This is a genomic window from Streptomyces sp. NRRL S-87 (genome assembly GCF_000719335.1).
GTDB lineage: Bacteria > Actinomycetota > Actinomycetes > Streptomycetales > Streptomycetaceae > Streptomyces.
Genome location: NZ_JOGB01000005.1, coordinates 57,672 through 173,014 on the forward strand (window position 1 = coordinate 57,672; position 115,343 = coordinate 173,014).

Below are 115,343 nucleotides of genomic sequence, written 5' to 3' on the forward strand. Positions count from 1 at the left end.
CCACGGGGGCCCACCGGTGTCGTCGTCCTGCGTGCGCCGGCGTTCGTCCGTGCGGGCAACGTCCTCCGCCCACCCCCGCCCCGAGGGCGGATCCCCGCCCGTGTCGGCGACCTGCTCGTGCCCGTGTCCGCCCGCGCGGGCCGCCTCGTCCTGCCGGTCTCCGCCTGTGCGAGGGGCTCCGCCCGTGATCTCGTCCGGCCGCCGTGGCTCGCCCGCGTCATCCGCATCTGCGCTCGCGCCTGCGCTCGCGCCTGCGCTCGCGCCTGCGCTCGCGCCTGTGTTCATGGCGGGCGTCCGCGATCCGGCGGTGCCCGTGTCCGGCCGCGGCCCGGCTCCTTCGGCCGCCTTCGCCGTACCGGTCGCACGGGCCGGCTCCCCCTGCGCGTCCGTGCCGGTGCCGCGTGCCCACCCCTGTCGCGGCTCCCCGTCCGTCCCGTCGTCCCGCGACCGTGCCCGCTCCGCGCCGGCGTCGTCCCCGTGTGCGCCACGAGGCCGTGCCGGGGCGCCGGCGCCCCGGGCCCGCTGCCGTTCGGGAGCCGCGGCGGTACCGGTCGACGGCGACGGACCCCGACGACCGTCAGCGGCGGTACCGGCCTTCGGGGGGCGCGCCCGTTCCGCCGCCCCACGCGCCTCGGGCACGCTCCCGGCGACCCGCCCGACCGCGTCCCCGCCGACACCGCGCGCCCGCTCCTGTCCACCGGTGTCGCCCGCACGGGCTTCGGACGCGGGCCCCCTTTCGGGCGCCCCACTGGCCCGGGCTCCGAATGCGGGCTCGCGTCCGGCGGCCCCCCGCGCACGGGCCCCGGAGTCGCCCTCCCGCTCGGCAGCCCTCCGCGCACGGGCTTCGGGCACGGGCTCCCGCTCGCCGGCACCACCCGCACCGGCGTCCCGCTCCGGTCCCGGCCCGCGCCCCGTCCCGCGCTCCGGCCCCGGCCCCTGCTCCGGCCCCGGACCGGCCCCGACCCCGCGCGGCCGTCGCCGCTCCACCGCCGCCCGCACCCTCGCCGCCGGCCCCGCTCCCGCGTCGCGACCCGCGCGCCCTCGACGGGACGGACGTCCGCCGGCCGGGCCGGCACCCGCCGGACCGGATTCCGCCCCGTCCTGCCCGGCACCGTCCGCACCCGGTCCGTGGCCCGGACGCCGATCCGGGCCGCCCGCATGCCCGTTCGGCGCGCCCGCCTCCCACACCGCGTCCGCCAGGGCCAGTGCCTCGGCGGCCCGTTCCGCGATGAGCCGCGGCAACTCCGGCGGTAGCCAGGCCCCGGGCACCGCCCGGCCCGCATCCGCGCCTTCCGCGCCGGTACCGGAAGCCGCCGCGTCCGCTGCCGGGCGGCCCGTGGCGCCGAGTCCCGCCCCGGGATCCTCCGCCCCGGCCGCGCGCACGTCCCGCTCCCCGCCCGGGGTCAGGTCGGCGCGGATCCGGTCCGGCGTGGGGCGGGAGTCCGGGTCCTTGGCCAGGCAGGCGGTGATGAGGGGGATCAACTCCGCCGCTACGGCGTCCAGTTCGGGGTCCTCGTGGACCGTGCGGAAGACCACGCCGGCCGGGTGGCCGGTCCCGAACGGGCCGCGGCCGCCCGCCGCGAAGGCCAGGACGCACCCCAGCGCGAACACGTCGGTCGCCGGGCCCACCGCGGCCCCGCCCGCCCGGGCCTGCTCCGGCGCCAGGTATCCCGGCGTGCCGACCACCGCGTCGGCCGCCGTCAGCGTCGTCGCGCCCGCCTCGCGCGCGATGCCGAAGTCGATCAGCCGCGGCCCGTCCAGGGCCAGCAGGATGTTCGCCGGCTTCACGTCCCGGTGCACCAACCCCGCCGCGTGCACCTCCGCCAGGGCCTCCGCGAGCCGTGCGCCCAGCACCCGTACGCTCGCCACCGGCAGCGGCCCGTACCGCGTGACCGCCTCCGCGAGCGACGGTCCCGGCACGTACGGCGTCGCCAGCCACGGCTCCGGCGCCCCCGGATCCGCCGCGAGCACCGGCACCAGCCACCGGCCCCGCAGCCCCCGCGCGGCCGCCACCTCGCGCCGGAAGCGGCGCCGGAACCCGGGATCCGCCGCGTACCCCGCAGTGATCACCTTCAGCGCGACCAGCGCCCCGCCTGGCCGGCGCGCCAGGTACACCGTGCCCATCCCGCCCGCGCCCAGCCGCCGCAGCAGCCGGTACCCCCCGATCGCGACCGGATCCCCGCTCCGCAGCGGCTGCACGGCTACCCCCGCCCCGTCGCGACGGCCCGTACGGGCGCGGGCCCCACGTAGCGGATCCGCCCGCCCGCCACCCGGTGCAGGTGGGAGGTCACGTCCTTGATGCGCCCGTCCCCGTCGAAGGCGTACTCCTTCAACCGCCCCCGGTACGTGCCCCGGGCGAGCCCCGCGAGCAGCTCCGCCCGGCCCGGTCGGCCGCGGCGCGCGGCCGCGAGCCGGAGCAGCCGGTCGGCCACGAGGAGCGTCGCCTCGTACGCCTCCGCGGTCCACAGGGCCGGCGGGGTGCCGTACCTGGCCCGGTGGGCGGCCGCGGCCCGCGCCGCGGCGGGGGCGTCCGGGCCCACGCACGGCGCGAGGAACTGCCACCCCTCGGCCGCCGGCCCCGCCAGCCGTACGAACTCCGCCCCCATCACCGGGTAGTCGGCCGCCCGCGGCCCCCCGAACCGGGCCGCGGCCAGCAGCCGGGCGGTCTCCGCCGCGCCGGCCGGCGTCCCGGTGTAGAGGAAGCCGTCCAGGCCCCGGCCCAGCATGTCCGCCACCACCGGCCGCAGGCTGGGCAGCCCGCGCGGCGCCACCCGGGGGTACGCGGAGGCGTCCGGCTCGTCGTAGTCCACGATCAGGTCGGCCAGGAAGGCGGTCTCCCACGCGGCGGACCGGCCCGACCGGTCGCACAGCACCCCGAGCCGCCGTACGCCCTCCACCACCACCAGCCGCAGGTCGATCGCGTCGGCGTGGGCGGCGGCCACGGGGCAGGTCTGCAGCAGCGCCCGGCGGTCGGCCGCACCGTACGCCGTCCCGGCCGCGGACACCGTCACCAGCGCGAGCCCGGCCCGGCTGTACCGGTCCAGGGCCGCCAGGACCGAGGCGTCCCCGGTCGGCCCGACCACGGCCAGTACGTCCGGATCGCCGACCAGCCGCGCCGCCGCCGAGGGTGCCCGGCGCGGGTCGCCCGCATCGTCCGCCACCGCGACGGCGAGGGAGAAGGGGCGCGCCGCGACGGAGTTGAAGGCGGCCACCGCGAGCCGTACGCCGCGCTCCTGGGCCCGGCCCAGTTCGCGCTGCGGGCCGGTGAGGTCGGCGTGTACGCCGATCACCCAGCGGCGGGTGGACGGCCGGGCGGGGCCCGGACCGCGGCGCACGGCGAGCCAGGTCGCGGTGCCGCCGCCGCTCGCCGCGACGAGCGCCCCCAGGCCGCCGACCCGGAGCAGGAACCGGCGCCGGCCGACCGCCGCGCGGTCCCCGGGCCGGGAGTCGGCCCGGGGACCGGGCCAGGAGTCGGGCCGAGCGTCGGGTCGGGAGCCGCGTCGGGAGCCGGCCCGGGTCCTGCCGAGGTCGTCGAGCACGGTGTCCGTGACGTCCGGCAGCGCGAGCAACTCGGAGGAACGGGCGCCGATGGCGGCCACGACGGCGTCCGGCAGCCAGCCCGCGGCGTGTGCCGGCGGCCCGCCCCGCGCCCCGCCCGGCCGGCCCGGTGAACCCTCCGGCCACCGGTCCTCCGGCCACCGGTCCTCCGGCCTCCGGTCCTCCGGCCTCCGGTCCTCCGGCCACCGGTCCTCGCGCCGGCCCGGATGCCCGCCCGGCCCGTGGCCGGGCCGAGGGGCGGGGCCGCCCTCGGGAGCCCGGGCCGGAGCCGGGTCCAGGGCCGGGGGCGGGTCCAGGGCCGGGGCCGAGTCCGAGGCCGAGCCCGGGCCCGAGCCCGGGGCCGGCGGGCGGAGGGCCGCCGGTGCCAGGGCCACGTCGAGGGCCGCCGCCGTGGGCCGGTCGGCCGGATCCTTCGCGAGACAGGCGCGCAGCAGCCCGCCCAGCTCGGCGTCGCCGAGGGCGGCCCAGTCGACGTCCGGCTCGTCGTACACCGTCCGGTAGAGCACCGCGTCGACGGCCCCGCCACCGAACGGGGGCCGGCCCGTGGCCGCGTACACCAGCAGGCAGCCCAGGGAGAAGACGTCCCCGGCGGGCGTCGCGCTGCGCCCCCGCGCCTGCTCGGGCGCGAGGAAGCCGGGTGTCCCGAGGACCGCCCCGGTCGCGGTCAGCGCCGCCGCCCCGGTGGCCCGGGCGATCCCGAAGTCGATCAGCCGCGGACCGGCCACCGCGAGCAGCACGTTGCCGGGTTTCACGTCCCGGTGCACCAGCCCCGCCGCGTGCACGGCCGCCAGCGCGCGGGCCAGTACCCGTCCCAGCACCCGCACCGCGGACACCGGCAGCGCCCCGTACCCGGCCACCGCCTCGGACAGCGACAGCCCGGGCACGAACTCGGCGGCCAGCCAAGGGCATTCGGCCTCGGGATCGGAGCCCACGACCGGGACCACGTACGGGCTGCGCACCTGCGCCGCGGCCGCCGCCTCGCGCCGGAAGCGGGCCCGGTACGCGGGATCGGTCGCGTACTCCGCCCGGATCACCTTCACCGCCGCGAGCCGGCCGTCGGGGCCGCGCCCCAGGTAGACCGTGCCCATCCCGCCGGCGCCGAGCCGGCCCAGCAGCCGGTACTCCGCGATCCGCGACGGGTCCGACACCAGCAGCGGCTCCATCAGGCGCCCTCCCGGTCCGGCGCGTACTCCGCGCGCTCCCGGCCCGATCCCGCGCGCCCCAGCGCCAGTTGCGCCCGGTGCAGCATCCGGGCCTGGCCCTGGGCGACGTACGGCGCGAGCGCCTCGCGGGGCACGCCGCGCGCGCCCAGGGCCGCGACGGCCACCGTCACGGGCCCGTACCGGCCCTGCGACCAGGTGTACGGGTACGGGCCGCCCGTCCCGTCGTGGTACTGGCCGGTCTCCGAGAACGCGTCCTGCGCCCAGTCGCCGGCCTGCTCGCCGTAGTCGAGCACGGAGGTGAACAGCGAGGTCAGCCGACGGCCCTCGCGCAGCTGCTGGTCGGGGCAGCGCATCACCTCCTCCATCGAACGGGCGATCTCCCAGGCCGAGTCCAGCGCGTCGGGGTGCACGGTCACGGTGGCGGTCAGCCGCGCCTCCGCCCGGCCGGGCCCGCCCGGCACCCGGAACGTCCGGGTGCGGGTCGCGAGCACGTCGCGGGGCAGGGGCGCCGACCGCCAGTCGCACCAGCGGTCCAGCACGGGCCACCGGTCCGGCTCGCTCTCGTACGGACGGTCCGGGCGGATCCCGGGTCCGAACGCGTCCGGCCCGGGCAGCACCCGCGCGACCAGCTCCCCGGCCCGCTCGGCGGTCCGCGGCACCCGGGCCGGGTCGAGCGGCGGGCCGGCGTCGGGGCCACCCCCTGCCGACGGACCCGCCCCGCGGGCCACCGGCGCACCCGCTCCCGCCGGTGGTTCCGCACCCGTACACCCCGCGAGGACCAGCGCGCCCGCAAAGGCCGCCCCCGCGCACCACCGGCGCGTCCGCACCGCACCGCGCACCGCACCCGTCCGCCCCGCTGACCGTGCCCTGCCGTCGTGCCCCATGAGAGCCCCCAGTCACGCCCCACCGCCGACCGACGAACGACGAACGTCGTACAGAGTGGCGACTTTGGATAACAGGAACAGGCCTTGCGTTCCGCAAAGGTGGGAAACGACCGAGAACGTATGAAGGAATGACCGGAAGGAACGGGACGTGGCACAGCGCAAGGGCTGTCTCATCGGCTGCGCGGTGGCGGGGGTGCTCGGCATCGCCCTGCTGGCGGTGCTCGGCTTCGGGGCGGTGAAGCTGTTCGGCGCGGTGAGCGAGAACATGCTCGACCCGAAGGTCTACGCCGACGTCAAAGTCGGCGACCAGGAGGGCGCGGTGCGCGCGAAGCTGCCCTCCGGCGAGTCGTTCGTGAAGGACGCCCTCAAGGCCGGCGGCCCGGCCGAGCCGCAGGGCGCCGCCTGCTCGTGGTACATCGCCGACGAGGGCACCGGCGACCAGGTCTTCCGCTTCTGCTTCAAGGACGGCCGGCTCGCCGAGAAGGTCCAGTACACGACGCAGTGACCGGCCCGGACCAGACCCGGACCAGGCCCGGACCAGACCCGGACCAGGCCCGGACCAGGCCCGGGTAGGGCCCCGGAGGCGCTCCCGGGCCGGCCCGTCCGTCCAGCGCTCGATTCAAGTCAGGTTCCCCGAGGGCGCGTTGACGCCGCCGAGGGGTCCGGGTCAGCGTGGCCCCGCTTCCGCCCGCCGACGCGGCCGGACCACCACGAGGGGGCGCCCATGACTCGCGTGAACCTGACCCGCGCCGCGCTGGCCGCACTCGTCGCGGGCGTGCTGACGACGAGCTCCGCGTGCGGGGTCACGGGCGGCGGGGCGGCGGGCGGGGAGGCGAAGGAACCGGAGCGCACCGGCCGGGTGGCCGGTCACATCACGTTCCGCACGCTCCAGTTGAAACCCGCCTTCACCTCGTACGTGCAGGGGGTGATCGACGCCTTCGAGAGGGCGCACCCCGACGTCACGGTGAAATGGGAGGACGTCCCCGGCGACGGCTACAACGAGAAGCTGGTCGCCGACGCCCAGGCCGGCGCCCTCCCCGACGTCGTCAACCTCTCCACCGACTCCTTCCAGCTCCTCGGCGACCGCGGCATGCTCGCCGACGTCGCCCGGCTCACCCCCGGGGTGGCGGGGGAGTACGTACCCGGCGCGTGGGAGCAGTTCAAGCTCCCCGGCAAGGGCGACAGCGTGTACGCCTACCCCTGGTACGTGACGCCGGAGATCCTCACCTACAACAAGGAGCTCTTCGCCCGCTCCGGCCTCGACCCGGCGAAACCGCCCACCACCGTCGAGGAGTTCTTCGACTGCGCCGACCGGATCGCGGAGCGCTCCGGCGGCCGGTACGCCGCCTTCATGGCGGACCCCGGGGGCCGGCTGCCCGGTGACTGGCAGAAGATGGGCGTCCCGGTCCTCGACGCGGCGAAGGACCGGTTCGCCTTCGACACGGGCAAGGCCGTCGAGTGGATCGAACGGATGAAGGAGCTGTACGCCAAGGGCGCCATGCCCCAGGAGTCGCTCACCCGCTCCGACGACATCAACCAGCTCTACGGCGCCGGAAAGCTGGTCTTCGGCCCGGGCTCGCCCGGCTTCATCCGCGACGTCAGGCGCAACTCCCCGGAGGTGTACGCCCGGACCCAGGTCGCGAGGACCGTCACCGGCACCCTCGGCCACATCGGCATCTACGCCCAGTCGCTCGGCATCCGCAAGGACACCGAGCACCCGGACGCGGCGGCCGAGTTCGCCAGGTGGGTCACCAACGGGCCCAACCAGGTGGCCTTCGCCCGCCAGGTGACGATCTACCCCTCCAACGCCCGCGGCCTGGCGGACCCGTACTTCTCCGACCGCGGCGACGGCACCGACCCCGAACGGCTCTCCCGGGCCATCGGCGCCGAGGAACTGCGCACCGCCCGACTCGACGCCAACACCCCGGTCCAGTGGACCAACCAGGTCGGCGACGCAGTGGTCCGCGAGATGCAGAAGGCCATCAAGGGCGAGACCGCGCCGCGCACCGCCCTGAAACGCGCCCTCGACGCGGCGAACCGGATCCTCGCCGAGCAGGCCCGCGGGTGACGCCGGCCGGGACCCGGCCGACGTACCGACGCGGGTGGACCCCGTACCTCTTCCTCGCCCCCGGCCTGGCGGCGGTGGTGGTCTTCGGCCTCTGGCCGTTCGCCAACACCGTGGTGCTCTCGCTCACCGACGCCCGGATGCTGGCCGGCGGCCGGTTCGTCGGCCTGGCCAACTACACCCGGGCGCTGCGGGACCCCGACTTCTGGCAGGCCGCCGCGAACAGCGTCCTCTACCTGCTGGTCGCCGTGCCGTGCCTGGTCGTGCTGCCGCTGGGACTGGCCGTCCTGGTGCGGCGCGAGGTCCCCGGCATCGGGTTCTTCCGGTCCGCCTTCTACACGCCCGTGATCGCCTCCGCCGTGGTCGTGGGGCTGGTCTGGCAGTGGGTGCTGCGCAGCGACGGCCTGGTCAACACCGTCCTCCGCGAGCTGCGTCTGGTGTCCGAGCCGGTGCCGTTCCTGACGGACAGCACGCTGCTGCTGGTCTCGGCGATGGTCGTCACGGTGTGGAAGGGCCTGGGGTACTACATGGTCTTCTACCTGGCGGCGCTCGGGAACGTGCCGGCCTCCCTGTACGAGGCCGCCGCCCTCGACGGCGCGGGCCCGGTGCGCCGCTTCGTCAGCATCACCGTCCCCTCCGTGCGGCCCATGATGCTGCTCGTCGGGACCCTGTCGGCGATCTCCGCCCTGCGGGTGTTCACCGAGGTCTACATCCTCGGCGGGGAGAGCGGCGGCCCGGGCGGCGGCGCGCGCACCCTGCCGTTCCTGATCCGGCAGGTGGGCCTGGGCTTCGCGGGCGAGACCGGCTACGCCTCCGCCCTCTCCCTGCTGCTGTTCCTGCTCACGCTGGCCTTCAGCCTGCTGGGCCGCCGGCTGTCGAAGGGGGACGAGGAGTGAGCGGCGGCAGGGGTGCGGGCGGCGGGGGTGCGGGTCGCGGCCGGGGACGGCGTCCCGGCCTGCTCGGCCGCTACCTGACGCTCTGCCTGGCCCTGACGGTGATGACCGGCCCGCTCGTCTGGCAGTTCCTGACCTCGCTGCGCGGGCGCGCCGAGAACGTCTACCGGGGCGTCCTGCCCACCCACCCCACCCTCGACAACTACGTCCGGGTCGCCGAGTCCTTCCCGCTGCCCCGCTACGTGGCCAACACCCTGGTCGTCGCCGCCCTCGCCGTCACCTCGAACCTGGTCTTCTCGGCGATGGGCGGGTACGCCCTGTCCCGGCCGGGCTGGAAGGGCCGCCGGGCGGTGTTCACCGTCCTCACGGCCACCCTTATGTTCCCCTTCGAGTCGGTGATGGTCTCGATGTTCCTCACCGTCCGCGGGATGGGGCTGGTCGACACCCTCGTCGGCGTGTGGCTGCCGGGCGCGGTCTCCGTACTCAACATCATGATCATGCGGGCGGCCTTCCTGGCCGTTCCCGCCGAGCTGGAGGAGGCCGCGGTGCTCGACGGGGCGAACGAATGGACCCGCTTCACGCGGGTCTTCCTCCCGGGCGCGAAGGGAGCGCTGGCCGTGGTCTGCATCACCAGCTTCATGGGGGCCTGGGACGACTTCCTGTGGCCCCTGATCGTCCTGACCGACAGCGACCACTACACCCTCCAGCTCGGCCTGAAGACGCTGGCCGGCGCCACCACCGTCAACGACCAGCGGCTCATCGCGGCCGGGGCCATGACCGCCCTGCTCCCGATGATGCTGCTGTTCTTCGCCCTCCAGCGCTTCTTCTTCCGGGGCGTGGGCGAGGGGGCCGTCAAGGCCTGACCCCGAGCCGCCCGCGGCGCACCCCGCCCTCGCCCGCCCGCCCGCACCTCGCCCGCCCGCACCCGCCCGCACCCGCCCGTATCCGACCCCTCCCGGGAGCCGCCGTCATGCACGACGACCGCAGCATCGTCGAACACCGACTCCGCCGCGTCCTCACCGAGCGCGTCCGGCCCGCCGTCCACTCCGCCTCGGCCCCGCTGGCGGTCGGGCGCTGGGACGCCCCCGGCGAGCCGGTGCCCGTGCCCGAGGGCCTGGCGGCCGCGTACCGGCCGGCGGCACCCGGCGACGCGTGGGGGCCGGCCTGGGGCACCACCTGGTTCCGGATCACCGGCACGGTCCCGGCCGCCTGGGCGGGCCGCACCGTGGAGGCCGTGCTCGACCTCGGCTTCGACCGCATGATGCCCGGCTTCCAGTGCGAGGGCCTGGTGCTCACGGCCGACGGCCGGGAGGTCAAGGGCCTCAACCCGTACAACGACTGGGTCCCGGTGGGCGCCCCCGTCCGCGGCGGCGAGCGGGTCGAGTGGTACGTCGAGGCCGCCGCCAATCCCGTCCTCACCGCCCACGCACCCACCTCCGAGGGGGACCGGCTGACCAGTGGCGACCGCCCGCTCTACCGGCTGGGCCGGTCGGACCTCGTCGTCGTCGAGCCGGAGGTCCGGGAGCTCGTCCAGGACCTCGACGTCCTGTCCGAGCTGATGGCCGAACTCCCCGAGAGCGAGGCCCGGCGGCACCTGGTCCTGCGCGCCGTCGAAGCCGCCCTCGACACCCTCGACCTCGGCGACGTCCCCGGCACCGCGGCCGCCGCCCGGGCCCGGCTCGCGGGGGTGCTCGCCTCGCCCGCCCACGCCTCCGCCCACCGGATCAGCGCGGTCGGGCACGCCCACATCGACTCCGCCTGGCTGTGGCCGCTGCGCGAGACCGTCCGCAAGGTCGCCCGTACCTGTGCCAACGTGCTCGGACTCATGGACGAGCACCCCGAGTTCGTCTTCGCCATGTCGCAGGCGCAGCAACTCGACTGGATGAAGCAGTACCGGCCCGAGCTGTTCGAGCGGATCAAGAAGAAGGTCTCCGAGGGCCAGTTCGTCCCCGTCGGCGGCATGTGGGTCGAGTCCGACACCAACATGGTCGGAGGTGAGGCGATGGCCCGTCAGTTCCTGTATGGCAAGCGGTTCTTCATGAACGAGTTCGGCATCGAGACCCGCGAGGTCTGGCTGCCGGACTCCTTCGGCTACACCGCCGCCCTGCCGCAGCTGGTGAAGCTGGCCGGGGCGCAGTGGTTCCTCACCCAGAAGATCTCCTGGTCCCGGACGAACCGCTTCCCGCACCACACGTTCTGGTGGGAGGGCATCGACGGCACCCGGATCTTCACGCACTTCCCGCCCGTCGACACCTACAACTCCGACCTCGGCGGCCATCAGCTCGCCCACGCCGCCCGCAACTACCGCGAGAAGGGACGCGGTTCGCGGTCCCTGGTCCCCTTCGGCTGGGGCGACGGCGGGGGCGGCCCCACCCGCGAGATGCTCGCCCGGGCCCGCCGCCTGCGCGACCTCGAAGGCTCCCCGCGCGTCACCGTCGAACGGCCGGCCGCGTTCTTCGAGCAGGCCCGCGCCGAGTACCCCGACGCTCCCGTGTGGGCCGGCGAGCTGTACCTCGAGCTGCACCGCGGCACCTACACCTCCCAGGCCGGGACCAAGCAGGGCAACCGGCGCAGCGAGTCCCTGCTGCGCGAGGCCGAGCTGTGGGCGGCCACCGCCACGGTGCGGGTGCCCGGGTACGCGTACCCGTACGAGGACCTGGAGCGGATCTGGAAGACCGTGCTGCTCCACCAGTTCCACGACATCCTGCCCGGCTCCTCCATCGCCTGGGTGCACCGCGAGGCCCGCGCCACCTACGCCGCGGTCCACGAGGAACTCGCCGCGCTCACCCTGGCCGCGCAGACCGCCCTCGCGGGGCCGGGGGACACCGAGCTCGTCTTCAACTGCGCCCCCCACGCCCGGCGCGGCGTCCCCGCGGGCGGGGCCGCCGTCCCCGCCGCGCCGGCCGCCCCCGTGACGGCCGAGGAGCGGCACGGCGGCGGGCACGTGCTCGCCAACGACCGGCTGGTGGTGGAGATCGACGCCCGCGGCCTGGTCGTCTCCGCCCACGACCTGGCGGCCGGGCGGGAGGCGGTCGCCCCGGGGGCGGCGGCCAACCTGCTCCAGATCCATCCCGACTTCCCCACCATGTGGGACGCCTGGGACATCGAGGAGTTCCACCGCCACACGGTCACCGACCTCGACCGGGCCGACTCCCTGGAGCTCGTCGAGGCCGGCCCCGAGCGGGCGTCCGTCCGGGTCGTACGGACCTTCGGCGCCTCCCGCGCGGTCCAGACCCTCACGCTGCGCGCCGGGTCGGCCGTCCTCGACCTCGAGACCGAGGTCGACTGGCACGAGACCGAGAAGCTCCTCAAGGCCGCCTTCCCGCTGGACGTGAAGGCCGACCGGACCGCCGCCGAGACGCAGTTCGGACACGTGTACCGGGCCACCCACACGAACACCTCCTGGGAGGCGGCCAAGTTCGAGATCTGCGCCCACCGCTGGATCCACGCCGAGGAGCCCGGCTGGGGGGTCGCTGTGCTCAACGACTCGACGTACGGGCACGACGTCACCCGCGACGTCCGCCCCGACGGCGGGCAGACCACGACGGTGCGCCTGTCCCTGCTGCGCGCCCCGCGCTACCCCGACCCCGAGACCGACCGGGGCACCCACACCCTGCGCTACGCCCTCGCCCCGGGCGCCGGCATCGGTGACGCGGTCCGCGACGGCCACCGGCTCAACCTCCCCGAGCGCACCGTCCGCGGCGCGCACCCGGTCGAGCCCCTGGTGGCCGTGGACGACGACGCGGTGGTGGTCGAGGCCGTCAAACTCGCCGAGGACCGCGGCGGCGACGTGGTCGTCCGGTTGTACGAGTCCCTCGGCGGCCGGGCCACGGCCACCCTCACCGCCGGCTTCGACCTGGTCGGCGCCACCGGGACCGACCTCCTCGAACGGCCCCTGGAGGCCGGGGCGGAGGGTTCCCCCGTCACCTCGGTCGCCGGCAGCCGGGTGGGGCTGGCCCTGCGCCCCTTCCAAATCGTCACGCTGCGCCTGCGCAGGGCCTGAGCGGCGGTACGCCGCCGGCCCCGCGGGGGTTCCCACCGCGGCCGGCGGCGTACCGGACGTACGGGGGTCAGGACGGGTTGAGCTTGATGGCGAACCGGTTGAAGATGTTCGCCACGTCGACCCAGCCCAGACCGGTGCTGCACACCTTGTTCGCGTCGCAGCCGAAGCCGACGCTCACGATCCCGTTCAGCTGCCGCGAGTCGGGGTCGTTGACGTAGATCACCGGGCCGCCGCTGTCACCGCCGCGCCCGACCACACCGCCCGAGTGCGGGACGCCGTAACTTCCCCACACGGTGGTGCCGTTGACATTCCAGCTCGCGTTTCCCGCGTACACGGTGCGGATGTTGCACACGACCTTGGAGTTGTATCCCAGCTGGCAGGTGAAGTCGCCGACCGCCACGTTGCGCACGCCGTTGAGGTAGCGCGTGTAGCCGTTGGCGTCGACGCCGTCCCACGTGCGCCGGTAGGTGGGCGTCTCGATGAACGCCGAGTCGATCTCCGGCAGCTTGTACTCCACCCGGCCGACGTACGTGCCGCCGGCCGTCGCGACCGTGTCGCCCGCGTTGTAGCAGTGGCCGGCCGTGACCAGCCACTGCCGGCCGTCCCAGGTGCTGACCGCCGGGATGCCGCTGGTGCAGTACGCGGACGAGCCGAACGCGGGTCCGAGCGCGGCCCCGGCGTAGAACGGGGCGGAGTCGTTCCACCGGCTCAGCGGCACCGCCGCCGGCGCCTGCCGGACCCGGACCGGCGCCGCCCCCTCGGCCGCCAGCCGGTGCGCGACGGCGGGTGAGGCGAGGTACCGGCGCGCGGCCGGGACGTCGTCCACGGCCAGCTCGACCGCGCTGCCGTCGACCGCCGAGGCGGCCAGCGTGATCCTGAAGGGCAGGTCGGGCCGGGCGCGCAGCGCGTCGATCTCCTGCCGCAGCCGCGCCGCCGACTTCGCGGCCTTCCGCACGGTGAGCAGGCGCGGGTCCGCCCCGGGGTCGGCCCGGCGGACCGCGTCGAGGAGGGCTGCGCGCCGACCCGGATCGGTGAGGTAGACGTTCACCGACCGGTAGTCGGGGGCCAGTTCGACCTGCGTGTAGACATCGGCCAGGGCGCCCCGCCCCGCCCGCGCCGCGGCGTCGGCGGCGACCCGCAGCGGTTCCAGCACCTCGGCCTGCCGCTGCGGGGTCATCCCCGCCACGACCTCGGCGGACAGTGCTCCGGACGCCCCTGCCCGGGCGGTCGCCGCCCCGAGCGGAAGCACGGTCAGGGCGGCCAGCGCGGCCGCGAGGGCGAGTGAACGGCGGAGCGCCTTCGTCGTCTTCATGTATCCCCCCTGCATGTGACTGCCTGGATACGATCGAGTACTCTCCGTGACCATATTGACGCCCCGGGCGACCCGCCAAGGGCGCACGCGGGCCGCAGGGGCGCGGCTCCGGGCGCGGCCCGGCGCACGGCCGCGCGCGGGCCGGTCAGAGCACGTGCACGTACGGCTGGTCCGTGAAGAACGACGCCAGCGCGCGCCGGGGCGCGAAGGGGGCCGCCGTGTCGCCCGTCCCGCGGTAGAACCAGCTCCGGCCCCCGGTGTCGCGCGCGTACAGGTCGGGCCTGCCGTCGCCGTCCGCGTCCCCCCAGCCCACCAGGTCCGCGTACGCGTTCCAGCCGCCGCCGATCCGGGTCCGGCCGCCGAAGGTGCCGTCGCCGCGTCCCCGGTAGAGCCACAGCACGCCGGCCTTGTCGCGGGCCAGCAGGTCCCCCGCACCGCCGCCGGCGACGTTCCCGGTCGCGGTGAGCGCGGTGTACCCGCCCCAGCCGGCGCCGATCGCCGTGCGGGCCTTGTAGGGCGCCGCGGCGGAGCCGGTGCCCGCGTACAGCCAGAGGGCGCCGCCCTTGTCGCGGGCGACGAGGTCCGCCCGGCCGTCGCCGGTGAGGTCGCCGCCCGCGGCCAGCGCGTCGTACGCGTTCCAGCCCGCCCCGATCCGGGTCCGGCCCGCGACCGTGCCGTCGCCCTTGCCGGTGTACAGCCACAGCACGCCGGCCGCGTCCCGGGCGAGGAGGTCGGCGTGCGTGCTGCCCGCGACGTCCCCGGCGACGGTGAGCGCGGTGTACTTCCGCCAGAAGTCGCCGAGGTGGGCCTCGTTGCCCGCGCGCTCCACCCCGGGGCGGGGGCGTGAGTTCTCGCCGATCAGCTGACCGACGCGGGTCGTGCCGAGCAGGTCGGGCGTCCCGTCGTCGGTGAAGTCGTGCGGCGCGGGGGAGCGGCGCACGGTGAAGCCGCCGCCGGCCTTGAGGGCCGGGCCGATGCCGTTGTCCGGGGAGGCGGTCAGGGTCCAGGTGTAGGCGCCGTTGGGGGCCTGGCGCGTGGCGACCGTGGTGTCCCAGTCGAAGGTCACCCAGCCGTGTTCGTCGGGCCTGAGGGCCTCCTCGTCGAGGATCCGGTTCGTGTCGCCCGTGGCGGTGTGGCGCAGGGTGATCCGCACCCGGGCCGCGGTCCTGGACAGCAGCCAGCGCATGCGCACCGTCCGTCGCCCGTCGAGGCGGACGACTGCCGGGAGGTCGGTGTCCAGCAGCGACACCCTGGTGGGCAGGCCGGAGGTGGCCACGAGCGTGGCGCGCGGTCCGCCGTCGCGTGCCGCGGCGATCCGGTAGAGGCCCTCGCCACGGGCCAGCGTGCCGCCGGTGGCGAACAGCGTCCCGTTCGGGCCCGGCGCGAGCGAGCTCGCGTGGTCCAGCAGCCGCACGGCCGGGCCGCCGCCGAGAGGGGTCGCGTACAGGCCGTAGTCGGTGCCCTGGTCCCCACTGTCGAGGCCGGCCGGCTCGCCGGCGAGCCACCAGCCGTCGAGGAGGCCCACGAGCCGGTTGCCGGCGCCCCCGATGGCCGTCCTCGCCACGGCGGTGGACCCCCGCGCGGCGAGGCGCAGCACCCCGCCCCGGACGCCGTCCGCCCGGCCGGTCCACGCGATGTGCGTCCGGGAGAGCGCGACATTGCCCCACGAGTCCCAGACCCGGTAGGTGTCGGTGATCCGTCCGGCGGCGACGTCGACCACCGCCTGGTGCAACTCCGTGTGCTCGGCGCCGCCGGTGTCGTACTGGAGGACGAACGCGTCGTCGGCGTGTGCGACGACCCTGAGGTGGTTGGCCCTCCACGGCAGCGCGACCTCCCGGTCGGTCGCGCCCCGCCCGCTCCCCTGCAGGAGGTGGACGGCCGACGAGGTCGGGCCCGGCGCCCAGGCGAGGGCGGTGGTCTTGTGCAGGCCGAGGTAGACGCGGCCGGTGGGTGCCAGGGGACAGGGCGTGGTCACACCCGTACCCATGTCGTGCAGCGTGGCGCCGTCGGAGTGCGCGGTGGCCACGGTGTCCGACAGCGCCCCCAGGCCGTAGCGGTACCAGTAGTCGGTGTCGAGCCGGGTGGTCGCGCCGTCCGCGTACCGGGTCCAGGTGAGCGCGTGGTGGTCGGTGCCCGAGGTGAGGAACCCGCTCGGGCCCGCGCTGAGGACCTGCGCGTCCGGCGCGATCCGCGGCAGCTCCGTTGCGGTGCCGTCCGCCGTCGCCGCGAGGGGCGGGGCGCCCGTCGCCGCCGTCGCCGGCAGTGCCAGGGGCCCTGCGGTGAGCGCGAGGGCGGTCGTCACCGCGGCGGTCAGCAGGCGTCGCGTCGTACGGCGGTGCGGCACGGGTCCCCCTGGGGTGCGGGGCGGACCGGACGTACCCGGCACACCCGCCGTCCCCCTGCCCGCCGAAGCGTTCGGCTGCGGACTGTATCAGGGGTCACACAGCCGCCCGCGCAGGCCCCCTCGCCCCCGCTGAGCTGGGTGCATGCCGGAAGCGCCGCCCCGGAAGGTGGTTGTGCACCTAGTTGCATAACCGGTTACCGGCCGGTACAACGGGGTGGACGACATCGCGCGAGGAGGCGCCCCCATGACCCCGTACCCGCACCTGCTGAGCCCCCTGGACCTCGGCTTCACCACGCTGCCGAACCGCGTGATCATGGGCTCGATGCACACCGGCCTCGAGGAGACCGAGCGCGGCTTCGAGCGGCTGGCCGCCTTCTACGCCGAGCGCGCCCGCGGCGGCGTCGGCCTGATCGTCACGGGTGGCATCGCCCCCAACGACCGCGGTCGCCCCTTCCCGGGCGGTGCCCGCCTCACCACCGAGGAGGAGGCCGCCGAGCACCGGGTCATCACCGACGCCGTGCACGCCGAGGGCGGCCGGATCGCCATGCAGATCCTCCACTTCGGCCGGTACGCCTACCACCCCGACCTGGTGGCTCCCAGCGCCATCCAGGCCCCCATCAGCCCCTTCGTGCCGAACGAGCTGAGCGACGCCGAGGTCGAGGAGACGGTCGAGGACTTCGTCCGCGCCGCCCGCCTGGCGAAGTCCGCCGGCTACGACGGCGTCGAGATCATGGGCTCCGAGGGCTACCTGATCAACGAGTTCACCGCCGAGCACACCAACAAGCGCGAGGACCGCTGGGGCGGCTCGTACGAGAACCGGGTCCGCTTCCCCCTGGAGATCGTCCGCCGCACCCGCGAGGCCGTCGGCCCGGACTTCATCCTCGTCTACCGCCTGTCGATGCTCGACCTCGTCCCCGGCGGCTCCACGCTGGAGGAGGTCGTCCGGCTGGCCAAGGAGATCGAGGCCGCCGGCGCCACCATCATCAACACCGGCATCGGCTGGCACGAGGCCCGCATCCCCACCATCGCCACCTCCGTCCCGCGCGGCGCGTACACCTGGGTCACGCAGAAGCTGATGGGCGCGGTGAGCATCCCGCTGGTCACCAGCAACCGCATCAACACCCCCGAGAAGGCCGAGGAGATCCTCGCCGAGGGCCGCGCCGACCTGGTCTCCCTGGCCCGCCCGTTCCTCGCCGACGCCGACTTCGTCGCCAAGGCCGCGGCCGCCCGCCCCGAGACCATCAACACCTGCATCGGCTGCAACCAGGCCTGCCTCGACCACACCTTCAGCGGCAAGATCACCTCCTGCCTGGTCAACCCGCGCGCCTGCCACGAGACCGAGCTCGTCCTCGGCCCCACCCGCACCGCCAAGCGCGTCGCGGTCGTCGGCGCCGGCCCGGCCGGCCTCGCCTGCGCCGTCTCCGCCGCCGAGCGCGGCCACTCCGTCACCCTCTACGAGGCCTCCGGCCACATCGGCGGCCAGCTCGACATCGCCCGCCGCATCCCCGGCAAGGAGGAGTTCGACGAGACCGTCCGGTACTTCGCCACCCAGCTCGAACTCCACGGCGTCGACGTCCGCCTGAACACCTTCGCCGACGCCGCCGCCCTGGCGGCCGAGGGCTACGACGACGTGGTCGTCGCCACCGGCGTCACCCCGCGCACCCCCGACATCGAGGGCGTCGACCACCCCAAGGTCGTCAGCTACCTCGACGTCCTGCGCGACGGCGCCCCGGTCGGCGAGCGGGTCGCGGTCGTCGGCGCCGGCGGCATCGGCTTCGACGTGGCCGAGTACCTCACCGACAGCGGCGAGGGCGCCAGCCAGGACCCGGCCGTGTACTTCCGGCACTGGGGCGTCGACACCGCCTACGGCGCCCGCGGCGGCCTCGGCGCGCCCGAGCGGCCCGTCCCGCCGCGCACCGTGCACCTGCTCCAGCGCAAGACCACCAAGGTCGGCGCCGGCCTGGGCACCACCACCGGCTGGATCCACCGCACCGAGCTCAAGCACCGGGGCGTGACCATGGTCGCCGGCGCGACGTACGAGCGCATCGACGACGAGGGCCTGCACATCACCGTCGACGGCGAGGCACGCACCGTGCCCGCCGACACCGTCGTCCTGAGCACCGGCCAGGAGCCGCGCCGCGACCTCTACGAGGAGCTCACCGCGGCCGGCGTGCGGGCGCACCTCATCGGCGGCGCCGACGTGGCCGCCGAACTCGACGCCAAGCGCGCCATCCGCCAGGGCACGGAGCTGGCTGCGGGGCTCTGACCCGCGCAGGCACGGGTGTTGTGGCGGCCCCCACCGGCCGCCACAATCGACCCGTGACGCTGACCACGGCCGAGGCCGACAAGATCCTCACCGACAACTTCGCCCCCTGGGTGCTCGCCCTCGGCCTCACCGTCGCCGAGACCGGCGAGCGGCACGCCGTGCTGCGGCTGCCCTGGTCCGACGCCCTCGCCCGGGACGGCGGGGGCCTGTCGGGTCAGGCCATGATGGCCGCCGCCGACACCGCCACCGTCATCGCCGTCTCGGCGGCCCGCGGCGGGTACGGGCCCATGACGACCGTCCAGCAGTCGACCAGCTTCCAGCGCCCGGTCGTCGGCGCCGACCTGCTGGTCCGGGTCGACATCTCCAAACTCGGCAAGCGCATGGCGTTCGCCGACATCACCATGACCGCCGAGGGCCAGGAGGAGCCGGCGGCCCGGGCTTCCACGGTCTACGCACTGCTGGGGTGACGGCTACGCTCCGGCGGCTTCCGGGGTCGGGGTGGGCTCGCTTCGCGGGGCCGTCCCGTGGTGTGTGGGTGCCCGTCAGCCGGCGAAGTCGCGGATGACGGTACGGGCCAGCACGGCCCGGGCCGGCGCGAGTTCGGCCGCCACCACCTCCGAACGCTCCGCCGACAGGTCGACCGCGCCCCGCTGCGGGGCGCCGCCCAGCACGTACCGGCGGCGCAGGTGGGTCGGCGGATGGGTGCTGTCCGCGCAGTGCCCCCGCCGGGCCCCGGCACGCCGCAGGCGCTCGTACTCCCGGTCCGGCACGGCCGCCACGAACGCGGTCAGCCGCTCCCACAGTCCCTGCTCGGCCGCGTCCCGCGCCGCCCGGCCGCCGGACAACTGCGCCGCCACCGACTCCCGGCGCAGCTCGCCGTGGATCGCCCCGGTCAGCAGCAGCCGGTCGAGGAGCTCCGCCGCCGCCCCGGACGAGCCGGCCCGCGCCGCGCTGCGGTCGGCCAGGTACTCGGCCCGCTGGCTGCTGCGCAGCGTCAGGTGCTCCATGCCGGCCAGTGCCGCGTACGCCGTCGCCCACGGCAGCGCCAACTGCGCGTTCACGACCCAGTCCAGCAGCGTCCTGGGCCGCCGGGGCGCCAGCAGGTACATCCACCCGGCCAGGGACCGCAGCGCCCCGCCGACGAGCGCGGTCCGGCGCGTGTCGCCGTGGGCGTAGTGGCCCAGTTCGTGGCCCAGCAGCGCCACCCGCTGGCGGGGGCCGAGCACCTCCCACAGGCCCATCCCGAGAACCAGCACCCGCCGCCCGCGCAGTCCGTACGTGCTCACTCCGGCGTTGGCCTCCGCCGTGACGACCACGGCGTCCACGCCCCGGGTGCCGACCACCGCGGCGACCTCGTCGACGAGGGCGAACAGCCCCGGCGCGTCGGCCCGCCGCAGCACCGGCCCCTCCTGCGGCAACCGGGCCACGCGCGGCCGCAGCGCCCAGGCGGCGCCCAGCAGGATGACGCCGACGGCCGGCTGCACCACCGTCTCCCACCCCACCACGACGAGCAGCACCGCGACGGCCACGAGCACCAGCATCAGGCCCTGCACCAGCACGGCCAGCGCGTACGCCAGCACGGAGACCCGGTCGCGGTGCGGCCTGGCCGACTCCCCGGCGGCCGTCAGCTCGGCCAGCAACCGGGTCCCGTGCCGGTGCGCGAGGCGCCGGCGCAGCGCGTCGATCCGACCCGGCTCGGGCTCCGGCTCACGCGGGTCGACGTTCCAGTCGCACCGCTCGCACCACGTGACGTACCCCTCGTCCACCGGCACGTCCGCGCCGCACTCCGGACATCTCGTGCCGACCCTCGGTTCCGTCTGCGCCCTGCTCACCGTGGCCCCTCCCTGGTATGTGCCGCAGGAAGGGTAGCGACGGGGTACCGGGCCCCGGGATGCGGGGCCGGGGTCAGTCCTCCGCGCGGTCCAGGGCCTCGTCGAGGGCCTGGGCGGCGGTGATGAGGGCCAGGTGGGTGAAGGCCTGCGGGAAGTTGCCCAGTTGTTCGCCCCTCGGGCCGATCTCCTCGGCGAACAGGCCGACGTGGTTGGCGTACGTGAGCATCTTGTCGAACGCGTAGCGCGCCATGCCCAGCCGGCCGGCCCGGGCGAGGGCGCCGACGTAGAGGAAGGTGCACAGCGAGAACGTGCCCTCGTCGCCGCGCAGGCCGTCGGGGGACTCGCCCGGGTCGTAGCGGTGCACGAGGCTGTCGGAGACCAGGTCGGACTCGATCGCGTCCAGGGTCGACAGCCAGCGGCGGTCCTTCGGGGACAGGAACCCGACGGTGGGCAGGAGCAGCAGCGCGGCGTCCAGGACGTCCCCGTCGAGCGCCTGGACGAAGGCCTGCCGGCGGGGGCTGTAGCCGCGCTCGACGATCTGCCGGAACACCGCGTCCCGGGCCGCGGTCCAGCCCGCCACGTCGGCCGGCCGCGCCAGCTCGGTGGCCATCCGGATGCCGCGGTCGAAGGCCGACCAGCACATCAGGCGGCTGTACGTGAAGTCCTGCCGGCCGCCCCGGGTCTCCCAGATGCCCTCGTCGGGCCGGTCCCAGTTGGCGGCCAGCCAGTCGAGCAGCGCGCTGAGGTTCTGCCAGCCGTCGTACCCGGCCGTCTGGGTCACGTCGCTGCCGTGGCTGAGGGCGAAGACGACCTCGCCGTAGATGTCGAGCTGGAGCTGCTCGGCCGCGCCGTTGCCGAGCCGCACGGGCGCCGAGCCGCGGTAGCCCTCCAGGTGGTCGAGCACCGCCTCGTCCAGGTGCGGGTCGCCGTCGACCCGGTACATGATCTGCAGCGGTTCGCCGGTCACCGTCCTGCGGTCCGTCACCCGTCCGCCCAGCCAGCGGCGGAACGCGTCCGCCTCCTCCTCGAACCCCAGGTCGAGGAGGGCCTTGACCGACAGGGAGCCGTCCCGCACCCAGGTGTACCGGTAGTCCCAGTTCCGTTCGCCGCCCACCCGCTCGGGCAGGCCCATGGTGACGGCGGCGACCGGGGCGCCGGTGGGGGCGTACGTCATGAGCTTCAGCGTGATCGCCGAGCGGTTGACCATCTGCTGCCAGCGACCGCGGTACCGGCTGCGCCGCAGCCAGCGGTGCCAGTACTCGTACGTCGAGTAGAACGCGTGCCGCATGCGGCCCTCGGTGATCGGCTCCGGGGCCGTCGCCGCCGCGGGGCCGTGGCAGACCGTCAGGACGGCCGCCGCCATGTCGCCCTGCCGCAGCAGCGCCTCCCCGTGCACCCCCGTCCCGTCGGAGGTCAGCCGGACCGGCCCGCCGACCTGGAGGAACACGGCGAGGTCCGGCGTCGTGAAGTGCGCGGTGTCGCCTTGCAGCGTGAGGCCGTGGGTGCCGCGGGCGTAGTCGAAGGCGGGCCGGCAGTCGAGCCGGAAGCGGACGGTGCCGCGGGTGACCCGGAGGATGCGGATGATCCGGTTCTGGCCCGCCGGGGCCTCGGCCTCGCCCAACGGCATGAAGTCGATGACCTCGCCGACGCCCTCCTCGGTCATGAACCGGGTGACGAGGACGGCGGTGTCCGCGAGGTAGAGCTGGCGCGTGGTGGTCCCGGGACCGTCCTCGGTGATGGTGAAGTGGCCGCCCCGGTCGTGGTCGAGGAGCGCGGCGAACAGGCTCGGTGAGTCGAACCGGGGGGCGCAGAACCAGTCCAGCACCCCGTCGGAGGAGACCAGGGCGGCCGTCCGCAGGTCCCCGATCAGTCCGTGGTCCCCGATCGGCGGATATCGACGCATGGCAGTCCCTTCCCCGGGTCGGCCCGTTCCCCGCGCCGACGCCGCGCGGTGCCCCCACGCTAAGGCCGCGCCGGGCGGCGGGCACCCGGGACGGGAGGGGCGGCGGCGGGGTGCGGGCGGGTGCGCGGGCGGGCGTTCATCCGGTCGGCCCGCGCGGCGTGCCGCCGGATCCGGCCCCGACTTCAATGGCGGTGTCCAGAACGTGCACCGCCCCGGGCGGAGCACGCTGCAGCGCCACACGGCCGCTGCGACCGCCTCGTACGGGCGTCCGGCGCCGGTGCTCGTCATCCGGGGAGTCCGCATGGCATCGTCCGCGCCCGTGCCCGACCGCCCTGCCGCGCCCGGCGGCACCCCGACCACCGGGTCCGCCCGGAAGGGCCTCCTGCGGCGCGTCGGGGAGTGGTGCGCCCGGCGCGCCGTGGTCGTCATCGTCCTCTGGCTGGTCGCGCTCGTCGGCCTGCAGGCACTGGGCCGTGTGTACGGCGGTGACTACTCCGACGACTTCGCCCTGCCGGACGCGCAGTCGCAGAAGGGCCTCGACGTCCTGCAGGAACACGAGCCGGCGGCCGGCGGCTACAGCGCGCAGGTCGTCCTCAACGACCCGGCCAAGCCGCTCACCCAGTTCGGCGACCAGATCGGCTCCGCAGTCACCGCACTCGGGAAGCTGCCGCACGTCCTGTCCGCCCAGAGCCCGCTGCCGCCGCCCGGCACTCCGCCCCCGCCCCCGCCCCCGGCGGGCACCCCGAACGTCGGCCCGCTGTCCACGGACGGCAAGACCGCGTACATCACCATGCGGTTCGACGTCGCGCCCTCCACCCTCGAAGAGAGCTACCTGGACGGCGTCGACGCGGCCGTCCAGCCGCTGCGCGCGGCCGGCGTGGACGTCGAGTACGGCGGCCCGCTGGGCGAACTGGCGCGCCCCGAGGCCGACGACCGCACCAGCGAGGCCATCGGCTTCGCGGTGGCCGTCGTGGTGCTCCTGATCGGCTTCGGCAGCGTCGTCGCCGCCGTCATGCCGCTGGTGTCCGCCCTGATCGCGGTGATCTGCGGCCTGGCCCTGCTGAGCCTGCTGGCGGCGGCCTTCACGTTCGCCACGGTCTCACCCACGCTGGCCACGATGATCGGTCTGGGCGTCGGCATCGACTACGCGCTCTTCCTCATCACCCGCCACCGCCAGAACCTGATGAACGGCCTGGACCCGGTGAGCGCCGGCGGCATGGCCACGGCCACCAGCGGCCGGGCCGTGCTGGTCTCCGGCTGCACCGTCATCATCGCCCTCTCCGGTCTGTGGGTGTCCGGGGTCAGCTTCATCGGCAAGCTCGGCCTGGCCGCGGCCGTCACGGTGGTCACCGCCGTCCTCGGTGCCCTGACGCTGGTCCCCGCGATGCTCGGGGCGGTCGGGCGCCACATCGACCGCCTCACGGTCCGCAAGCCCATCGCCGAGACCGACGCCGAGCCGGGCGAGGAGGTCACGGGCGCCTGGCACCGGTACGCGCTGCGGGTCGAGCGCAGGCCGTGGACCTTCCTGATCTCGGGCGTCGCGGTGCTGGTCGTCCTGGCGATCCCGCTGTTCTCCATCCAGCTCGGGCACATCGGCGACGGCGCCGACCCCGAGTCGTTCACCGACCGGCGGGCCTTCGACCTGATGTCCGAGGCCTTCGGTCCGGGCTCCAACGGACCGCTCACGCTCGTGATCGACCAGTCCTCCGTACCGGCCGCGGACCGCTCGGCACTGGCCACCGCGGCGGGCAAGGCCCTGACGGGCGTGCCCGACGCCGCGCTCGTCACCCCGCTGAAGCCCACCTCGGACGGGGACGTCCTGCTGGCGACCGCCTACTCGGTCGCCAGCCCGCAGGACGAGAAGACCACCCGGCTGGTCGAGCACCTGGTGCACGACGTCCTGCCGCAGGCGGTCTCCGGCACCGCCGCCAAGACCTACGTCACCGGCACGACCGCGGCCCAGGTCGACTTCCTCGAGATCGTCTCCAGCCGGCTGGTCCTGATCATCCTCGTCGTCGTCGGCCTGGCGTTCCTCGTCATCCTCGTCGTCTTCCGCGGCCTCCTGGTGGCGGTGAAGGCGGCCGTGCTCAACGTGCTCTCGATCGGCGCCTCGTACGGCGTCGTGGTCGCCGTCTTCCAGTGGGGTTGGGGCGGCCCGGCGCTCGGCGTGTCGGGCAAGGTGCCGATCGAGAGCTACGTGCCGATGATGATGTTCGCCATCGTCTTCGGCCTCAGCATGGACTACGAGATCTTCCTGCTGTCCCGCGTGCACGAGGCGTGGCTGCGCACCGGCGACGCGAAGGCGAGCGTGGCCCACGCGCTGGAGATCACGGCCCGGGTCATCACCTGCGCGGCCCTGATCATGGTCAGCGTCTTCGCGGCCTTCATCGTCAGCGACAACATCGTCGTCAAGATGCTGGGCCTGGGCCTGGCGGTGAGCGTTCTGATCGACGCCACGGTCGCCCGCCTCCTGCTCGTCCCCGCCACCATGACGCTCCTGGGCGAACGCGCCTGGTGGATCCCCGCCTGGCTGGACCGCATCCTCCCCCACATCGACACGGAGGGCGAGGGCGAACTCGCCGCCGCCGCTCCCACGGCCGCGCCCGCCGCCGCTCCCGCCTCCAGTCCCGACCCCAACCCGCCCGCCCCGCCGAAGGCGCCCTGAGCCGGTGCCCCGTTCGCCGGGCACACCGCCCGGAGCTACGTTGGTGGAGGGGGTCGGGACGGCGGCCCGCTGGGCGCCTGCCCTCCCGGTCCGCACGTACGGGGGGTCCCTAGGACGGTGGCCGGCATGACCGCAGCGCAGAACGACGTCCGGCACCGCACGCCGCAGGAGCGGGCCGCCCTCGGCAAGGCGGCCCGACGCTCCGTACCCCGCTCCAGCCACGCCGAGTACGCCCCCACCGAGAAGCGGCCGGACCCGGTGGACGTCATCGAGGCGCAGTCGGCGAGGCGGGTGCCCGAGCTCGTGCCCCTCCGCTACGGCCGGATGGCCGAGTCGCCGTTCCGCTTCTACCGGGGGGCCGCGGCCATCATGGCCGGGGACCTGGCGGGCACCCCGCGGTCCGGGATCACCACCCAACTGTGCGGTGACGCACACCTGTTGAACTTCCGGCTGCTGGCCTCGCCCGAACGCCGCCTGATGGTGGACCTCAACGACTTCGACGAGACGCTGCCGGGCCCGTGGGAGTGGGACGTCAAGAGGCTGGCCGCCAGCTTCGTCATCGCGGGCCGGGCGAACGGGTTCGGCGAGAAGGAGCGCACCCGCATCGTGAACGCGACCGTGCGCTCCTACCGCGAGTGGATGCGACGGTTCGCCACGATGGGCAACCTCCCCGTCTGGTACGCCCAGTTCGAGGAGCACGACGTGCAGTCCCGGTTCGTCCAGGGCCTGGGCGGCCGGGCCCGCGACCGCTGGGAGCAGGCGGTGGCGAAGGCGCGCACCCGGGACAACCTCCAGGTCTACCGCAAGCTCACCCGGGTCGTGGACGGGGAGGTCCGCATCGCGCCGGACCCACCCCTGGTCACGCCGCTCCAGGACCTGCTCCCGGGCACCGAGCGGACGGAGCTGGAGCGGATGATCCGCAAGCTGATCAAGCGGTACGCCAGGACGGTGCAGTCCGACCGGAGGTTCCTGCTGGACCAGTACCGGCTCGTCGACATGGCCCGCAAGGTGGTCGGGGTCGGCAGCGTGGGCACCCGCTGCTGGATCGTGCTGCTGCTCGGCAGGGACGACGAGGACCCTCTGTTCCTGCAGGCCAAGGAGGCCGACGAATCCGTGCTCGCGCCCTTCGCCGGCGCCAGCCGCTACGCCTCGCAGGGCGAGCGCGTGGTCTCGGGCCAGCGGCTGCTGCAGGCCACCAGCGACGCCTTCCTCGGCTGGGAGCGGGTGGACGGCATCGACGGCCGCCGACGGGACTTCTACATCAGGCAGTTGCGCGACTGGAAGGGCATCGCGGAGCCCGAGAAGATGCTGCCGACGGGCCTCCAGGCCTTCGGCGAGATGTGCGGCGCCGTGCTGGCCCGCGCGCACGCGCGGTCGGGCGACCGCATCGCCATCGCCTCGTACCTGGGCGGCGGCGACGCCTTCGACCGGGCCCTGGTGACGTTCGCCGAGCTCTACGCCGACCAGAACGAGCGCGACCACCAGGCCCTCGTGGACGCCGTCGCCACGGGCCGGGTGGAGGCCGCGACCGCCTGAGCCGGGCACCGGAGGCGCCCGGCGGCCAGGTGACCGGCCCGCGGACGGCGCTCGGGGACGAAGGCGACCAGGAGGGACCGGCGAGGGTGCCACAGGGCGCCGTGCCGGAAGGCGCAAGCCACCGCCGGGGTGCGGTTGCGCGCCCCGGGATCCCGACCCCATCTTCCTCTCAGCGGGCGTCCGTGTAGAGTGCAGAGCGCCCTTGACCTGCAGAAAGCAGGCAGGGAGCCGTCTTCTAGGAGCTCACGTTGCTTCGTACCATGTTCAAGTCCAAGATCCACCGGGCTACCGTCACGCAGGCCGATCTGCACTACGTCGGGTCCGTGACCGTCGACGCCGAGCTCATGGAGGCGGCGGACCTGCTGCCCGGCGAGCTGGTGCACATCGTCGACATCACCAACGGGGCGCGCCTGGAGACGTACGTCATCGAGGGCGAGCGCGGCTCGGGCGTGATCGGCATCAACGGCGCCGCGGCGCACCTGGTGCACCCCGGGGACCTCGTCATCCTGATCAGCTACGCCCAGGTCGACGACGCCGAGGCCCGTGCGCTCGTGCCGAGCGTGGTCCACGTGGACGCGGACAACCGGATCGTCGAACTCGGCGCCGACATGTCCGCGCCGGTTCCGGGTACGGATCAGCAGCGCGGCCCGCACGCGGTCGCCGCGGCCCGCTGACGCCGGCGCCGTCCCCCACGGGAGGGCGGGCGCGGCCCGGGGCCGCGCATCGGGACATCGAGGGGTCGAGGGAGGGCGTCGCGGTGACGGTCGAGATCAGGGACGAGCGGGCCGCCGGGTTGCTGGAGGCCCGGGACGGCGGGCAGGTCGTGGGCCGCATCGCCTACGTCGTGCTGGCGGGCGAGGTGCCGGCGCTGGTCGCCGTGCACACCGTGGTCGAGCCCGGCCAGGAGGGCCGCGGCATCGGCGGCGACCTGGTCCGGGCGTTCTACGGGATCGCGGCGGCGGAAGGCGTGCCGGTGGTGCCGCTGTGCCCGTACGCCGCCGCGTGGGCCGCCCGGCACCCCGACGAGGCCCCCGAACCCCCGGCCGAGCTCGTGGCCGCGGCGCAGAAGCAGCTCGCCGAGGATCCGTCCCCGTGGTGACCCTGGCCCTGCTGCACACCTCACCGGTGCACGTCCCGGTCTTCGACGCGCTGCGGGACCGGGACCACGCCCACCTGGAGCTGCACCACGTGGTGGCGCCGGAGCTGCTGGCCGGCGCCCGGGAACACGGGCCGGAGGCCGTCGCCGCGCAGGTCGGGGACCTGCTGGCGGAGGCCGTGGCCGGGGGTGCCGGCGCGGTGCTGTGCACCTGCTCGACCATCGGCGCCGTGGCCGAGTCGCAGGCGGCGGCACTGGGCGTGCCCGTGCTGCGGGTGGACCGCCCGATGGCCGCGGAGGCGGCGCGCCTGGGCGGGCGCGTGGTGGTCCTGGCAGCGGTGGAGAGCACCCTGGGTCCCACGGCCGCCCTCCTGGAAGAGGAGTCCCTCGCCCGGGCCGGCGGCGAGGCGCCGCTCAGCGTGGAGACCCGGCTGGTGCCGGGCGCCTGGGACCGGTTCGAGGCCGGCGACGCCGACGGCTACATCGCCCTGGTGGCGCGCGCGGTGGAAGCCGTGACGGCCACCGCCCCGACGCACGGCACCGGGGTGGGCGTCGTCGTGCTGGCGCAGGCTTCGATGGCTCCCGCCGCCGCCGCCGTGGCCGCGACCGACGTCCCGGTACTGGCCAGCCCCGTCCTGGGGCTGGCCGCCGCGGCCCGGGCCGCGGCGGGTACCGGTACGGCCTGACGCCGACCGGGCCCCCGTCGGCCGCTCGACCACGACGAGCGCGGAGCAGCAACGGCTCCGCAGACCCGTGGCGGGGGGTGGGAGCCGTACGCAGGCTCAGCCGAGCGGGCCGGGCTGCGGGATCGGCGAGGGGCCCGGGGGCGGCGGGATCGGGTCCGGCTCCGGGATCGGCCCGGGCGTCGGCGGTGGGGGCATAGGAGGCGGCTGCGGCGTCGGCGTCGGGTCCGGCACCGGTGCGGGCTCGGGATCGGGGGGACGGGTCTCGTCCCCGGCCAGTGGGCCGTGAGTGACTCGCATGCCTTCACTGTCCCTCTCCGCGGGCCGCGGCGCCCACCGGAGGCACCCCCAGGCCGCCGGATCCCCGGCAGTGCCGGGCGGGTCCCGTGGTGTGTGGGGGAGGTGCTGGGGGCGGCAGGGCAGGCTGGTCCGGAGGCAGGACAGCTTCTCGCCATTCCAGCACCCCCGCGCGCCACCCCCACCTCCCCCCGAACCAACGCGGGGCGCCCGCCACCACCACCCGCCGGGTTGACGAACGTCACGTCAACTCCCATGGGCAGCAACCCACTTGCGTGTGCCCCCTCCCGTGCGCCGGTGCACGGCCCGTACGACGCTGCGTCAAGTGCCCCCGGCGCGAACCCCCGAGCGACCGTCGACACCTCGACGGAATAGCAACTTCCTTATGGGGAGGCGCTCTTGCGCCCCTGTGAGCCCCCTTGTCACGCTCCGGCCGCCGCCGTTAGGTTGAGCGGCTCCTGATGTCTTCAAGGGGGGACTCATGGCCGCACGCGGCCGGCACCGCCGGTACCAGCCGAGCAGCATCAACCGAGCCTCGCTGACGGTCACGGCGGGCGGCGCCGGAATCGTGCTGCCGCTCGTCGCGGGAACCGCCGCCGACGCCGCGACCGTCGACACGTGGAACAAGGTCGCCGCCTGCGAGTCCAGCGGCAACTGGCACGTCAACACCGGCAACGGCTACTTCGGCGGCCTGCAGTTCACCAGCAGCACCTGGCGCGAGTACGGCGGCACCGTCTACGCCCGCCGCGCCGACCTCGCCACCAAGGGCCAGCAGATCGCCATCGCCGAAAAGGTCCTCGAGGGCCAGGGCCCCGGCGCCTGGCCCGTCTGCGGCCCCGAGGCCGGACTGCACCGCGGCGGGCCCGCCCCCGACACCGACCCGGGCGGCGGCCAGCGGACCCAGACCCGCCGCACCCAGCCCGTACAGGAGACCAAGGCCCGGCCGGCCGCCACGGACCGGGGTGCGCAGCGGACCGCCGCCGGACACGCCGTGGCCGGGCCGGGTTCCCCGTACACCGTCGCCCCCGGAGACTCGCTCTCCGCGATCGCCCAGGACCACCGGGTCGCCGGCGGCTGGCAGGCGCTCTACGCCACCAACCAGCGCGTGATCGGGGACGACCCGAACCTGATCTACCCCGGCCAGCGCCTCTCGCTCCGCGTCACCGACCGGCCGCGCCACACGGCGCCGCGGCCGGACGCCAAGCCCCCGCGCGTCGCGAAGCCCGCCCCGGCCAGGCCCGGCGGGACGAAGCCGGCCGCCACGAAGCCGGCGCACCGTACGCACGCCGGCGGCTTCGTGCTCCCCGTGAGCGCCTCCATCGGCACCCAGTACCGGACCTCGGGATCGCACTGGGCCAGCGGCTACCACACGGGCGTGGACTTCCTCGTGCCCACCGGGACCTCCGTCAAGGCGGTCGGCTCAGGCACCGTCGTCTCGGCCGGCTGGGCCGGGGCCTACGGGTACGAGATCGTGATCCGCCACGCCGACGGCCGGTACTCGCAGTACGCGCACCTGTCGGCGCTGTCCGTACGGGCGGGGCAGTCCGTCAACGCCGGGCAGCGGATAGGGCGCTCCGGGACCACCGGCAACAGCACCGGGCCGCACCTGCACTTCGAGATCCGCACGGGCTCCGGCTACGGCACCGACATCGACCCGCTCGCGTACCTGCGCGGACACGGCGTCTCGGTCTGACGGCGCCGGGGTCGCCCGCACGGCGACCCCGGCCACAGCTCGACCGTCCGCGCGGGCCGGCGCTCGGCCGCCTTCCACGCCACCCACCGGTCGGTCCGCCGAACCGGCCACCACTCGGCCCTCTGAGATCGACGAGCGCGCCGCCACGTCGGAGGCGTGCCGCTCGGACATCAACAGCACCAGCCCCACCGCGGTCAGCAGCCCGAACACCACCGCCACCAGGCCGCCCGCCACCCCGTGCCGGAACGACTCGCCGAAGAAGGTGAGCCCGACGGTCGCCGCGACCACCGGGTTCACCACGGTGACCGCCGCCAGCGGGGCGGTCAGGCCCGCGCCCCGGTAGGAGGCCTGCGACAGCAGCAGCCCGGTGCAGGCCAGTACGGCGATGACGAGCATGTCGGGATACTGCGCGAGCGGCGCGTCGACCGTCCACGCCACGGCGACGGACTTGGTGAACACCGACGCGATGCCGAACGCGGTACCCGCGGCGGCCGCCAGCAGGACGCTGCGTCCGACCGGCCGGTACACCCACCGCGCCAGCGCGAAGAGCAGCACCACCGCGCCCGCCGTCACCGGCACCAGCACGGCCTGCTCAGCCGTCGACAGGGGCTCCGAGTGCGCCTCGCCCGTCAACGCCAGCAGCCCGGCGAGCCCGGCCGTCGCCAGCAGCGCGCCGCGCCAGGCGGTGCGGCCGGCGCGACGGCCCACGAAGAGGGCGGCGAGCGGCAGCGCGAACACGATGGTGAGCGCGCCCATCGGCTGGACCAGGCTCAGCGGCCCGTACGCCAGGGCCGCCACGTGCAGCACCGCGCCCAGCCCGTTCAGTGCGACCGCGAACCACCAGCCCGCGTGCCGCAGGGGTGCGTAGGTACGGTCCGGCGTGCTCACCGCGACCCGTTCCTGGACGATCGCCCCGCTCGCGTAGGCGAGGGCCGAGATCAGGGAGAGGAGGACCGCCAGCGCCAGTGCGCTCATCGGGGGCTCCGCGGGGAGACGTCCATGTTCTCCACAATGCCGCCCCCCACTCGAGTATTCCTCCTGCCTGAGCAGGGTCCTGGTCGTACTGCGGTCGCGGTACGGGCGTAGCGACCGCCCGCACCGCACGGCGGGACCCCCCGCAGCCCTCCCGGGACGACGGGCAGGACGTCGCAGGACCGCAGACGGCCCCGCGAACACACGGAATGCACCGCTCCGGTAGCGGAAGGTGAGCGGGTTTGGAAGGGGGGCCGGGCGCTCCGTAAAGTCTTCCCTTTGGGACGTGACCACGCGCGACAGAGGAACGGCAGCGGCCATGACGGTGACTGAAGACAACCAGGTGTACGGCCCGGGCATCGATCCCGAGCGCCTGGCCGTCTGCCTGAGCGTGCTCGAAGAGCTCGACAAGATCGACGTCGACCACCCCGACGCGATCACCGTGCGCCGTGCCACCGCCGGCATCTACCGCACGGTCAAGCAGCGCCGCCGCCAGGAGCGCCGCGCCGCCAAGACGGCCAACGACAAGGCCGTGACCGAGGCCACCGCCACCGGCTCCGCCGAGCGCATCGACGACGAGACCGAGGGCCTCCTGCCGTCCTCGGTCACGGAGGCCGGCCGGATCGCCGGCATACTCCAGCGCCCGCGCTCCTGCTACGTCTGCAAGACGCGGTACGTCGAGGTCGACTACTTCTACCACCAGCTCTGCGCGGCGTGCGCGGCCGAGAACCGCGCCAGGCGCGAGGCCCGCGCGGACCTCACCGGCAAGCGCGCCCTGCTCACCGGCGGCCGGGCCAAGATCGGCATGTACATCGCGCTGCGGCTGCTGCGCGACGGCGCCCACACCACGATCACCACCCGCTTCCCCAAGGACGCCATCCGCCGCTTCAAGGCGATGGAGGACTCGGCGGACTGGATGCACCGCCTGGAGGTCGTCGGCATCGACCTCCGCGACCCGGCGCAGGCCGTCGCGCTCGCCGACCAGGTCGCCGCGGCCGGTCCGCTGGACATCCTCATCAACAACGCGACGCAGACCGTGCGCCGCCTGCCCACCGCGTACGCCGCGCTGGTCGAGGGGGAGAACGCCCCGCTGCCCGCCGGTGAGCTCCCGGCCCACCACGTGATCGGCGCCTTCAACTCCGGTGCGGTCGACGGCCTGGCGGCGCTGCCCCTCGGCGCGAGCGGGCTGGACGCCCAGAAGGTCGCCGACCTCGCCCTGGTGGCGGGCAACGCCAGCATCGAGCGGCACCTCGCCGGCACCGCCATCGACGCCGGCGGCCTGCTGCCGGACGTCGTCGAGACCAACACCTGGGTGCAGACCATCGACCAGATCACCCCGGTGGAACTGCTCGAGACCCAGCTGTGCAACTACACCGCGCCGTTCATCCTGATCAGCGCGCTCCGACCCGCGATGGCCGAGGCGGCGAGGCGGGCGGCCAGCGGGCGGGCGTACGTCGTCAACGTCTCGGCCATGGAGGGCGTGTTCAGCCGCGGCTACAAGGGCGCGGGGCACCCGAACACCAATGCCGCCAAGGCCGCGATGAACATGGTGACGCGGACCAGCGGCCAGGAGATGTTCCAGACCGACAAGATCCTCATGACCTCGGTCGACACCGGGTGGATCACCGACGAGCGTCCGCACTACGACAAGCTGCGCCTGGCCGAGGCGGGCTTCCACGCCCCCCTCGACCTCGTCGACGGCGCGGCCCGCGTCTACGACCCCGTCGTCCGCGGCGAGGCCGGCGAGGACCTGTACGGCGTCTTCCTCAAGGACTACGCGCCCGCCAACTGGTAACCGAGCGCCCACCCGGACCGAACCCGAACCCGAACCCGAACGCCGTGCGCGGTCGGCCGGCCGTCCCGGCCGACCGCGCCCGCGCGTCCGTCCCCCCGGCGCCTCACGGCGCGTACGCCCGGTCCGCGACGAGTTCCAGGACCGGCCGCCAGTCCTCCATGTCCCCGACCGCCAGGCCGACGACCTTCCCCGCGTCGTCGGCCTGCCGGAGTGTCACCGCGGCCGCCGCGTCCGGATCGGCCTCGAACGCCGCCACTTCGGCCGGCCCCATCACCCCGCCCTGGACCCGCAGGGTCAGCGTGCTCTGCGCCGACAGTGCCCGCCCGGGTTCGACCGCCGCCAGGTACCGCTTCGCCGGCACGTGCAGTCGCACCAGCCGCGCGACACGCGCTCCGAGCAGGTCCTGGACGGCCGCCGCGCCCGTCTCGGCGTGGCCCGCGTCATCACCCGGACGGAGCAAGTGCCCCAGGTCGTGCACGAGTCCCGCGACCTGGAGCTCCTTGTCGGCCGGGTGCGAGCGCCGGAGCAGGTGCGCGGTCTGCAGCGCGTGGTCGTACAGGTCGACGGGGTCGCCGGTGCGGTCGGGCGTGTCCCATGCGCCGCGGCAGGCGTCCAAGAGATCCACGAGTTCCGCGACACTGCGTACCGCGCGCCCGTCACGCATGCTGGTCTCCGCCACGACGAGTCCCTTCCGAAGGCCGTCCGTCCACCGGGGCGAGCAGATCACGGTCGGGTGAACACTCCGAGGTACGGGACGCTGAACTCCCGGCGACCAAGTGAAAACAGGCTGGAACTCATCCCTCCCTCGAGGGAGACCCGTTCAACGATCGAGCGGATCTACGCTCAAATGTGTACGCTGAGGCACACGGACGGCCTCACCAGGCCGCAGCCGTAGCGAACACGAACGGCGCCACCGCGACCGGATCCCCCATCCACCCGGCCCGCGGCCGCACCCGACGGGTCACGCGACATGAAGGAGTGCGCGGTGTCACCTGAGTTGAAGAAGCATGATCAAGTCCTGACCGAACGCACCGAGCGGCCCGTCCGCCGGTCCGACGAGCTCGGCAGCCTCGAGGTGTGGGCCCGCTCCGCCCCCATCCGACTGGCCGGGTACGAGGACGACCTCGCCGAGCCCCACATCCTTCCGGGCATCGACTGACGTTCCCGAACGACGCCGCCCCCGCGACCGGACCGGCGCGGGGGCGCCGCCACGCGGCAACGGACGCCTACGGCAGCTCGACGTCGAACCCCTGCCGGGTCGGCACGACCCGGAAGCCGAGGGTCTCCACGGCGGCCTTCAGCCCTCCCTTCCCCTGCTCCTTGCGGAACCGGTCGTACGCCTCCAGGCCGAAGGTGCTCTGCAGCGCCTGCCCGAGCTCCAGCGAGCTCAGTGGACGGTCCTCGCTCCGGGCCCGCCGCAGCAGGTCGTGCACGGCCTTCTTGAAGTCCTCCGGACCGCCGCGGCCGCGCGGCCGTGAGGCCAGGGAACGCAGCACCGCGGGGTCGACGCGGTACGGCCCGGGCGTACGGGCCGGGGCGGCCCGGACGACGGCCTCGGCCGGCTCGGCAACCGGGTCGGTGGTCGAGGCCACGGCGGCTCCGGAGGCGGGGGCTGCGGCCGCGGGGCCGGGACCCGGGAGGAGCAGCGCCGGCTTCGACCCGCCCGGGGGCGGGAGCGCGCCGAGCGGCTCCGCGTTGGTCAGCGCCTCCGGCGTCTCGCCCGGATAGGTGGGTTCCCAGGCGCGCAGCCCCTCGTAGCTGAATCCGAGGTAGAACTCCACGGACTCGTTCACGTCACGGGTCTGCCGGAACCGGTTGCGGGGCGTGAAGAAGGCCGGCAGCTGGCTGCGGGCCACCCTCAGCCGACCGGACTGGGGGCTCTTGATCTCCTCGATCACCCCGCTGACGCGCGCGAGCTCCTGCGGACGGCTCCAGAACCCGCTCGGCCCGTAGCGCTGCCGGCCCATCTCGCTGAAGTGCACCAGCGGGTGCGGCCGCGAGCTGCTGCCGAACCACTCGAAGCTCCACTGCCTGCGGTGCTGCCGGCTCAGGCGCTTGCACTCCTCCAGGTAGTAGCGGATGCGGTCCTCGTCCTGGGCGTCCCCGCGGTGCCAGATGACGAAGTGCAGGATGTAGAGGTAGTAGTTCGCGTCGAGGCTGTTGCGTTCGGACGCGAACCAGGCGAGACGCTCCAGCGCGTGCGTCTCCGAGTACTCGGGGATGCGCCGGTAGGACTGGAACCACAGGCGCAGGTCCGCGTCGGTGGCCCGCCCGCTGTCGACGGCCGCGCCCGTCATCTCGGCGATGGTGCGGGCCTGCTCCACCGGGAGCCGGGACCAGTCGCGGCCGCCCTTCGCGTACAGCGTGCGGGCGATGGCCACGTCCACCTCGGGGTTGTCCTTGCCCCGGCTGCGCAGCTCCTGCCACTGCTCCACGAGCCGCTCGACGTCGCCGTAGAGCGCCGTCAGCTTGCTGTCGAGCTTCTGGTAGTACTGTCCCTCGGCGTTGAGGTTCCGGAGGTTGTCGAGGAGCTCCTCGGCGCGCCCGATCTGCTCCGTGACCCAGACGGCCGTGCTGTCGTCGCCCTCCATGAAGTCCGCCAGGCTCTCCTCGCCCGAGGTCTTCCACAGGCGCTCCACGACCGTGGCGATCAGCTGGATCGGGGTCGACCACGTGAATTCCGTGTTCTTGAACTTGCTGGCGGCGGTGAACGCCTCCATCGCGAGGTCGAACAGCGGCTCGATCTCGGTGAGGAGCTCCTCCGGCGTGTGCCGCTCCGTGGTGTCCCGCAGGATCTGGTTGAGCTTGTTCTCGATCCAGAACCGCCGCACCATGCCCAGGGTGTGCCAGTGCGTGGCGTCCCGGCCGTGCGACTTCTCCACCGCCTTGAGGACGAACCCCTCGGCCTTGCCGAAGTCGGTCTTGACCTTGTAGATGGCGAAGCGGCCACGGTGGTTCCAGAAGTGTGCGTTGTCCGGGCACTGCGTGGTGAGCACCTCGAACACCTCGGCGCCCGCTTCCTTCGACATGGACTCGATGAGCTCCGAGAAGTTGTCGGGCTTCTGACCGTAGCCGGACGAGCTGGTGCGCCGGGTGAACAGCTCGTTGAGCAGGCCCGTGGTCGTCATGTTGTTGGGGCCCAGCAGCTTCGTCGTCTTCCGGATGAAGTCCACGGAGATCTTGCCGAGGCCGTAGCGCTCGCCGTCGAACTCGCCGCTCAGGACGGCCTCCGCGATCAGGGGGTGCAGCAGGCGCAGGGCGCCGCGCTCGGTGACGACCAGGTGCCGCAGGTCCGGGCCCAGGAGCGCGGTGAGCTCCTCGTCGGTCACCGGTGAGTAGAGCGGTCGGTCGTGCCCCAGCCAGGCGTCGACCATGACGATCGGCAGCCCGCGCTCCTGGCCGTAGCGGGTGAGGAGCGCGAGGTGGCGGGCGAGCTCCTTGCGTTCCCGGGTGAGGCCGGTGAAGTGGTTGCGGACGTAGGAGGCGATGCCTTCGAACTGCTCCTCGTACACGCACAGGCCGAAGAAGAACGGCGAGAGCTTCGGTGCGGCCACGACGTCCCCGGCGTCCGTGGCGAGGCCGTCCAGGAGCCGGAGCGCCCGGTCCGTCTCCGCGCGTTCCCGGAACTTCTGGAGGAAGCGTTCGCGTTCGGTGCCCTGGAGCGGGTCCAGCAGCTTGTGCTTGGTCTCCTTGCGGTCGGCGTTGGTGCGGTTGACCCACAGCAGCACGGCACGGGTGTTGCTCTGGGCCAGGGAGTGGACCAGCTCGTCGCGGTCGTATTCCGGCAGGATGGCGGACTCCGCGATCACGAGCGCGGGGAAACCGGTCTCCTGGTAGATCTCGTCGATCCGGTCGGCCGTCGTCTCCGAGTACTGCCTCAGGAGCACGGTCGGATAACTGCGGTGCAGGTCCCACGCCACGCGGCGGGCGAGCGTCGTACCGCCCGCGCCCGGGGAGTGGTCCAGGTGGACGGTGGCGAGCTGGTGGTCGCTCAGGCGCTGCGTCACGTCCTTGAGGAGGCCCGGGTAGGCGTCCCGTTTGACGTCGATGGGGATCTCGAGCTCGTGCCAGGTGGGCGGTCGGCCGCGCCAGAACTCGTCGGTGAGCTGCTGGGTGCCCTCCGTGCCGGACAGGATCTCGGAGTGCAGCACCTCCAGGTCGACCGACAACCGGTGCAGATCGGACCACTTGAGGGCCCAGCGGCGTCCTTCGAGGCCCGGCAGGGACGGCGTCGAACCGCTTCCCTCCGGGGGCAGGGACTCGGCGACGACGCCGAGGAACCCGTCGATGTCGAAACCGTCGACGGCCGGCGCCTGGGCGAGTTCGAGGAGCTCGGTGATCCCGTCGTACCGCTCGTCGATGTACTCGATCACCGAGTCGATCTCCCCGTCGTGCGCCCCGGAGCGCAGGACCAGGACGGCCGCCGACTGGTGCGGGGTGCCCTCGTGGGTCTCGTCGATGAGCTGTCGTACCCGCTGGAGGTGACCGCGGCGGCGCCACAGCCGGTCCGAGTCGGTGGCCGGCTCGTCGTGGGTCGTCCAGCCGTTGGCCATGAGCCAGTTCGTCGCGTTGCCGGGCGGTACGGGCATCCGGTTGGCGCCGAAGACGCTGACGTGGCGCCGATCCGCGAGTTCGGGCACGACCACGCTGGACAGGCCGTCGTCGTCGCTGTCCGGATCGAGGTCGACCACGGTCGCCCAGCCGCAGTGGGCCAGTGCCGTCAACTCCGGCCGGGAGTCGACCTCGTCGGCGATCAGGAACAGGTCGATCCCGCCGTGCGTCTGCCGGAACGGCTTCCAGCGGCGCAGCGCCTCCTGCGCCGTGACCGGCTTCGCCCCGGTGGCGGTGGCCGCCCCGGTGGTGCTCGTGCCGATCTCCGCCGCTATGTCGACCCACAGCTCCTGGTGGTGCTCGCGCAGCAGCAGGCGCGCGGCCCAGCCCGCACTGGCCAGCGCGGCGCGCCGCAGCGCCATGTCGTCCAGGGGCTTGGCGGCCCAGTTGAGACCGGCGGCGACGCGGGCCATGAGCAACTGGCGGCGCCACACGTCCACGCGCTTGTGCTCGCGGGACATCAGTACGTCGTCCGTCTGCCCGCGGATGCTCCGCAGGAGGCTGACCAGCCCGGAGTCGTTGAAGTCCAGCTCGACGGGCACCGTGAGCTTCTCGCCCTCGAGCCGGGCGAGCAGCGGGAGCACCCGGCCGCTGGTGGAGCCGCCCAGTCCGAACAGCAGGGCGGACAGCTCCAGATAGGCGTGGTCGTACAGGAGGGGCGTGGGCACGTCCCAGTTGACGTCGATCAGCCAGTACGCCAGGTCCTTCGTCAGCCGGGAGCCGCGCACGAGCACGTTGCGCAGGTGCAGGTCGCCGTGGGCCGGCCCCCGGAAGGCGGGCATGGTCCTGTCGGCGACGCCGAGGGTGGGGTGGAGCAGGACCAGCGGGTCCGGCAGGAGCTCGCCCTCGTGGCGGAAGACGTGGCCGGTGCGCTGGAGGCGGCCGAGGACCTCGCGCACGCGGGCGCCGCGCCGGTCGTCCGGGAAGTCCTGGCCGAGCCACTCGCGCAGCACGGTCCCGACCGTGCCCCGGTAGTCGGGCGCTCCCGCCGCGTCGAGTTGCGCGCCGAGCAGTTCGCGGGCGGCCCGTCCGCAGGACTCCTCGCGGTCCTCCGCGTCGACGTGGTCGGCCGAGCGCAGTAGGTCGAGGCTGAAGCCCGCGATGTCGTAGACGTCGACGCTCGCGCCCGCGACCTGGAGCGAGCGGACCAGCTGCGGGAGCCGCGTACGGCCGAACTCGCCGAGTCCGCCGGCGAAGGCGTGGTGGGCCGCCGCCTGGGAACGCCCGGTGGAGAAGCCCGCCTTGAGGATGTACTGACCGTTCAGGACCGGGTCGCCGGTCCGGCCCGGTTTGTTGCCGATGTCGCAGAGCATCACCCGGGCATCGGTGTAGCCGCCCGCGAGTGCCTTCACGATCTCGACCGAAGCATGACCCGGTAAGTGGTTGCGCAGCAGTGCCAGACCGGACTCCAGCAGGTCCTGGCCGGAGCCCGTGTCGTTCTCCGCCGAGTAGTTCTCCATACGGGAAGGCTACCGACGCGGCCCCCGCAACTCACCGGTCGCGACGGGATCCGTTGCAGTGGCCGCGGGACCGCGGCCCCGTATCATCGGCGCAGCGCGGCAGGCCGAACGTCGGTCCGGGCGAGGGCCGTTGGCGGTTCGGCCGGGGCAGGGAGGAGCCATCCGTGGAGGCATTGGTCGTCGCCGTCATCGGCGTGTGCGGGACGCTGTGCGCGACGTGGATCGGCCAGCGCAGCGCGGAGCGCGCGACGGCAGCGGAGCGGAGCAGCGCGGAGCGGCTGCGCCGGCTCGACGAGAGCGCTCGTGCCGCGGAGCGCATGGCGGACCTGCGCCGGGGGAACTACATCGCCCTGAACCAGGCCGCGCGCCGCTACTTCGGCGTCCTCAACGACGCACTGCACGCGCTGCCGCCGGACCGGGGCGCGCCGGACCGGGGCGCGCCCGAGCCGGACGGGGCGGAGCAGGACGGGGCGGAGCAGGACGGGCCGGGTCCCGACGGGCCGGCCACCGAGCTGGACGAGGTACGGGGCGAGTACCGGGCCTGCTACGCGCAGGCGCAGATGGTGGTGCCGGACCCCGTGCTGGCGGTGGCGTCGGCGGTCAACCGCGAGCTCAACCAGGCGTACGGGATCGTCAAGCGCCTGCAGAGCGGCACGCAGCGGGAGTCCGACGGCCCGCAGCGGATCCGCGCCCACCTGGACGCGGCCCGTGACCGTCTGCACGAGCTGCGCCGGGAGATGCGCGCCGACCTCGGGGTCGCCGAGGTCACGTCCCCGCGACGGCCGCCCGACGCGGTGCGGGAGACGGCCCGTTCCGCCGAGGGCGATCTTCGCTGACCGCGATCGCGGGTTCCGGCGGCCCGGTCCCCGGGGCAGGCTGACCCCATGAAGCTGCTGATGCTGGGTGGGACCGAGTTCGTCGGCCGCGCCCTCACCGAGGAGGCGCTCGGGCGCGGTTGGGACGTCACGGTGTTCCACCGGGGCCGCCACGTCCCGCCCGCCGGGGTCCGTTCGCTGCACGGGGACCGCACCGCCCCCGGCGGGCTCGCGGCGCTGGCCCACGGGGAGTGGGACGCCGTCGTCGACACCTGGTCCGGGGCGCCGGTCGCGGTCCGGGACGCGGCCCGGCTGCTCGCCGGGCGCGCCGCCCACTGGACGTACGTTTCCAGCCGTTCCGTCTACCGGTACCCGACCCCCGCGGGCGCGGCCGAGGACGCCCCGGTCGTCGACTCCTCCCCGGACCTCGCCGAGGCCCCGTACGCCGAGGCCAAACGCGGCGGCGAACTCGCGGCCGAGGCGGCCTTCGGGCCGGACCGCACCCTGCTGGTGCGCGCCGGGCTGATCCTCGGGCCGTACGAGAACATCGGCCGGCTGCCCTGGTGGCTGGCCCGCGCCGCGCGCGGCGGCCCGGTCCTCGCCCCCGGCCCGCACGGGCTGCCGATCCAGTACGTCGACGTCCGCGACCTCGCGCGCTGGACCGCGGACGCCCTCGCGGCCCGGCTCGGCGGCCCGTACGACCTGGTCTCCCCGCCGGGCCACGCCACCATGGGCGCGCTGCTCGACGCCTGCGTCCGCACCACCGGTGACCGCGCCGAACTGTGCTGGACCGACCCGGAGACGGTGCTGGCCGCAGGCGTCGAGCCGTGGACGGACCTGCCGGTCTGGGTGCCCGCAGGGGCCGACCACGACGCCGTGCACGGCGCCGCCGTCGGGCGGGCGCTGGCCGCCGGGCTGCGCTGCCGGCCGGTGGCCGAGACGGTCGAGGACACCTGGGCCTGGCTGCGCTCCGTCGGCGGCACCGCGCCGCACCGCCCGGACCGACCGCCGGTCGGGCTCGATCCGCAGCGGGAGGCGGAGCTGCTGGCGGCCAGGGGGCGCTGAGGCCGGGCCGGGACCCTGCCGTCACCCGAGGCGCCGGCGCCCCGGCCCGCCGTGGCACCGACGCACGGGCCGGTCGTGCGGGGCCCGTCCGGCGGCCGGTCGTGCGGGGCCCGTCCGGCGGCGGGTCGTGCGGGGCCCGTCCGGCGGCGGGCCCGTCCGCGTGCGCGTGCGCGACGACGACGGACGCGGAGAGTGACGGGGCGTTGGATAGGATCCCGGCATGGCACCTCCGGATCCCTCCCGCCGCAATGAGCAGGCCCGCCAGGCCATCATCGCGGCGGCCTTCGACATCTGCGTCGAGCGCGGGTTCGCCGCCACCACCATCGAGGCCATCGCCGCCAGGGCCGGGGTCGGGAAGACCACCATCTACCGCTGGTGGCCCTCCAAGGCCGCGATCCTCCTCGAAGGCGTCGAGATCCACCGGGACGCCTCCGCCCGGTTCCCGGACAGCGGCGACATCATGGCCGACCTGGCCACCCAGACCGCCAACGCCATGGGGCTCTTCGAGAGCGACTTCGGCACCGTCTGGCGGGGGCTGATCGCCGCCGCGCAGTCGGAGGAGGTCGCCGCGCAGGGCGTGCGCCGCATCCTGCGCGGGTCCATCGACGAGTGCGTCGCCCGCCTCGCCAAGGCCCGCGACGCCGGCCAGATCCGCCAGGACCTGGACCTCGAGCTGGTCGTGGAGCTCGTCTACGGCCCGGTCTACCACACGTGGCTCCTGCGGACCCGGCCCGTACCGCCGGACTTCATGCGCACCGTGCTGGCCGCCCTCGAGCCCGCCCTGGTGCCCGCCGCCGACCGAGCCTGAGCGCTCGACCGAGATTGACATCGTGTTGCGCCTCCCTGCATAGTCGCAGCACAACGACACGAAACGAAGCGTTTCGTCAGTCGGGAAGCGCAGCTGCCCAGGACGTCCGGACCCGGGCGTCCTGCGTCCGCGCGCCGGTGCCGCAGCCCGCCGCACCGGCCGCAGCCCGCCGCACCGGCCGCCGCGGGCCGCACCGTGTGCCGCCGGACCCTCACGGGGGTGGGGTCCGGTGGCGCGCGACGTGCCACCGCCCGCCGGCCCCGGAGACCCTGCGGTGAACGGCCCGTCCGTACCCGGATGCCCGGACGCCGGGCGCCGCCTAGTACACGTCCTCGTCGTCGAACTCGGCATCGACCGCGGCGAGTTCCTCCGGCGTCGGCTCGTCCGCGCCGCCCGGCTCGCGCTCCGCGGCGAGCCGGGTCGGCGGCAGGAAGTCCCGCAGCAGCCGGCGGTCCCACCAGGCCCCGGTCTCGCGCCGCTCCTGCCACGTCGTGAACCGGTACCGGAACAGCCGCGCCCGCACGTACAGCGGCGGCGCGTCGGGGAACGGGTTGTGCCGCAGCAGCCGCAGCGTGTCCCGGTCGTTCACGAGCAGCCGGGTCACGAACGGGCCGAACCAGTCCCGCGTGTAGCCGGGGGACAGGGCGGCGAACCACATCAGCCAGTCCAGCCGCAGGTGGTACGGGGCGAACTGGCGCGGCATCCGCGTCACGTCACCCGGTTTGCCCTTGAACTCGTACGCCAGCCAGTGGCTGTCCCGCCGCGGCAGCGGGTCGGACGTCCCCTCGACCACGACCTCGTCGCGGATCCGGCCGACCGTGCCGAAGGCCCCGTACGTGTTGACCAGGTGCAGCGGGTCGAAGGAGCGGTTCATCACCTGGCGCCGGGAGAGCAGGTTGCGCGCGGGGTGGTAGCTCAGGACGAGGACCAGCGCGGTCAGCGCGCAGACCAGCACGACGTACCAGACCGGCGTCCCGCCGAAGTCGGCGCCCGTTCTCGCCGGCGCGCCCAACCACGTGAAGTCCACGGCCGAGACGGCGAGCGTGATCGTGATCCAGTTCAGCCAGGCGAAGTTCCCGGAGACCACCAGCCACAGCTGGGTGCCGATGATGGTCAGGGCCGCGACCGTGGCCACCGGCTGCGGGGTGAGGAGCAGCACCGGCACCAGCAGTTGCACGACGTGGTTGGCGGCGCACTCCACCCGGTGCAGCGACCTGGGCAGGTGGTGGAAGTACCAGCTGAGCGGGCCCGGCATGGGTTGGGTCTCGTGGTGGTAGTACAGGCAGGTCAGCCGGCGCCAGCACGGGTCCCCGCGCATCTTGATGAGCCCCGCGCCGAACTCCACCCGGAAGACCACCCAGCGCAGCAGCCACAGCACCAGCACCGGCGGCGCGACATCGGCGTTCCCCAGGAACACGGCCAGGAACCCGGCCTCCAGGAGCAGCGACTCCCAGCCGAAGGAGTACCAGGTCTGGCCGACGTTGACGATCGACAGGTACAGCGCCCACAACACCAGCCAGAGGCCCATCGCCGCGCCCAGCGGCACCGCGTCGGCCGCGCCGGCCGCCACGGCCGCGGCCAGCGCCGCCCCGGTCCAGGAGCAGCCGGCGAAGAGCCGGTCCGAGTAGCGCAGTTGGAACAGGCTCGGGGCGTGCCGGAACCGCACGTACGCCGTGTAGCGGGGGATCGGCAGCATGCCGTGCTCGCCGAGCAGCGCCCGGAACTGGAGGGCGGCGGCGGTGAAGGCGACGAGGTACAGCCCGGCCAGAGCCCGCTGGAAGACCAGTCGGCTCAGCCAGTAGCCGGGTGCCGAGAACCAGTCCATCGTCTCCAGTATCCGTCCGGATCCCGCCCCGGGCGCCCCGCCGCCGGCCCGCGGCCGGCGTCCCCCCGGGTCTCCGACCGGCCGACGCCCCCGCGCCCGCCCCCGCCTCAGCCCGCGCCGCGGCCGGCCCTGACGCCCGCCCGGCCCGCGCGCGCCCCGGCTCCACCCCCGTCGGAGCCGGTGCGCCCGCGCGCCGGGCGGGCGGGCGGGTGTCAGGCGGCCCCGGCGATCCGGCGCAGCCGCCGGCCGCACAGCCGGGCGAAGCGCATCTGGAGGAAGGGGACGACCGGGCCGGCGAGCCGGGTGTACCAGGTCGCGGGGCGGCTGAAGGCGGTCACCGTGAACCACACCGCTCCGTCCGCGTCCAACTCGACGACGAAGGACTCCTCGCCCCGCTCCGGATGCCCCGGCCGGGTGCCGTACGCGAACCCCATGAGGTCCCGCTCGTACGCCGCCCAGACCACCTCGCAGGGCACCGCGATGGCCAGCGGCCCGATGTCCAGGGCGTTGGCCAGCCGCACGCCCGGCTCGGCGCGCTCGCGGTCCGCCCGCACCCGCAGCCCGGCGGCGCGGTGCATGGCGAAGGTGGTGACGGCGGTGCCGGCCGCCTCGAACGCCGCCCGGCCCGTGCCGATCCGGGCGCGGTGGCGCAGGTGGTGGTAGCCGGCCGGGAGCGGGGTGCGCAGGGTGGCGCCGCGCTCGGGGTAGCTGAGGGTGTCGGCCTCGTGCGCCTGGTTCATGCCGTGGTCTCCTCGGTCCGTGCGGTGTGCGGGGCGTGCGCCGGCCGGGCGGTGGGCGCGGGGTGGCCGCCCCGGCCGCGGCCGGCCGTGTCCTCGGGGCGCCGGGCCGGTCCCGGCGGCCGCAGGGCGTCCGGTGCCGGGATCCGGTCCCCGTGCGGGGCGCGGTCCCGGCGCAGCCGGTGCCAGGCCAGGACCGAGCAGAGGGCGAAGCCGAGGGCGTTGCCCAGGCCGTGCGTGGCGGCCGTCCAGGTCAGGCTGAGGTGCGGCAGGCCGGTGGCCTCGCCGAGCGCCCAGCTCAGCGCCAGCACCATGGTGACCGGCAGGACCGCGGCCGAGACCCCCAGCAGGGCCCGGGTGAACCGGTCCGGCCCGCTGTCGCGCAGCTCTCGCCAGGTCAGCAGTGCGACCGTCCACATGCCCGCGGTCAGGACGAGCGCCCCCACCAGCTCCAACCAGTCGCCCGTGAAGTAGCCCGCGAGGACGACCAGGGTCCCGACCGGCACGCTGTACGCCGCGAAGCGCGCCCGCGGACCCGGGGCGACGGCCCGGCAGACCAGGCCCGCGACCAGGGCCGCGGTGAACCCGGCGAAGTGGAAGTGCGGCACGGTCAGCGCCAGGATGTCGAGGTCGAAGCCCCACAACCGGTACCCGGACCGCTCGGCCACCAGCGCGGTGCCCGCCACGGCGGGCGAGACCAGCGCGGTCAGCACCGCGATCTCGGCCGGCCCGAGGGACCGGGTGCGCACCCGTCGTACCGCCCGGCCGGCGGCGAGCGCCACGAGGGCGAGCGTGCCGAGGGCGTACACCGCGGCCAGGGCGGTGGCCGGGGCGCCGCGCGGCAGCCACGGGGCCGCGGCACCGGGCACCGCGACGAGCGGCCACCAGCGGGCGACGGTGCGCAGAGCGGCCGCCTCCCTCGACGCGCCGGCGCCGGTCGTCGCCCGCCGCCCGGCCACGGCACCCACCGGCCCCGAGGCGGCGGCCGCCCCCGAGGTGGCTGAAGCCCTTGACGTGGCCAAGGCCCCGGCCGGGACCGCCGGCTCGACCAGCCGCAGCCCGGCGGGCACGACGACCAGCATGCCGAGGGCCACCACCGGGTCGACCAGGTACGCGAGCACCGACATGGCATCCCCCTTGAACGCGTTCAATTCCTTGCGGCGGTGAGCCTACGCGCTTTCTTGAACGTGTTCAACACCCCCGGATGGGGGGCCCGTGCCCCCACTCGGACCCCTCCTGATTGCGACCGGAGGCCCGCCCCGGCACAAAAGGTGGGAAAGGGAGAACGGGCGCAGAGGAGTTCGCGTGCACGCACCGGTACGTCGCAAGACCCTCGCCGCATGTGCGGTGGCGGTGGGCCTCCTCGCCGCCGCCTGTTCGGAGGGCGAGTCGGGGGAGCCCGGCGCCGAGACGACCCAGGAGGTCCTCCTCCAGTCGGTCGCGGCAGCCGGGCCCGACCCCTTCACCCCCTCCTCCGCCACCACCACCGCGGTGCTGCCCTCCGTCCCGGGTGGCGGCCAGGCGGCCCCGCCGAACGCCACCGCAGCCCCGGGGGCGGCCCGGCCCCACAAGGCCCCCGGCGCCCCCGACCGGGGCCCCGCGCCGAAGGCGAAGCGCTCCGGAACCGCCCTGCGCAGCGTCAGCGGCGCCGTCCCCGGCCTGTACGGCGGCACGGAGCGGCGCGGCAGCTGCGACACCGAGCGCCAGGCGGAGTACCTGAGCGCCGACGCCGACAAGGCCAAGGCCTTCTCCCAGGCCGCCGGCATCGCCCAGGCCGAGCTCCCCGACTTCCTGCGCGGCCTCACCCCGGTGGTCCTGCGCGCCGACGCCCGGGTCACCAGCCACGGCTTCCGGGACGGCCGCCCCACGTCCTTCCAGGCCGTCCTCCAGGCCGGTACGGCCGTGCTCGTCGACGAGCACGGCCTCCCGCGGGTGCGCTGCGCCGCCGGCAACCCGCTCCTGCCGCCCGCCGCGGACCAGGACAAGACCGCGCACCAGGGCCGGCCCTGGCCCGGCTTCCAGCCCGACCAGGTCGTCGTCGTGCAGCCGACCACGCAGCTGATCAGCTCCTTCGTGATCGTCAACGTCGGCAACAACACCTGGATCGAGCGCAAGGCCGGCGACGACGGCGCCCAGGACCGCGCCCCCGACGTGCCGCCCGAGAACGACCCCGGCGGCCCGATCCCCGCCGACGCCCCCGCGCCCGTCGACACCCCGGCCCCGCTGCCCTCGGTGAACCCGGTCCCCGACGCGGGCACGGGCGCCGGCGACCCGTCCACCGGCACCTCCGGCGAGCGGCCCCCGGTCCCCGCCGGCCCCGACCCCGCCCGCCCGGACGCGCCGTCCGCGGTCCCGCCCGCCGCGCCGGGCGAAGCGCCGGCGTACCCCCCGCCGGGGGACCCGTTCGGCACCGACCCGTACGACCCGTCCGCCCCCGGTGACCCGTACGCACCGACGGACCCGTCCGCACCGACGGACCCGTCCGCACCGACGGACCCGTACGCCCAGACCGATCCGTTCGCGCCCGCGGACCCGTACCAGCCCGCGGACCCGTACCTGCCCGCGGACCCGTACCTGCCCGCCGACCCCTACGCCCCCGCCGACCCGGACGCCCCGTCCGCCCCGTACGGCGCGCCCCCGGACCCCTACGGCACCGAGCCGGGCGCCTACCTGGAGACGGCCTGAGCGGTCGTGGAGACGGACGAACAGTGTCATGGTGGACCGGTGCCGCCCACGGTATCGCTGCCGGACGACTGGCCCGCACACCCGGACCAGAGCCTCGCCCTGAACCGCATGGGCAGCTTCGACTGGGACCTCGCGACCGGGCAGATGCACCTGGACGAGGCCGGGCACGAGGTGTTCGACGTGCGGCCGGAGGAGTACGACGGACGGCCCGAGTCCCTCGCCCCGCGCGTGCCGCCCGCCGAGGCGACCCGCCTCGACGCCCTGGTCTCCAGCGCCCTCAAGAGCGGCACGGAGAGCTACGGCGCCTACTTCCGCATCCGCTGCCGCGACGGCCGGATGCGCTGGACCCACACCCAGGGCCGCGTCCTCCGGGACCCCGGGGGGCGGCCGTACCGGATCATCGGCATCGTCCGGGACGCCACCGAGGAGCTCAGCCACTCCGCGGAGCGCCTCGGGCTCGACGAGGAGCGCCGCCGCCAGACCTCGGTCGTCGAGGGGACCACCGCAGCCCTCGCGCACGCCCGCACCGTGCAGGACGTCATCGACGCCCTCAGCGACAGCCGGGGACTGGACCGCCTGGGCACCATGGGCATGGTGATGGGCCTGGTCGAGTCCGGCCGCATCCACCTCGTGGCCGAGGGGCCCGCGGGCAGCTACGTCCCGGGCACCCGTTGGACCCGCATCGACGAGGGCTACCCCATGAGCGAGGTGGTCCGCTCGCTCCAGCCGCGGTTCATCGAGTCCGCGCAGGAGTTCGCCGAGGGGTACCCGATCCTGTGGAACCAGATCGAGAACATGGAGATCTCGGCGGCCGCCTACCTGCCGCTGATCGCCCAGGCCCGCCCGATCGGCGCGATCGGCCTGCTCTACCAGGACAAGGACGGCTTCACCCAGGAGGAGCGCAACCTGCTCGTCGCGCTCGGCAGCAGCATCGCCCAGAGCCTCCAGCGCGCCATGCTGCTCGAACAGGAGCACGACCTCGCCGAGGGTCTCCAGCAGGCCATGCTGCCGCGCCGGATCCCCGCCGTCCCCGGCGCCCAGATCGCCGTCCGCTACCGCTCCGCCCGCATGGGCCGGGACATCGGCGGCGACTGGTACGACGTCATCCCGCTGCCCGGCGGCCGGGTCGGCGCCGTCATCGGCGACGTCCAGGGGCACGACACCCACGCCGCCGCGGTCATGGGCCAGCTGCGCATCGTGCTGCGCGCGTACGCCGCCGAGGGCCACACGCCCGCGACCGTCATGGCCCGCGCCTCCGTCTTCCTGCACGAGCTCGACACGGACCGCTTCGCCACCTGCACCTACGCCGAGGCCGACCTGACCACCGGTGTGCTGCAGATCGTGCGCGCCGGGCACATCGACCCCCTGCTGCGGGCCCCCAACGGCGACTGCCGACGGCTGTCCGTCGAGGGCGGCATGCCGCTCGGGCTGTCCGCCGAGTTCGGCCGCCTCGAGTACCCCGTGACCACCGTCGAACTCGACCCCGGCGAAACGCTCCTGATGTGCACCGACGGGCTGGTCGAGCAGCCCGGTGCCGACCTCGACGACGGGGTGCGGCTGCTCACGTCCCTCGTCCGGACCGGGCCCGGCGAACTGCACCGGCTCGCCGACCGGCTGTGCGAGGTCGTCGACGAGCGCGGCGGCGACGACGACATGGCCCTGCTCCTGCTGCGCCGCCGGTCCGAGGACGCCCCCCGCGGCGGCGGGCGGCTCCAGCAGCACGTGGCGCAGAGCGACCCGGAGGCCCTCGCCTCCGCCCGCCACATGATCGGCGCCGCCGTCCGGGCCTGGGGCGCCCGCGACCGCGTCGACGAGATCGAGCTCGTGGCGGACGAGCTGATGGTGAACGCCCTCATGCACACCGACGGTCCGGCGATCGTCACGCTGCGCGTGCTCACCGGCCCCGAACGCCGCCTGCGGGTGGAGGTGGAGGACGGCTCCAGCGCACTGCCGCGCCGCCGCGAGGCCGGCGAGTCCGGGGTGTCGGGGCGGGGCCTGATGCTGGTGGACCGCATCGCCGACGTGTGGGGCGTGGAGTCGCGGGGCAGCGGCAAGTGCGTGTGGTGCGAGTTCGTCGTGAGCTGACCGCACCGGGGCGGACCGGGGGAGACCGGAAGCGGAGCAGGAGGAGGCCGGGAAGGGACCGACGGGACCGAGAGGCGGAGGAACATGCCGGAACTGCCCGAGGTGGAAGCCCTCAAGGACTTCCTGAACGAGCACCTCACCGGGCGGGTCGTCACCCACGTCTGGCCCGCGGCGATCAGCGTGCTCAAGACCTACGACCCGCCCCCCTCGGCCCTCGAGGGGCAGCCGGCCGGCCGCACGGCCCGGTTCGGCAAGTTCCTCGCCCTCTCCGTCGGCGACCTCCACCTGGTCACGCACCTCGCCCGGGCCGGCTGGCTGCGCTGGCAGGACAGCCTGCCGGCCGCCCCGCCGAAGCCCGGAAAGGGCCCCCTCGCGCTGCGCGTCGCCCTCGACGACGGCGCCGGGTTCGACCTCACCGAGGCGGGCACGCAGAAGCGCCTCGCGGTGTACGTCGTCCACGACCCGGCCGAGGTGCCCGGCATCGCCCGGCTCGGCCCGGACCCGCTCGCGGAGGGCTTCGACGAGGCAGCGTTCGCCGCCCTCCTGGAGGGCGAGCGCCGGCAGATCAAGGGCGTCCTGCGCGACCAGAGCGTCATCGCCGGCATCGGGAACGCCTACAGCGACGAGATCCTGCACGCCGCCAGGACCTCCCCGTTCAAACTCGCGGCCGCGCTGACCCCCGAGGAGAAGAGCCGCCTGTACGCCGCGCTGGAGACCACCCTCGCCGAGGCCGTGGAGCGCTCCCGGGGGGTGGCCGCCGGACGCCTCAAGGCCGAGAAGAAGAGCGGCCTGCGCGTGCACGGCCGCACCGGTGAGCCCTGCCCGGTCTGCGGGGACACCGTCCGCGAGGTCTCCTTCGCCGACTCCTCCCTCCAGTACTGCCCCACCTGCCAGACCGGCGGTAGGCCACTGGCCGACCGCCGCCTCTCCCGCCTGCTGAAATAGGCCGTTTACACTGCGCGTCATGCTGCGCGCACTGGCCGTCGACGACGAGAAACCCGCCCTCGAGGAACTCCTCTACCTCCTGCGGGCCGACCCGAGGGTGCGCAGCGCCGAGGGCGCCACCGACGCGACGGGCGCGCTGCGCCGGATCGGCCGCGCGCTGGAGGCCGGCCCCGACGGCGAGGACGCCATCGACGTCGTGTTCCTCGACATCCACATGGCCGGGCTGACCGGACTCGACGTCGCCCGCCTGCTGTCCGGCTTCGCCCGGCCCCCGCACCTGGTGTTCGTCACCGCCCACGAGGGCTTCGCCGTCCAGGCCTTCGACCTCAAGGCGGTCGACTACGTCCTCAAGCCGGTGCGCCGCGAACGGCTGGCCGAAGCCGTCCGGCGGGTCTGCGACCAGGCGGCCCGCACGGCTCCCGCGGCCCCGGCGGGCCCCGCCCCGGCCGGGGTGGCCGAGACGGCCGAAGCGGGCGCGGCGACCGCGGGCGCCGTCGGGGCGGGCCCGTACCCGGTACCCGCCCGGCCGGCCGCGCCCGAGCAGATAGCCGTCGAACTCGGCGGCGTCACCCGCTTCGTGGCCGTGGCCGACATCGCGTACGCCGAGGCCCAGGGCGACTACGCCCGGCTCCACACCGCCACCGGCAGCCACCTGGTCCGCATCCCGCTGTCCACGCTGGAGGAGCGCTGGGCCCCGCGCGGGTTCGTCCGGATCCACCGCCGGCACCTGGTCTCCCTCGACCGCATCGACGAACTGCGCATGGACGCCGGGGCCGTGACCGTGCGGGTGGGCAGCGCCGAACTGTCCGTCAGCCGCCGGCACGCCCGCGAGCTGCGCGACCTGCTGCTGCGCCGGGCCCGGGGCTGACCGCCGGTGTCCGCCGAAACCCCCCGTCTGGAGCCCGCCCCCGGGTCCGCCCCGGCAGCCGACGTCCCTGCCCCCCGCCGCGAGGTGGTCACCGGCGTACCGCTCGCCGCCCGCCGCCGTGCCCCCGGCCGACCCACCCCGGCCCGCTCCGAGATCACCGAGCAGACCTCCCTCGGCGCCACGTACGTACGGGCCCTGATGCGCAGCCAGCTGCGCGCCGGCCTCGCGGCCCTGGCCGTCCTGGTGGTGCTCGTCGGCAGCCTCCCGCTGCTGTTCGCGCTCCCGCACACCCCCTCCGGCGCCGCCCCCGCGCCCCTGGTGTGGGCCGTGCTCGGCTGCGCCGTCTACCCCGTGCTCTGGCTGGTCGCCCGCTGGTACGTGCGCCGCGCCGAACGCAACGAGCGCGACTTCACCGGACTCGTCGCCGATCCGGCCGAGCGCGGCGAGGGCGGCCGCTGGTGAACCAGGGCTACGCCGTCGCCGCCGTCACCGCCGTGGTCCTCGCGACCCTCCTCGTCGGCGCCTACGGCCTGCGCATCTCCCGCACCACCTCCGACTTCTACGTGGCCTCCCGCACCGTCGGACCCCGCCTCAACGCGGCCGCCATCAGCGGCGAGTACCTCTCCGCCGCCTCCTTCCTCGGCATCGCCGGCCTCGTCCTGCTGCAGGGCCCCGAGATGCTCTGGTACCCGGTCGGCTACACCGCCGGCTACCTCGTCCTGCTGCTCCTGGTCGCCGCCCCGCTGCGCCGCTCGGGCGCGTACACGCTCGCCGACTTCGCCGAGGCCCGGCTGGAGTCCGCCGCCGTGCGCCGCCTGGCCGCGCTGTTCGTGGTCGGGACCGGCTGGCTCTACCTGCTGCCGCAGCTCCAGGGCGCCGGCCTGACCCTGCACATCATGACCGGCGCGCCCGACTGGCTCGGGGCCCTGGTGGTGGCCGTGGTGGTCACCGGCGCGGTGGCCGCGGGCGGCATGCGCAGCATCACCTTCGTGCAGGCCTTCCAGTACTGGCTCAAGCTCACCGCGCTCCTGGTGCCCGTCCTCTTCCTGCTCGCCGGCTGGCTCGGCGACGGCGCACCGCGCGCCCGGTTCGCCGAGCCGCCCGCCTTCCGCGAGCACGCCGCCGTCACCGTCGCGGACACCGTCCGGCTGGAGTTCGCCGAGCCGCTGCGGGTCACCGTGACGGGCCGGATCGACGGCCGCAGGTACGACGGCCGGCCCGCGGACCTCGCGCCCGGGACCCACACCGTGCGGGCCGGCACCACCCTGCGCTTCCCCGCCGGCGCCCCGGTGCCCGAGCGCGCCGCCCCGGCCGGCGCCGACGGCCCCCGCTGGTCGCAGGCGGCGGCCGGCAGCCGTGAGGAGCACCCCCTGTACGCCACGTACGGGCTGATCCTCGCGACCTTCCTCGGCACGATGGGCCTGCCGCACGTCGCGGTCCGCTTCTACACCAGTCCGCACGGCACCGCCGCCCGCCGCACCACCCTCGTCGTGCTCGGCCTGGTCGGTGCGTTCTACCTGCTGCCGCCCGTGTACGGGGCCCTCGGCCGGATCTACGCCCCCGAGCTCGCGCTCTCGGGCAACGCCGACGCCGCGGTGCTCGTCCTCCCGGAGCGGCTGGTCGGGGGCGTGGCGGGGGACCTGCTGGGCGCGCTGCTGGCGGGCGGGGCCTTCGCCGCCTTCCTCTCGACCGCCTCCGGGCTGACCATGGCGGTGGCGGGGGTGCTCACCCAGGAGGCCCTGCCCGGCCGCGGTGTGCGCCACTTCCGGCTGGCCACGCTGCCGGCCATGGGCGTGCCCCTGACACTGAGCGCGTTCGTCAGCAACGTGCCGGTCGCCGACGCGGTCGGCTGGGCCTTCGCCGTCTCGGCCTCCTCCTGCTGCCCGCTGCTGGTGCTGGGCATCTGGTGGCGCCGGCTGACGGCACCCGGTGCGGCCGCCGGGCTGCTGGTCGGCGGCGGGGCGGCCCTGGCGGCCGTGCTGGCCACCCGCGCCGGGGTGCCCGGCGCGGGCTGGGCGCACACCCTGCTGGCCTGGCCGGCGGTGTGGTCGGTGCCGCTGGGCTTCCTCACGATGGTGCTCGTCTCCCTCGCCACCCCGGGCCGGGTTCCGGCCGGGACCGCCGCCGTGCTGGCCCGGCTGCACCTGCCGGAGGAGCTGGCCGCGGGGGGTCCGGTGGCCGGCCGGACGGACGCCGGGCGCGGGGGCGCTCGTACGGACGCCGGGCGCGCGGGCGGCCGGACGGACCCCGGGCGCGCGGGCGGCCGGTCCGATCGTGCGGGCGCGCGGCGGAGCGGGTCACGGAAGCAGGGGGCGGCATGAGCGGGGACAGCGTGCTGGGCCTGGCACTGGCCGGGGCCGGCCTGCTGGCCACCGGCGTGGCGTTGGGCCGCTGCTGGGCCGCCCGGGGGGTGCGGCGCAGCGGTCCGGGCCTGGGCACCCCCGTCGAGCGGGCCACCTTCCACACCCTCCACACCGCCTCGCTGGCGGCGCCGCCGCTGCGCGGCGGGCTGACCGAGGACACCGCGCGCAAGGCCGTCCGCCGGCTGCGGCCGCTGCTGGGCACCGAGGCGCTGTGCCTGACCGACCTCGACGAGGTCCTCGCCTGGGACGGCCCGGGTGCCGGCCACCACCTCGGGGTGGTGATGGGCAAGGCGGCCCAGCCGCTCGCCTCCGGGCGGAGCCTGAGCGTGGAGACCGACTGCGCGCACCCCGGCTGTCCGCTGCGCTGGGCGGTGATCGCCCCGCTGACCGGCGAGGACGGGGTCGTAGGCGCCCTGGTGGCCTACGGATCGCGCGAGTCGGCGGTGCTGGTGCGGGCCGCGACCGAGGTGGCCCGCTGGGTGTCCGTCCAGCTGGAGCTGGCCGAGCTGGACCGCTCGCGGACGCGGCTGATCGAGGCCGAGATCAAGGCGCTGCGCGCCCAGATCTCCCCGCACTTCATCTTCAACTCGCTGGCGGCGATCGCCTCGTTCGTGCGCACGGATCCCGAGCGGGCCCGGGAGCTGCTGCTGGAGTTCGCCGACTTCACGCGCTACTCCTTCCGCAGCCACGGCGAGTTCACCCAGCTGGACGACGAACTGCGGTCCATCGAGCAGTACCTGGCCCTGGCCGGGGCCCGGTTCGGCGACCGGCTGACCGTCACGCTCCAGGTGGCGCCCGAGGTGCTGCCGGTGGCGCTGCCGTTCCTGTGCCTCCAGCCACTGGTGGAGAACGCCGTCAAGCACGGGCTGGGGGCCTCCGAGCGGGACTGCCGCATCACCATCGCCGCCCGCGACGCCGGTACCGAAGCCGTGGTGACCATCGAGGACAACGGCGTGGGCATGGAACCGGCCGTGCTCCGGGCGCTGCTGGCCGGCGAGGGGCCGGCTTCCTCCGGGATCGGGCTGTGCAACGTCGACGAGCGGCTGCGGCAGGTGTACGGGGACGCGTACGGCCTGGTGATCGAGACCGGCGTGGGCGCGGGCATGAAGGTCACCGTGCGGGTTCCCAAGTACCGCGTGGGCGTGCACCCTTCGGTGGCCGGGCCGTTCCCGGCCGGCTGAGCCGCGGTGCGCCGCCGCTGCCGCCCCGGCCGTTCCCCGGGCGGGGTCGACGCTGCCGCGTCCCGGCGCCGGGGGGTCAGAACAGGTGCATCGCCAGGTGTCCGAGCGGCAGCCCCAGCTGCCAGGCCGGGGTCCAGATGCGGGCGTTCTCGTCCAGCCCCGGCTCGCCCTCGCGCCGGTCGGGGGCCGCCTGGTCGAGGTTGGTCGCGTACAGCTCCGTACGGTCCAGCCAGTGCCAGGCCGCCCGCGCCAGCTCCAGGTCGGGGTCCTCGCCGCCGCGTTCGCGGGCCTCCTCGCCCAGCTGGAGGATGCGGGTCTGGGCCCAGTCGCGCCACGGGTGACCGTACGCGGTGAGCGAGAGCCACTCGTCGAGCTGCGAGACGACACGGATGCCGGAAAGCTCCCCGGCCGCGTCGGACAGGTAGATGGTCAGCGCCAGCGTGTCGCGGCCGGCCCGGAACTCCAGGCTGCTGGCGGGGATCAGCCGCCCGGTGCGCAACAACTCGTCCGCGATGTACTCGGCGTACAGCCAAGCCATCGGTACCGCGAGCCTGTCGGCCCCGTCGCCGCCGGTGCCGTTCGTACCCTCGGGGCGCACCGTGTCCACCTACTCCCGCGCATCGTGCTGCCGTCGTCGGTCCCGAGCCTTCACGCCGGGGCGGGACGGGCGGGGGCCGTTTACCCAAGTTGAACGGTCTGGTGGCGAATTCGCCGTGCCGTGGGCACAGTCTGCTCGCCCCGGCGGGCGGATTCTGGACGGACGGCCCCCGACGGGCGGGTCAGGCCCCGAGGCCGTAGCCCGGCAGGCCCTGCCGCAGGGCGCGCAGGGCGTAGTGCGTACGGGACTTGACGGTACCCGTGGGGATGCCGAGCTCCTGTGCGGCCTCTGCGACGGAGCGGTCGCGGAAGTAGACCTCGACGAGCACCTCGCGGTGCTCGGGGCCGAGGGAGCCCACCGCGCGCCGCACGTCGATGGCGATCGCCGTGGCGTCGAAGTGGTCCTCGGGGGCGGGGCGCTGCTCCAGGGCCTCCGCCTCCACCTCCTGGGGGCGGGAGAGGCGGGCGCGGCGGGCGTCGATCGCCAGCCGGCGGGCCACGGTGAAGAGCCAGGGCCGCATGGAGCCGTGCTCGTCGCCCCAGGCCTCGGGGTGCTGCCAGGCCCGCACCAGCGTCTCCTGCACCAGGTCTTCGGCGCGCTGGGTGTCGCCGTGGGTCAGCGTGAGGAGGAATCCGAACAGCGCCCGGCCGTGCTCGTGCTGCAGTGCGGAGATCTCCGCCGCGCCAGGGCGCGTGAGGGTGGGGGCGGGGCTCACGGGAGGCTCCTTCCGGGGCGAGCGGGCTGATGAACCCACCCTGACCTGCGCGTGGCGCTGCGGGAACCGTCCTGCGCCCGGTGCGCGCCGACAGGGGCGGCGCCGTCGTTCGACGGCCGCTCCGCACGACGAACGGTCGAACGGTGCGCCGAACGGCTGGTGCGTGCGCCACGACCGCCCGGTGTCACGGCGCCGTCACTTGACGTGACGGCCGTCCTCCTGTGGATTCGAGGCCGGATCAGCAGCCGATCCGATAGTCGTATTAACGGTCCCGGGGTCGAGAGCAGGGCAGATGAGCAAGCGCACACACCGGGCCGCGGCCACCCTCACCGCCGCCCTCCTCGCGGCCGGCGCCGCCGGCTGCACCGGCGGTTCCGCGCCGGCCCCGCCGGCCGGCGGCCAACGGGGCGGGCCCTCGGGATCCGCCCCCGGCTCGCCGGCGGCGCCGGGCCGCGGCTTCACCCTGGTCGCCAGCGGCGACGTACTGCCGCACCCCTCGGTCATCCAGCGCGGACAGGCCGACGCCGGCGGCGAAGGCTACGACTTCCGGCCCATGTTCGCCCAGGTCAAGCCGGTGGTGTCGGCCAGCGACCTGGCCCTGTGCCACATGGAGACCGTCTACGGCGAGGAGGAGGGGCCGTTCACGGGCTACCCCGCCTTCAAGTCCCCGCCGCAGTTCGCCGAGGCCCTCAAGGACGCCGGCTACGACGGCTGCTCCACCGCCTCCAACCACAGCCTCGACGACGGGGCCGACGGCATCCGGCGCACCCTCGAGCGCTTCGACAGGGCGGGCCTGAAGCACGCCGGCACCGCCCGCACGGCGGCCGAGGCGGCGGTGCTCACCACGTACACGGCCGGGTCCGCCAAGGTCGCCCATCTGGCGTACACCTACGACACCAACGGCTATCCGATGCCCGACGGGCAGCCCTGGGCCGTCAACCTCATCAAGAAGGACCGGATCCTGGCGGACGCCCGCAAGGCCCGGAAGGCCGGTGCCGACGTGGTGCTCGTGAGCGTGCACTGGGGCACCGAGTGGCAGACCGAGCCGGACGGGCTGCAGCTCTCCCTCGCGCGCGAACTGACCGCCGCCCGCACCGCCGGACGCCCCGACGTCGACCTGGTCCTGGGCACGCACGCACACGTCCCGCAGGCGTACGAGAAGGTCAACGGCACCTGGGTGGTCTACGGCATGGGCGACCAGGTCTCCGGGCGCATGGTCAACTACGCGGACCAGCCGGATCCGCGCGGCAACTACGGCTCCATCGGACGGTTCCGGTTCGAGCCGCCCACGGCGGCCGGCGGGCGCTGGCGGGTCACCAGGGCCGAGTTCGTCCCGCAGATGATGGACACCGACGCGGGCCGCGTGGTCGACCTGCCCGCGGCCCTGGCGGCCCACCCCGACCGCGAGGACTACCAGGACGCGCTCGACCACATCCGCGGGGCGGTCCTCAGCCGCGGGGCGGCCGAGGACGGACTGACGATGGGCCGCTGACCCCCGCCCGCTCCGCCGCGCGGACCCGCGCCGCGCTGCCTACAGTGCGAACCATGAGCGTCGCGGAGCAGACCCAGGGGACCCGGAACCGTTTCCTGAACCGGGTGCCCGACGCGTTCGGCGCCTTCTTCGGCGCCCTGGGACTCCTGTGCGCCCTGCTCGCGGTCTTCGCGGGCCTGCGGGCGCTGCTCCGGCCCCTCGTCCGCTTCCTCGACGACATCGTCGTGCCCGTCAGCGCGAACCTCGCCTACGCCGCCTTCCTCATGCTGCTCGCCGCGGCGCTCGGTAGCCGCAAGAAGATCGCCTGGTGGGTGGTGGTCGCCTACCTGAGCCTGCTCATCCTCTCCGACCTGCTGCTCCTGGCCGCTGAGGAGTACTGGTACTCCGTCCCGTCCCTGATCGTCGGCATCGCCGCCCTGGTCCTGCTGGTGGCGGCCCGCCGGGAGTTCTACGCCGACTCGCGGCACGGCGCGGTCTGGCGGGCCCTGCTCGTCCTCGGACTCGGCCTGCTCGCCGCCGTCTTCCTCGCCTGGGGCGTCGTCGCCGTCTGGCCCGGCACCCTGCCCAGCTCCCAGTGGCTGGACTGGGCCGCCAAACAGGTCTTCGGCGGCCTCTTCTCCGCCCGCCAGTTCGACGGCCGGCCGGCCCGGCCCGTCTACTTCCTGTGCGGCCTGTTCGGTGCGCTCGCCCTGCTCAACGCCGCCGCCACGCTGTTCCGCTCACAGCGCATGGAGGCCTCCCTGCACGGGGACGAGGAGTCCCGGATCCGCGCCCTGCTCGGCGCCTACGGCCGCAACGACTCGCTCGGCTACTTCGCCACCCGTCGCGACAAGGCCGTGGTCTTCGCCCCCAACGGCAAGGCGGCCGTGACCTACCGCGTCGAGGCCGGGGTGTGCCTGGCCTCGGGCGACCCGGTCGGCGATCCCGGCGCGTGGACCCCGGCCGTCAACGCCTGGCTGGCCGTGGCCCGCCGCTACGGCTGGCAGCCCGCCGTCATGGGCGCCTCCGAGGAGGGCGCGACCGCCTACGCCCGCTCGGGCCTGGGTGCCCTCCAACTGGGCGACGAGGCCATCCTGCACGTGGCCCGGTTCGACCTCGACGGCCGCGACATGCGCGTGACCCGCCAGGCCGTCAACCGCGTCCGACGGGCCGGCTGCACCACCGTGATCCGCCGCCACTCCGCCCTCACGGACGAGGAGATGCGGCGGATCGTCGACAGCGCCGACCGGTGGCGCGACACCGAGACCGAGCGCGGCTTCTCGATGGCACTCGACCGGCTCGGCGACCCGGAGGACGGCGACTGCCTGCTGGTGGAGGCCCTCGACGCCGAAGGCCGGCTGGTCGCCCTGCTGTCGTTCGTCCCGTGGGGCAGGGACGGCATCTCCCTGGACCTCATGCGCCGCGACCGCAGGGCCCCGAACGGGGTCATGGAGTTCATGGTCGCCGAGCTGTGCGCGCACGCCCCGAAGGTGGGCGTGCGGCGGGTCTCCCTCAACTTCGCCGTCTTCCGCTCCGTCTTCGAGGAGGGCGGCCGGATCGGTGCGGGCCCCGTGCTGCGGCTGTGGCGCCAGCTGCTGCTGTTCTTCTCCCGGTGGTGGCAGCTGGAGGCGCTCTACCGCTCGAACGTCAAGTACCAGCCCGAGTGGTACCCGCGGTTCCTCTGCTACGGCGACGCCGGATCGCTGGCCCGCATCAGCCTCGCCTCCGGTATCGCGGAGGGCTTCGTCTCCGTACCCAGCCTGCACAAGCTGTGGGGTCGCAGCCACCGGCGCGGCGCGGTCTCCGCCCCCGCCACCACCGCCGGCCTGCCCTCGATCGAGTCCCTCGGCCTGGTCGAGGAGGGCGGGGGCGGGGCGGGCGCCGGCACTGCCCTGCCCGAGCAGGTACGGGTCCGGCACCGCAAGCTCGAGCGGCTGCGGGCGGCGGGAACCGACCCGTACCCGGTCGGCATCCCCGAGCGCACCCACACCGTCGCGGAGCTGCGGGCCGGCCACCCGGCGCCGGCGCCCGGGGCCCGTACCGGAGAAGCGGTGACCGTGGCCGGCCGGGTGATGGTCGTGCGCGACCTCGGCGGCGTCGTCTTCGCGGTGCTGCGGGACTGGTCGGGGGACCTCCAGCTGATGTTCACCCGGGACGGCTCCGGGCCGGAAGCCCTCGGTTCCTTCACCGCCACCGTCGACTTCGGCGACCACGTCACCGCCACCGGCGAGGTCGCCGGCAGCCGCACCGGCGAGCTCTCCGTCCTCGTCACCTCCTGGCAGCTCACCGGCAAGTGCCTGCGCCCGCTGCCGGACAAGCGCAAGGGCCTGGCCGACCCCGAGGCCCGGGTGCGCCGCCGGTACCTCGACCTGGTGGCCCGCCCCGAGGCCCGCGACGTGGTCCGGGCCCGGTCCGTCGCCGTACAGGCGCTGCGCCAGGGCCTGCTGGACCGCGGCTACCTGGAGGTCGAGACCCCGATGCTCCAGCAGATCCACGGCGGCGCCAACGCCCGGCCCTTCCGCACCCACATCAACGCCTACGACCTCGACCTCTACCTGCGCATCGCCCCCGAGCTCTACCTCAAGAGGCTGTGCGTGGGCGGCATGGAGAAGGTCTTCGAGATGGGCCGCACCTTCCGCAACGAAGGCGTCTCCTACAAGCACAACCCCGAGTTCACGATGCTGGAGGCCTACCAGGCCTTCGCCGACTACGACGTCATGCTCGACCTGACCCGCCAACTGATCCAGGACGCCGCGACCGCCGCCAACGGTGCCACCGTCGCCCGCAAGGCCGGCCCCGACGGCCGGCTCGTCGAGCACGACATCTCCGGGCTGTGGCCGGTCAAGACCGTGTACGGCGCGATCAGCGAGGCACTCGGCGAGGAGGTCGACGCCGACACCGACGAGCTCCTGCTGCGCAGGCTGTGCGACTCCGCCGGCGTCCCGCACGGCCCCGAGGACACGCGCGGGGACGTGGTCCTGGAAATGTACGAGCGACTCGTGGAGGAGAAGACGAAGCTCCCCACCTTCTACAAGGACTTCCCCACGGACGTCTCCCCGCTCACCCGCCAGCACCGCAAGGACCCCCGGCTGGCCGAGCGCTGGGACCTGGTGGCCTTCGGCACGGAGCTCGGCACCGCGTACTCGGAGCTGACCGACCCGGTGGAGCAGCGCCGGCGGCTCACCGCCCAGTCCCTGCTCGCCGCGGGCGGCGACCCCGAGGCCATGGAGATCGACGACGACTTCCTGGACGCCCTGGAGTACGCGATGCCGCCCACCGGCGGCCTGGGCATCGGAGTGGACCGGCTCGTCATGTTCATCACGGGACTGACGATCCGCGAGACCCTGCCGTTCCCGTTGGTGCGAAAGAACTAGGCCCCTGCTCCGGACGAGTGCACATTCCCTCTTGACCAGTGTTGTTGAAGCACCGACGCTGTCTGGCGTGCGAGCAATTGATAATGAAATCGGATGACCTGCTTCCGGGGCGGCGGGATGTGCTGCGCACCGCCGTGTTCCTCGGAACCGCCGTCGCCGCCGGACTGCTGACCGGGGGAGAGATCGCCGCTCCCGGTACCCCGGCCGAGGGGTCGGCCGCCGCACCGCACCCCGGCGCCTCCCGGGCCGCGGGCGCGGGCGGTGCCCCGCCCCGACCCGGCCCCCCGCAGTCCGTACGGCCGCAGTTGCCGTCCACGTACCGGCTCAGCCCCATGACGGCCGAGCTCCCGCCCCGGCACCGGCCGGCGCTGCCCCCCGTACGCACCCGCCCGCTGCTGGAGATGCCGGCGGCGGACGGCAACATCGTGCTCACCTTCGACGACGGGCCCGACCCGCGCTACACCCCGGGCATCCTCGACACCCTGCGCCGGTACGACGCGCGCGCGGTGTTCTTCGTCTGCGGCGAGATGGCCGTGGACAACCCGGACCTGCTGCGGCGCATGGTCGACGAGGGCCACGTCATCGGCAACCACACCTGGACCCACCCGCTGATCCCGAAGCTCAGCCGGTCGAAGCTGGCCTGGGAGATCGGACACACCAGCGACATCGTGGACAAGACGGTGGGCCGTCCGCCCGTCTGGTTCCGCGCGCCGTACGGGGCCTGGAACCGCGCGGCCTTCGAGATCGGGGCCGAGCTCGGGATGGAGCCGCTGGCCTGGACCGTGGACACCCTCGACTGGACCGAGCCGGGCACCTCGGTCATCGTCGGCCGCGTGCTGAAGGGCGCCGCCCCGGGCGTGGTGGTGCTGTCGCACGACGCCGGCGGCAACCGCTCGCAGAGCGTCGCGGCGCTGCGCACGTACCTGCCGCGGCTGCTGGAGCGCGGTTTCCGGCCGACGCTGCCGCAGCTGCCGGCCCGCCGCTGAGGCCGGCGGCGGCCGTGGGGCGGGGCGCCCGAGGTCCGGGAGCCCCGCCCTTCTGCTGCCGTCTTCGGCCTCGGCCTCTTGCCCTCTGCCTTCGGCCTCGGCCTCTCGGTCTCGGCCCTCGGCCTCCGGCCCGGCGGTGCCCCGGTCCCCGTCAGCGGGAGTCGACCATGCGGGCGAAGACGACGACGTTGCCGTCGTAGCCGCGGGCCCGCGAGTAGCCGCCCCCGCAGGTGATGACGCGCAGCTCGGGCTGGCCCGTGTCCCCGTACACCCGGGCGCCGGGGAAGTCGTTCTTGGAGAACACCTCCACCCCGTACACCTCGAACACCGCCGTCTTGCCGTCGTACCGGCTCACCTCGATGTGCGCGCCCTTGCGGATCGCGCCGAGGCCGTAGAACACCGCCGGACCCTTGTCGTTGTCGACGTGGCCGACGATCACCGCCGAGCCGCGCTGGCCGGGCGCGATGCCGTTGAGGTACCAGCCGGCCAGGTTGGAGTCCTGGGGCGGGGGCGCGTCGATCCATCCCTCCGCGTCGAGACCGACGGACATCACGGGCGCGTCGACGTTGATCGACGGGATGCGGATGCGCTCCACCGTCGAGTGCCCCAACTCCTGGAGGTCGGTCGGCGGTACGGGGGCCGCCGTGGCGGCACCGGTACCGGAGGTGCTGACGGCGGCGGCCGCGGCGGGCTGGGGCGGCCCCGGGTCGACGTCCGCCCCGTTCCGCATCATGGCGAGGCCGGTGAGCATGACCAGGGCCAGTGCCCCCCAGGGGGACCGCCGCCGCGGCTGCCCGTGCTCGTCCTCGGTCATGGCTCTCCCTTCCCGACGCGGGATCCGGATTCCCGCGTTCTCTTCCCCCCTTCTCCACGCACGCTAAGTCGGCGCGGGCGGGAAGGCGAGGAGGGAAGGGCGAACGGGTGGCGGAGAGCCGGATGGGATGCACCCGTTCGAGTAAATGTCACATAACCATCCGATGGGGCGTGACCTGCGCATCCGTCGGTGACGCACCGAACGGTCCCGGCGTGTCGCCTCCATCGGGCGGACCACGGAAGAAATGCGGCGATTGCGGCGGAAGGTGATGGTTCGTCATGGGATGCGTTCTCGTCGATCATCCCGGAGCCACCGCTCCGGGGCGCTTCCCGCTGGAGGTTCCACCATGCGTGCTGCACACGCACTGACAGCCGCCGCGGCGCTCGCCGTGGTCGGCCTCGCGACACCGATCGCCGCCGCGGGCGGCGCGCCGGGGGGCAACGGGCCCACCAACATCACCGTCAGCCCCTTCCGGGTCCACCAGGGCTCGACCATGCAGGTCAGCGCCGCCGGCTGCCAGCAGGGCGGGCTGGTGTTCTCGCGCGACAACACCTTCGACTCGGAGCGGCTGTCGCCGGGGTCCATCGGCTTCGCCACCGTCCGCATCCACGACCACGCCCGCCCGGGCCGCCACGAGGTCCACGTCCGCTGCAACGGCAGCGAGCGCGAGGGCAGCCGGGAGTTCGAGGTCCTCGCCGCCCGCGGTGCGCAGGGCGGCCTGGGCGGCTCGTTCGGGCCCAGCACCACCGAGACCGCCATCGGCGCGGGCCTGGTGGGCAGCGCGGCCCTGGGCGCGGGGATCCACCTGATGCGCCGCCGCGTGCGTGCGACCCGCGCCCGCGTCTGACCGGCCGAACCTCCCCGGTCGGGCCGCGGAACCGCCCGTCGCCCCGAGTCCCGGCCAGGACTCGGGGCGACGGGCGTCCGTCGTCGCCCCGCCCTGCGCGCGGCCGGTGCACGCTGCAGGCTCCGCGGGAGCGCGGGAGCGCAGGTGTGCGGGTCAGTGGCGACGGGCGGCCGCACGACGCCGGACCACGTACGCCGTACCGAGGCCCGCCGCGATGAACAGCCCCGCACCGGCCGCGATCTCGCCCGGGTCCATGCCGGCGATGCTGCCGCCCACACCGCCGCGCACGCCGCGCGAGACGGTGGTGGAACTGGTGGTGGGCCGGCTCGTGCTGCCACCGGCGATGGTCAGGTCGGCGGAGCCGTTCTCGTTGTTGCAGGTGAAGGTCACCGAGTAGACGGCGCCGCGGCGGGCGTCCCGGTCCACGGTGACCCGCACGCTCTGGCCGCGCGGGATGCTCACGGTGTCGAAGACGCCGGAGGAGGCCGTGGCGAAGGACGCGTCGCAGCCGCTCACCGACAGCGTGACCTGGCCGCCGGGGGCGACCGTGGCCGGCGTGATGGCGAAGCCGAACGAGGTGACGGGCTGCTGCGGTCCGGTCGCCGGGGCCGCCGCGGTCGACGTCGCGCCGAACGCGAGGGCGGCTCCCACGGCACCGGTGGCGAGCAGGGCGGCGGACGCGGTGCGTATCGCGGACATGGTCAGTCCTCCGGGTCCCGAGGAGCATCTGCGGAACCGTTTCCACAAGTGACGGATGGTGCGCCTCGATGTCCGCCACGCTAGGTCCGGCCGCCTCCGCCCGCGATCAGAGTCGGGCGAATGGGGGTTCCTGCTCGGCCACCCGGGGGACCACCGCGGCGCGCCCCCTGGCCCACCGGATCCGCCGCCCGGCCCCGCCGGTGCCGCGGCGGCCGCCACGGGCCGCCGGCGGGCGCACCGGTCAGGGGCGGGCGGACGGGAAGTACCGGAGGAAGGGCTCCGCCGTGGCGGAGATGCCGCGGCTGAACGGGGCGTCGAAGTCCCAGACGAGGAACAGCAGGAAGGCGATCAGGGCGCTGAAGAGGCCGGCGAGCAGCAGCTCGCGGAACGAGCGGCGGATCTGCAGCGTGAAGACCAGCCCCACCGTCACCAGCGCTCCCGCGATCAGGCCGAACCACACCACGCCCGGCATGACCGCGCCCACGCTCGACGCGCGCCCGCTGCGGGCGTCGTCCGCCACGCCCACCTGGTCGACCAGCGGCTGGTAGGCCTGCCCCTCGTGGTCGGTGCGGGGCTCGTAGTCCGTGACGTCGCGGCGCACCTTCTCCAGCAGCCGGTCGCCGTGGGTGGTGAGGCGGTCCTGGTCCGCCATCACCTGCCACTCCGTGGTGACGACGTACGACACGTACGCCTCCGCGTCGGCCCGGATCCGGGCGCGCACCTGGGGCGGGTAGACCTCGGAGCGCACGCTCACCTCGTGCAGGGCCTGCGCTTCCTGGCGCACGTACTCCTGGGCCGCCCCGCGGGCCTCCCAGACACCGGCGATCGCCAGCCCCAGGACGATCGCGTAGATCACGCCGATCATCATCGTCATGTACTCGATGACGTCGGGGGTTTCGTTGGGGTCGTCGTCCTCGCCGATCCGGCGGTTGTTCAGTAGGGCGATGGAGAGCACCACCGCGCAGGCCGCGGCCATCGCGATGGTCAGGACGAGCCACTCCGACACGTTCACTCCTGTCTGTCGGCTGTCTGTCGGCTGTCGTTCGGCTGGCGTACGGGCCGCCGGGGCCGGCCCCCGCCGCTGCGGCCGCGCGGGCCCGGGGTGGCGTGCGGATGCCGGATGCCGGGTGTCGGGCGCCGGGCGGGGTGGGGGTCAGCGCGGACGCAGGGCGACGATGGCGAGCACCGCGGGGGCGGTGGCGAGCAGCGTGAAGGTGAGCACCGAGACGTGGTGCTCGCGCGGCTTGCGCGCGGGGGCCCGGTAGGCGGGCCGGGCCACCGGACGGGGGCGCGCCTTCGGCGGCGGGGTCAGGCTCGGCCGCGGTGGCTCCGCCACGGTCCGTACGGGCCGCGGCCGGGGCGGCGCGGGAGCGGCCCGGACCGGCCGGGGCGGGGTGGGCCGGGGCTCGAGGGTGGGTCGCGGACGGGTCGGCCGCGGCTTCGGGGTGGGCGTGGGCCGCGGGGTCGGGGTCGGCTCGGCGGTCGGGGTGGGCTTCGGCGTCGGCTTGTGCGTCGGCTTCTGGGTGGGCCTGGGTGTGGGCTTCGGGGTGGGGGAGTGCGTCGGCTTCGGGTCGCAGTGGTGCCCCCGTCCGCGGCCCCGCCCGTGGTGGTCGTGTCCGCGGCCGCGGTCGTCGTGCGGCCGGCAGCCGCAATGCCGGCCCCCGAACGCTTCGCCGCCGTCGTCGCGGTCGCGGTCCCCGCCGGGCCCCTGACGGGGCCGGCACCCGCAGTGCCGCCCGCCGTACGCCTCACCACCGCCGTCACCCGCCACCGCCACGGCCGTGATGCCGTCGGGCCCGATGCTCGCGTACGCGCAGCTGTCGGCACCCGCGGGAGCGCTGCCGAGGAGCAGCCACAGCACCAGTGCGACCGCCCCCAGCGCGCTGCCGCCCGCCCACGGTCCGCGTCCGCGCGGCCGTCGAGGGGAAACGAGAGGGCCCGCCGGCCCGGAGCCGCTGCCTCCGCTCACCGGTCCCCCGTCGCGGACGTGTTCCTGACGGGGGCCGCCGGGCACCAGTCGCCGGTGCGGGGCGGCGCGGAAGGAGCGTCCTAACCGCGGGGCAGGGGGTCTCGTCACGCCGGGAGCATGGGCTCGGGAACGAGCCGGCACGCGGGAGTGGCGGCTGATTCCCCTGAACGGGCGGTCTTTCGACCCTACAGGTTTGAGCCAAAGGTGAACGTGACACGGGCGCGATGCGGGCGTGCGTCTTCACGTTCCAAAAGGGATTTGTCGGTTTCAGTCAACAGGTGATCCCGCTCTGGCACGTGCCTTTGGTGTGTGACGAAGAACGGATCGCCAATTTCCGCTTTGACTCGCCCCTATGAGCAATGATCAGTAGATTCTCCTGCGGCAGTAGACGACTCGGCATGGGGAGACCTCGATGGACCGCCCGCACTGGGCACCGCCCGGCATCGACATATCGGTGCCCAGCGTGTCCCGCATCTACGACTACTACCTGGGTGGGTCGCACAATTTCGAGGTCGACCGGCAGACGGCCCGCCGGGCCATGGAATTCATGCCGGGCCTCCCCAAGACCATGCAGGCCAACCGTGCGTTCATGCGGCGCGCCGTCCGCTACGCCGTGGCGGAGGGCATCACCCAGTTCCTCGACATCGGCTCGGGCATCCCCACCTTCGGCAACGTCCACGAGGTCGCCCAGGCCGCCAGCGAGCGGGCCCGCGTCGTCTACGTCGACCACGACCCGGTCGCCGTGGCGCACAGCCGGGCCGTCCTCGCCGGCGACGAGCGCACCGACATCGTCCCCGCCGACCTGCGCAAGCCGCAGGACATCCTGAACAGTCCCCAGGTGACCGACCTCCTCGACCTCGACCGCCCCGTGGCCCTGCTCCTCGTCGCGGTCCTGCACTTCCTGGAGGACGGTGACGACCCGTACGCGCACGTGGCCGAGCTGCGCGACGCCCTCGCCCCCGGCAGCCTGCTCGTCCTCACGCACGCCTCGTACGAGGGCATCCCGCTGCCGGAGGAGGTGGCCAGCGGCACGGTCCAGGTCTACCGCGACGCCCGCAACCCCCTGGTCATGCGCAACCGCGACGAGGTCGCCGGCTTCTTCGAAGGCTTCGAGCTCGTCGCGCCCGGCCTGGTGTCGATGCCCCTCTGGCGCCCGGACGCCCCCGAGGGCCAGGAGGACGCGTACGCCTTCGCGGGCTTCGCCGGAGTGGGACGCAAGGCGTGAGACTTCCCGCCCAGGCGGAGGGCTCCGCGACGCGGTCCGAGGTTGCGGAGGACCGCGTCGTCCGGTTCGCCAGGATCTGGAGCCGGGCCATCTTCCCCGCCACCGCCACCTCCCTCACCCGTCAGGAACTCGAGGATCACCTGCTGCCCCAGGCCCGAGTCCTCTCCGAGGCCCTCCACGCCCGCCCGTTCGACGCCTCGCCCGCCCAGCGGGTCGGCGCCTACCTGGTCGAGACGCACTGCACCGACCCCGAGGCCCTGTCCGGCACCCTCGGGGTCATCGAGGCGTACCTGGTGCTGTACTGCTCCGACGGCGGCACGGAGAGCGCCGAGGAGTACCGGGCCCGCTGCGCGCGGCTCCAGCACGGCCTGGCCGCCGGCTTCGCCCGCGCGCTGCGCGAGCGCACCCTGAGCGAGCAGGAGGCGATCGCCCGCTCCGCCCTCACGGCCCGCTCCGACGCGCAGGTGGCCCTGCACGCCAGCGAGGAGCGCTTCCGCGCCGTCTTCGAGGGCGCCGCCGTCGGCATCGGCATCGCGGACCTCGACGGCAACGTCCTGGAGGTGAACGAGGCCCTGCTGCGCATGTTCGGCGGCATGGACGGCCACGTCCGCAGCCGCAACGTGGCCGAGTGGGGCCACCCCGAGGACGCCCCGAACGTCTGGAAGATGTACGGCGAGCTCGTCCGCGGCGAACGTGACCACTACCGCGTCGAGAAGCCCTACTACCGGCACGACGGGACCGTGCTGTGGACCAACCTGACCGTCTCCCTCCTGCGTGACGCCGACGGCAAGCCCCAGTACCAGCTCGCGCTGATGGAGGACACCACCGAACGGCGGCTGCTCAACCTCCGGCTGCGCTACGAGGCCACCCACGACGCGCTGACCGGCCTGCCCAACCGCACCCTGTTCTTCGAGCGCCTGGAGAAGGCCCTCTCCGCCAAGGACGGCAGCCGCTTCGGACTCTGCTACCTCGACCTCGACGGCTTCAAGGCCGTCAACGACAGCCTCGGCCACTCGGCCGGCGACCGGCTCCTCGTCGAGGTCGCCGACCGCCTCCAGGCGTGCGCCACCGCGGCCGGCGAGATGGTGGCCCGGCTCGGAGGGGACGAGTTCGTGGCCCTGACCACGGGCCCGAACACCGAGGAGGAGGTCACCGAGCTGGCCGTGCGCATCCTCACCGCCCTGTCCACGCCCATCCGCCTCGAGGGCCGCGAGCTCACCGTCCGCGGCAGCATCGGCATCGTCGAGGGACCGGCCGGTGAGCGGACCCCCGCCGAGGTGCTGCGCAGCGCCGACATCACGATGTACCGGGCCAAGGGCGCGGGCGGCAACCGCTTCGAGATCGCCGACGCCGAGGCCGACGCCCGCGCCATCACCCGCCACGGCCTGACCAACGCGCTGCCCGCCGCCCTCGAGCGCGGCGAGTTCTTCATCGAGTACCAGCCGCTGGTGCACCTGCACGACGGCAGCGTGCACGGCGCGGAGGCCCTCGTGCGCTGGTCGCACCCGCAGTACGGGGTGCTCGGCCCGGACCGCTTCATCCCGCTCGCCGAACGCACCGGGCTGATCGTGCCGCTCGGCCGCTGGGTCCTTGAAGAATCGGTCCGGCAGGCCCGGGAGTGGCAGCGCCAGCACGGCGGCCGGGCCGCCGGCGGACCCCTGCGGGTCAACGTCAACCTCTCGCCCACCCAGCTCCACCACCCCGGACTGGTCGCCGACACCCTCCGGGTGCTGGAGAGTTCCGGACTCGAACCGGGCGCCCTGTGCCTGGAGGTCACCGAGTCCGCCCTCATCGGCGCCGACGACGAGCTGCTCGAGCCCCTGCGCAGGCTCGCCGCGATGGGTGTGGACATCGCCCTCGACGACTTCGGCACCGGCTACTCGAACCTGGCGAACCTCCGCCGGCTCCCGGTCAGCGTCCTCAAGCTGGACCGCTCCTTCACCCGGGGCATGCAGCAGCAGCCCGCCGATCCGGTGGACGTGAAGATCGTGGAAGGCATCGTCGCGCTGGCGCACAGCCTCGAACTGGCCGTGACGGTCGAGGGCGTGGAGACCGGAGCCCAGGCCCGCCAGCTGCGCGAGCTGGGCTGCGACACGGCCCAGGGCTGGTACTACGCCCGCCCCGGTGCCCCCGACCGCATCCACGCCCTCTCGCTCTCGGACGCCGTCACCCCCTGACCTCCGGTGCCGCCCCGCCGCACCCCTCAGCGAGCCCGTCCCCGGAGCCACGCCGCCACGGGCTCCGGGTCGGCACCCGGCACGAGCAGCGCCAGGTGGTGGTCGGGGCGTATGAGCACCAGGGCCTCGCCCGGGACACCGAACGCCCCGCGTACGGCCGCCTCGTCGGCCGGCGCCACCCGATGGGTCCGCAGCGGCCCGGACCAGCCGTCGGCCACCTCGCGCAGCGCGGTCCCGGCTCCGGCGCCGATGCCGAGCAGGGTGAACTCCGGCCCGGCCAGGACGTCGTACAGCCGTCCGCCGCCGGCCAGCCGCACGTCGGGCGCCACGTCGCCCGGCGCGAGCGCCGCCGTACCCTGCGCTCCGGCCAGTGAGCTCCACCGGTACCCGGTGGGCACCTCGTCGGTCAGCGCCTCCTCGATGCCCGTGCCGGGCGTCCGGACCGCGGAGACCACGTGCCGCATGCGATCGTCCGTGATCTTGAGAGTCCATGCGGCTATCGGCAGACGCTCCTCCTCGTAGGTGTCGAGCAGCTCCGGACCGCCGCGGCCGGCGAGGGTCTCGGCCAGTTTCCAGCCCAGGTTGAACGCGTCCTGGATGCCTGTGTTCATGCCCAGCCCGCCCGCGATGGGGTGGACGTGCGCGGCGTCCCCGGCGAGGAACACCCGGCCCCGCCGGTAGCTGCGGGCCATGCGGACGTTGACCCGCCACGTGGACAGCCACGTCGCCTCGCCCAGTCGTATCCCCGGTACCTTGGCGTGCCGGTCGAAGGCCCGCTGGAAGCCCTCCAGCGACGGAGGCACCGCCGCCCCCTCCGCGTCCCGCTCGATCCCGGCCTGGAACTGGAAGGTCTCGGTCCCCGGGACGGGCCACATGAGCACCGCGCCCCCGTCGGTGAACCACTGGTGCCACACGTCCCGGCTCAGCCCCGGCGCCTCCACGTCCCCGACGACCATCGACTCCTCGGCCCCACCCCCACCGTGCCCTTCGAAGGCCACGCCGAGCAGCCTGCGGACCGTGCTGCGGCCGCCGTCGCACCCGACGGCGTAGGCCGCCGTCACCACGCTGCCGTCGGCCAGGGTCGCCCGCACGCCCTCGGCGTCCTGGGACAGGGCGGTCACCTCGGCGCCGAACTCGACGCGCCCGCCGAGCTCTTCGAGCCGCTCACGCAGGAAGCCCTCGGTCTGCCACTGGGCGAGGAACACGGCACTGTCGAAGCGGGCGGCGCTCGCGCCGGCCTCGGCCGGGGCGAACGGGTCGGTGTCGCTGACGTGCTCCCCGTCGAAGTACTTGCGGAACACCTGGTGCGCGGTGCCGGTCGCCGCGATGCCCTCGCCCGCCCCGAGGTCGGTGAGCACGTCCAGCGAGCGCGGATGCAGGGTCTTGCCCCGCGATTCGCGGTGCGGCCGCGCCGCCCGCTCCAGCACGCGCACGGCCACCCCGCGGCGGCTCAGGTCGCAGGCGAGCGTCAGCCCCGTCGGGCCGGCACCCACGACCAGCACCTCCGCACCGCCCGTCGTACCCCCGGAGCCCGCCGAGCCGCTGCCGCCCGTCGCGCCGGTCACGTCCTGCGTCGTCATCTCGGACATCGCGATCCCCCTCCTGGTCCGCCGCGCGGCCGGAACGGCCGCGCAGCACGGTTCTGCAGGGAGCAATCACGCTGCGTGACCGCTCCGTGCATCCAGAAAACCGCACCGACCCCGAAAATGCAACCCGGTAACGAAATTAACTTGGTTGCATCTGCTCTGATACAGTGCCGGGCATGGAGACCTCGCCCGGCCTGCGGGAGACGAAGAAGCTGCGCACCCGCCGCCACCTGGCGGACACGGCGCTGGAGATGTTCCTCGAGCGCGGCTTCGGGGAGGTGTCGGTGGCCGAGATCGCGGCGGCGGCCGAGGTCTCGAAGCCCACGCTGTTCCGCTACTTCCCGAGCAAGGAGGACCTGGTCCTGGACCGCTTCGCGGACCACCAGGACGAGGCCGCCCGCGTCGTGCGCGCCCGCCCCGCGGGCCTCACCCCCGTCCGGGCGCTGCACGAGCACTTCCGCACCGCCCTCGCCGGGCGGGACCCGATCACGGGCCTGTGCGACCACCCGGACGTGGTGGCCTTCCAGCGCCTCCTCTACACCACTCCGGACCTCGCCGACCGGCTCCAGCACTACACCGCCCGCGAGGTGGAGCTGCTCACCGAGGAGCTCCTGCCGGAGTACGGCTCGCCGTTGGAGGCGCGGCTGGCCGCCCTCCACCTGGTCACCGTCCGCCGCGAGCTCGGGCGCGAGAACTGGCGCCGGATCGCCGGCGGCCGCACCGCCGACGCGCTCTACCCGCGGGCCCTGGCCGACGCCGACCGCGCCTTCGGGATGCTGGCCACCGGCCTCGACGCGGCCGACGCCCACCAGTCCTGGAAGGGTCCTAGAAGGCCGTGAAGCCGGACCTGACCCGCCCGAAGTCGCCCATGGCCCGGATCGCGCCGGCCATGAGGGGGAGTGCGCCCGCCGGTACCGCGCCCCCGTCGGTGTAGGAGACGGGCGTCCCCAGTGCCCCGGCCAGCATCTTCAACTTCTCCATCGTGACCCGGTCGTCGACGAACTCCTGCGCCGGGTAGGCCTGGTGGACCTTCTTGAGCGTCTCCGCGTGCTGGGTCAACCGCTGCCCCGCCCGGTGGCGGTCGTTGTCGTACAGGTCGTCGAGCGCGTGGAAGGTGACCTCGCTCGTCCACAGCCCGACCGCGTGCACCACCACCGTCTCCTCGCTCAGCACCGGGCCCCCGGCAGGCCGCCCGGGAGCCGCCGCACCCACCAGCTCCGGCTCGTAGCTGCGGCCGGCCCGGGCCGCCGTGTCCACGTACTGCACGGTGGCCCGGCCCACCCCGTCCGCCGGGTCCCAGTCGTCCGGCACCTGCACCTCCAGCACCACCCAGTACGTCTCGCCGAACGCCAGGTCCGGCGCGAAGATCCGGATCCCCTTCTCGTCCGTGATCAGGTCGGGCAGCGGGTCGGTGCCGTACTCCTCCCGTGCCGTCCTGGCCGCCTCGTCCGCGTCACGCAGCACCCGGGCCCGCACCCTCGGCTCGGTGACCAGGTCGTGCCCGTACAGGTGCCACACGGTCACCGCAGGGTCGATGTCGATGCGCAACTGGAGGTCGATCGCGGCCAGGTGGTCCCGCCGGTTCAGGTCCTCCAGAAGGCCGGTACGGACCTGCTCGGGCCGGGTGACGAAGGTGCAGTGCCCCCCGGCTGTCCCGGCGAGGGCCGAGAGCTCGGTCATCCGGGCGTCCGAGCCGAAGCCGAAGCACGACAGGGTCAGGTCGCCGCGGAGCCGGGCCGCCGCGTTCTTGCGGATCGTGATCCAATGCGTCTCGCCGGACGTCGGGTCGCCGTCGGAGAAGAGGTAGAGCCGGTTGACGGTGCGGCCGCCGGCCGCCTGCCGGCCGATCTCGGCGATCCCGTACTGGAGGCCGAGGTTGATGTCGGTGCCGCCGTCGGCGCTCATGCCCGCCACGATCGCGGCGAACCGCTCCGGCGCCAGGTCCTCCTTGCGCGTGCCCTGGAGCAGGGTGGACACGCCGGTGGCGAACGTGACGATGCCGAGGGAGTCCGCCGGGCGCAGCCGCTCGTAGATCTCCTGGAGCGCGGACTTCACGGTGTCGAGCTTCTCGCCCCGCATGGAGATGCTGGTGTCCACGACGAACACGAAGTTCACCGGTAGCGGGGCCTTCGCCACGGTGCCGGGGGCCCCGGCCGCGCCGGCCTTCAGGGCGATCTCGACGAAGTGGGTGCTCTCCTCGTGGGCCTTGGAGTCGCCGGGCACCGGCGCGATCCCGTGGCTGACCGCCAGCGCCTCGCCCGCGCCCGGCTCCGGCACCTGGTCCGTGCGCGAGGCGACGAAGTCGTCGAAGCGGATGTCCTCCTGCTCCACCATGACCCCGCTGTCGATGAGGTCGGAGATCCCGAGCACCGAGCGGGTGCCGAAGGCGGCGCTCCGGCGGATGAACAGGCCGTCGTGGGGGAGCGGCACCCCGCTCGGACGTCCGGCGGGGCCGGCGTCGCCGGAGTGCGGGCTGCTGAAGCCCCAGCCGGCAGTCCCCCCGCCGGCGGCTTGGGCCCCGACGACCATGGCGCCCCCGGCTTGGTAGGCGGTGGCGTAGTGGTCGAAGCTGGTGATCCTGTCGACCTTGACGGACCGCGCCTCCAGGACGTCCTCATCGTCGTCCGACACGGCCACGCGCCGCCGCGGGGCGCTGGTGTGCGGTCCCCGCGCCCCGTCCTGGCCACCCGGGTGCTCCGTGGAGCGCGCGGTCGACCGGCCGGCCGGCCGGTCCATCGGCTCCGCGGACCCCGGCACGTTGCCGGCGGCGCGCCCGGAGTCGGGCAGCGCGTCGAGGGGCCCGAGCGCGTCACCCTCCGGGCTGCGCACCGCGTCCGGCGGGCGGACGATCCCACTGTTCCCGGCGCCCCGCTGGAACCGCAGCCCCACCGTGTACCTGCGGAAGTCCCTCGCCGCCCCCGCGGAACGGAGCACCCGCCCCTCACCGAGCCAACGCGCGTACGCCCGGTCCTCGCCGGACAGGCCGGTGAGGGCGTTCGGATGGACGACGACCACCGTCGCAGCCGGGTCGACGGTGCCGATCTGCAGGGAGCGGACGAACGTCCAGTACGCGTGCCGGTCCTCCAGGACCTGCACGACGGGCCCGAGCCCGTGCCGCCGCGCGTACGCCTCGCAGTGCGCCTCGCGGCGGCGCAGCACGGCGTCGGGCGGGCCCGCCTGGTGCAGACCGGTCGGCAGGAGCACCGCCCAGCGGTCCGGCGGGAGGTCGTCCCGGGCGGACTCCCGGGCCCGGTCGTCGGCGAGCACGAGCGTGAGACCGACGGAGAGCAACGCTCCCGGACCCCAGCTCCTCCCCGGCACGCCTTCGTCGGACAGCGGCAGCACGTACACCCCGCAGTCCGGCCGGTGGCTCCGCAGTAACGCGTCGACCTCCGCCTCGTCCCCCGCCGTCCGGTCCACCAGCACCAGCCCGCGGGCTCCGGCCCGGTCGCGGGCCTCCCGCTCGGCCGCGGCCGGCACGACGCCGAGGTCGGGTCGGGGGACGTAGAGCACGGCGGTCCTGTCCGTCCGCGGGCCGCTCGGGGGGTTGTTCATGGGCACCTCGTCCGAATCCTTGTCCGTGTGGTGGGGGCGGGGGCCTCGGGCGGTCCCGCAGTCAGATCCTGTTCCGGGCCTCACGCACGGGCGGGCAGCGGGCATCGCGCGTCCAGCTCGGTGTCCGTGTGCACCCGGCCGTCCAACATCCCCTCGGCGCGCAACCGCCTCAGCCAGACGTCCAGTTCGGAACCGAGGCCCTCGCTCCCCGTGGCGAGCCGCTGCGCCTGCGCGCGGTCCGGCGCCGCCCCTCCCACCAGCAGGATCCTGATCTTCAGGGCGATGCCGTGCGGGTTGCGCGGATCGAGAGCGAGGGCCTCGTCGACGTACCCCGAGGCCACCGCCGTGTTCCCGCGGGCGAGGGCGATCCTGGCCTTCCAGTACCAGTACTCCTCGGCCTCCCGGTCCATGCCCGCCGACTCCAGGGCGCGCTCGGCCCGGTCGGCCTCGCCGGCCGCCACCAGGCGCGCCACCTTGGCCGGCGCACGCTCGTCCGCCGCCCCGGACGGCCGCCCGGATCCGGTGTCCGCGGCCGCGTAGCGCCCCACCAGCAGCAGGACCACCAGGAGGAAGCCGAGGACGAGACCCACCAGGAGGAGGAAGCGCTGCGCACCGGCCCCGTCCGCCAGCGTGGCGAAGATCCCGAGGATGGCGATGGCGAACGTGAACGTGATGACGGCGCCGAAGAGGGCCGTGGCCTGGGCGCCGGTCAGCGTCCGGAACATCTTCTCCCGGATGATGTTGCGGACGAAGTCGCGGTACAGGAGGACCAGCGTTCCGAGGGCCAGGCCGCCGATCCCGGCGATGCTGCCGAGCACCTGAAAGTCCAACATGCCTCGGACTGTAGATCCCCGGGCCGCCACCTGTCCGGCGGATGGTCAGACCGGCCCCTGCCGCCCCGCCAGCAGCACCCTGCGCAGCTCCCGGGCCGCTCGCGGCGGGGCGACGTCCGTGCGGTGTGCGAGTGCGACGGTGCGCCGCAGCGGCGATCCTGCGAGCGGCGTGGTGCGAAGTCCCGGACCCGCGCGGTCCGCCACCATCGCCGGAACCACGGCGAGCCCGAGCCCGGCCCGTACGAAGCCCAGTACGGCGTCCATCTCCCCGCCCTCCACCGTGAACGCGGGCTCGAACCCGGCCGCCCGGCAGGCCGCCACCGTCAGCTCCCGCAGGTCGTAGCCGTGCCGGAACATCACCATCGGCTCGTCGCGCAGGTCCGCCACCGCCAGCGGGCCGCCGCCGCCCGGCGGATCCGACTCCGCGGCCGTCACCACCACCAGGTCCTCGGTGAGCAGCTCCACCGTCGTCAGCGCGGGTGCCGCGGGAGGCAGCGGCAGCGCGACGAGCGCCAGGTCCAGGGCGCCGCGCGCCAGCTCCCGTACGAGGTCGTGCGAGCCGCCCTCCTCGATCAGCAGCCGGATGCCCGGGTGCGCGTCGTGGAAGGCCCGCAGCACGTCGGGCAGCAGACCGGTGCACAGGCTCGGGGTGGCACCCAGCCGGATCCGGCCGCGCCGCAGCTGCACCAGCTCCTGCACCTCCAGCCGTGCGGTGTCGGTGTCGGCCAGGATCCGCCGGGCCAGCGGGAGCAGGGCCTCGCCCGCCTCGGTCAGTGCGACGTTGCCCCGGGCGCGGCTGAACAGCTCGGCGCCCAGCTCCCGTTCGAGTGCCTTGATCTGCTGGGAGAGCGAGGGCTGGGCCACGTGGACCCGCTCGGCGGCCCGGGTGAAGTGACGGGTCTCGGCCACGGCCACGAAGTACACCAGCTGCTGGAACTGCATGGCCGCCAGCCTAGCCCTCCATAGGCCAGCCCTATCAACATCAGCCGCTCCATGTCTTGGACCTTTCGATACCTCCGTCCCTAGCCTTTTCGTCATGGCTGCTCTGGCAACGCGCACGGACCGCCCCCCGACCCCCGGCCGCAGGCCGTCCCTCCCGCGCCTCCTCTGGAACTCCACGCTCGGCAAGAAGACCGTCATGGCCGTCTCCGGGCTGGTCATGCTCGCGTACCTGGTCGTCCACATGATGGGCAACCTCAAGATCTTCTTCGGCCCGGAGGAGTTCAACGGCTACGCCCACTGGCTGCGGCACATGGGCGAACCCTTCCTCCACAGTCACTGGGGGCTCTGGGCCGCCCGGATCGTGCTGCTCGCCGCGGTGATCGCGCACGCGGTCAGCGCGTACCAGCTCAGCCGCCGTGACATCAAGGCCCGCCCGGTGCGCTACGCCCACCGCCGGCGCCGCGCGAGCTACGCGACCCGCACCATGCGCTGGGGCGGGGTCATCCTCGGCCTGTTCATCGTGTGGCACCTCCTCGACCTGACCACGCTCACCGTGAACGAGCGGGCCTGGCAGGGGCATCCGTACGAGAACGTGCTCGCGACCTTCTCGACCTGGTACGGCAACACGATCTACATCATCGCGATGCTCGCGCTCGGTCTGCACGTCCGGCACGGCTTCTGGAGCGCGGCGCAGACCCTGGGAGCCGGCAGCGCCGCCCGCGACCGCCTGTTCCGGACCGCGGCCTCCGTCCTGGCACTGGTGCTGACCGCGGGCTTCGTCTCCGTCCCCGTCGCCGTCATGACCGGAGTGGTGCACTGACCATGAGCACGAACCCGAACCCGAACCCGTCCCCCACCGGGACCCCCCACCACGCCACCGGCGCCCCCCGCTACACCACCGGCGCCCCCCTCGTCGACACCAAGGCCCCCGCGGGCCCCGTCGCCGACCGCTGGGACCGCCGCCGCTTCGAGGCCAAGCTGGTCAACCCCGCCAACCGGCGCAAGCACACCGTGATCGTCGTCGGCACCGGCCTCGCCGGCGGTGCGGCCGGCGCCACCCTCGCCGAACAGGGCTACCACGTCGTCCAGTTCTGCTTCCAGGACTCCCCGCGCCGCGCCCACTCCATCGCCGCCCAGGGCGGCATCAACGCCGCCAAGAACTACCGCAACGACGGCGACTCGGTCCACCGCCTCTTCTACGACACCGTCAAGGGCGGCGACTTCCGGGCCCGCGAGTCCAACGTCCACCGCCTCGCCCAGATCTCCGTCGAGATCATCGACCAGTGCGTGGCCCAGGGCGTGCCCTTCGCCCGCGAGTACGGCGGTCTCCTCGACACCCGCTCCTTCGGCGGCGTCCAGGTCTCCCGCACCTTCTACGCCCGCGGCCAGACCGGCCAGCAGCTGCTGCTCGGCGCCTACCAGGCACTGTCGCGGCAGATCGCCGCCGGCAACGTCGAGATGCACGCCCGCACCGAGATGCTCGACCTGGTCGTCGTCGACGGCCGGGCCCGCGGCATCGTCGCCCGCGACCTGGTCACCGGCGCGGTGACCACGTACTTCGCTGACGCCGTCGTCCTCGCCACCGGCGGCTACGGGAACGTCTTCTACCTCTCCACCAACGCCATGAACTCCAACGCCACCGCCGTCTGGCGGGCCCACCGGCGCGGCGCGTACTTCGCCAACCCCTGCTTCACCCAGATCCACCCCACCTGCATCCCGCGCACCGGCGACCACCAGTCCAAGCTGACGTTGATGAGCGAGTCGCTGCGCAACGACGGCCGGATCTGGGTCCCCAAGGCCAAGGGCGACACCCGTCCGGCTGCCGACATACCCGAGGACGAGCGGGACTACTACCTGGAGCGCGTCTACCCGTCCTTCGGCAACCTCGTGCCCCGCGACATCGCCTCCCGGGCCGCCAAGAACGTCTGCGACGAGGGCCGCGGCGTCGGACCGGGCGGCCAGGGCGTCTACCTCGACTTTGCCGACGCCATCCGCCGCATGGGCCGGGACGCGGTGGCGGAGAAGTACGGCAACCTCTTCGAGATGTACGAGCGGATCACCGCCGAGGACCCGTACGAGGTCCCCATGCGGATCTACCCGGCCGTGCACTACACGATGGGCGGCCTCTGGGTCGACTACGACCTCCAGACCACCGTCCCCGGACTGTTCGCCGTCGGCGAGGCCAACTTCTCCGACCACGGCGCGAACCGGCTCGGCGCCTCCGCCCTCATGCAGGGCCTCGCCGACGGCTACTTCGTGCTCCCGGCCACCATCAGCGACTACCTGGCCCGCCTGCCCGCCGTGGACCCGGCCCCGGTCGACGACACCCACCCCGCCGCCGTGGCCGCCGTACGGGAGACCCGCGAACGGCTGGAGCGGTTGCTGGCCGTCGACGGCGACCGCACCCCCGACTCCTTCCACCGCGAGATCGGCGAACTCATGTGGGAGCACTGCGGAATGGCCCGCGACGAAGCCGGCCTGCGCAAGGCGCTCGACCGCATCCCCGCCGTCCGGGAGGAGTTCTGGCGCCGCGTGAAGGTCCCCGGTACGGGCGAGGAGCTGAACCAGTCGCTGGAGAAGGCCAACCGGATCGTCGACTACCTCGAACTCGCCGAGCTGATGTGCCTCGACGCCCTGCACCGCAGCGAGTCCTGCGGCGGTCACTTCCGGGAGGAGTCCCAGACGCCCGACGGGGAGGCGGCCCGCCGCGACGAGGAGTTCTCGTACGTGGCCGCCTGGGAGTACGGCACGCCCGACGGCTCCGGAGCCGCCCCCGCGCCCGTCCTCCACAAGGAGGACCTCGTCTTCGAGTACGTCCACCCCACCCAGCGGAGCTACGCATGAGGATCGACCTGCGCGTCTGGCGCCAGAAGAACGCCGACGCCCCCGGAGCCATGGTCACCTACCGGGTCGAGAACGTCTCCCCCGACATGTCGTTCCTGGAGATGCTCGACACCCTCAACGAGGACCTCCTGCTGCGGGGCGAGGACCCGGTGGCCTTCGACCACGACTGCCGCGAGGGCATCTGCGGAGCGTGCAGCCTCGTCATCAACGGCGACGCGCACGGACCCGAGCGGACCACCACCTGCCAGCTCCACATGAGGGCCTTCGCCGACGGCGACACCATCGACGTGGAGCCGTGGCGGGCCGCGGCCTTCCCGGTCGTCAAGGACCTCGTGGTGGACCGGACCGCCTTCGACCGGATCGTCCAGGCCGGCGGCTACATCACGGCCCCGACCGGTTCGGCCCCCGAGGCGCACGCCACCGCGGTCCCCAAGGCCGACGCCGACTCCGCCTTCGAGCACGCCGAGTGCATCGGCTGCGGGGCGTGCGTGGCGGCCTGCCCCAACGGCTCGGCGATGCTCTTCACCTCGGCCAAGGTCAACCACCTGAACGTGCTGCCGCAGGGCGCGCCCGAGCGCGAGACCCGCGTCCTCGACATGGTCGCCGCGATGGACGACGAGGGTTTCGGCGGCTGCACCCTCACCGGCGAGTGCGCCACCGCCTGCCCCAAGGGCATCCCGCTGCCGTCCATCGCCGCGATGAACCGCGAGTGGCTGCGCGCCACCCGCAAGGCCCGCCGCTGACCCGCGCGCCCCGGCCGCGGGCGCGCAGGGACGCGTCACCGGCGCTACGCGTCGCCGGGCAGCAGATGCTGCGGGCCGCCGTCATCCGCCCGACGCGGCCCGCGGCGCCAGCCGCCGCGCGAGGTAGGGCGCCGTACGACTGCCGGCCGCCCCGGCGACCGCCGCCGGCGGACCCGCCGCCACGACCCGGCCGCCCGCCTCACCGCCGCCCGGGCCGAGGTCGATCACCCAGTCCGCCCCGGCGACCACGTCCATGTCGTGCTCGACCACGACCACCGAGTGCCCCGCGTCCACCAGCCCGTGCAACTGCGCCAGCAGCACCTCCACATCGGCCGGGTGCAGCCCGGTCGTCGGCTCGTCCAGCAGGTAGAGCGTGTGGTCGCGGCGCACCCGCTGCAGCTCCGCCGCCAGCTTGATGCGCTGCGCCTCGCCGCCCGACAGCTCCGTGGCGGGCTGACCCAGCCGGAGGTAGCCGAGACCGATCCCGCGCAGGGCGCGCAGGCTGCGCGCGGCGGCCGGGACACCGGCGAAGAACCCCTCGGCCGACTCCACCGTCAGCTCCAGCACCTCGGCGATGTTCAGGCCTTCGTGCCGCACCTCCAGCGTCTCCGGGTTGTAGCGCGCGCCGGCGCAGTCCGGGCAGGGCGCGTACGTGCTGGGCAGGAAGAGCAGCTCCACCGAGACGAAGCCCTCGCCCTGGCACGTCTCGCACCGCCCGCCCGGCACGTTGAAGGAGAACCTCCCGGTCTTGTAGCCGCGCGCCTTCGCCTCCGCGGTCCCCGTGAAGATCTTGCGCACGACGTCGAACAGGCCCGTGTACGTGGCCAGGTTCGACCGCGGCGTGCGCCCGATCGGCTTCTGGTCGACCTCCACCAGCCGCGTCACCGGTCCCGCGGTCCCGTCCCCGGCCGCCAGGCGCTCGGCCACCGTCTCCGCCAGGGCGCGGCCGACCAGCGTGGACTTGCCCGAGCCCGAGACGCCGGTCACGGCCGTGAACACCCCGAGCGGGAAGTCGACGTCGAGGTCGCGCAGGTTGTTGCGGGTCACGCCCGACAGCGCGATCCGGCCGGCCGGACGGCGCACCCCCCGCGCCGGCGCCGGACCGTCGGCGAACAGGAACCGGCCCGTCGCCGACCCGGCCACCTCCGCGAGCCCGGCCGGCGGACCGCAGTGCAGGACCCGCCCGCCGTGCTCTCCGGCCCGTGGCCCGACGTCGACCAGCCAGTCCGCGTGCCGCACCACGTCCAGGTGGTGCTCCACCACGAACACCGTGTTCCCGGCCGCCTTGAGCCGGTCCAGTACGCCCAGCAGCGCCTCGGTGTCGGCGGGGTGCAGCCCGGCCGACGGCTCGTCCAGCACGTACACGACGCCGAACAGCCCCGAGCGCAACTGCGTGGCCAGCCGCAGCCGTTGCAGCTCGCCCGCCGACAGGCTCGGTGCCGTGCGGTCCAAGGACAGGTAGCCCAGGCCGAGTTCGGTGACCGTGGCGATCCGTCCCAGCAGGTCCCCGGTGAGCACCCGGGCGGTCTCGCCCGCGCCCGGAGCCGCCCCGGGCGCCTCCCCGGCGCCGCCGGCGCCCTCCGCCAGCACCCGCGCCAGCCCGGTCAGCGGCAGCGCGGCGAGCTCCGCGATCGTCCGCCCCCCGAACGTCACCGCCAGCGCCTCCGGCCGCAGCCGGCTGCCCGCGCAGCCCGGACACGCCACGGAGGTCAGGAACTTCTCCGCCCGCGCCCGCAGCGTGTGGCTCTTGGTGTCGGAGAAGGTGCGCATGACGTAGCGGTGCGCACTCATGTAGGTGCCCTGGTAGGGGCGCTGGATCCGCTCCGCGTCCCGCACGGGGTGCACGGTGACCACGGGCTGCTCGTCCGTGAAGAGGATCCACTCCCGGTCCTTCGGGTCCAGCTCCCGCCACGGCCGGTCCACGTCGTAGCCGAGCGCGTCGAGCACGTCGCGCAGGTTCTTGCCCTGCCAGGCCCCCGGCCAGGCCGCGACGGCGCCGTCCCGGATCGACAGGGACGGGTCGGGGACCAGCAGCTCCTCGCTGGTGCGGTGGATCCGGCCCAGGCCGTGGCAGTCCGGACACGCGCCGGCGGCGGTGTTGGGGGAGAAGGCGTCGGAGTCCAGCCGCTCCGCCCCCGCCGGGTAGGTGCCCGCGCGCGAGAAGAGCATCCGCAGCGAGTTCGACAGCAGCGTCACGGTCCCGACGGACGAGCGCGAGCCCGCGGCCGAGCGGCGCTGCTCCAGCGACACCGCCGGCGGCAGCCCGGTGATCTCCCCGACCTTCGGCGCTCCCACCTGGTGGATCAGCCGCCGTGCGTAGGGGGCCACCGACTCGAAGTAGCGCCGCTGGGCCTCGGCGTAGATCGTGCCGAAGGCCAGCGAGGACTTGCCGGAGCCGGAGACGCCGGTGAACACGGTCAGGGCGCCGCGCGGGATGTCGACGTCGACCCCGCGCAGGTTGTGCTCGCGCGCCCCCCGGACGCGCACGTAGGGGTCGGGGGATCCGTCGGGTCGTACGTCCACGCTGTGCATTTGTCCGATTCTAGGCGGCGGTCCCCCCGGGACCCGGCCGTGGGCGCCGGGGCGCGACGGGCGACACTTGACCCTGACACCGTGTGAGGCCGTGCAGTAGGGGACGTCATGTTCACCATCGGAGACTTCGCCCGGCACGGCCGCGTATCGGTCCGCATGCTGCGGCACTACGACGCCCTCGGCCTGCTGCGGCCCGCCCTCGTGGACCCGTTCACCGGCTACCGCTCCTACGAGGCGGCCCAGCTCGCCCGGCTCAACCGCGTCATCGCCCTCAAGGACCTCGGCTTCACCCTCCAGCAGGTGGGGGAGATCCTCGACGACAAGGTCGGGGCCGAGGAACTGCGGGCCATGCTGCGGCTGCGCCGGGCCGAACTGGCGGCGGCGCGGGCGGCGGCCGAGGCCCGGCTGGCCCAGGTCGAGGCGAGGCTCCGGTCCATCGAGAGCGAGGGGCGCATGAGCACCCACGACGTCGTCGTCAAGCGGATCCCGGCCGTACGCGTGGCCTGGCTGAGCGCGGTCGCCGAGGGCTTCGAGCCCGAGGCCGTCGGACCGGTCGTCGGCCCGCTGTTCGACGAGCTGTGCCGGCGACTGGCGGAGGCGGGCGTCGAACCGACCGGCCCCGCCGTCGCACTGTACGAGGACCACCCGCGGGCGTCCGTGGCCGACCGGGCCGCGGCCGCCGGAGCGGAAGGCGCGGAAGGCGCGGACGGCGCGGACGGCTCCGGATCGGGGGCGGTCCTCGTGCACGCCGCGCTGCCCGTCCCCGCGTCGGCCACCGCTGCGGCGGCCGCGGCCGGCGGTTTCGAGATCGTCGAGCTGCCGGCGGTCGAGGCGGCCGCCACCGTCGTCCACCGCGGCTCCATGGACGACGTGCTGCCCACCGCCCAGACCCTGGCGGCCTGGATCGACGCCAACGGCTACCGGTCGCGCGGCTACGCCCGCGAGCTCTACCTGGAGTGCCCCGAGGACCGCGGCGGCTGGGTCACGGAGCTCCAGGAGCCGGTCGAGGGTCCGCCGGCGCCGGCCGCGCGGTGAGCCCGGCCAGCCGGGCCAGGCGGTCGTAGGAGTCCAGCAGGGCCGCGCGGTCGTAGGTACTCGTGGTGACGAGCACCTCGTCGGCGCCGCTCTCGACGACCGCCCCGCCCAGCTCGGCGGCCACCTGCTCCTCCGTGCCGTGGACGTGGCCGGACAGGGCGGCCTCGTAGAACCCGCGCTGCTTCGGCGTCATCTCCAGCCCCTCGACCTGCTCGGCCGGGGCCAGCGGGGGGAAGCTGCCGCGGGTGCGCGAGTACGCCGTCGCCCACGCCTCCGGCACGAGCAGGCGGCGGGCCGCCGCCTCCGTCCCGGCGACCGCCACGGTGCCGGAGACCACCACGTACGGGCGCTCCGCCCACGCGGAGGGGCGGAAGCCGCGGCGGTACGCGTCGACCGCGGCCAGCAGCCGGTCGCGGCGCCGCAGGTCGCCCACGACCAGGGGCAGCCCGGCCCGGGCCGCGATGCCCGCGCCCTCGCCGGTGGCCAGCACGTACGGGGGGATGGCGAGGCCCTCGGCCGGGCGGGCGTGCACCTGGGGGTGGGCGGTCTGGGTGCCGTCCAACCAGCCGAGCAGTTCGGCCAGTTGCTCCTCGAAGCCGTCGGCGTCGGCCACCCCGCGGCCGAGCGCCCGCCGGATGCCGTCGGTGAACCCGACCGAACGGCCCAGGCCCAGGTCGATCCGACCCGGGAAGAGGGCCTCGAGGACGCCGAACTGCTCTGCCACGACGAGCGGCTGATGGTTCGGCAGCATCACCCCGCCGGTGCCCACCCGGATCGCCGAGGTGGCGGCGGCGACGGCGGCCGCCAGCACCGTGGGGGCGGAGCCGGCCACCCCCGGGACGCTGTGGTGCTCGGAGACCCAGAACCGGTGGTAGCCCAGCCGGTCGGCGCGGCGGGCGAGGTCGACGGTGTCGCGCAGCGCCTCCGCGGGCGGGCGGCCCTCGCGTACGCGCGAGCGGTCGAGGACGGAGAAGGGCACCCCCGCGAGGGCGGGGTGCGCGGGGCGGTTCGGGCTCACGGTGGGTTCAACGCCGCCGTGGCCGGGAGATTCCCGGGTGTCGGTGGCCGTCCCTAGGCTGGCCTGCATGACGCATGCGAGAAGCGACAGCACACGGCGGCCGCTGGCCGTCTTCGACCTCGACGGCACCCTGGCGGACACCGCGCACCGGCAGCACTTCCTGGAGCGCCGGCCGCGCGACTGGGCCGGGTTCTTCGCGGCGGCCCCGCAGGACCCGCCGCTGGAACGCGGGGTGGCGCTGGCCCTGGAGAGCGCCGAGGAGTGCGAGGTGGTCTACCTGACCGGTCGGCCGGAACGGTGCCGCGCGGACACCCTGGCCTGGCTCGCGGAGCAGGGGCTGCCCGACGGCAAGCTGTGGATGCGGGGCGACCAGGACCGCCGTCCGGCCCGGACGACCAAGCTGGAGGTGCTCCGGCGGATCGCCCGGGGGCGGACGGTGCGGATGCTCGTCGACGACGACGAACTCGTCTGCGACGAGGCGCGGCGGGCCGGATTCGCGGTGGTGCGGGCCGACTGGGCCGCGCCGTCCGAGGAGCTCAGGGACGCACAGGAGCGGACCGGTCGCACCTGAGACGGCCTGCGTGGTTCCCCCCCGTACGGCGCGCGGGCTCCCCGGGGCGGTCGGGGGTCCCGGCCGTCCCCCGACCGGTGCGCCCACGCCGGCCGGCGGGCCGACCTCAGTCCTCGCCGTCCAGCCGGAAGCCCACCTTCAGGCCCACCTGGTAGTGCGCGATCGCACCGTTCTCGATGTGGCCGCGCACCTGGGTGACCTCGAACCAGTCCAGGTTGCGCAGGGTCTGGGACGCGCGGGTGATGCCGTTGCGGATGGCCTGGTCGATGCCGTCGGGGGAGGTCCCGACGATCTCGGTCACGCGATAGGTGTGGTTCGACATTGGACGCTCCCGTGCGAAGTGGCGGTGCTCACTCCACGGTGCCCCACCCGGCCCGGGTCCGCGAGGCGTCGCGCCGGGCCGGACGGGTGACGGTCGGTCGCGCCACCGACCCGCACGACGGGCCCCGGGGCCTGCGCCACCCTGTCCGATAGCACGTCAAAGGTCCCGGTTTGGGCGCGAGTCGCGTCATGGCGCGTGTGGTTTCCGTGAAGAAAACCTGGCCTGATCCCCTTGACCCGTTCAATTGGTCCATGCCAATTTCAAGCCATCCCCGCACGACCCGAAGGTGGCTTCTGTGAAGTTGCGCATGTTTTCTTCCGTATGCACCGCCGTGGCCGCGGCCACGGCGCTGTCCGCCTGCGGCGTGCTCGGGTCCGACGACGGCGGTGCGCGCAAGGTCACCGTCTGGCTCATGAAGGGCAGCGCCTCGGACGACTTCCTCGACCGCTTCACGGAGGACTTCGAGGCCGCGCACGAGGACATCGACCTGGACATCCGGATCCAGGAGTGGACCGGCATCGGCGAGAAGGTCCACAAGGTGCTCCGGGGCGAGGACACCGCCGACGTGATCGAGGTCGGGAACACCCAGGTCGCGCAGTACGCCGAGACCGACCACCTCACCGAGCTGACCCTGGAGGGCCTGCGCGACTGGGGCAGCAAGGACTGGCTCAAGGGCCTCGCCGACCCGGGCAGCGTCGACGGGGCGCAGTACGGCGTCCCGTGGTACGCGGCCAACCGCGTGGTGATCTACAACAAGGACCTCTTCGAGGCGGCCGGCATCACCAGCCCGCCCAGGACCCGCGCCGCCTGGCTCCGCGACACCCGGAAGCTGGACCGGGGCGAGCAGCAGGGCATCTACCTGCCGGGCCAGAACTGGTACGTGCTCGCCGGCTTCGTCTGGGACGAGGGCGGCGACCTCGCGGTCGAGGGCAACGGCCGGTGGAACGGCGCCCTCGGCAGCCCGCAGGCCCTCCGCGGCATGCGCTTCTACCAGCAGCTCCAGGCCCTCGGCGACGGCCCGAAGAACGCCGACGAGGAGACACCGCCGCAGGCCGAGGTGTTCGCCCGCGGCAAGGTGGCGCAGATCATCGCCCCACCCGGCAGCGCGGCCCTGATCGAGCAGGCCAACCCCGAGCTCGCCGGCAGGCTCGGCTACTTCCCCGTCCCGGGCAAGACCGCCGAGAAGCCGGGGGCGGTCTTCACCGGCGGCTCGGACCTGATCATCCCCGCCGGCACGGAGCAGCGGCGGGCCGCGGTCGAGGTGATCTCCGCGCTGGTCAGCGAGAAGTGGCAGACCGAGCTGGCGCGGGAGATGAGCTACGTGCCCAACAAGACCACGCTCGCACACGTCATCGACGACAACGACGGCGCCGCGGCCATGGCCAAGGGCGCCGTCCAGGGCCGCGCCACCCCCAAGTCGGCCCGCTGGGCCGAGGTCGAGGCGCAGAACCCGATCAAGCCGTACATGACGGCGGTCCTGAACGGCGAGGACCCCGAGCGGGCCGCCGCCACCGCGGACGAGACGATCACCCGGGTGCTCAGCGCCGACCACTGACGCACCTCGGGGGCCCGCGCGAACCCGTCATTCGCCATCCGCACATCCGCGGGCCCCTGCGCCGTCATGTCGAATCCAGCCGGTCACGGAAGAAGTAAGGAGCCAGGCCCACCACCCGGCCTGGCGACCTGCCCGGACCAGGAGCCGCCATGACCATCGCCCCGCTCTCCCCCGTCCCCGCCCCCACCGCCGCACCGGGCGCCCCCGCCCCCACCCCGCCCGCGGCTCCCGCCGCCGGCGGTCCGGCGGCCCGGTACACCGTCCGGCTCGCCCGCGACGAGGCCGAGGTGCGCGCCGCCCAGCGGCTGCGCCACCAGGTCTTCGCCGGCGAGATGGGAGCCCGCCTCGACGGCCCCGAGCCCGGCCTGGACTCCGACGCCTTCGACGCCTACTGCGACCACCTCCTCGTCCTGGACGAGACGACCGGCGACGTGGTCGGCACCTACCGCCTGCTGCCGCCCGAGCGCGCCGCGGTCGCCGGGCGGCTCTACTCCGAGGGCGAGTTCGACCTCGGCCGGCTCGCCCCGATCCGGCCCGAGCTGGTCGAGGTCGGCCGCTCCTGCGTGCACCCCGCCCACCGCAACGGCGCCGTGATCGCCCTCATCTGGGCCGGCCTGGCCCGCTACATGGAGCGCAGCGGCCACAACTGGCTGGCCGGCTGCTGCTCCGTACCGCTCGCCGACGGCGGGGCCCTGGCGGCCGCCACCCGGGAGACCGTCCTCGCCCGCAACCTCGCGCCCGAGGAGTACCGCGTGACCCCGCACCGCCCCTGGAACGCCGCGGGCGTCCCCGTCGCCGGGCGCGTCGAGCTGCCGCCGCTGCTGCGCGGCTACATCCGGCTCGGCGCCTGGGTCTGCGGGGAGCCGGCCCACGACGCGGAGTTCGGCGTCGCCGACCTCTACGTCCTGCTGTCGCTGCGCCGCACGAACCCGCGCTACCTGAAGCACTTCCTGTCGCTGGTGCCCTCGTGACCGGCGTCTGGCTGCCCGCCGCGCCCTGCACCCCCGCGGGGTGCGCCGACCGGCCGGACCGGCCGGCGGCCGTGCCCCTGGCGGTACTGCGGCTCGTGGCCGGCTGCACCGTCGGCCTGCTGGGCGTCCCCGGCGCCCTGCTGGTCCGCCCGCTGGGCCCGCGCGCCCGGCACGCCGCCGTACGGTGCTGGGCCCGGACGCTCCTGCGCGCGTTCGGTGTGCGCGTCCGCCACCACGGGTGGCCCCGGCCGGTGGTCGGCCACCTGGTCGCCCCGAACCACGTCTCCTGGCTCGACGTCCCGCTCGTGGCCGGCGCCCTGCCCGGCCGGATGCTGGCCAAGAGCGAAGTACGCGGCTACCCCGGCCTGGGGTTCCTCGCCGCCCGGGCGGGCACCCTCTTCATCGACCGGGACCGGCTGCGCGCCCTGCCCGGCACGGTCGCCGGGATCGCGGGGGCGCTGCGGGCCGGGGCGCACGTCACGGTCTTCCCCGAGGGCAGCACGTGGTGCGGCCGGGCCCAGGGGCGGTTCCGCCCGGCCGCGTTCCAGGCCGCGCTCGACGCGGGAGCGGCCGTGCAGCCCGTACGCATCGACTACCGCCTCCCGGACGGCGGCCTCGCCACCGCTGCCGCCTTCGTCGGGGACGACCCGCTGGGCGCCTCGCTGTGGCGGGTGGTGCGGGCCCGCGGGGTGACGGCCGAGCTCCGGCTGCTGCCCCGGATCCCGGCCGGCCGGTACGGCGACCGGCGGGACCTGGCCCGCGCGGTCCAGGAGGCGGTGGCCGACGCCGTGCCGCTGCCGCCGCCCGACGTCCGCCACGCACCGGCCGGCCGGTCCGTACCGGCCCCGTTGCCCCTGCCGCGTCAGGCGGCGGTGGCCAGCGAGAGCGCGAACCGCCCCGCCGCGTCCGTCCACCACCGCGAGAGCTCCAGCCCCGCCGCGGCGAGTTCCGCCGCGACCCGCTCCTGACGGAACTTCGCCGACACCTCCGTCCGCATCTCCTCGCCGGCCTCGAACGGCACGACCAGGTCCAGGGCCCGGATCTTGACCGACAGCTCGGACCGGGCCCGCAACCGCATCTCGATCCACTCCTGCTCGGCGTCCCACACGGCCACGTGCGCGAAGTCGTCCGGGTGGAAGTCGGCGTCCAGCTCACGGTTGATCACCGCCAGCACGTTCTTGTTGAACTCCGCGGTCACGCCGGCCGCGTCGTCGTACGCAGCGACGAGCGTCCCCTCGTCCTTGACCAGGTCCGTGCCCAGCAGCAGAGCGTCCCCGGGCGAGAGCATCGCCCGGACCGCGCGCAGGAACGCGGCGCGCTCCGCCGGCAGCAGGTTGCCGATCGTGCCGCCCAGGAAGAGCACCAGCCGCGGCCCCGGGGAGTCGGGCAGCTCGAGCGCCTTCGTGAAGTCCGCCAGCAGCGCGTGCACGCGCAGCGACGGGTGCTCCGCCTGCAGCGTCCGCGCCGCCCCGGCCAGAGCGCTCTCGCTGACGTCCACCGGCACGTACAGGTCGAGTGCGGGCATCGCCGCGATCAGGTGCCGGGTCTTGTCCGACGACCCGGAGCCCAGCTCCACCAGGGTGCGGGCCCCGCTCGCGGCGGCGATCTCGGCGGCCCGGGCCACCAGGATCTCCCGCTCGGCGCGCGTCGGGTAGTACTCGGGCAGGCGCGTGATCTCCTCGAAGAGCTCGCTGCCGCGGCCGTCGTAGAACCATTTGGGCGGCAGCGTCTTGGGCGTGGTCGTCAGCCCGTGCAGCACGTCGTCGCGCAGCGCGGTCTCCGCCGCGTGCTCGTCGAGGGTTCGGGTCAGCAGGAATCGGCTCACGTGTTCGGCTCCTTGAGGGGGGTCAGCTTGATCTCGTCGCGCGTGGCGGTCAGCAGCGTCCGGTCGGGCACCTCCTGCCAGCGCGGATCGTCGTCGTACGGCTCGGAGGCCACGACCGTCCGCAGTGCCTCGGGCTCGGCGAGGTACCAGAGCGAGTCGCCCCAGGCGGTGGCCAGGATCCGGGCGCCGTCGGTCAGCAGCAGGTTCAGCCGGGACCCGGGCGCCGCGCCGGCCAGCTCCCGCACCACCTCGGACACCGCCCCACCGGGCTCGTCCCCGCGCCGCAGCCGGTGCGCCACCAGGGCCCACACCAACGCGGAGTCCGTACGGCACTCCATCGACAGCAGCTCCGCCGCCGGCAGCGCGGCCGCGAGCGGCGCCACCGCGTCCGGCCAGTCGCGCAGCGCGCCGTTGTGGCTGAACAGCCACCGCCCGTCCGCGAACGGCGCGGCCGCCGCCTCCCCGTCCGACCCGCCCACGGTCGCGTCGCGGACGGCGGCCAGCAGCGCACCGCTGCGCACCACCCGGACGAGGTCGAGGAAGGACTGGTCGGCCCAGATCGGCCCGAACCTCCGGAACCGGGCCGGCAGCGGATCGTACTCGGCGTACCATCCGACCCCGAAGCCGTCCGCGTTGACCACCCCGCTGGCCTGCCGGCGCGGCTCCCAGGACTGCCGGAAGAGGCTGTGGTCCGGCTCGGTCAGCAGCTTCCCGAGGGTGACCGCCGGCCCGAGGTAGGCGAGGTGACGGCACATCAGGCGTCCCGCACGGTACGGAAACCGGCGAAGATCTGGCGGCGCACGGGCAGGTCCCAGTTGCGGAACGTGCCGCGGCAGGCCACCGCGTCGACCGCGAACGAGCCGCCGCGCAGCACCTTGTGGGCCGGCCCGAAGAACACCTCCGAGTACTCCCGGTACGGAAAGGCCCGGAAGCCGGGGTAGCCGGTGAAGTCGCTGGCGGTCCACTCCCACACGTCGCCGATCAGCTGCCGCACGCCGAGCGGCGAGGCGCCTCTGGCGTAACTGCCGGCCGGGGCGGGGCGCAGGTGGCGCTGGCCGAGGTTGGCGTGCTCGGGGGTGGGGTCCTCGTCGCCCCACGGGTAGCGCCGGGAGCCGCCCGTGGCCGGGTCGTGCCGGGCCGCCTTCTCCCACTCCGCCTCCGTGGGCAGCCGCCGCCCGGCCCAGCGGGCGTACGCGTCGGCCTCGTACCAGCTCACGTGCAGGACGGGCTCGGCGGCCGGAACGGGCTCGGTCACCCCGAACCGGCGGCGCAGCCACTGGCCGCCCTCCGACCACCAGAACAGCGGCGCCCCGATGCCGTGCCGGCGGATCTGCTCCCAGCCCTCCGGGGCCCACCAGCGGCGGGTGGTGTAGCCGCCGTCGGCGATGAACCGCTGGTAGTCGGCGTTCGTGACCGGCGCGGTGTCGATCCAGTACGCCGCGACCTCCCGCTCGTGCGCGGGCCGCTCGTTGTCCAGCGACCACGGCTCGGCGGAGGTCCCCATCATGAACGGGCCGGCCGGCACCAGGGCTTCGCGGGCGGCCGGAGGCGGGCCGGCCGGCGGGTCGGGGTCGGGGGCGGTGAGCACGGCCGCGCCCCTGCGCAGCTGATGGGTGATCAGCATCGTCTCGTCGTGCTGCTGCTCGTGCTGGGCGATCATCCCGAAGGCGAAGCCGGCGTCGAGCAGGTCGCTGCCCTCGAAGGGGGTCTTCTCCAGCACGTCGAAGACCTTGCCGCGGACCTCCGCGGTGTAGCGGCGGGCCTCGTCCGGGGGCAGCAGCGGCAGCGTGGGCCGCTCGGCGCGCGGGTGCTCGAAGGCGTCGTACAGCGGGTCGATCTCGGGGTGCATGGGGTCGTGGCCGGCCACGTTGCGCAGGAGCCACAGCTCCTCCATGTTGCCGATGTGCGCCAGGTCCCAGACCAGCGGCGACATCAGGGGGGAGTGCTGGGCGGTGAGGTCGTCCGCGTCCACGCAGTCGGTGAGGCCAGCCGTACGCTGCCGCGCGGCGGTGAGGGCGGTCAGGGCCTGCTCGCGCAGGTCCTGCGGAGCGTCGTTCACGTCAGCGGTTCCTTCCGGTACGGCGGTGCGGACGGACGGCGGAGGTCGGACCCGCGGCGGTCGGAGCGGTGGCGGGCGGATCGTCGGCGGGGCAGCGGCCGCGGGCGACGTAGCGCTCCGCGAACTCCCCGACGGCGTCCACGACGGCCCCGCCGGCTCCCAGCCGGGGCAGCGCGTCCAGGGCGGCCCGGAAGCAGGTGTCGGCGGCCGCGCGCAGCTCGGGGTCGGCGGGGCCCGAGCGGGCGGCCTCCCGCCACAGGGGGTTGCGCGGGGCGGGGTGCGGGCCGGCCCGGTCGGACAGCGCCTTGACCGCGCGGTACGCCGTCTCGGCGGCCTGGGGGTCGTCGAAGAGCGCGGTGGTGACGGCCACCGGGACGAGCCAGCCGTCGTCCCCGGGCTGCGCGTCGATCATCCGCAGTTCCAGGTGGCCGCGCGGGCGCACCGGGGGGAACAGCGTGGTCAGGTGGTAGGCGAGGTCCTCGCGGGTGGGCGGGCGCGGACCGCCGTGGCGGACCCAGTCGCGGAAGGTCATGCCCTGCGGGGCGTCCCACGGCCCGCCGTCGGCGGACCGTACGCACATCACCTCGGTGTCCAGCGCGTGCCGGGTCCACGCGGCCCGGGGCTCCCGGCCCAGCGGCGGCGCGAGGTTGCGGCGCGGGTCGAGGTCCGCCCAGATGCCCTGCCGGGACGACCGCCAGCCGCGGTAGGGGCCGCTGTCGGCGGGGGAGTTGGCGAAGGCGGAGACGAGGACGGCGCCCAGCAGGTGGGCGAGCAGCCAGCGTCGGCCGTGACCGAGGGGGCCGGGTTCCTCGTAGCCGGCGTCGACGCACACCTGCACCGAGGCGGAGGCGCACATCATCTGCCGGCCGGCCGGGCCGCAGCGGTCGAAGTACCGCTCCATGGCGTCGTAGCGCGGGGCGTGCAGCAGGCGGTGCGGGGGGCGGCGGGAGTCCTGGCCGCGGCCGACGAGGTAGAGCCCCAGGTCGTCCAGGGTCGCCCGGACGGCGGACAGATCGGCCTGGAGGGCGTCGAGGCAGCCGGTGAGGGAGGTGGCGACCGGGGAGCTCAGTTCGAGCTGGCCGCCCGGCTCGACGGTGAAGCGGGAGTGCAGGGGGAGCGCGCCCGCGGCGGCGTGGGCCGCGTGCAACCGCTCGTCGGAGACGGGGGCGCCGGGGGAGGCGCGGTCGTGTATCAGCCATTCGAGTTCGGCGCCGACGTACCGGGGCGGCCCGGTCTTGAAACAGATGCCGTGGACCAGATCCTCGGTCTCGGCCTCGGAGACCGCAGGGGCGGTCCCAGGACGGGACGTCTGGGGCATTGCCTGATCCTCCTGTCAACACTCTGACGAGCTCGGGTCGAGGCTACGCACCGAGGTTCGACGATCTCTCGCGGAATCCTCAAGAGCGAATTCGAGCCGCAAGTGGGCAGATTGGCGAAAAGTGTCTCTTGCCTCCAGACCCGGGTGTGGGGCGTCCCGGCATGCGCTTTCCGAAGGAAAGCTGATCCGCCTTCCAGGATATATGCGAACGAAAAGGGCGCTCGGCGAACGTCTTCCCCCGGTCACTCTGCGTACCCGCCCCTCCGTGGTGCCGCCGGCCGGCCTCGCGGCGGCGCGTACGACGAAGCCGGCCCGGGGGGTGCACCGGGCCGGCTTCGGGAACGTGAGTGGGGCTCCAGGGTTTGGTGGGACCTGAGAGCGGGGAGAGTCGATCAGGTCCAGCCGTACCGCTCGCGCAGGCGTGTGATCACGAGGTCGAAGCGGGCCCGATCCAGGGCGCAGGCCTCGCGCCGCATGCCGGCGTCGGTGATGCGCAGGATCCGGTCCACGTCCACCCAGGACGGCCGCCCCTCGCGGTCCCAGGGCCCGGCGCCGAGCGCGATCCACTCGCGGTCGTCGTCGTGGCGCTTGCTCGACAGCTGGACCGCAAGGAGCGTTCCGGACACCTCACGGGCCACGACCAGGACCGGCCGGTCCTTGCCCCGCCCGTCCCCCTCCTCGTACGGCACCCAGGTCCAGACGATCTCGCCGGGGTCGGGGTCGCCGTCGTACGCCGGGGCGTACTCGGTGCGCACCGGTCCGGTCGTGTACGGGTCCACTTCGGTCGTCGCAGTCACGCGGGACACGGTACGCCGACCGGTGGCGGCGGTTCCGCCCGCGGCGGCGTTCCGACGGGGGACGCGCCCGCCGGCCGGTTGACGCCCGTCCGGCCCCCCGTCGGCACCGCCCCGTACCGGTCGGGCGGAACCGCAGGCCGGCGGGCCCCGTCACAGCCCCGCTCCGGTCCGCACACGACCGGACCGGACAGCCGTACGACACACATGGGGGGCACGTATGCGCATCACCACCACCCGTACCGGCACAGGACGTGGGGGAACCCGAACGGCCCTGCTCTGCACGGCGGTCGTGCTGGCGGCCGCACTGACCGGCTGCGGCACCGACGAGGGGCCGGACACGTCGGGGTCGAGCCTGGTGGCCGCCGCGGCCGACTGCCCGCAACTCGCCGACGACCCGGCGCAGGAGGACCCCACCGCACCCCCCGCCACCATCGACGGGAGCCCCGCCAACACCCGGGAGGCGGAGGCCCTCGCGCAGGCCGTCGGCGAGCTGGGGCGGGTGGCCTTCGCGGACGTGTACGCCGAGATGCGGGTGGACTCCCCGCCGGGACGGGTGCTCCTGTGCGTCACCGACCTCGCCGAGGGGCGGAAGCTGCTGGCGGCCGCGAAGGCGGCCGATCCGTCCGTGGACCCGGGCCGCGCGGACCTCTACCTGGCCCGGTACGGCAGGCGGCAGCTCGACACCGCCCTGCAGCGGGTCATGGACGCGGGCGAGGTCGCCGGATTCCGGGTCTACACCGGTACGCCCGAACACGACGCCTCCGGCGTGGTGGTGACCACCAGCAAGGAGGGTGCGGCCTCGACCGCGTTCGCCGCGGAGGCCCGCCGACTCGCGGGGGAGGTCCCGGTCCGGGTGCTGGCCGGTGAGCCGGTCCGCGTGCTGGCCGACGAGCCGGTCCGGGAGCTCGTCCGTCCCGGTAGGTCGCCGGCACCGCGGGGCTGAGCGGAACCTCAGCGCACGGTGCGGATCGGCCGGACGGCCAGTGCCCCGGCCACCGACAGGACGGCCGCGACGAGGAAGAGCGCGGTGTAGCCGCCGCTGAGGGAGACGACCAGCGAGGCGATGAACGGCGCGATGATCTGCGGTCCGGCGTTGGCGACGTTCAGGACGCCCATGTCGCGGGCGGCGTCCTCGGCGGTCGGCAGCACCAGGGTCACCAGCGCCGTGTCGACCGCCATGTAGCAGCCGAAACCGAGCCCGTTGACCACCGAGAAGGCCAGCATCGCCGGCCAGCTCGCCGAGGCCGCGGGGATCAGCAGGGCCACCGCGGAGAGCACGGCCGAGGCGCCGACGAACAGCTTGCGCCGGTCGAACCGGTCGGAGAGGTGGCCTCCGACCACGGTGGAGACCACCATCGCCACGCCGTTCAGCGGCATCAGCAGCGCCACCGCCTCCTCGGCCTCCATGCCCTCCGGCAGCCGGGTGCGGTCCTGGAGGACGTAGAGCTGGTACGCGCTCACCGCGAAGTACTCGAGCGAGGCCGCCGCCCAGGATCCACGGATTGCGCCGCCCGGAGCGGTCGGACAGGGGCCCCGGCGACGGGGTTGAAGACCGTCGCGAAGAGGGCGGAGACCCCACCGATCAGGCCGAAGTTGGCGACCTTCGCCGCCGGGTCGATCTTCTCGACCTGCAGCGCGAGCAGGACGCCCGCGACGCCGACGTACAGGGCGTACATCGCCGTGTTGCCGACCAGCAGCAGGGGCCGCAACCCGCGGCCGGTTCCGGGGCGCGGGGAGGGGGCGGCCTGGGACGTGCCGGTGCCAGGGGAGGAAAGGGCCACGGTGCCCTCCAGGGCAGGGGGGAACGGATGAGGGGACGTGCCGGCGCGGCGCCGGGGGAGGCGGGCGCGGCGGGGCACGGACGACGCGTCGGCGGAGCTGCCGCGGAGTCCCTGACGACCCCGCGGCGACCACGTGGTTACACGTGTCAATGAATCGTGTAACCACTGTGTAGCACTCGTTTCCGGCCATCCGCCAGACCTGGGACCCGACGGGTCTGGAAAGATGCCAGCGCAATGTCACAGTCATCCAAGCCAGGGGCCCCCGCTCCCGCCGCCCCAGCCGTACCGACCAGCGCCGACGTGGCCCGCCTGGCCGGGGTCTCCCGCGCGACCGTCTCGTACGTACTGAACAACGCCGAGGCCGTCCGGATCAGCGAGCCCACCCGCCGCAAGGTCCGCGAGGCCGCGGAGGAACTCGGCTACGTCCCGCACGCCGCTGCCCGCAGCCTGCGCGCCGGGCACACCCGCATCGTGCTGCTGCCCACCCCGCACGTCCCGATCGGGCCGCTCTACAGCCGCTTCCTCAACGAGCTCCAGTGGGCCCTGCGCCGACTCGACTACACCGTCGTGCAGTACGGCAGCCTCGGCCTCAGCGGCGACCAGGCCGCCCGCGCCTGGGCCGAGCTGAGGCCGGTCGCCGTGATCTCCCTCGGCGAGATCACGCTCTCGCCGCGCAACGTCGCCACCCTCAAGAGGGCCGGCGCCCGTGCCGTGATCACCCTGGGCCCCGAGAGCGTCCCCGGCGCCCACGCCCTCGTCATGGACCAGACCGAGGTCGGCGCGCGCGCCGTCGGCCACCTCGCCGCGACGGGCCGGAGCCGCATCGGCGTGGTCGTTCCCGAGGAGGAGGGCCTCGGACTGTTCTCGGCGCCCCGCCTGGCCGGGGCCCGGACGGCGGCGGCCGAGGCCGGCGTGCACGTCGAGCCGCTCCCCATGAGCTACACCGAGGTCTCGGCGGAGCGGCTGGCCGCCCGCTGGCCCGACCTCGGCCTCGACGCCGTCTACGCCTACAACGACGAGTACGCCATGCTCCTGATGCGCGCCCTCCAGGACGCCGGGGTCCGCATCCCCGAGGACACGGCCGTCGTCGGCGCCGACGACCTGCTCCTCGGCCGGCTGCTGCGGCCGCGCCTGAGCACCGTGCAGATCGAACTGCCCACCGGCGACACCCTCGCCTCCCTGGTCGACCGGGTGGTGCGCGAACCGGGCGAGGCGCAGGAGCGGCACGACCTCATGGCGGCCCGGATCATCCGCCGCGAGTCCAGCTGACCGCTCGTCCCCCGGCTCCACCCCCCACCACATCCCCGCAGGTCAACCCCCCCGACCGTTGACAGTGAGGCGCCCGAGGCGGAGACTGCGGGCGCGTTGATCAGGACGCGCCCCATCCGCGGCGGCACCCCCGCCCGCACCGTACGGATCCGCCCAGGAGACCCCGATGAGCATCCGCGACGTGTACATCGTCGACGCCGTCCGCACCCCGATCGGCAAGTTCGGCGGCGCGTTCGCCGGGGTCCGACCCGACGACCTGGCCGCCCACGTCGTGCGCGCCCTCGTCGACCGTACGCCCGACCTCGACCCCGCCCGCATCGACGACGTCGTCCTCGGCGACGCCAACGGCGCCGGCGAGGACAACCGCGACGTCGCCCGGATGGCCGTGCTACTCGCCGGGCTGCCGGTCAGCGTCCCCGGCGTCACGGTGAACCGGCTGTGCGGCTCCGGCCTCGAAGCCGTGATCCAGGCCGCCCGCGCGATCGCCCTCGGGGACGCCTCCGTGGCCATCGCCGGCGGCGTCGAGTCGATGACCCGTGCACCCTGGGTCGTGCAGAAGCCCGAGCGCACCTTCCCGGCAGGCCACCAGCAGATGTGGTCCACCACCCTCGGCTGGCGCATGACCAACCCCCGCATGCCCGAGGAGTGGACCGTCTCGCTCGGCGAGGGCGCCGAGCTCATCGCCGACAAGCACGGCATCACCCGCGAGGCGCAGGACGCCTTCGCCCTCGCCAGCCACCGCAAGGCAGCCGCGGCCTGGAACGCGGGCCTCTACGACGGCGAGGTCGTGCCGTACCCGGACGTGGTCCTGGCCCGCGACGAGTGCATCCGGGAGTCCTCGACCCCCGAGGCGATGGCGAAGCTCAAGCCCGCCTTCCGCCCCGACGGCACCGTCACCGCGGGCAACGCCTCCCCGCTCAACGACGGCGCTGCGGCCCTGCTCCTGGTCGACGAGGAGGGCCTGCGCGCCACCGGGCGCGAACCGCTGGCCCGGATCCGCACCTCGGCGGTCACCGGCATCGAGCCGCACCTCTTCGGCCTCGGTCCGGTCGACGCCGTCCAGCGCGCCCTGGCCAAGGCCGGCCGCGGCTTCGGCGACCTGACCACCTTCGAGCTCAACGAGGCCTTCGCCGCCCAGGCCCTGGGCTGCCTGGCCGAGTGGCCCGAGCTCGACCCCGCACTGGTCAACCCGCGCGGCGGCGCCATCGCGCTGGGCCACCCGCTCGGCGCCTCGGGCGCCCGGCTCGCGGGCTCGGTCGCCCACCAGCTCGCGGCCGCCGGTTCCGGCACCGGCCTCGCGGCGCTGTGCATCGGCGTGGGCCAGGGCATCGCGCTCGTCCTGGAGCGCTGAGGCCTCGGACCCGCCGGACCCGGACCCACTGCTTTCCGGTCACCAACTGCCCAATAACTGAACAGATTTGGGGATGCGGGCTGGCTAGCATGGCGGCTGCCCGCAGCCCGGCCGGGCCCCCGCAGTCCGGGCCCCGCCCCCCCGCCGCCCCGCGCGCGGCGACTCCCCCGAGAGGCCCCGCCATGCCGCTGCTCGACCCCGCCACCTGGCAGTCCGAGACCCCGCTGACCGGCGGCCCGGCGCCGGTCGTCGAGCCGGCCACGGGGGAGACCCTGGCCACCGTCCGGCTCGCCGCGCCCGCCGACGTCGCGGCGGCCGCCGCGCGCGCCGAGGCGGCCCGGCGGGCCTGGGGGAGCGCCCCGTACACCGGCCGGGCGGCCGTGCTGCGGCGCGCCGGCGACCTGTTCTCCGAGCACGCCGCCGAGCTGCGCGACTGGCTGGTGCGCGAGACGGGCTCCGTACCGGGCAAGGCGGACTTCGAGCTGCACACGGCCGCCCAGGAGTGCTACGAGGCGGCCGCCCTGGCCTCGCGTCCCGGCGGGCAGGTCCTGGCGAGCGAGGCGCCCCGGCTCTCGTACACCCGGCGGGTGCCCGCCGGCGTCGTCGGCGTGATAGCCCCCTTCAACGTGCCGCTCGTCCTGGCCGTACGGTCGGTCGCGCCGGCCCTCGCCCTCGGCAACGCGGTGCTCCTCAAGCCCGACGCGCGCACCTCCGTCTCGGGGGGTCTCGCGCTCCGGGCGGTCTTCGAGGCCGCCGGACTGCCCACGGACCTGCTGCACGTGCTGCCGGGCGGCCGCGAGACCGGGGCCGCCGTGGTGGACGAACCCCTGGTCCGTATCGTGTCGTTCACGGGCTCCACCGCCGCCGGCCGGAGCGTGGGCGAGGCGGCGGGCCGTGGACTGAAGCGCGCGCACCTGGAGTTGGGCGGCAACTCCGCCCTGATCGTGCTGGCGGACGCCGACCTCGACGCGGCCGTCTCCCAGGCGGCCTGGGGCTCCTTCTTCCACCAGGGCCAGATCTGCATGACCGCCGGCCGGCACCTGGTGCACGCCTCCGTGTACGAGGAGTACGTCGAGCGGCTGGCCGCCAAGGCCGAGGCCCTGGCGGTCGGCGACCCGTACCGCGCCCGGGTGCACCTCGGACCGCTCATCGACCGGGGCCAGCTCGAGCGCGTGCACGCGCTGGTGGAGGCGAGCGCGACCCAGGGCGCCAAGATCGTCGCGGGCGGCCGGTACGAGGACCTCTTCTACCGCCCCACCGTGCTCGCCGGCGTCGGCGACGACACCCCCGCGTACGCGGAGGAGGTCTTCGGCCCGGTCGCGCCGGTCCGCTCCTTCGGCACGCTCGACGAGGCGGCGCAGCTGGCCGCGGCCGGCCCGTACGGGCTGTCCCTCGGCATCGTCACGCGGGACACCGCACTGGGGCTGGAACTGGCCGACCGCATCCCCACCGGCATCGCCCACGTCAACGACCAGACCGTGAACGACGAGGCCGTCGCGCCCTTCGGCGGCGTGGGGGCCTCGGGCACCGGCGCCCGCTTCGGCGGGGAGGCGAACCTGGACGCGTTCACGGAAGTCCGCTGGACGACGGTCAGGCGCGAGCCGGCTGGGTACCCGTTCTGAGAGGGACCGGAATAGCCGGGCTCCTGGTGCGGTTGACGGGGACGGCTGAGCGCGGCCTCACCGGAGGCCCGCGGTTGACGAAAGTAGGGACGGACCCATGGCCACCGTGGAACTGACCAAGGACAACTTCGACCAGGTCGTGAGCGAGAACGATTTCGTCCTGATCGACTTCTGGGCGTCCTGGTGCGGCCCCTGCCGGCAGTTCGCCCCGGTCTTCGAGAAGGCCTCCGAGACCCACGCCGATCTGGTCTTCGGCAAGGTCGACACCGAGGCGCAGCAGGAGCTGGCAGCGGCGTTCGGGATCTCCTCGATCCCTACCCTCATGATCGTCCGTGACCGGGTGGCGGTCTTCGCCCAGCCCGGCGCGCTCCCCGCGGCCGCCCTCGAGGACGTCATCGGCCAGGCCCGCGCCCTCGACATGGACGACGTCCGCAAGCAGGTCGAGGCCGCCCAGGCGGGACAGCCCGGCGGAGCCGAGGCCTGACCCCCGGCGCGCCCGCCCGGCACCCGTGCGGGTGCCGGGCGAGACTGACCGTATGACCGAAGCTGTGGAGTACGACGTCGTGGTGCTCGGCGGGGGCCCGGCCGGCGAGAACGTGGTGGACCGGACCCGCGCCGCGGGGCTCAGTACGGCGCTGGTGGAGGCCGAACTGATCGGCGGGGAGTGCTCGTACTGGGCCTGCGTCCCGAGCAAGGCGCTGCTCCGGCCGGCCCTCGCGCGGGCGGACGCCCGCCGGGTGCCCGGCCTGCGCCAGGCGGTGGCAGGCCCGCTGGACACCGCGGCCGTCCTCGCGCACCGCGACTACTGGACCGGCGACTGGAAGGACGACGGCCAGGTCGACTGGCTCGACTCCGTCGGCGCGCACGTCTACCGGGGCCACGGTCGCCTGCACGGCGAACGCCGGGTGGGCGTCACCGGCCCGGAGGGGGAGCGCCACCTGCTCGCCGCCCGCCACGCGGTGGTCGTGGCCACCGGCACCCGGCCCCTGCTGCCCGAACTGCCCGGCCTCACCGGTGCGCGGCCCTGGACCTCGCGCGAGGCGACCAGCGCCCGGCACGTGCCCCCGCGGCTGGCCGTCGTGGGCGGTTCCGTCGTCGCGGCCGAGATGGCCACCGCCTTCACCGCCCTCGGCTCCGCCGTCACACTGCTGGTGCGCGGCGCGGGTCTGCTGCCGCGCATGGAGGACTTCGCCGGCGAACTGGTCGCCGAGGGCCTGCGCGAGGCGGGGGCCACCGTCCGTACCGGCACGTCGGTCGAGGCGGTCGTGCGGGACGGCCCGACGGGACTGGTGACCGTCGTCCTCGAGGGCGGCGAGACCGTCGAGGCCGACGAACTGCTCTTCGCCACCGGCCGCACCCCGCGCACCGACGACATCGGACTGGAGACCGTGGGCCTGACGCCCGGCGGCTGGATCCCCGTGGACGACGACTGCCGGGTCCGCGGCCATGCGTGGCTGTACGCGGTGGGGGACGTCAACCACCGGGCCCTGATGACCCATCAGGGCAAGTACCAGGCGAGGATCGCGGGGGCCGCCATCGCGGCCCGGGCCGCCGGCGTCCAGCCGCTGGAGACCGACCGCTGGGGTGCGCACGCGGCCACCGCCGACACCGACGCGCTGCCGCAGGTCGTGTTCACCGACCCCGAGGCGGCCTCGGTCGGACTGACCCTGGCCGCCGCCGAGCGGGCCGGCCACCGCGTGCGGGCCGTCGACCACGACCTCGGCGCCGTGTCCGGCGCGGGCCTGTACGCGGACGGCTACCGCGGCCGGGCCCGGATGGTGGTGGACCTCGACCGCGAGGTGGTGCTCGGCGCCACGTTCGTCGGACCGGCCGCGGGCGAGCTGCTGCACGCGGCGACGATCGCGGTGGCCGGCGAGGTTCCGCTGGCCCGCCTGTGGCACGCGGTGCCCGCCTTCCCGACGATCAGCGAGGTGTGGCTGCGCCTGCTGGAGGCGTACCGGGGCTGACCGGCGGGGCACTGCGGCGGGCAGGCGGCCCCGGGGGCCGTTCGGCGGGCGACGCCCCGGGGACGTCACCCGCCGCACGGCTCTCCAGGAGGCCCCGGCGATCAGCCGATGTGGTAGCTGTCGCCGTAGACCTTCCAGTCCAGCGGGGTGTTGAGGTCCAGGTTGCGCTTCTTGAGGAACACCCGCTGGGCGGTGTCGACGCGGCTGGTGTCGCTGTGCGCCTCCTCCTGCTTCATGGCCCACACGCGCGCGTCGAGGAACGCGCCGATCCAGACCGCCTCGTCGCCGCCCTGGACCGGCGGCTTGGCCGAACGCAGCGCGCGCTTGCGGATGTTGCGGAAGCTGGTGGGGTCCGAGCCGTCGCCGTGCATGACGATCGCGTCGTAGTACGCGAACTGGCCCAGCGCGCCGATGCCGTCGGACTTGCCCTGGCCGACGGCGGGGTTGAAGTAGACGCGGTCGCGCTCGTCGTTCTGCGCCTGCTGGAAGACGCGGTCCCCGGCCGCCGTGCGCCAGGCGCGCTCGAAGGCGGAGCCGAGACCCGAGTGCGAGTCGGTGCCGTCGACCCGGCGCAGGGCCGGGAGGTAGCGGGACAGGACGTTGCCCGGCTTGCGGCGGTCGTAGAGTTCGACCAGGTCGAGCATGTCGCCGGTGCCGGAACAGAAGCCGATGATGCCCGCGGTGTAGCCGCGGCCGTCGTCGATGTCCTCGATGTAGCCGTACTGGGCCTTCCAGTCGAGGGAGGAGTTCTCCGCGCTGGAGACCAGTTTCATGGCGATCTCCTTCTTCGCCGGGTCGTCGAGGTCGACCCGGCGCACTCCGGCGCGGCGGGGCGCGGGGACCGGCGGGGCGCTCGGGGTGACCGCGCCGGCGGCGGCCGGGACCGCGAGGGCGGCGGCGCCGAGGAGGGTGCCGGTGAGGAGCGCGCGGCGCGACGTGGTCCGGCGGTGAGGGGTGCCCACGGGTGGCCTCCTGGATTGATAGGAAACTTTCCTGTCAGTCTGGCCATAGTGGCATGCTCTCGTCAATGGGGCGGAAGTGCGGGTGCCGCGCGGCGAAATCGCCCGTCCCGGCATAGAGTTGGGCCCGGTATGTCGCTGTACGGCGCTTTTGTCCGTTCGGTTCCGAGAGGTCGTTCCATGCCCGAGACGCACCACAGCACCGAGGACGCCACCATGCGGGCCATGACGTACGACCGGTACGGCGGCACGGAGGTGCTCTCGCTCGGTCGCCGCCCGATTCCCAAGGTGGCGCCCGGCGAGGTCCTCGTCCGGGTGCGGCGGGCCGGGGTGAACCCCGTGGACTGGAAGATCATGGCGGGCGGCCTCGACGGGATGATGGACCTGTACTTCCCCGCCGTGCCGGGCTGGGACGTCGCGGGCACCGTCGAGCGCGTCGGCATCGACGTCCCCGAGTGCCGGGTCGGCGACGAGGTCATGGCGTACGCCCGCAAGGACTACGTCAGCGGTGGCACGTTCGCCGAGTACGTCTCCGTACCCGTGCGCTGCCTCGCGCCGAAGCCGGCCGCGCTCGACTGGGACGCGGCCGCCGGACTCCCGCTCGCCGGGCTGACGGCGTACCAGCTGCTCACCCGGCTGCGGCTCGACGAGGGGGAGACCGTCCTCATCCACGGCGCGGCCGGCGGCGTGGGCTTCCTCGGGGTCCAGATCGCCTCCGCCTTCGGCGCCCGGGTGATCGGCACCGCCTCGCCCCGCAACCACGACCGGCTGCGGGCCGCGGGCGCCGAGCCCCTGCAGTACGGGGACGGGCTGGTCGACCGGGTCCGGACGCTCGCCCCGGAGGGCGTGGACGTCGTCGCCGACTTCGTCGGCGGCGTGCTCGACGTGACCACGGCGGTGCTCCGCGAGGGCGGCCGGCACGCCTCCGTCGCCGACCCCTCGGTGCTCGGTGCGGGCGGTGAGTGGATGTGGGTACGGCCCGACCGCAACGACCTGCTGGCGCTGGGTGAGCTGGCCGACGCCGGCCAGCTCACCGTCCCGGTCGCGCGGGTCTTCCCGCTGGAGGACGTGGCGGAGGCCTTCGCCCTGAGCCAGACGGGGCACGTGCACGGGAAGATCGTGATCTCGGTCTGAGACCGCGACGGGTCGGCGCGGGCCCACCACTCCGGGATGCACGCCGCGGCGCGGCACCGCCCGGGCCGGCCGCCCCGTCGGACCGGCTAGCGGTCCTTGACCGCTCGCAGCACCACGAACTTCGGGTCGCTGGCGACCAGTTCGCAGTTCCCGAAGAGCCGCCGCAGCTTCAGGTGGTAGCCCAGGTGCCGGTTGCCGATCACCCAGAGCTCCCCGCCCTTGCGCAGGGCGCGCCGCGACTGACTGAACATCCGCCAGGCCGTCGCGTCCGTGGTGGCCTGCTGGGAGTGGAAGGGCGGGTTGTTCAGCACCGCGTCCACCGTGCCCGGCGCCACGTCCGCGAGGCCGTCGCCCACCACGAACTGGGCGAGCCCCGGGCGGCGGGACGCGTTCGCACGGTACGTCGCCTCGGCGGACGCGACCGCCTGGTACGACTCGTCCGTGAAGATCACGTCCACCTCGGGGCTGTGCTTGGCCAGCGCCGTGCCGACCACGCCGTTGCCGCAGCCCAGGTCCGCGATCAGGCCGGGGCCGCGCCACGGCGGCAGGTGGGCGAGCAGGAAGCGGGTGCCGATGTCCAGCCGGTCGGCGCAGAACACCCCGCCGTGGTTGGTCACCGTCAGACCCTCGGCGGGCCCGGCGCCCGCCTCGGGACCGAGGGTGTAGGTGAGCGGCCACGGGTTGGCCGGCTCCTCCTCCTGGAGCTCCGGGGTGGTGAAGATCAGCCGCGCCTTGCGCTCGGCGAGCGAGGTGCGGGTGGGGCCCAGGATCGTCTCGAACAGCTTGAGCGTCGAGGTGTGGATGTCCTTGACCATGCCCGTGCCGACCACCACGGAGCCCGCGTGGAGGCTCGGGGCCAGCCTGCAGAGCTGGTCCTCGAGCAGGGCGAGGCTCTTGGGCACCCGTACGACCAGGACGTCGATCCGCTCGGGCGGGGCGTCCTGGGTGCTGAGCAGCCGTACCGCGTCCGGGGCGACCCCGGCGCGGTCGAGGTTGGCGCGGGTGGCGCGCTGGGTCAGGTACGAGTCGGTGATCTGCGTGAGGGTGCCGGTCCGGCCCGCCAGGGCCGTGACCAGGGCGCCCCAGCGGTCGCCGAGCACGGTCACGGCGCGCCCGGCCACCTCGACCGGCCCCACCTCCCCGGTACCTCCGTCGAGGTGCCGGAGCAGGTACTCGTCCGCGGCGTCCCAGGCGCGCAGCCGGTCGCGGGGGTCCTCGGGGAAGCGGGTGAGCCGGTACGTGCCCCAGGGGGCGGTCAAACGGTCTTCAGCGGTGCCAGTCATCGTGTGCCCAGGCTATCCGAGCCGCGGCGTGCTCGACGCGTCACTCCTCGCCGAAGTCGCCCGCCATCGCCGCGGCGATCCGCAGGTACGGCGCTGCCTCCGCGGCACGCCCCTGCCGCTCCAGCGTCCGCCCGAGCATCAGCTGCGCGTAGTCCTCCACCGGCCAGCGCTCCAGGATCCCCCGCAGCTCGGTCTCGGCCCGGCCCAGCTGCGCCGAGTGGTAGTAGGCGCGGGCCAGCAGCAGCCGCGGTGCCAGCTGCTCGGGGACCTCCGCGGCCAGCCCCGACAGCACGCGCGCGGCGTTCGTGTACTCCTTCGCCTCGAAGAACAGCTGCGCCCGCGTCCAGCGCTCCGCCGCGGTCCCGTGCTCGTAGTACGCCATGGCCCCGGTCATCTCCGCCCAGCCGTCCTTTCGCCGTCCGTTCCGTTCCGCCCGTGCAACACCACCGGACGCTTTAAGATTCCACTAAAAGTGGGACCGGTCGCGGGTGCGGTACTCGCCCCGGGCCCGCCCCCCGCGGGTTTAGGTTGTGGGACATGAGCAATCTCGATCGCCAGGCAAGCCTCTCGGTCTGCGGCGGCCGCGGCTTCGTCGTCGCGGAGCCCGTACGCGAACTCCTCCCTCCGCGTCACGTCAAGCTCGGCGAGTCCACCGAGGTCCGTCGACTGCTCCCGAACCTGGGGCGCCGCATGGTGGGCGCCTGGTGCTTCGTCGACCACTACGGACCCGACGACATCGCCGACGAGCCCGGCATGCAGGTGCCCCCGCACCCCCACATGGGCCTGCAGACGGTCAGCTGGCTCCACGAGGGCGAGGTGCTGCACCGTGACAGCGTCGGCAGCCTGCAGACCGTGCGCCCCCGCGAGCTCGGCCTGATGACCTCGGGCCGCGCGATCAGCCACTCGGAGGAGAGCCCGAAGCCCCACGCCCGCTTCCTGCACGGCGCGCAGCTGTGGGTGGCGCTGCCGGACGCCCACCGGCACGTCGAGCCGCACTTCCAGCACCACGCCGACCTACCCCGGGTGACGGCCGCCGGGCTGGACGCCACGGTGATCCTCGGCTCCCTCGACGGCGCCGCCTCGCCGGGCACGACGTACACCCCGATCGTCGGGGCCGACCTCAGCCTCACCGCGGGCGCCGACCTGCGGTTGCCGCTGGATCCCGACTTCGAGTACGCGGTCCTGGCGATGTCCGGCGAGGCGCACGTCGACGGCGTCCCGGTGCAGGCCGGCTCGATGCTCTACCTCGGCTGCGGCCGCACCGACCTCCCGTTGCGCGCCTCCTCGGACGCGTCGGTCATGCTGCTGGGCGGCGAGCCGTTCGAGGAGGAGATCGTCATGTTCTGGAACTGGATCGGCCGCTCCCACGAGGATATCGCACAGGCCCGAGAGGACTGGATGAATGGGACACGCTTTGGCGAGGTAAAGGGCTACGGCGGCCCTCCACTTCCGGCCCCATCTCTCCCCCCGACGCACCTGAAGCCACGAGGACGAGTCCGCTGACCTGTGATTATTCGGAAGCCTGACCTCTTAGGCGGCTTGGCGTACACGCCTCCGCTTGTTGAGCTCGTGGGATTGTCGATCGAGCCCTGCGCTCCCCTTCCGGGAGCGCAGGGCTTTTCCCTTCCATGGGTGTCCGTGGGAGGGTCTGTGTCTACGAATGCTGACCCAATGCTGACTTTACTGATGAGTAATCAGATAGGCATCGTCCGTCTGCTTGATCGTTTGGGAGGCAGCGTCGAGCGGCTTGGCGGAGTACCTGGGCCCGCGGCGATGCCAGGTGACGCCCGGAGGAGAGGGCGGTCGGAAGCTCGAGTATGGCCCCTCGTCGACTTGATGTACCGCTTGTAGAAGGTCGACAAGCAAGGACCTTGATGGCCATGGGCTGCTGGAGCAGCGTCTTGCATCATGGGGTGATGGAGAGTGATGAGGACCTGCGCGTCGTGATGGTCATGGTTGACCCCGAGACCGAGACCGTCGTGCTGACGAGGTCCGATGGCAAAGAGGCTCGGTTTCCGCTCACGTCCCCGATGTTCGAACCGAGCAGCTTGCTCTCCCGACTCGCCTATCCGCCCACCTTCGAAGGACTGCTTGTCCAGACCCGCAAAGGCGACACCATCGTGTTCGACTTGCCCCGCTCTGATGGGGCAGACCAGCTGAACGGCAGGTTGGTCGTCTACTTGGACCAGAACAAGTGGCGCCCCGTGAGTGACGTGCTCCAGGGGCGGTGCGGTGGCGCAGCCGCCGATCGGGAGGCGGCGCAGCGACTCGTGGAGTGGGTGGAGGCAGGAAGGATCATCCTTCCCGCCTCGGCGGGCCACTACTACGAGACGACGAAATGGTCCGACACTGAGGGGCGCTACCGTTTGGGCCTGTCCATCCTTCAGCTGAGTAGAGGCTGGCAACTGCGGGATCCCCTCCAGGTTCGTCGGGACGAGCTGCGTTGGCTGTTCCGCAACAGGCTGGCACCCGGTGGGGTATTGCCGACAGCTGTCACGCTGGCGCCGAACGTCATCCATTCCGCCGCGCGCGGGTTCACGCCCCTCGGCCCTCCGCCAGACTTTCCAGCGCAGGAAGCGTTTCAGCACGAAGCGCTCGTGTCGGCGACGACGCTCATCGATCTCATGCTGGACTCGGAAGGTGGGGAGCGAGGTCCGGAGACCGGCTGGACGCAGGACAACCAGCGGTTCAGTGATTGGTTGGACAGCCAGGACGGAGACTCCCAGAAGAAGCGCAAGGCAATCGATGCCTGGCTCTTTCGTGACCTCCAGCGCGAGTTGGCCGAGGAGTCGTACGCCGCCGGCCTGACGGCAGAGCGACTCAAGGAGTGGGGCAGCGCATCGCAGCCCGTGCAGGAACTGGCTGCCCTTCCGTGCCTCGGTCTATTTCGGGAGATGCTTCACGAGCGCCATCTCAACAAGGGGACCACCTGGAAGCCGAATGATGTGATCGACATGGTGTACCTGTCCTGTGCTGCTGGCTATGCGGACTTCGTCGTCTGCGAGCGGCAGATGCGTGAACCTTTGGCGCGTGGTATTGCCCGACTGGGGCGGTCCACCCAGGTCTTCCGAAGCCTCGCCGAAGCCGTATCCGCCATCGCGGCAGCACTCGACGCGGGATCGAATGCCTAAGGGTTGTCCCGTAATTGATCTTTAGTGGTTCGAGGCGCGGCCGGTCGACCGCGAGTGTGATGGCTTACTGAGGATTTCGACGTGGTGTCGGGGGCTGACATCCGCTGATCGTCGCGGTAGGCCGGTTGTATGAGGTATCCGCAGGGTGGGGGTCTGACGCCGGAGCGTCAGGCGTTCCGGGAGGGCCTTCGTTTGGAGGCGGCTGATCTCTTCGCCGAAGGTGTGCCCAGTGCCGTAGTCGCGAAGCGATTACGGGTCAGCGAGCGGTCGGTGCAGCGCTGGCGCAAGGCTTGGCGCGACGGCGGCCGAAGAGCCCTCCGTTCAAAAGGCCCGATGTGTCGGCCGCAGATCAGCCCCCGACAGTTCAAGGTGCTGGAGGCCGAGCTGGTCAAAGGGCCGGTCGCCCATGGCTGGCCGGACCAGACCTGGACGCTGGCCAGGATCCAGAAGGTCATCGGCCGCCGTCTCCACAAGGTCCTGAGCATCGCGGCGGTCTACCAGACGATGCGACGCAACGGCTGGAGTCGACAGATCCCGGCCAGACGCGCTCTGGAACGGGACGACACGGCGGTAGCCGGATGGGTGAAAGACGTGTGGCCGCACGTGGAATGACTGCGGCGGCGCTCGGGGCCTGGATCGTCTTCGAGGACGAGGCAGGCTTCTCGATGACGCCGCCTTCCCGCGGAACGTGGGCCGTCGCGCCCGCACACCCACGGTCCGGATGCGTGGCTGGACCCGCTGCCGCGTCACCCTCGCCGGGATGTGCTGCTACAAACCCGGCGAACGCTCGCGGCTGTTCTACAAACTCCACGTCCATAGCCGGCGACCCGCCAAGGGCGAGCGTCGCAGCTACGACTGGAGAGACTTCCGCTGGTTTTTGGTCTACGCCCACGGCCGGCTCGGCGCCCCGATCATCCTGATCTGGGACAACCTCAACACCCACCGCACCAAAGGCATGCGCGACTTCATCGAGGCCACCGACTGGCTCACCGTCTACCACCTGCCCGCCTACACACCCGAACTCAACCCCGTCGAGGGCATCTGGTGAGCACTTCGGCGCACCGCTCACGCCAACACGGTCTTCACCACGCCTGAAGACCTCGTCCGATCCCTCAGAACCGGCCTCAAGAAGATCCAATACCGCAGCCACATCGTTGACGGCTGCCTCGCCGAGACCGGACTCAGACCCTGACGACATGACGCCAAAAACCTCAGTATGCAGCCTGGATCAGGTTGTGTAGACGGGCGATGCCGAGCATGGCGTGGTGGACGCCGTCGCCCTTGAGGCGGCAGTCGCGCAGGATCTTCCAGGTCTTCATCCGGGCGAAGACGTGCTCGACGCGGGCTCGGACCTGCTTGTGTTCACGGTTGTGCTCGGCCTGCCACTCGGTGAGTTCGCCGCCCTTGGAGCGTCGGTGCGGGATGACCAGGCCGGTCCCCGGGTAGCCACCGTCGGCGATCGTGGTTGTCCGGCCGACGGCCGCTTTGGCGCCGGACTCCTCCCATGCCTTGCAGTCGTTTCGATTGCCCGGCAGAGGTCTGCCGATCACCACGACCAGGCGGGAGTGGGCGTCGATGACCACCTGGTGGTTGGTGGAGTACCTGTAGTTCTTCGACTTCTCCGCGATGGTGTGGTCGCGGGTGGGGACGAGGGTGCCGTCGACGATCAGCACGGTGTCCTTGCGGAACCGCCTCCGGGTCCTGAGCGCCAACAGCGGGCCGACGTGGTCGATGATGCGGTCGGCCGCTGACTTGGACACGCCGAATAGCGGCGCGAGCTGCCGCAGTGTCAGGTTGGTCCGCCAGTAGGCCGCGACCAGCAGGACCCGGTCCTCCAGCGGAAGACTCCAGGGCCGGCCCGGCCGCACGGTGTCAGCGCCCTCTCGGCAGAGCGCTGTCATCAGCTTGCGGAAGTCGCGCGGGCTCAGCCCGGTGAACGGGGTTATCCAGGACGATTCCGACGCCGTGATCACACCAGCCATGGCGAGATCATCCCAGCCGTGATCACTGCTCCGGGAGCCAGCTCGCCGCCGCATACTGGCGGGCCAACCTCCGCTGCGGCAGTTGGCGCCGCTATTCGGCGTGTCCAAGTCGGCGGCCGACCGCATCGTCGACCGCAACGCCCCGGCGATGGCGCCGCAGCAGCGAACCGGTGGTGGCGACCAGCGCGGCGGCGGCCAGGTTCGCGGGCAGCTCGGTGATCAGTGCCACAAGGGTCCCGTGTTGCCGTCGCAGTTAGCAGAGCAATCGCCGGCGCCGGATGCCGCGGTCAAGATCAGCCCGAAGACGATGAGAGCCAGGACGATCCAAGCCACATGGGCGAAGTCATTGCCAGGTGGGATCTTCCGACCGCTGCTCTGCGGCACCTCAGTGTGGCTCTCGGGCTCGCCACTGGGTCCGTCGTGTCCCTCTGCCGCCATCGTGTCATCCCCCGTCGCGGTGTGTCCTCTCATGGCACGACGTCAGATCCCGTCCGTCAAGGCCTGCGGCGGGTTGCTATCGAGAAGAGCCGCACCGGCTTGACGGATCGTCGCGGACGGGGAGGGAGTGGACGCTGCGCTCTGGCCGGCTCAAGGGCGACGGCGTCCACCACGCCATGCTCGGCATCGCCCGCCTCCACAACCTTCTCCAGGCCGCATAGCCCGACCCACCGGCGATCAGCCCACCTCGTCCCGGCCATCTCAACGGTCAATTACGGGACACCCCTTAACCGGGGATCCTCTGGTATAAGACCGGCTACGCAGTCAGATATACGTTGAGCATCTTGGCCGCCTGGCCGATCGATCCGGGCATGAGGCGCCGGTAGATCTTGAACGTGATCTCCAGGCTCTTGTGGCCCATCCACTCCGCGACGTCGGTAATCGGGATGCGATGTGCGAGGCAGTTCGAGGCGAAGAAGTGTCTGCAACCGTAGATCACCATGTCCTCTGGGATGTCGAGGGCGCCAGAGCGCTTCAGCCTCTGCCATTGGTTCTGGAGCAGGTACGGCTGGTACGGACGGCCGGCGTCGTGCGGGTGGCGCAACAGATAGCCGTCCACCGTGCCGTACTTGTCGGCGTACCACTCGATGCTGTCCTTCACTCGGGCAGGCAGGGGAACGTCCCGATACTCGCCCGGCTTCCGGTGCTTGAGGCGCTCGTAGTGCTTGGTGGTCTGGTTGACCTGCTCGGTGACGCGGTACACGTCGTCGGCGACGATGTTGTTCACGTTGACCGCGGCCGCCTCCGCGTTGCGGAGGCCGCACCCGCTCATGACGTCGACCAGCAGGGTGAAGATGTCGTCGCCCGCGAGGCGCAGGTTGCGCAACTGCTCGGGGGACGGGATGACGGCCTTCTTGGGGTCGTAAACCGGTGCTTGCACGCCGAGCAGTGGGCTCTCTTCGAAGAGGCCGAGGCGGTGCGCGTCGAGCAGGATCGCCTTGAGCTTGTCGAAAGCATTCGACTGCGTCGCCAGCCCGGCGCCGTTCCGCTCCATCGTGCGTATGAACCCGTCGACGACCTTGTGGTCGAAGGTGCCCATCCGGCGGCTGGCGAAGGCCGGATAGAGGTGGTGCTGCAGCAGCGAGTCGAGGTGGCCGACGGACGCCGGCGCGAGGTGGCGTTGGCCTTCCTTCCACGCGGTGGCGTACTCGTCGAACCGCATCTGGCTGTATCGCGCGATGCGCTCGGCCTTCGCCTGGTTCGCCGGCTTGGAGGCCTTCTGGTTGTGGATCTCCAACAGGCGCTCGGACGCCTTGTCCTTCTCGGCGAAGCCGGACTCCTGGCTCTGCTTGCCGAAGGCATTGCGGTACCGGATCTTCCAGCCGTGGGCACACTTCGGCCAATAGGAGGGCGCGTGCCCGCAGTCCTTGAAGACGGTGCCGATGCCGTGGATGGTTGTCGTGGCTGCCACGGTGGTAGTACTCCTTGGCTTGCGATGCTGACGGTTTGCTGACCTTCAGCGGCCTAGGAGTGCTCTGACCTGCACCGATGCTCCTGAGGAGCGGTATGTTCTGGAACTGGATCGGCCGGTCCCACGACGAGATCGCGCAGGCCCGCGAGGACTGGACGAACGGCACCCGCTTCGGCGAGGTCAAGGGCTACGACGGCCCTCCGATTCCGGCCCTTGAACTGCCGCCGACCCACCTCAAACCCCGGGGAAGGGTTCGCTGACCTGCTGCTTCATGCAGTTCGGGCTGGGGGTGACGCTCGCACTTCAGCCCTCCGGTTCCGGCTCTCCGCATGAGACTGCCGGGGCGTGTCAACAACGCTCGTGATCAATACACATTGCGCGAGCCTTGCGCGCGGCCGCGAGCCGCAGGGCCGAGCCGCCGTCGGCGGCCTTCTCGACCTCGAACTCGCGCGCCTGAAGGTTGATCTTCAGCGCGGACGAGGTGGGGATCGTCCTCCACCACCAGCACCCAGGTCATCGGTGTGCAGCCTTTCCTTCGTTACGGGCACGGTCAGGAGCCGGCGGGGCGCTCGGGCCCCCTCCCGGCGTTGGCTGGGGGAGTCCCGCGCCCCGCCGGCTCCCGGTCCGTGCGATGCGGAACATCAACGCTCGGTCAGTGCCTTGAGGGCGGTGTTGAGCTCGAGGACGTTGACACGGGGCTCACCCATGAAGCCGAGGGTCCGGCCGGTGGTGTGGTCCGCGACGAGCTTCTCGACCTGCCTGACGTCGAGCTTGTTCTGCTCGGCGACCCGGTGGACCTGGAGCCTGGCGTACTCCGGAGAGATGTCCGGGTCCAGGCCCGAGCCGGAGGAGGTGACGGCGTCGGCCGGTACGTCCTCGGGCTCGACCGTGTAGGAGGCGGTGGAGTTGTCCGCGACGACCGCCTCCTTGGCGGCGATGACCTGGGCGCAGAGGGTGCCTTCCTCGGCATCTTTGGTGCACTTGCCGTTGACGGCGCCGTCGTCCGCGGAGCGGTTGGTGGCGCCGGAGAGGACCAGTGAGTACTGGGTGTTGACCGAGTTGCTGCCGAGGCCGTTGGAGGGGCGGGGCTGGAACCACTTCAGGTCCGGCTCCGCGGTCTCTTCGGCGTCGTCGCCCGCAGTCGGATCAGAAGGGGCCGGCTTCGGGAGGTTGTAGGTCTGCCCGATGAGGGAGGAGCCGACGACCTGCCCGCTCTTGTCCTTGATCTCGGAACCGTTGGCCTTGTCGTGGAACAGGGCCTGGGCGATGCCGGTGACGGCCAGCGGGTAGATGACCCCGCAGATCACGGTCAGGACGAGCAGGGCGCGCAGGCCGGCCCCGATCAACCGTGCTGTGTTGCCTACAGAGTTGTTCATGTCGTCTCAGCCGATTCCGGGGATGAGGGTGATGAGCAGGTCGATGATCTTGATGCCGATGAACGGGGCGATCAGGCCGCCCACGCCGTAGAGCCCCAGATTGCGGCGGAGCATCCTGTCGGCGCTGGTCGGCTTGTACTGGACGCCCTTGAGGGCGAGGGGGACGAGCGCGATGATGATCAGCGCGTTGAAGATGACAGCGGAGAGGATCGCCGACTCGGGCGAGTGGAGGCCCATGATGTTGAGCTTGTCGAGGCCCGGGTAGACCACGGCGAACATGGCCGGGATGATCGCGAAGTACTTGGCGACGTCGTTGGCGATGGAGAAGGTGGTCAGGGCGCCCCGGGTGATGAGGAGCTGCTTGCCGATCTCGACGATCTCGATGAGCTTGGTGGGGTTGGAGTCCAGGTCCACCATGTTCCCGGCCTCCTTGGCGGCCGAGGTACCGGTGTTCATCGCGACACCGACGTCGGCCTGGGCGAGGGCCGGGGCGTCGTTCGTGCCGTCGCCGGTCATCGCGACGAGCTTGCCGCCGGCCTGTTCCCGCTTGATGAGGGCCATCTTGTCCTCGGGGGTGGCCTCGGCGAGGAAGTCGTCGACGCCGGCCTCCTCGGCGATCGCCTTGGCCGTCAGCGGGTTGTCACCCGTGATCATGACGGTCTTGATGCCCATGCGGCGCAGCTCCTCGAAGCGTTCGCGCATGCCCTCCTTGACGACGTCCTTGAGGTGGATGACGCCGAGGACGCGGGCGCCCTTCTCGTCGTTGACGGCGACGAGGAGCGGGGTGCCGCCGGCCTCGGAGATGCGGTTGGCGAGGAGGTCGGCGTCGTCGGAGACCCGGCCGCCCTGCTCCCTGACCCAGGTGATGACGGAGCCGGCCGCGCCCTTGCGGGTCTGCCTGCCGTCGACGTCCACGCCCGACATGCGGGTCTGGGCGGTGAAGGCGATCCACTCGGCGTGCGCGAGGTCGCCCTGGTGACGCTCGCGCAGCCCGTACTTCTCCTTCGCCAGGACGACGACGGAACGGCCCTCGGGGGTCTCGTCGGCCAGCGAGGACAGCTGGGCGGCGTCGGCCAGCTCGGCCTCGGTGGTGCCCTCCACGGGTACGAACTCCGAGGCCTGGCGGTTGCCGAGGGTGATGGTGCCGGTCTTGTCGAGCAGCAGCGTCGAAACGTCGCCCGCGGCCTCGACGGCCCGGCCCGACGTGGCCAGGACGTTGCGCTGGACCAGGCGGTCCATGCTGGCGATGCCGATCGCGGAGAGCAGGGCGCCGATGGTGGTCGGGATCAGGCAGACGAGGAGGGCGGTGAGCACGATCATCGACTGCTCGGCGCCGGCGTAGATCGCGAAGGGCTGCAGGGTGACGACGGCCAGCAGGAAGACGATGGTCAGCGAGGCGAGCAGGATGTTGAGTGCGATCTCGTTGGGCGTCTTCTGTCGGGCCGCACCCTCCACGAGAGCGATCATCCGGTCGATGAAGGTCTCGCCCGGCTTCGTAGTGATCTTGATGACGATCCGGTCGGAGAGGACTTTCGTACCACCGGTGACGGCCGAGCGGTCGCCGCCGGACTCCCGGATGACGGGAGCGGACTCGCCGGTGATGGCGGACTCGTCGACCGAGGCCACGCCCTCGACGACGTCACCGTCGCCGGGGATGGTGTCCCCGGCCTCGCAGACCACCAGGTCGCCGATCTTCAGCTCGGTGCCCGGTACGGACTCCTCGCCACCGTCCTCGGTCAGGCGGCGGGCGACGGAGTCGGTCTTGGCCTTCCGCAGGGTGTCGGCCTGGG

The 115,343-nt window shown here is 73.9% G+C and carries 89 protein-coding genes and 7 pseudogenes (1 of these 96 only partly in view); 54 read left to right on the plus strand and 42 right to left on the minus strand.

The window, feature by feature from the left end:
- Nucleotides 1-1,194: 1,194 nt before the first annotated feature.
- From IF43_RS42350 to IF43_RS0104835, 3 genes and pseudogenes are all read right to left on the minus strand, one after another.
- A pseudogene (locus IF43_RS42350) lies at nucleotides 1,195-2,199 on the minus strand (serine/threonine-protein kinase); the annotation flags it as partial.
- A gap of 2 nt (nucleotides 2,200-2,201) precedes the next feature.
- Entirely contained in the window at nucleotides 2,202-4,721 is a 2,520-nt protein-coding gene (locus IF43_RS36060; protein WP_037887390.1) for a bifunctional serine/threonine-protein kinase/ABC transporter substrate-binding protein, read from the minus strand.
- The gene (locus IF43_RS0104835) at nucleotides 4,721-5,449 is read right to left on the minus strand and encodes a hypothetical protein (protein WP_051794691.1); all 729 of its coding nucleotides are present in this window, start codon (nucleotides 5,447-5,449) and stop codon (nucleotides 4,721-4,723) included. The genes IF43_RS36060 and IF43_RS0104835 overlap by 1 nt, the downstream gene beginning before the upstream one ends.
- A gap of 304 nt (nucleotides 5,450-5,753) precedes the next feature.
- Here IF43_RS0104835 and IF43_RS0104840 point away from each other — a divergent pair, with 304 nt between their 5' ends.
- The 5 genes from IF43_RS0104840 (at nucleotide 5,754) to IF43_RS0104860 (ending at nucleotide 12,566) form a co-directional block, all read left to right on the plus strand.
- On the plus strand, nucleotides 5,754-6,110 hold the full coding sequence (locus IF43_RS0104840) for a hypothetical protein (RefSeq protein WP_030194264.1): 357 nt from the start codon (nucleotides 5,754-5,756) through the stop codon (nucleotides 6,108-6,110).
- Between the two features lie 219 nt (nucleotides 6,111-6,329).
- A complete protein-coding gene (locus IF43_RS0104845; RefSeq protein WP_078909923.1) occupies nucleotides 6,330-7,673 on the plus strand; it encodes a sugar ABC transporter substrate-binding protein in 1,344 nt (447 codons plus the stop codon).
- Nucleotides 7,670-8,566, plus strand: a complete 897-nt coding sequence (locus IF43_RS0104850; RefSeq protein WP_030194266.1) for a carbohydrate ABC transporter permease — start codon at nucleotides 7,670-7,672, stop codon at nucleotides 8,564-8,566. The genes IF43_RS0104845 and IF43_RS0104850 overlap by 4 nt, the downstream gene beginning before the upstream one ends.
- A complete protein-coding gene (locus IF43_RS0104855) occupies nucleotides 8,563-9,426 on the plus strand; it encodes a carbohydrate ABC transporter permease (protein WP_030194269.1) in 864 nt (287 codons plus the stop codon). The genes IF43_RS0104850 and IF43_RS0104855 overlap by 4 nt, the downstream gene beginning before the upstream one ends.
- 107 nt (nucleotides 9,427-9,533) lie before the next feature.
- Nucleotides 9,534-12,566: a glycoside hydrolase family 38 C-terminal domain-containing protein gene (locus IF43_RS0104860; protein WP_030194271.1), complete on the plus strand. Its 3,033-nt coding sequence runs from the start codon at nucleotides 9,534-9,536 to the stop codon at nucleotides 12,564-12,566.
- Nucleotides 12,567-12,633: 67 nt separating this feature from the next.
- On the opposite strand, the gene IF43_RS41435 is transcribed toward IF43_RS0104860, so the two are convergent.
- Nucleotides 12,634-13,878, minus strand: coding sequence for a hypothetical protein (locus IF43_RS41435; protein ID WP_030194273.1), 1,245 nt, complete (start codon nucleotides 13,876-13,878; stop codon nucleotides 12,634-12,636).
- A gap of 145 nt (nucleotides 13,879-14,023) precedes the next feature.
- The gene (locus IF43_RS0104870; protein ID WP_030194275.1) at nucleotides 14,024-16,222 is read right to left on the minus strand and encodes a VCBS repeat-containing protein; all 2,199 of its coding nucleotides are present in this window, start codon (nucleotides 16,220-16,222) and stop codon (nucleotides 14,024-14,026) included.
- A gap of 244 nt (nucleotides 16,223-16,466) precedes the next feature.
- On the opposite strand from IF43_RS0104870, the gene IF43_RS0104875 reads away from it, so the two are divergent.
- A complete protein-coding gene (locus IF43_RS0104875) occupies nucleotides 16,467-18,488 on the plus strand; it encodes an NADPH-dependent 2,4-dienoyl-CoA reductase (RefSeq protein ID WP_030194277.1) in 2,022 nt (673 codons plus the stop codon).
- A gap of 53 nt (nucleotides 18,489-18,541) precedes the next feature.
- Nucleotides 18,542-18,955 carry a PaaI family thioesterase gene (locus IF43_RS0104880; protein WP_030194279.1) on the plus strand — a complete coding sequence of 138 codons (414 nt, stop codon included), beginning with the start codon at nucleotides 18,542-18,544 and terminating at the stop codon, nucleotides 18,953-18,955.
- Nucleotides 18,956-19,030: 75 nt separating this feature from the next.
- Here the strand turns inward: IF43_RS0104880 and IF43_RS0104885 are convergent, their stop codons facing one another.
- Entirely contained in the window at nucleotides 19,031-20,260 is a 1,230-nt protein-coding gene (locus IF43_RS0104885; RefSeq protein ID WP_030194281.1) for a M48 family metallopeptidase, read from the minus strand.
- 133 nt (nucleotides 20,261-20,393) lie between these two features.
- Nucleotides 20,394-22,223: a glycoside hydrolase family 15 protein gene (locus IF43_RS0104890; RefSeq protein ID WP_030194283.1), complete on the minus strand. Its 1,830-nt coding sequence runs from the start codon at nucleotides 22,221-22,223 to the stop codon at nucleotides 20,394-20,396.
- 301 nt (nucleotides 22,224-22,524) lie between these two features.
- Between IF43_RS0104890 and IF43_RS0104900 the strand changes: the two genes are divergently transcribed.
- The 6 genes from IF43_RS0104900 to IF43_RS0104925 all read left to right on the plus strand — a co-directional run bounded on the left by IF43_RS0104900 (nucleotide 22,525) and on the right by IF43_RS0104925 (nucleotide 30,193).
- The gene (locus tag IF43_RS0104900) at nucleotides 22,525-24,888 is read left to right on the plus strand and encodes an MMPL family transporter (RefSeq protein ID WP_051794734.1); all 2,364 of its coding nucleotides are present in this window, start codon (nucleotides 22,525-22,527) and stop codon (nucleotides 24,886-24,888) included.
- A 126-nt stretch (nucleotides 24,889-25,014) separates the two neighbouring features.
- Nucleotides 25,015-26,424 carry a DUF2252 domain-containing protein gene (locus tag IF43_RS0104905; protein WP_030194289.1) on the plus strand — a complete coding sequence of 470 codons (1,410 nt, stop codon included), beginning with the start codon at nucleotides 25,015-25,017 and terminating at the stop codon, nucleotides 26,422-26,424.
- Between the two features lie 248 nt (nucleotides 26,425-26,672).
- Nucleotides 26,673-27,098 (plus strand): aspartate 1-decarboxylase, encoded by a 426-nt coding sequence (gene panD / locus IF43_RS0104910; protein ID WP_030194290.1) that lies wholly within the window; start codon nucleotides 26,673-26,675, stop codon nucleotides 27,096-27,098.
- A gap of 83 nt (nucleotides 27,099-27,181) precedes the next feature.
- Entirely contained in the window at nucleotides 27,182-27,523 is a 342-nt protein-coding gene (locus IF43_RS0104915; RefSeq protein WP_030194292.1) for a GNAT family N-acetyltransferase, read from the plus strand.
- The gene (locus tag IF43_RS0104920) at nucleotides 27,520-28,206 is read left to right on the plus strand and encodes an aspartate/glutamate racemase family protein (RefSeq protein WP_030194295.1); all 687 of its coding nucleotides are present in this window, start codon (nucleotides 27,520-27,522) and stop codon (nucleotides 28,204-28,206) included. The genes IF43_RS0104915 and IF43_RS0104920 overlap by 4 nt, the downstream gene beginning before the upstream one ends.
- Nucleotides 28,207-28,981: 775 nt before the next feature.
- Nucleotides 28,982-30,193 carry a transglycosylase family protein gene (locus tag IF43_RS0104925; RefSeq protein ID WP_030194298.1) on the plus strand — a complete coding sequence of 404 codons (1,212 nt, stop codon included), beginning with the start codon at nucleotides 28,982-28,984 and terminating at the stop codon, nucleotides 30,191-30,193.
- A 159-nt stretch (nucleotides 30,194-30,352) separates the two neighbouring features.
- On the opposite strand, the pseudogene IF43_RS38945 reads toward IF43_RS0104925, so the two are convergent.
- Nucleotides 30,353-31,168: pseudogene (locus tag IF43_RS38945) on the minus strand (DMT family transporter); the annotation flags it as partial.
- Nucleotides 31,169-31,484: 316 nt separating this feature from the next.
- Here IF43_RS38945 and IF43_RS0104935 point away from each other — a divergent pair.
- Nucleotides 31,485-32,960 (plus strand): SDR family NAD(P)-dependent oxidoreductase, encoded by a 1,476-nt coding sequence (locus tag IF43_RS0104935; protein WP_030194302.1) that lies wholly within the window; start codon nucleotides 31,485-31,487, stop codon nucleotides 32,958-32,960.
- 103 nt (nucleotides 32,961-33,063) lie between these two features.
- Here IF43_RS0104935 and IF43_RS0104940 read toward each other — a convergent pair whose 3' ends face one another.
- Nucleotides 33,064-33,624, minus strand: a complete 561-nt coding sequence (locus IF43_RS0104940) for an HD domain-containing protein (protein ID WP_037887417.1) — start codon at nucleotides 33,622-33,624, stop codon at nucleotides 33,064-33,066.
- Between the two features lie 321 nt (nucleotides 33,625-33,945).
- On the opposite strand from IF43_RS0104940, the gene IF43_RS40400 reads away from it, so the two are divergent.
- On the plus strand, nucleotides 33,946-34,119 hold the full coding sequence (locus IF43_RS40400) for a hypothetical protein (RefSeq protein ID WP_234331949.1): 174 nt from the start codon (nucleotides 33,946-33,948) through the stop codon (nucleotides 34,117-34,119).
- Between the two features lie 67 nt (nucleotides 34,120-34,186).
- On the opposite strand, the gene IF43_RS0104950 is transcribed toward IF43_RS40400, so the two are convergent.
- Nucleotides 34,187-39,031 (minus strand): hypothetical protein, encoded by a 4,845-nt coding sequence (locus IF43_RS0104950; protein ID WP_030194308.1) that lies wholly within the window; start codon nucleotides 39,029-39,031, stop codon nucleotides 34,187-34,189.
- A gap of 164 nt (nucleotides 39,032-39,195) precedes the next feature.
- Between IF43_RS0104950 and IF43_RS0104955 the strand changes: the two genes are divergently transcribed.
- The 3 genes from IF43_RS0104955 to IF43_RS0104965 all read left to right on the plus strand — a co-directional run bounded on the left by IF43_RS0104955 (nucleotide 39,196) and on the right by IF43_RS0104965 (nucleotide 41,719).
- Nucleotides 39,196-39,867, plus strand: coding sequence for a hypothetical protein (locus IF43_RS0104955; RefSeq protein WP_063753268.1), 672 nt, complete (start codon nucleotides 39,196-39,198; stop codon nucleotides 39,865-39,867).
- A gap of 48 nt (nucleotides 39,868-39,915) precedes the next feature.
- Nucleotides 39,916-40,911, plus strand: a complete 996-nt coding sequence (locus IF43_RS0104960; RefSeq protein WP_030194314.1) for an NAD-dependent epimerase/dehydratase family protein — start codon at nucleotides 39,916-39,918, stop codon at nucleotides 40,909-40,911.
- A 220-nt stretch (nucleotides 40,912-41,131) separates the two neighbouring features.
- A complete protein-coding gene (locus tag IF43_RS0104965; RefSeq protein ID WP_037887393.1) occupies nucleotides 41,132-41,719 on the plus strand; it encodes a TetR-like C-terminal domain-containing protein in 588 nt (195 codons plus the stop codon).
- A gap of 319 nt (nucleotides 41,720-42,038) precedes the next feature.
- On the opposite strand, the gene IF43_RS0104970 is transcribed toward IF43_RS0104965, so the two are convergent.
- From IF43_RS0104970 to IF43_RS36065, 3 genes are all read right to left on the minus strand, one after another.
- Nucleotides 42,039-43,544, minus strand: a complete 1,506-nt coding sequence (locus IF43_RS0104970) for a lipase maturation factor family protein (RefSeq protein WP_078909925.1) — start codon at nucleotides 43,542-43,544, stop codon at nucleotides 42,039-42,041.
- 212 nt (nucleotides 43,545-43,756) lie between these two features.
- Complete coding sequence (locus IF43_RS0104975) at nucleotides 43,757-44,284, minus strand: DUF1990 family protein (RefSeq protein ID WP_030194323.1); 528 nt, start codon at nucleotides 44,282-44,284, stop codon at nucleotides 43,757-43,759.
- Nucleotides 44,281-45,408, minus strand: a complete 1,128-nt coding sequence (locus IF43_RS36065; protein ID WP_234331950.1) for a YndJ family protein — start codon at nucleotides 45,406-45,408, stop codon at nucleotides 44,281-44,283. The genes IF43_RS0104975 and IF43_RS36065 overlap by 4 nt, the downstream gene beginning before the upstream one ends.
- A 178-nt stretch (nucleotides 45,409-45,586) precedes the next feature.
- On the opposite strand from IF43_RS36065, the gene IF43_RS36070 reads away from it, so the two are divergent.
- From IF43_RS36070 to IF43_RS0105015, 7 genes are all read left to right on the plus strand, one after another.
- The gene (locus tag IF43_RS36070) at nucleotides 45,587-46,966 is read left to right on the plus strand and encodes a DUF6777 domain-containing protein (protein ID WP_051794695.1); all 1,380 of its coding nucleotides are present in this window, start codon (nucleotides 45,587-45,589) and stop codon (nucleotides 46,964-46,966) included.
- Nucleotides 46,967-47,005: 39 nt separating this feature from the next.
- Nucleotides 47,006-49,051 (plus strand): SpoIIE family protein phosphatase, encoded by a 2,046-nt coding sequence (locus tag IF43_RS0104990; RefSeq protein ID WP_030194329.1) that lies wholly within the window; start codon nucleotides 47,006-47,008, stop codon nucleotides 49,049-49,051.
- Nucleotides 49,052-49,135: 84 nt separating this feature from the next.
- A complete protein-coding gene (locus IF43_RS0104995) occupies nucleotides 49,136-49,996 on the plus strand; it encodes an Fpg/Nei family DNA glycosylase (RefSeq protein WP_030194332.1) in 861 nt (286 codons plus the stop codon).
- Between the two features lie 19 nt (nucleotides 49,997-50,015).
- A complete protein-coding gene (locus IF43_RS0105000; protein WP_030194335.1) occupies nucleotides 50,016-50,864 on the plus strand; it encodes a LytTR family DNA-binding domain-containing protein in 849 nt (282 codons plus the stop codon).
- Nucleotides 50,865-50,948: 84 nt separating this feature from the next.
- Entirely contained in the window at nucleotides 50,949-51,326 is a 378-nt protein-coding gene (locus tag IF43_RS0105005; protein WP_037887425.1) for a hypothetical protein, read from the plus strand.
- The gene (locus tag IF43_RS0105010) at nucleotides 51,323-53,185 is read left to right on the plus strand and encodes a cation acetate symporter (RefSeq protein WP_078909926.1); all 1,863 of its coding nucleotides are present in this window, start codon (nucleotides 51,323-51,325) and stop codon (nucleotides 53,183-53,185) included. Before IF43_RS0105005 ends, IF43_RS0105010 begins: the two co-directional genes overlap by 4 nt.
- Nucleotides 53,182-54,408: a sensor histidine kinase gene (locus IF43_RS0105015; protein WP_030194343.1), complete on the plus strand. Its 1,227-nt coding sequence runs from the start codon at nucleotides 53,182-53,184 to the stop codon at nucleotides 54,406-54,408. Before IF43_RS0105010 ends, IF43_RS0105015 begins: the two co-directional genes overlap by 4 nt.
- A gap of 76 nt (nucleotides 54,409-54,484) precedes the next feature.
- On the opposite strand, the gene IF43_RS0105020 is transcribed toward IF43_RS0105015, so the two are convergent.
- On the minus strand, nucleotides 54,485-54,946 hold the full coding sequence (locus tag IF43_RS0105020) for a hypothetical protein (protein ID WP_051794736.1): 462 nt from the start codon (nucleotides 54,944-54,946) through the stop codon (nucleotides 54,485-54,487).
- A 241-nt stretch (nucleotides 54,947-55,187) separates the two neighbouring features.
- Complete coding sequence (locus IF43_RS0105025; protein WP_037887395.1) at nucleotides 55,188-55,721, minus strand: sigma-70 family RNA polymerase sigma factor; 534 nt, start codon at nucleotides 55,719-55,721, stop codon at nucleotides 55,188-55,190.
- 292 nt (nucleotides 55,722-56,013) lie between these two features.
- On the opposite strand from IF43_RS0105025, the gene IF43_RS0105030 reads away from it, so the two are divergent.
- The 3 genes from IF43_RS0105030 (at nucleotide 56,014) to IF43_RS0105040 (ending at nucleotide 61,552) form a co-directional block, all read left to right on the plus strand.
- A complete protein-coding gene (locus tag IF43_RS0105030) occupies nucleotides 56,014-57,213 on the plus strand; it encodes a CapA family protein (protein WP_030194353.1) in 1,200 nt (399 codons plus the stop codon).
- A 53-nt stretch (nucleotides 57,214-57,266) separates the two neighbouring features.
- On the plus strand, nucleotides 57,267-60,566 hold the full coding sequence (gene lysX / locus IF43_RS0105035; protein WP_030194356.1) for a bifunctional lysylphosphatidylglycerol synthetase/lysine--tRNA ligase LysX: 3,300 nt from the start codon (nucleotides 57,267-57,269) through the stop codon (nucleotides 60,564-60,566).
- Between the two features lie 83 nt (nucleotides 60,567-60,649).
- On the plus strand, nucleotides 60,650-61,552 hold the full coding sequence (locus tag IF43_RS0105040; RefSeq protein ID WP_030194359.1) for a polysaccharide deacetylase family protein: 903 nt from the start codon (nucleotides 60,650-60,652) through the stop codon (nucleotides 61,550-61,552).
- Nucleotides 61,553-61,703: 151 nt separating this feature from the next.
- Here the strand turns inward: IF43_RS0105040 and IF43_RS0105045 are convergent, their stop codons facing one another.
- Entirely contained in the window at nucleotides 61,704-62,366 is a 663-nt protein-coding gene (locus tag IF43_RS0105045; RefSeq protein WP_030194362.1) for a class F sortase, read from the minus strand.
- Between the two features lie 346 nt (nucleotides 62,367-62,712).
- Here IF43_RS0105045 and IF43_RS0105050 point away from each other — a divergent pair, with 346 nt between their 5' ends.
- Entirely contained in the window at nucleotides 62,713-63,213 is a 501-nt protein-coding gene (locus IF43_RS0105050; RefSeq protein ID WP_030194366.1) for a hypothetical protein, read from the plus strand.
- Between the two features lie 153 nt (nucleotides 63,214-63,366).
- Here IF43_RS0105050 and IF43_RS0105055 read toward each other — a convergent pair whose 3' ends face one another.
- The 3 genes from IF43_RS0105055 to IF43_RS40405 form a co-directional block, all read right to left on the minus strand.
- On the minus strand, nucleotides 63,367-63,912 hold the full coding sequence (locus tag IF43_RS0105055) for a hypothetical protein (protein WP_030194369.1): 546 nt from the start codon (nucleotides 63,910-63,912) through the stop codon (nucleotides 63,367-63,369).
- 241 nt (nucleotides 63,913-64,153) lie between these two features.
- Nucleotides 64,154-64,918, minus strand: a complete 765-nt coding sequence (locus tag IF43_RS0105060; protein WP_030194372.1) for a DUF4239 domain-containing protein — start codon at nucleotides 64,916-64,918, stop codon at nucleotides 64,154-64,156.
- Between the two features lie 147 nt (nucleotides 64,919-65,065).
- A complete protein-coding gene (locus tag IF43_RS40405; RefSeq protein ID WP_051794698.1) occupies nucleotides 65,066-65,773 on the minus strand; it encodes a hypothetical protein in 708 nt (235 codons plus the stop codon).
- A gap of 520 nt (nucleotides 65,774-66,293) precedes the next feature.
- On the opposite strand from IF43_RS40405, the gene IF43_RS0105070 reads away from it, so the two are divergent.
- Together IF43_RS0105070 and IF43_RS0105075 are read left to right on the plus strand one after the other, a co-directional pair.
- Nucleotides 66,294-67,106, plus strand: coding sequence for an SAM-dependent methyltransferase (locus IF43_RS0105070; protein ID WP_030194376.1), 813 nt, complete (start codon nucleotides 66,294-66,296; stop codon nucleotides 67,104-67,106).
- Nucleotides 67,103-69,283: a bifunctional diguanylate cyclase/phosphodiesterase gene (locus tag IF43_RS0105075; RefSeq protein ID WP_030194379.1), complete on the plus strand. Its 2,181-nt coding sequence runs from the start codon at nucleotides 67,103-67,105 to the stop codon at nucleotides 69,281-69,283. The genes IF43_RS0105070 and IF43_RS0105075 overlap by 4 nt, the downstream gene beginning before the upstream one ends.
- A 26-nt stretch (nucleotides 69,284-69,309) precedes the next feature.
- Here IF43_RS0105075 and IF43_RS0105080 read toward each other — a convergent pair whose 3' ends face one another.
- On the minus strand, nucleotides 69,310-70,872 hold the full coding sequence (locus tag IF43_RS0105080) for an FAD-dependent monooxygenase (protein ID WP_267884727.1): 1,563 nt from the start codon (nucleotides 70,870-70,872) through the stop codon (nucleotides 69,310-69,312).
- A 173-nt stretch (nucleotides 70,873-71,045) separates the two neighbouring features.
- Here IF43_RS0105080 and IF43_RS0105085 point away from each other — a divergent pair, with 173 nt between their 5' ends.
- Nucleotides 71,046-71,708 carry a TetR/AcrR family transcriptional regulator gene (locus IF43_RS0105085; RefSeq protein ID WP_051794738.1) on the plus strand — a complete coding sequence of 221 codons (663 nt, stop codon included), beginning with the start codon at nucleotides 71,046-71,048 and terminating at the stop codon, nucleotides 71,706-71,708.
- Here the strand turns inward: IF43_RS0105085 and IF43_RS0105090 are convergent.
- The 3 genes from IF43_RS0105090 to IF43_RS0105100 form a co-directional block, all read right to left on the minus strand.
- On the minus strand, nucleotides 71,695-74,424 hold the full coding sequence (locus tag IF43_RS0105090) for a VWA domain-containing protein (protein ID WP_030194387.1): 2,730 nt from the start codon (nucleotides 74,422-74,424) through the stop codon (nucleotides 71,695-71,697). The genes IF43_RS0105085 and IF43_RS0105090 overlap by 14 nt on opposite strands.
- Before the next feature lie 80 nt (nucleotides 74,425-74,504).
- On the minus strand, nucleotides 74,505-75,257 hold the full coding sequence (locus IF43_RS0105095; protein WP_234331951.1) for a hypothetical protein: 753 nt from the start codon (nucleotides 75,255-75,257) through the stop codon (nucleotides 74,505-74,507).
- 45 nt (nucleotides 75,258-75,302) lie between these two features.
- On the minus strand, nucleotides 75,303-76,199 hold the full coding sequence (locus tag IF43_RS0105100; RefSeq protein WP_030194389.1) for a LysR family transcriptional regulator: 897 nt from the start codon (nucleotides 76,197-76,199) through the stop codon (nucleotides 75,303-75,305).
- Nucleotides 76,200-76,293: 94 nt separating this feature from the next.
- Here IF43_RS0105100 and IF43_RS0105105 point away from each other — a divergent pair, with 94 nt between their 5' ends.
- The 3 genes from IF43_RS0105105 to IF43_RS0105115 are packed head-to-tail and all read left to right on the plus strand — an operon-like array spanning nucleotide 76,294 to nucleotide 79,786.
- Nucleotides 76,294-77,019 carry a succinate dehydrogenase gene (locus tag IF43_RS0105105; RefSeq protein ID WP_030194390.1) on the plus strand — a complete coding sequence of 242 codons (726 nt, stop codon included), beginning with the start codon at nucleotides 76,294-76,296 and terminating at the stop codon, nucleotides 77,017-77,019.
- 2 nt (nucleotides 77,020-77,021) lie between these two features.
- The gene (locus IF43_RS0105110; RefSeq protein ID WP_051794700.1) at nucleotides 77,022-79,043 is read left to right on the plus strand and encodes a fumarate reductase/succinate dehydrogenase flavoprotein subunit; all 2,022 of its coding nucleotides are present in this window, start codon (nucleotides 77,022-77,024) and stop codon (nucleotides 79,041-79,043) included.
- Nucleotides 79,040-79,786, plus strand: coding sequence for a succinate dehydrogenase/fumarate reductase iron-sulfur subunit (locus tag IF43_RS0105115; RefSeq protein WP_030194394.1), 747 nt, complete (start codon nucleotides 79,040-79,042; stop codon nucleotides 79,784-79,786). Before IF43_RS0105110 ends, IF43_RS0105115 begins: the two co-directional genes overlap by 4 nt.
- 81 nt (nucleotides 79,787-79,867) lie before the next feature.
- On the opposite strand, the gene IF43_RS0105120 is transcribed toward IF43_RS0105115, so the two are convergent.
- Nucleotides 79,868-82,318 carry an excinuclease ABC subunit UvrA gene (locus IF43_RS0105120; RefSeq protein ID WP_030194397.1) on the minus strand — a complete coding sequence of 817 codons (2,451 nt, stop codon included), beginning with the start codon at nucleotides 82,316-82,318 and terminating at the stop codon, nucleotides 79,868-79,870.
- A 108-nt stretch (nucleotides 82,319-82,426) separates the two neighbouring features.
- Between IF43_RS0105120 and IF43_RS0105125 the strand changes: the two genes are divergently transcribed.
- Nucleotides 82,427-83,353 carry a MerR family transcriptional regulator gene (locus IF43_RS0105125; RefSeq protein WP_030194399.1) on the plus strand — a complete coding sequence of 309 codons (927 nt, stop codon included), beginning with the start codon at nucleotides 82,427-82,429 and terminating at the stop codon, nucleotides 83,351-83,353.
- Here the strand turns inward: IF43_RS0105125 and IF43_RS0105130 are convergent.
- Entirely contained in the window at nucleotides 83,301-84,371 is a 1,071-nt protein-coding gene (locus tag IF43_RS0105130) for an LLM class flavin-dependent oxidoreductase (protein WP_234331952.1), read from the minus strand. The genes IF43_RS0105125 and IF43_RS0105130 overlap by 53 nt on opposite strands.
- 67 nt (nucleotides 84,372-84,438) lie before the next feature.
- Here IF43_RS0105130 and IF43_RS0105135 point away from each other — a divergent pair, with 67 nt between their 5' ends.
- Nucleotides 84,439-84,942 carry a nucleotidase gene (locus IF43_RS0105135; RefSeq protein WP_030194403.1) on the plus strand — a complete coding sequence of 168 codons (504 nt, stop codon included), beginning with the start codon at nucleotides 84,439-84,441 and terminating at the stop codon, nucleotides 84,940-84,942.
- A 106-nt stretch (nucleotides 84,943-85,048) separates the two neighbouring features.
- On the opposite strand, the gene IF43_RS0105140 is transcribed toward IF43_RS0105135, so the two are convergent.
- Nucleotides 85,049-85,264 (minus strand): dodecin, encoded by a 216-nt coding sequence (locus IF43_RS0105140; RefSeq protein ID WP_030194405.1) that lies wholly within the window; start codon nucleotides 85,262-85,264, stop codon nucleotides 85,049-85,051.
- A 307-nt stretch (nucleotides 85,265-85,571) separates the two neighbouring features.
- Between IF43_RS0105140 and IF43_RS0105145 the strand changes: the two genes are divergently transcribed.
- The 3 genes from IF43_RS0105145 (at nucleotide 85,572) to IF43_RS0105155 (ending at nucleotide 88,758) form a co-directional block, all read left to right on the plus strand.
- Entirely contained in the window at nucleotides 85,572-86,819 is a 1,248-nt protein-coding gene (locus tag IF43_RS0105145) for an extracellular solute-binding protein (protein WP_107048399.1), read from the plus strand.
- Nucleotides 86,820-86,968: 149 nt separating this feature from the next.
- On the plus strand, nucleotides 86,969-87,790 hold the full coding sequence (locus IF43_RS0105150; RefSeq protein WP_030194410.1) for a GNAT family N-acetyltransferase: 822 nt from the start codon (nucleotides 86,969-86,971) through the stop codon (nucleotides 87,788-87,790).
- Complete coding sequence (locus IF43_RS0105155) at nucleotides 87,787-88,758, plus strand: 1-acyl-sn-glycerol-3-phosphate acyltransferase (RefSeq protein WP_030194420.1); 972 nt, start codon at nucleotides 87,787-87,789, stop codon at nucleotides 88,756-88,758. The genes IF43_RS0105150 and IF43_RS0105155 overlap by 4 nt, the downstream gene beginning before the upstream one ends.
- On the opposite strand, the gene egtD is transcribed toward IF43_RS0105155, so the two are convergent.
- The 5 genes from egtD to IF43_RS0105180 all read right to left on the minus strand — a co-directional run bounded on the left by egtD (nucleotide 88,653) and on the right by IF43_RS0105180 (nucleotide 93,789).
- Nucleotides 88,653-89,615 (minus strand): L-histidine N(alpha)-methyltransferase, encoded by a 963-nt coding sequence (gene egtD, locus IF43_RS0105160; RefSeq protein ID WP_030194425.1) that lies wholly within the window; start codon nucleotides 89,613-89,615, stop codon nucleotides 88,653-88,655. The two genes, IF43_RS0105155 and egtD, sit on opposite strands and share 106 nt — an antisense overlap.
- Nucleotides 89,612-90,370 (minus strand): ergothioneine biosynthesis protein EgtC, encoded by a 759-nt coding sequence (egtC, locus tag IF43_RS0105165; protein WP_030194428.1) that lies wholly within the window; start codon nucleotides 90,368-90,370, stop codon nucleotides 89,612-89,614. Before egtC ends, egtD begins: the two co-directional genes overlap by 4 nt.
- Entirely contained in the window at nucleotides 90,370-91,674 is a 1,305-nt protein-coding gene (gene egtB / locus IF43_RS0105170) for an ergothioneine biosynthesis protein EgtB (RefSeq protein ID WP_030194431.1), read from the minus strand. Before egtB ends, egtC begins: the two co-directional genes overlap by 1 nt.
- Nucleotide 91,675: 1 nt before the next feature.
- Nucleotides 91,676-92,992: an ergothioneine biosynthesis glutamate--cysteine ligase EgtA gene (gene egtA, locus IF43_RS0105175; RefSeq protein WP_030194433.1), complete on the minus strand. Its 1,317-nt coding sequence runs from the start codon at nucleotides 92,990-92,992 to the stop codon at nucleotides 91,676-91,678.
- A gap of 392 nt (nucleotides 92,993-93,384) precedes the next feature.
- Complete coding sequence (locus IF43_RS0105180; protein ID WP_234331953.1) at nucleotides 93,385-93,789, minus strand: type II toxin-antitoxin system PemK/MazF family toxin; 405 nt, start codon at nucleotides 93,787-93,789, stop codon at nucleotides 93,385-93,387.
- Between the two features lie 217 nt (nucleotides 93,790-94,006).
- Here IF43_RS0105180 and IF43_RS0105185 point away from each other — a divergent pair, with 217 nt between their 5' ends.
- The gene (locus IF43_RS0105185; RefSeq protein ID WP_030194437.1) at nucleotides 94,007-94,732 is read left to right on the plus strand and encodes a hypothetical protein; all 726 of its coding nucleotides are present in this window, start codon (nucleotides 94,007-94,009) and stop codon (nucleotides 94,730-94,732) included.
- Between the two features lie 8 nt (nucleotides 94,733-94,740).
- Here the strand turns inward: IF43_RS0105185 and IF43_RS36075 are convergent, their stop codons facing one another.
- Both IF43_RS36075 and IF43_RS42360 read right to left on the minus strand, forming a co-directional pair.
- Nucleotides 94,741-95,250, minus strand: coding sequence for an MFS transporter (locus IF43_RS36075; RefSeq protein WP_234331954.1), 510 nt, complete (start codon nucleotides 95,248-95,250; stop codon nucleotides 94,741-94,743).
- Nucleotides 95,247-95,570: a hypothetical protein gene (locus IF43_RS42360; protein WP_234331955.1), complete on the minus strand. Its 324-nt coding sequence runs from the start codon at nucleotides 95,568-95,570 to the stop codon at nucleotides 95,247-95,249. Before IF43_RS42360 ends, IF43_RS36075 begins: the two co-directional genes overlap by 4 nt.
- 234 nt (nucleotides 95,571-95,804) lie before the next feature.
- On the opposite strand from IF43_RS42360, the gene IF43_RS0105195 reads away from it, so the two are divergent.
- The 5 genes from IF43_RS0105195 (at nucleotide 95,805) to IF43_RS0105215 (ending at nucleotide 101,779) form a co-directional block, all read left to right on the plus strand.
- Complete coding sequence (locus tag IF43_RS0105195) at nucleotides 95,805-96,839, plus strand: LacI family DNA-binding transcriptional regulator (protein ID WP_030194439.1); 1,035 nt, start codon at nucleotides 95,805-95,807, stop codon at nucleotides 96,837-96,839.
- Nucleotides 96,840-97,005: 166 nt separating this feature from the next.
- Nucleotides 97,006-98,190: a thiolase family protein gene (locus tag IF43_RS0105200; protein WP_030194441.1), complete on the plus strand. Its 1,185-nt coding sequence runs from the start codon at nucleotides 97,006-97,008 to the stop codon at nucleotides 98,188-98,190.
- Nucleotides 98,191-98,372: 182 nt separating this feature from the next.
- Nucleotides 98,373-99,812, plus strand: coding sequence for an aldehyde dehydrogenase family protein (locus tag IF43_RS0105205; RefSeq protein ID WP_030194449.1), 1,440 nt, complete (start codon nucleotides 98,373-98,375; stop codon nucleotides 99,810-99,812).
- 97 nt (nucleotides 99,813-99,909) lie between these two features.
- A complete protein-coding gene (trxA, locus tag IF43_RS0105210) occupies nucleotides 99,910-100,296 on the plus strand; it encodes a thioredoxin (protein ID WP_030194453.1) in 387 nt (128 codons plus the stop codon).
- Nucleotides 100,297-100,348: 52 nt separating this feature from the next.
- Entirely contained in the window at nucleotides 100,349-101,779 is a 1,431-nt protein-coding gene (locus IF43_RS0105215; RefSeq protein ID WP_030194454.1) for an NAD(P)/FAD-dependent oxidoreductase, read from the plus strand.
- A gap of 101 nt (nucleotides 101,780-101,880) precedes the next feature.
- On the opposite strand, the gene IF43_RS0105220 is transcribed toward IF43_RS0105215, so the two are convergent.
- The gene (locus IF43_RS0105220) at nucleotides 101,881-102,741 is read right to left on the minus strand and encodes a chitosanase (RefSeq protein WP_030194455.1); all 861 of its coding nucleotides are present in this window, start codon (nucleotides 102,739-102,741) and stop codon (nucleotides 101,881-101,883) included.
- 213 nt (nucleotides 102,742-102,954) lie between these two features.
- Here IF43_RS0105220 and IF43_RS0105225 point away from each other — a divergent pair, with 213 nt between their 5' ends.
- Nucleotides 102,955-103,872: an NADP-dependent oxidoreductase gene (locus IF43_RS0105225; RefSeq protein ID WP_030194456.1), complete on the plus strand. Its 918-nt coding sequence runs from the start codon at nucleotides 102,955-102,957 to the stop codon at nucleotides 103,870-103,872.
- A gap of 86 nt (nucleotides 103,873-103,958) precedes the next feature.
- Here the strand turns inward: IF43_RS0105225 and IF43_RS0105230 are convergent, their stop codons facing one another.
- Nucleotides 103,959-105,131: a methyltransferase gene (locus IF43_RS0105230; RefSeq protein ID WP_030194459.1), complete on the minus strand. Its 1,173-nt coding sequence runs from the start codon at nucleotides 105,129-105,131 to the stop codon at nucleotides 103,959-103,961.
- Nucleotides 105,132-105,195: 64 nt separating this feature from the next.
- Nucleotides 105,196-105,549 (minus strand): tetratricopeptide repeat protein, encoded by a 354-nt coding sequence (locus IF43_RS0105235; RefSeq protein ID WP_107048400.1) that lies wholly within the window; start codon nucleotides 105,547-105,549, stop codon nucleotides 105,196-105,198.
- Nucleotides 105,550-105,692: 143 nt separating this feature from the next.
- Between IF43_RS0105235 and IF43_RS0105240 the strand changes: the two genes are divergently transcribed.
- The 4 genes and pseudogenes from IF43_RS0105240 (at nucleotide 105,693) to IF43_RS36080 (ending at nucleotide 109,478) form a co-directional block, all read left to right on the plus strand.
- On the plus strand, nucleotides 105,693-106,658 hold the full coding sequence (locus IF43_RS0105240; protein ID WP_030194466.1) for a pirin family protein: 966 nt from the start codon (nucleotides 105,693-105,695) through the stop codon (nucleotides 106,656-106,658).
- 413 nt (nucleotides 106,659-107,071) lie between these two features.
- A complete protein-coding gene (locus IF43_RS0105245; RefSeq protein ID WP_030194470.1) occupies nucleotides 107,072-108,286 on the plus strand; it encodes a hypothetical protein in 1,215 nt (404 codons plus the stop codon).
- 129 nt (nucleotides 108,287-108,415) lie between these two features.
- Nucleotides 108,416-108,898 carry a winged helix-turn-helix domain-containing protein gene (locus IF43_RS0105250; protein ID WP_030194472.1) on the plus strand — a complete coding sequence of 161 codons (483 nt, stop codon included), beginning with the start codon at nucleotides 108,416-108,418 and terminating at the stop codon, nucleotides 108,896-108,898.
- 53 nt (nucleotides 108,899-108,951) lie between these two features.
- Nucleotides 108,952-109,478 (plus strand): annotated as a pseudogene (locus IF43_RS36080) (transposase).
- A 19-nt stretch (nucleotides 109,479-109,497) separates the two neighbouring features.
- On the opposite strand, the gene IF43_RS0105260 reads toward IF43_RS36080, so the two are convergent.
- Nucleotides 109,498-110,268: an IS5/IS1182 family transposase gene (locus tag IF43_RS0105260; RefSeq protein WP_030194475.1), complete on the minus strand. Its 771-nt coding sequence runs from the start codon at nucleotides 110,266-110,268 to the stop codon at nucleotides 109,498-109,500.
- Nucleotides 110,269-110,303: 35 nt separating this feature from the next.
- Between IF43_RS0105260 and IF43_RS40410 the strand changes: the two are divergent.
- Nucleotides 110,304-110,401, plus strand: a pseudogene (locus IF43_RS40410) (transposase family protein); the annotation flags it as partial.
- Here IF43_RS40410 and IF43_RS41440 read toward each other — a convergent pair.
- A complete protein-coding gene (locus tag IF43_RS41440) occupies nucleotides 110,360-110,497 on the minus strand; it encodes a hypothetical protein (protein ID WP_158939161.1) in 138 nt (45 codons plus the stop codon). The pseudogene IF43_RS40410 and the gene IF43_RS41440 overlap by 42 nt on opposite strands.
- 343 nt (nucleotides 110,498-110,840) lie before the next feature.
- Between IF43_RS41440 and IF43_RS40415 the strand changes: the two are divergent.
- Nucleotides 110,841-110,927: pseudogene (locus IF43_RS40415) on the plus strand (IS5/IS1182 family transposase); the annotation flags it as partial.
- Nucleotides 110,928-111,022: 95 nt separating this feature from the next.
- Here the strand turns inward: IF43_RS40415 and IF43_RS0105270 are convergent.
- Nucleotides 111,023-112,177: a site-specific integrase gene (locus tag IF43_RS0105270; protein ID WP_030194478.1), complete on the minus strand. Its 1,155-nt coding sequence runs from the start codon at nucleotides 112,175-112,177 to the stop codon at nucleotides 111,023-111,025.
- A gap of 95 nt (nucleotides 112,178-112,272) precedes the next feature.
- Between IF43_RS0105270 and IF43_RS38960 the strand changes: the two are divergent.
- Nucleotides 112,273-112,437 (plus strand): annotated as a pseudogene (locus IF43_RS38960) (pirin family protein); the annotation flags it as partial.
- Between the two features lie 127 nt (nucleotides 112,438-112,564).
- Here the strand turns inward: IF43_RS38960 and IF43_RS42365 are convergent.
- The 3 genes and pseudogenes from IF43_RS42365 to kdpB all read right to left on the minus strand — a co-directional run.
- A pseudogene (locus IF43_RS42365) lies at nucleotides 112,565-112,694 on the minus strand (DNA-binding response regulator); the annotation flags it as partial.
- A gap of 124 nt (nucleotides 112,695-112,818) precedes the next feature.
- A complete protein-coding gene (locus tag IF43_RS0105280) occupies nucleotides 112,819-113,553 on the minus strand; it encodes a potassium-transporting ATPase subunit C (RefSeq protein WP_030194481.1) in 735 nt (244 codons plus the stop codon).
- 6 nt (nucleotides 113,554-113,559) lie between these two features.
- Nucleotides 113,560-115,343: the 3' portion of a potassium-transporting ATPase subunit KdpB gene (gene kdpB, locus IF43_RS0105285; protein WP_030194484.1), read on the minus strand. The gene runs 319 nt beyond the window's last position; only the last 1,784 of its 2,103 coding nucleotides appear in the window; the start codon falls outside the window, past its right edge; it ends in the stop codon at nucleotides 113,560-113,562.

Coding starts and splice junctions, on each gene's coding strand:
- IF43_RS0104925 (WP_030194298.1), top strand. CDS start 28,982: ATGGCCGCACGCGGCCGGCACCGCCGGTACCAGCCGAGCAGCATCAAC.
- trxA (WP_030194453.1), top strand. CDS start 99,910: ATGGCCACCGTGGAACTGACCAAGGACAACTTCGACCAGGTCGTGAGC.
- IF43_RS0105200 (WP_030194441.1), top strand. CDS start 97,006: ATGAGCATCCGCGACGTGTACATCGTCGACGCCGTCCGCACCCCGATC.
- IF43_RS0105135 (WP_030194403.1), top strand. CDS start 84,439: ATGACGCATGCGAGAAGCGACAGCACACGGCGGCCGCTGGCCGTCTTC.
- IF43_RS0104890 (WP_030194283.1), bottom strand. CDS start 22,223: ATGCGTCGATATCCGCCGATCGGGGACCACGGACTGATCGGGGACCTG.
- IF43_RS0105015 (WP_030194343.1), top strand. CDS start 53,182: ATGAGCGGGGACAGCGTGCTGGGCCTGGCACTGGCCGGGGCCGGCCTG.
- IF43_RS0105050 (WP_030194366.1), top strand. CDS start 62,713: ATGCGTGCTGCACACGCACTGACAGCCGCCGCGGCGCTCGCCGTGGTC.
- egtC (WP_030194428.1), bottom strand. CDS start 90,370: ATGTGCCGTCACCTCGCCTACCTCGGGCCGGCGGTCACCCTCGGGAAG.
- IF43_RS0104940 (WP_037887417.1), bottom strand. CDS start 33,624: ATGCGTGACGGGCGCGCGGTACGCAGTGTCGCGGAACTCGTGGATCTC.
- IF43_RS0105150 (WP_030194410.1), top strand. CDS start 86,969: ATGACCATCGCCCCGCTCTCCCCCGTCCCCGCCCCCACCGCCGCACCG.
- IF43_RS0104905 (WP_030194289.1), top strand. CDS start 25,015: ATGACCGCAGCGCAGAACGACGTCCGGCACCGCACGCCGCAGGAGCGG.
- IF43_RS0105205 (WP_030194449.1), top strand. CDS start 98,373: ATGCCGCTGCTCGACCCCGCCACCTGGCAGTCCGAGACCCCGCTGACC.
- IF43_RS0105185 (WP_030194437.1), top strand. CDS start 94,007: ATGCGCATCACCACCACCCGTACCGGCACAGGACGTGGGGGAACCCGA.
- egtA (WP_030194433.1), bottom strand. CDS start 92,992: ATGCCCCAGACGTCCCGTCCTGGGACCGCCCCTGCGGTCTCCGAGGCC.
- IF43_RS0105040 (WP_030194359.1), top strand. CDS start 60,650: ATGAAATCGGATGACCTGCTTCCGGGGCGGCGGGATGTGCTGCGCACC.
- IF43_RS0105225 (WP_030194456.1), top strand. CDS start 102,955: ATGCGGGCCATGACGTACGACCGGTACGGCGGCACGGAGGTGCTCTCG.
- IF43_RS0105085 (WP_051794738.1), top strand. CDS start 71,046: ATGGAGACCTCGCCCGGCCTGCGGGAGACGAAGAAGCTGCGCACCCGC.
- IF43_RS0104875 (WP_030194277.1), top strand. CDS start 16,467: ATGACCCCGTACCCGCACCTGCTGAGCCCCCTGGACCTCGGCTTCACC.
- IF43_RS0105110 (WP_051794700.1), top strand. CDS start 77,022: ATGAGCACGAACCCGAACCCGAACCCGTCCCCCACCGGGACCCCCCAC.
- IF43_RS0105070 (WP_030194376.1), top strand. CDS start 66,294: ATGGACCGCCCGCACTGGGCACCGCCCGGCATCGACATATCGGTGCCC.
- IF43_RS36060 (WP_037887390.1), bottom strand. CDS start 4,721: ATGGAGCCGCTGCTGGTGTCGGACCCGTCGCGGATCGCGGAGTACCGG.
- IF43_RS0105250 (WP_030194472.1), top strand. CDS start 108,416: ATGAGGTATCCGCAGGGTGGGGGTCTGACGCCGGAGCGTCAGGCGTTC.
- IF43_RS0105240 (WP_030194466.1), top strand. CDS start 105,693: ATGAGCAATCTCGATCGCCAGGCAAGCCTCTCGGTCTGCGGCGGCCGC.
- IF43_RS0104950 (WP_030194308.1), bottom strand. CDS start 39,031: ATGGAGAACTACTCGGCGGAGAACGACACGGGCTCCGGCCAGGACCTG.
- IF43_RS0104995 (WP_030194332.1), top strand. CDS start 49,136: ATGCCGGAACTGCCCGAGGTGGAAGCCCTCAAGGACTTCCTGAACGAG.
- IF43_RS0105100 (WP_030194389.1), bottom strand. CDS start 76,199: ATGCAGTTCCAGCAGCTGGTGTACTTCGTGGCCGTGGCCGAGACCCGT.
- IF43_RS0105055 (WP_030194369.1), bottom strand. CDS start 63,912: ATGTCCGCGATACGCACCGCGTCCGCCGCCCTGCTCGCCACCGGTGCC.
- IF43_RS0104845 (WP_078909923.1), top strand. CDS start 6,330: ATGACTCGCGTGAACCTGACCCGCGCCGCGCTGGCCGCACTCGTCGCG.
- IF43_RS0105045 (WP_030194362.1), bottom strand. CDS start 62,366: ATGACCGAGGACGAGCACGGGCAGCCGCGGCGGCGGTCCCCCTGGGGG.
- IF43_RS0105145 (WP_107048399.1), top strand. CDS start 85,572: ATGTTTTCTTCCGTATGCACCGCCGTGGCCGCGGCCACGGCGCTGTCC.
- IF43_RS0105125 (WP_030194399.1), top strand. CDS start 82,427: ATGTTCACCATCGGAGACTTCGCCCGGCACGGCCGCGTATCGGTCCGC.
- IF43_RS0104965 (WP_037887393.1), top strand. CDS start 41,132: ATGGCACCTCCGGATCCCTCCCGCCGCAATGAGCAGGCCCGCCAGGCC.
- IF43_RS0105000 (WP_030194335.1), top strand. CDS start 50,016: ATGCTGCGCGCACTGGCCGTCGACGACGAGAAACCCGCCCTCGAGGAA.
- IF43_RS0105260 (WP_030194475.1), bottom strand. CDS start 110,268: ATGGCTGGTGTGATCACGGCGTCGGAATCGTCCTGGATAACCCCGTTC.
- IF43_RS0105120 (WP_030194397.1), bottom strand. CDS start 82,318: ATGCACAGCGTGGACGTACGACCCGACGGATCCCCCGACCCCTACGTG.
- IF43_RS0105245 (WP_030194470.1), top strand. CDS start 107,072: ATGGAGAGTGATGAGGACCTGCGCGTCGTGATGGTCATGGTTGACCCC.
- IF43_RS0105095 (WP_234331951.1), bottom strand. CDS start 75,257: ATGTTGGACTTTCAGGTGCTCGGCAGCATCGCCGGGATCGGCGGCCTG.
- IF43_RS0105105 (WP_030194390.1), top strand. CDS start 76,294: ATGGCTGCTCTGGCAACGCGCACGGACCGCCCCCCGACCCCCGGCCGC.
- IF43_RS0105215 (WP_030194454.1), top strand. CDS start 100,349: ATGACCGAAGCTGTGGAGTACGACGTCGTGGTGCTCGGCGGGGGCCCG.
- IF43_RS0104900 (WP_051794734.1), top strand. CDS start 22,525: ATGGCATCGTCCGCGCCCGTGCCCGACCGCCCTGCCGCGCCCGGCGGC.
- IF43_RS0105030 (WP_030194353.1), top strand. CDS start 56,014: ATGAGCAAGCGCACACACCGGGCCGCGGCCACCCTCACCGCCGCCCTC.
- IF43_RS0105195 (WP_030194439.1), top strand. CDS start 95,805: ATGTCACAGTCATCCAAGCCAGGGGCCCCCGCTCCCGCCGCCCCAGCC.
- IF43_RS0105140 (WP_030194405.1), bottom strand. CDS start 85,264: ATGTCGAACCACACCTATCGCGTGACCGAGATCGTCGGGACCTCCCCC.
- IF43_RS0105020 (WP_051794736.1), bottom strand. CDS start 54,946: ATGGCTTGGCTGTACGCCGAGTACATCGCGGACGAGTTGTTGCGCACC.
- IF43_RS0105280 (WP_030194481.1), bottom strand. CDS start 113,553: ATGAACAACTCTGTAGGCAACACAGCACGGTTGATCGGGGCCGGCCTG.
- IF43_RS41435 (WP_030194273.1), bottom strand. CDS start 13,878: ATGAAGACGACGAAGGCGCTCCGCCGTTCACTCGCCCTCGCGGCCGCG.
- IF43_RS0105235 (WP_107048400.1), bottom strand. CDS start 105,549: ATGACCGGGGCCATGGCGTACTACGAGCACGGGACCGCGGCGGAGCGC.
- IF43_RS0105080 (WP_267884727.1), bottom strand. CDS start 70,872: ATGTCCGAGATGACGACGCAGGACGTGACCGGCGCGACGGGCGGCAGC.
- IF43_RS0104960 (WP_030194314.1), top strand. CDS start 39,916: ATGAAGCTGCTGATGCTGGGTGGGACCGAGTTCGTCGGCCGCGCCCTC.
- IF43_RS0104970 (WP_078909925.1), bottom strand. CDS start 43,544: ATGGACTGGTTCTCGGCACCCGGCTACTGGCTGAGCCGACTGGTCTTC.
- IF43_RS0105115 (WP_030194394.1), top strand. CDS start 79,040: ATGAGGATCGACCTGCGCGTCTGGCGCCAGAAGAACGCCGACGCCCCC.
- IF43_RS0105090 (WP_030194387.1), bottom strand. CDS start 74,424: ATGAACAACCCCCCGAGCGGCCCGCGGACGGACAGGACCGCCGTGCTC.
- IF43_RS0104975 (WP_030194323.1), bottom strand. CDS start 44,284: ATGAACCAGGCGCACGAGGCCGACACCCTCAGCTACCCCGAGCGCGGC.
- lysX (WP_030194356.1), top strand. CDS start 57,267: ATGAGCGTCGCGGAGCAGACCCAGGGGACCCGGAACCGTTTCCTGAAC.
- IF43_RS36065 (WP_234331950.1), bottom strand. CDS start 45,408: ATGTCGGTGCTCGCGTACCTGGTCGACCCGGTGGTGGCCCTCGGCATG.
- IF43_RS0104860 (WP_030194271.1), top strand. CDS start 9,534: ATGCACGACGACCGCAGCATCGTCGAACACCGACTCCGCCGCGTCCTC.
- IF43_RS0104935 (WP_030194302.1), top strand. CDS start 31,485: ATGACGGTGACTGAAGACAACCAGGTGTACGGCCCGGGCATCGATCCC.